The organism is Thalassotalea coralli, from assembly GCF_055786205.1.
This window is the reverse complement of the sequence record NZ_JBVVBK010000007.1, coordinates 115343-230685: the sequence shown is the minus strand read 5'-3', so window position 1 is coordinate 230685 and position 115343 is coordinate 115343. Positions and strand designations below refer to the sequence as shown.

Here is a 115343-nt window from a genome sequence, read left to right as displayed (position 1 = left end):
AGTGCAAGAGTTTAAGCTTTAGTATCCTGAAGCCGGAATACTCTTTTCACACGAAGTAAAAGTAAGTTAACAAAAAGCCAGTCACAAAGACTGGCTTTTTTTATGCGTAAGTAAAACTAACGCTACCTTTTAGAATAAAACCTAGTATTCGTATCTAACGTTACTTTAGGGTTACCTACCTCTTGTATTTGCAGATCAATTGGCATGATAGATTCCTGAATCTCTTCAGGTGGAACAGTGATAGTAAAAGGCACTACCACTAATTCATGACCTTGCACATGAATTGGCTGTTTAATGGCTAAATCAATATTGTCATTGCCCTTTATGACAACATAGTAGTCTTTGGCGTGCATATCTTTGTTGGTCAGTTTAAGTTGGTAGCTGTTTTCAAACGCACCATCAAAGTTCTCCCTAAACAACACAGTTCTATCTCGTAGAATAGATACTTCTATCGGAGAGCGCGTCACAACAAAATAGGCCATCAAAATACACATAATGGTGGTTATCACGCCATAAGCAACAATTTTAGACCTTATTTTAGGTACTTTAATTCCTGCTAATGCATTTTCCGAAGTGAAGCTGATTAACCCTTTTTTATAATTAAAACGGTCCATCGTTTGATCACACGCATCGATACACGCACCACAACTGATACACTCGTATTGCAAGCCATTTCGAATATCGATACCCGCTGGGCATACTTCAACACAAAGATTACAATCCACACAATCTCCTAAGCCCATCACCGCTGGATCTTGGCTTCTTTTACGTCTACCTCTAGATTCACCGCGAGCGGCATCGTAAGCGATAAGCTGAGTATTTTTATCAAACATGGCAGATTGAAAACGAGAATATGGACACATGTAAATACACATTTTCTCCCGTAACCAGCCGGCATTTCCGTAGGTACACAAAGTAAAAAATGCCACCCAAAAAGTTACCAGAGCACTCCACTCAAAGGTCAACATTGTCGCGTATAACTCTTTTACTGGAATAAAATAAGCCATAAAAGATACAGCGGTAAAAAACGATACTGTCACCCATCCAGTATGTTTAAGTGCTTTTTTCCGTAACTTTTCTACAGACCACGGGCTTTTATCTAGTTTTATTCGTTGGTTGCGACTACCTTCACATTTCTCTTCGATCCAAACATAGATGAAAGTCCACACCGTTTGAGGGCATAAAAAACCACACCAAATACGGCCGAGCCAAGTTGTGATAAAAAACAAGGCAAAAGCACCAACCATAAATAGCGCCGCTAGTACGGTAAGGTCTTGTGGGAAAAATGTCTGTGAGAAAATGTGAAACTGCTGAGCGCCAATATCCAACAGTATAGCTTGCCTTCCTTGGTAAGGGATCCAAGGTAATAACACAAAAAGTGCCATTAAAAACGCGCCCGTATAGCGCCTCATTCGTTGAAAGTGCCCTTTTTGTTCACGGACATAAGTTGGGCCGTCGTCTTTGTAAGGCTTAATAATGAGATTTTCACTCGATACATCAAATTTCATGGTTTGCTCTCTTTTCCTAGGAGCACAGACCATCGCAAAAAAGATGCCAAAATATAAGTTTTATTTTTTCCTTATTTTACAAATGATTAGGTCAATTTTCATTAATATTCCAGAAAACAAAAGCACGAAATATCGCGGATGGCACGATATACCGTGCTTTATTGACGAATAATTCCTAGTTTTTGCATTTTAGATCGCAAGGTACTCGCGGGTAGGTCAAGTAATTTAGCCGCGCCATTATCACCGCCAATTCGCCAATCAGTCTCGGAAAGTGCAGATAAAATATGCTCTTTTTCGGCTTCGGCTAGGCTTTTGATGTTAGTACGGTTAATTCGATTATCTAAATGAAACGATTGTAAGCTTAATGTTGAACTTGTCGCCAATATCATTTCTCGCTCAAGAATATTTTGCAGCTCTCTTACATTACCAGGCCAATGATATTGAGATAAGGTCGATAAACTTTTTTTATTAATTTTATTGATTTGTTTACCCAGTTTTTTATTAAGCTGAGCAATGATACTACTGCACAATAAAGGAACATCAGCAATGCGTTCACGTAACGCTGGTACCTCGATTGGAAATACGTTTAGCCTGAAATAAAGATCCATCCTAAACTTACCTGAGTCAACCATGTTCTTTAAGTTGCGGTTGGTCGCTGCAACCACTCTAATATCGACTTTAATGGTTTTGCTGCCGCCTACGCGCTCAAATTCTTGCTCTTGCAGTACTCTTAATAGCTTACTTTGGGCTTCAGGTGTCAATTCTCCAATTTCATCTAAAAATAAAGTTCCACCATCTGCTAATTCAAACTTTCCTTTTCTTCTTTCAGTTGCACCAGTAAAAGCACCTTTTTCGTGACCAAATAATTCAGATTCCAGTAACGACGAAGTAAAGGCAGCACAGTTAACTTTTACCATAGGTGCATGTTTACGAGCGCTTAATTCATGTAGATTTCGTGCGACCAACTCCTTGCCAGTTCCGTTTTCGCCAAGAATAAGTACCGTGCTATCTGTCGCCGCAACTAAATTTATTTGCGCGAGCAGCTTATGAAAAATATCACTTTCTCCCACCAAGCCAGTGACTTGCAAGTGCTGATTCAATTCTGTCGTTAAGTAGCTATTGTGTTCCGAAAGTTGTTCAGTAAGTTCATTGACTTGCTCTAGCGCTGTCTCCAGCGCCTGTTGCTGGCTTCTTTGCTCACTCACATCACGAAATATGGCTACAGCACCAATTAATTTTCCGTCTTGAAATACTGGAGTAGAGGTATATTCAACTGGAAATGATGTACCGTCTTTGCGCCAAAAGACATCGCTGTTTACATTACGAGCAATACCATCTTGCGTCGTCGCGTAAATAGGACAATCGCATGACGGATAGTGACTACCATCGGCATGACTATGATGGTGATACTCATGAATCTGTTTTCCAATGAGTTCACTGGCTTTCCAGCCAGTCATTTTTTCTGCTGCTGGGTTAACAAAAATCGCATTACCGTGAAGGTCAAACCCGTAAATCCCCTCTCCTGCGGCATCTAACAGCAGTTGTGGATCAGAAATAAAATCTTTTAACGTTACCGACATAAAACGCTCAAAAAAATAGGCACGAAATATCGTGCCTATTATCCTGATTTACGAATAAAGTGCCAGTAAAGTTATAAACCTCTTTGCCACTCCTCACGCAGCGCTATATCTGTTGGGCGTTCTATCGCGGTATTTATTTGCGTAAGAAGCTTTTCTTTGTCTTGTCCTAAAACACCTTTTAACACGAGATAATTCGATGCGTGATCGGAACGAAATATCGTTTTATCTAGGGCTAAGGTTTCTAAAAGTATTTTCATCTCAGAAAACAGCTGCGCTTGGGTTAGCATCTCAAAATCACCTTCAAAGCCCGCAGTAAAACGCTCCATTCCAAGCGGAAAAGATACGACAAGTGTAGATAAATACTCAGGTTGCGCTTCATTCATTAACTGAGCAGAATGGATTGCATGTTGCGCTGACAACTGCGTTCCACCTAAGCCGTTAAGTATCATCACTGAGCTTTTAACACCCGCTTGTTTTATTTTCACTAGCGCCTCTAAAGACGACTCATAGGTTTCACCTTTTTGTATGTTAGCGAGTACTTGGTTATCCCCGCTTTCACAGCCAACATAAAGCAGCTTTAGCCCCAACGCTTGCAACTCGGCCAATTGTGCTGAGCTCTTGTTTTTTAGGTTTCTTGGCAAGCAATAGCTTGAGACTCGAGAGACTTGGGGGAAATATTGCTGGATCAACAACAGTATCGATTTTAGCTGGCGAAATGGCAGCATCATGGCATCACCGTCAGCAAGAAAAATACGAAAAACAGGTAAGCCTGCTCGCTTGATACTTAGCAGCTCTTGTTCGATATCTTCTAATTTTTTCGCTTTGAATTTTTTATTGGGTGCCGTATACATCTCACAGAAAGTACACTTGTTCCATGAGCAGCCATTGGTTACCTGTAAAATTAAGCTTTTCCACTCACTGGGTGGACGAAAAACAGGTTCAGTATACGAAAGTGGATACATATCGCTTACCTAGTAAAAGCTTCGTTAACTGCGTTCATAAATAGCGAAATCTAAATCGTAGGCATTTTTTTCATCTGCTTGGCGAACTTCACTACTCACTTTTTGCCATTCTTCTAGGTCGTATTCTGGAAATTGCGTATCACCGTCGATATCGCCATCGATGTGAGTAATATACAAGCGATTTGCTGCGGGCAAACAATGCTTATAAATCGCACCACCGCCAATTACCATAATTTCTTCGACTTCACCCGCCACTTTAAGTGCTTCGTCAACCGACGTTACCGAAACAATGCCTTCTGCCTGATAGTGTTCATCTCTAGAAATAACAATGTTCTGTCGACCAGGTAATGGACGGCCAATGGATTCGTAGGTTTTTCTTCCCATGACAACAGGCTTACCTAGTGTCGTTTTTTTAAAATAAGCAAGATCTGCTGGTAAATGCCAAGGCATATCGTTGTCTTTACCAATGATACGATTGTGGGCGTGAGCGACCACCATAGAAAGAATTGTCATAAGGAAAATTAGCGCAAATAAATTTGCTCGAATAGTAATATATTTACGCTATTTTTGGAATCGAGGAAGTTGGGTCTTTCCTTGATTTTTAGGAAAATACTTCAATAAGTACTATGGTATTGTAGAACATGTGGCAAAGCACAGCGTAGCTAATATTATTGGTTTTAACACGAATTAAACCGAAAAATAACCCCATGCAAAATATTTGAAAAAAGCTAAAAAAAGTCTGATAGTTTGCGTGAACCAAAGTAAACAGAAGGCTCGTGATCAGTAACGCCCCCACTGTGCCGACTACAGTCTGTTTAAACTCGGTAAACAACCAACCTCTAAAAAAGATTTCTTCGAAGATTGGCGCCACAATGCTTACCATCAGTGCAGTAAGCAAAAATATAGGAATACTACTCTTAGCCGCTTCAAATAATTGTTCCATAAAAGGTTCTGGCGGAATTTCAACCACTAAGCTAGTCAGATACCAAACGCCATAGATAAGCAAAGATATAGCTAAGCAAGTAAGCAAAAGACGAGAGTTAATGCTTTTTATCGCCCAGTAATCACATAACTCAGCAATCGTCGACTTCTTCGATACCTCTTTCAAAATAGGTAAGGTTATTAAGGAAGCAATCAAGGTGAGAACTAAAGCACCAAAAATAGAGGTCATCCAACCAAAAAATCCGGTAAAGCTGAAGTCATTTAAGAAAAAATATCCACCCGCACAAAGCAACATAGCTACAATTTGGGCACCCAAAAAAATTGCTACAGCCATGAAAAAAACTTTAAAGGCCTTACCTATGCCAGGCTTGCTAGTTTGTTCGATTATCGATGTGTCTTGTGTTTGATCGTAATTCATTGTCATTAACCATCATTCCTTTAGTGACTTCAAAGCCAATTTTCACGAAAAGGCTGCAACTTAACCACCTTTTCGCCTTTAACCCTTCCTGTTCATTAGTCTCTGGTCAGCTAATTTTATTACTCGACACTTCAGAATATTTTAATGGTCAGTCTTATTAAAAAATGCCCCACTAGAATTGCTGACCAAAAACGACAAACTTCACACGGTAGAAAAAGAACTTTATCGAATTCAGTCAGCTCAGAAAGGTTAATCCCACGAGACAAATAATGCTACAGACTTCGCCGTAGTAATGAGCTTAAGAAGCAAAGAAACCAAGATAAGCAATTGATTATAATAATATTTATAAAGCATTGTATAAATATTGTAAAAATATTGACAACATTTTTAGCTTTAAAAGCTACTGTCATTACCAATAACAAAACACTAAGGAGCACGCGTTCTGATAATGTCGCTACGACCGCTAACTACTTTAGACCATGCCAGTTGATTGTTTGAAACATGGAATCGACGAATCGGTGGCAACTGTTCTGCAATGATTTCCTTTTGATCTGAATTGTTATAACGAATTAGCTTTCCATCGCTTGTCATACAAACTAAATGACTTTCATCGAGCTGCACATTTAACACAAAACGTCTAATGTCTATGTGACATTCACTTGCGTTTGCCTGTTGATTTTCATGCCAAAAAGCATTCATTTGTTGATCTATGAATAGGTTTTGCGATTTACTAGCCAAAATAAATGCCCATTGACTATCTAATCGACTGTGTTCACTCGTCATTATATTTACTTTATATAACTGCCATTTTTCATTTTCATATTGGCTGTACGCTACCTCGACATTATTCAACCAACCTACCCCATATGCTGGTAACTCTGTGTCTATAGTAAATTTGACCTTTTCAGATTGCACATCAAAAATAACAAGTCCACTGTTGGTATTCGCTAAAATCAAGCGATCGTCAAAAGACCAAATCAAGTCATAAAATGTGCGACCTTCGTCAGGTGGTTCTATTGAAGACGAGAATGGCTTTCCTTCAATAGTCAGCCAGAGTTTACTGTAACCAGACCTTTTTGAAATAAAAGCCAGCTTTTTGCCATCAGAATTAAGAGTAGGTAAATAGTCCATTACTGATGAATTAGCTTGATTAAATATCTCCCCATTGATTTCAATATCTCGGTTGGTCATATAAGACGTAAACAAGTAATCTTTACCATTGTTTATCAAGTTCACCTGACTCACCCTATGGCTATCAGATACAAAAGTCTTAGCAGGCTTGCTACTATCAAAAAAACTTTTCTGCAATTGATAAGACGGGTGAGGGCCTGGATGAATCAAACCATCCCTTTCATGGGACAATACAGCTGAGTTAATTTCATAATCAAAAGTTAATATTTTGTCAAAACTGCTATTTTCCGGGTTGAGCTGGTAAGCATCAGTTTTTCCTGGTTCACTTTCGCTTAATAGTAACAACCTGCCACTTTCACCTCGATGAATATAGTAATTACCACGTCCTCTGCTTGAAGGTTGCGACAATAACCTTTTACTACCAGCATCAATATCTAAAACAAAGGCCTGATATGGTGAAAACTCCGTTGTTCGTTCGACAAAATAAAGTTTGTTTTCAGACTTTTCATAGACAAACTGTGTGAAACTTTTCCCCGCACACTCATATAAGCTCTCTGTTTTATGAGGCAAACCGCTTTTTAATTCAACGCGATGAAATTGACAAGTATTTTCATTCCGATACAAGTAAATGAGCTCACTATCATCTTGAGCCCAATGAGCATTGTAACCTCGGCCTCCTTCTCTACTTACTCTAGCAGATGCATGGGTATCTAGATCTACGATATATACCGCATATTCCCCCTCTTTATTCGACGAATAAGCTAAAAATTTATTATCATGCGAGATTGAGGCGTCTGATTGCCTCTCTGACAAACGTGTCATTGGAGATATAGGTACAAGAGTAGATTGTTCGAGTTGATTTTCAGATTTTGGTACATAACTAAAGATAACAGTTCCAATCAGCCCTAGTAACATCAACGCGAATACATAAAATGCTGATCTCTTGGTTTTAGTTTTAACCGTTTCTGGGGCTTTAACAACGATGCCTTGTTCAACGTCTTCCATTTTTTGTCGAACGTCGGCAATAAAGCGGTACCCCACTTTAGGCACAGTAGCAATATAAGACTTTACCTTGGCATCATCAGCTAACGCTTTTCGTAACTTTAATACTACGCGATTTATCGCTCCATCAGATACAACCTGCCCATGCCACACATTAGTAAGTAAAGTTTCACGACAAATATCACGTTTTGGATTCCGGCAAAAATAACTCAAAAGTAATGCCGTTTTAGGTTCTAATAAAACCGATGAATTTTTTGTTTTAAGTAGCTTTGTATTTTCATCAAACTCAAAATCACCAAATTCCCAATTCATTCAATTAGTTACCATATTAGTTTTTTGTAAAATAAATGCGGCGGTCAGAAAAAGTCATAAAAAATCATACTAAAGCCACGACTCATAACCGTCAACTCAGACAGTATTTAGTTTTCATTAGGAGGAATTACAATGAGAACTTTATTTAAACATTTATTAAATTTAACGCTCTTTTTACCATTATTTTTACTTAGCCAACAAGCATATGCTCAACAAAAAGCACTAATTATTATTTCGTCTCATCAATATGGTTATTGGTTACCTGAAGTCATTACACCTTATCGACTGCTACAACAAGCCAATATTGACGTTGACATCGCTAGCCCATATGGCGGCAGTGGTAGAGGTGCAGGTGAGAAAACACTAAGTGAGGTCGATCAAAATTTCAGACCACAAATACAAGATAAATTGAATCACCCAATCGCGCTAATGGATATAGATCCACAAGAGTACGATGCCGTATATGTGGCTGGTGGAGCTGGCCCTATGCTCGACCTGTATAAACATCCACAGATCCAGCGAATTATTAGCACAATGTACTTAGATGGAAAGCCAGTTTCAGCAGACTGTCACGGCCCTGCGGCTTTAGCTGGCGTAAAATTGCCTAACGGAGAACTTTTAGTTAAAGGTAAAAAAGTCACCGGAAAGTCCAATGCTGAAGAAAACAGTTGGGCTAAGAGTCACTACCCATTTTTCTTGGAAGATAAATTCAAACAAGAAGGTGCCCTGTTTAGCGCTGCTAAGCCAAGACAACCTTGGATTGTAAGAGATGGCAATTTGTTAACGGGTCAAAACCCTCAATCGGTTGAGCCGCTGGTTAAAGAGCTCATTACCATGTTAAATGAAAAACACACTAATAACATTCAATAGATAGGGAGTTCGATATGACCATTAAAAACGTAGTTTTGTTATTTTCTTTGTTTTTTGTTGTCAACTGCACGCAAGTATTTGCGAACGATGATGATGCTGAAATTAGGGCTGTAATTCAAAAGTACTTTGACGGTAGCTCTAAAGGTAAACCTCACTTATTAACCGAGGCTTTTACTGACAGCTTAGAACTTCAGCATGTGAAAAACGGCGAGCTAGCTCGTTGGTTAGGTAAAGACTATATAAGCCGTTTCAAGCCTGGAAAAACCAATTCCCGTATCGGAAAGATTATTTTCATAGATGTAACGGGAGATGCTGCAGTAGTTAAAGCAACGGTTAGCTCTGGCAATACACTTTTTACCGACTACCTACTGTTGCTAAAGCTTAAAGATGGCTGGAAGATCACTAACAAAACATTTACTCGTCAAAGAATACAACAGTAAATGACCCGCCGGAAGAACTTGATAGTGTAAAGCATTACAATATGCCGTAACTTTGAATCTTACGGCATAACAGTAAAATTATAGAAAAAAGTGCTTATTTAAATTCACTACTTTACAAAACAACCAATCAGCCAGTTCACGCTTCTTACGAAAAAGTCATCAATAAAGAAGCGACCATTAGGCTTTATACCATCTACAAGACTGTCGAAAAATTTTACACTTAGGCATAACATTTGTAGGGTTAACAGCCTACTAGTAGTACAAATGTATGATTTTTTTGTATGTTTTATTGTCGGTTTAATTTATGCATATCTAGTCACTTATATACTGTTTATTCATTATCAGAAGGACGGTTTTATGAATAAGTTACTAAGCTGGGTGACAACTTTATGTCTATGCTTGCTTCTAACGAATCAAGCTAGAGCAAATATCATGTTGCCGGATCCTAAATGTGGAACTGCCGCGGGTGACAACTGTTTAGTTTTCGACGATTTTACCGTGTTTTCTATGTCCTTTCTTGAGTTCAATAATAGTGGGGCGTTACAACCAACCGCTCAAGACCTTTATTATATTGATTCCAGCCCAGGTAAAATAAAAGATGATATTGTTATAGCTTCATCACCAGCGGCTTCGATTAACAACAGTGATATTTCCCCCACAGGCATAGATGACGCCTACTCTACACCAACTTCTGGTGGTCCGGATTTTTTTGCCATGTTAGCTGCCAATGAGCCTGATCCGGTTTTAACGCACGATAACATTCAAGGCGGCAATGCCTTGATGCCAAACCCAAACAATATCGACGTTGATGCAGATGGCAGCGGAGATGGCACTGGCCCTCTGGCGCTTTGGGATATCGAAACTTCGGTATTGACGTCTTTTTTAGGCGGTGAAGATTTAATGTTTTTCTTCAACTTAAATGAAACAGGCACAGACGATCAACTCGCATCGGGGCAAGATATGCTTGGTTGGCTTCGTGTTTACTTAACAGATTCATCTACCGGAAATTCCATCTCTTTCACGCTATCAGGAAATAATACCGCTATACCTGCAGTCCAAAGTTACACTCAGACCGCTCAAGACAATATATTGCCGACAGAAGAAGATAAATGGGCTTATATCCATGGAATGATATGTGTTAATGATCTCGACGGAAGTATTATCGCACTTTCTTCATGTAGTGCTGCTGGTAACCCTGCCAACGGTAAAACAGTAAACCAAAATTTAGGGGCAAATGCCGCAGCTTTTGGCCTGTGGAATCACGATTTAAATGCGGCATTATACAGTGGCGCTTATGACATGATGTCCGTCGACATGCGCATGGGCTATATTGAAAGCGGCTACGAACAACTGTTTATTCGTGCAGCACAAGTGGGTACCGAAATTCCCGAGCCTTCGATGATTCTAATATTTGCGATCGCGTTGCTTTTACTGACTTACAGAGTGGTAAACAAAGGCACGATTGGAAATTAAATTAGTATTGTTGCAATAAGCGATCAAAAAAAAGCAGCCCTTGGCTGCTTTTTTCTTCAATTTAATTAATAAAAAACTATTTACGATACTCAACTTCTACGTCGTAATCGTCTTCATCCCAGTCGTCATCCCAATCATCGTCGTCAATGTCTTCCATCGCTTCTTGATGATAAGTATCCCACTTGAACTCAACTGCTTTTTCTTCAGGAGATTCTTCTTCTAAATCACCAGGAATGGTTTCGATAAAGCTCATTAATTCTTGGCAAAGCTTATCTGTTCCCTGCTTGTTAAATGCAGAGATTTGATGAACGCCACCGTCCCATTCAAGCCCTTCTAAAATACGAGAAGTTACTTCTTCAGCTTCTTCTTCCAGCATAAGATCCAATTTATTAAAAACGATCCAACGGGGTTTATTAGCAAGCTTTTCTGAATGAGATTCTAGCTCACCAATAATGGTTTTGGCGTTCTCCAAAGGATCTGAACCATCAACTGGCATTACATCGATAACATGAAGCAGTACGCGACAACGTTCTAAATGTTTAAGGAATTGAGTCCCTAAACCCGCACCATCAGCTGCACCTTCAATTAATCCTGGGATATCTGCAATCACGAAACTACGCTGTGAATCTAAACGCACAACACCAAGGTTAGGCACTAATGTAGTAAATGGGTAGTCTGCAACCTTTGGCTTAGCTGCTGACACACTGCGAATGAGTGTCGACTTACCTGCATTAGGTAATCCCAGAAGACCCACATCAGCTAATAACATTAACTCTAGTTTAAGGTTACGAATTTCACCTGGAGTGCCATCGGTTTTTTGCTTAGGCGCTCGGTTAGTACTGCTTTTAAAACGCGTATTACCTAACCCGTGCCAACCGCCTTTAGCCACCATTAGCTTTTGTTTATGCTTAGTTAAATCACCCAATTGCTCTAAGGTATCAACATCGACAGCACGCGTACCAACGGGAACTTTCAGGACGAGATCTGAACCACGTTTACCTGTCATATCACGGCTTTTACCGTTTTCACCACGCTGCGCACGATGAAAACGTTCAAATCGGTAGTCAATTAGGGTGTTAAGGTTTTCATCAGCTTCAAGGTAAACATCGCCACCATCGCCGCCGTCGCCACCATTAGGTCCGCCAAATTCAATGTATTTTTCACGGCGAAAGCTAACGCATCCATTACCACCATCGCCGGCTTCAACGCGGATATCCGCTTCATCGACAAATTTCATGACAGTTTAAACATACTCCAAATGAAAAAGGATTTATTTAGTATAAGCGATTTTAACGCTTGCATAAAAAAAGCCCTGCAATAACGCAGGGCTTTTTCAAAAACATAAAAGCTTATTCAGCGATGATGCTTACGAATTTACGGTTCTTAGGACCTTTAACTTCAAACTGAACTTTACCGTCAGTTAAAGCAAATAAAGTGTGGTCTTTACCGATACCCATGTTGTCACCAGCGTGGAACTTAGTACCACGTTGACGAACAATGATGTTACCTGCTAATACAGACTCACCACCGAAACGCTTAACACCTAAGCGTTTACTTTCTGAATCACGACCGTTCTTGGTACTACCTGCTGCCTTCTTATGTGCCATTTCAATATGCTCCTAAAATTAGCCGTTAATACCAGTAATTTTCACTTCAGTGAACCATTGGCGATGGCCCTGCTGCTTACGTGAATGCTTACGACGTCTAAACTTAACGATTTTAACTTTGTCGCCACGACCTTGCGCAACAACTTCAGCTACAACTTTACCACCAGAAATGTAAGGCGCGCCTACATTGATGTTTTCGCCGTCAGCGATCATTAAAACGTTATCGAATTCTACAGAAGAACCAACTTCTAGCTCTAGCTTTTCTAGGCGAACTGTTTGGCCTTCAGTTACACGGTGCTGTTTGCCACCGCTTTGGAATACCGCGTACATTTGCTACTCCGTACTGCACTTTAATTTAAGTAAAAGCGCATAAATTTAAAAATATAGGGCGCGAATTCTACGCGAACGGCATTAGGATCGCAAGCCTAAATATGATCAAAATATGACTTTTTTCTTTAATTTACCCTTAAGCCTATATGAGACTTCTTTCTAAGCCATTTTAGTGTAAACTTGGCGTCATTGAAAATGAAGTAATCGCTAAACACAAAAGCCTGTCAATCCCGTTATGGACATTAAAGAAATTCAACAATTAGCTCAACAAGATATGAGCGCCGTTAACGACTTAATCTATCAGCAACTACAATCTGATGTTGCTTTGATTAACCAGCTTGGCATTTATATTGTAAACGCTGGCGGTAAAAGAATGCGCCCAATGTTAACCGTTTTAGCAGCACGCGCCATTAATTATCAAGAATCTCACCATATCGATATTGCAGCGATTATTGAATTTATTCATACCGCAACATTACTTCATGATGATGTTGTCGACGAATCAGAATTAAGACGAGGCAGAGAAACCGCAAACGCATTGTTTGGTAATAGTGCAAGTGTTTTGGTGGGAGACTTTCTTTACACGCGCTCATTTCAAATGATGACCAAATTAAGCAATATGCGCGTCATGGACATTTTGTCAGACGCCACCAATATTGTTGCTGAAGGTGAAGTCATGCAGTTAATGAACTGTAATGATCCAGACACCACAGAAGAAAGTTATATGCGGGTTATTTACTGCAAAACAGCGAAGCTCTTTGAAGCAGCAACAAGATTAGCAGCTGTAATAGCAGATCAAAGTGAAGAAGTGGAATTAGCATTACAAGAATACGGAAAATTCTTAGGGACAGCTTTCCAGATAGTTGATGACATAATGGATTACACAGCTGATGCTAAAGAAATGGGCAAAAATGTCGGCGACGATTTATCGGAAGGCAAACCAACCTTACCACTTATTTACGCTATGCAGCACGGTAGTGAGCGTCAGAAAAGCCTGATTCGCGAAGCCATCGAGCAAGGTAATGGTATGGATAACCTTGACGAAATACTTGCTGCTTTAGAAGCAACCAATGCCCTAAACTACTGTCACAAAGTTGCCGAGCAAGAAGCAGACAAGGCCATTGCTTGTTTAGCGCCTTTAGCAGAAAGTCCTTATAAAGAAGCATTGGTATCACTGGCGCATATCGCTGCGAATAGAACGGCATAACGGTTAAACGAATAAGAGTACCAAAATGAAACATATTGGCTTCTTGCTAAATCTCATTGCATTAGGGCTATTTATCCCTGGTATTCTTTTACCCATGTTTTCCCTGAATATGGATATGAGCGCCCAAACATCAGGCGCTCAATTGACATCTGAGGTCATCAATAAACAGCTTTCACTAATCGCCACGATAGAAGAGCTATGGCAAGATGAACGTTTACTCGTCGCGAGCTTGATCTTTTTGTTTTCTATTGCCATTCCAGTTATTAAAACCGCACTGATTGCTTCTGTTTATTTTATGAAAAATGCGCAAATTGCGACTCGTATAGCCAGTATCGTCAGTGCTATTGGTAAGTGGTCGATGGCAGATGTTTTTGTTGTTGCTATCTTTCTTGCGGTTTTATCAACAAATCATAGTGAAACCGCCAGCGCCCAACAGTTATCTATGTTTGGCTTTAAAATGGATATTGTCCTAAGTAGTGCAACGCAGTCAGGAGTTATGGCTGGCTTTTATTATTTTGCAGGTTATTGTTTAGTATCACTTTTAGGCAGTCAAATTAGCCAATTCGCCTTAAAACAACATCCACAAGATTAATCATTTCCAGCTTGATTCTGTGTTTTAAAATGATGCTCTAATTTTGCCTTTAGCGCTTCTGCCCTGTCGGATGCAGAAGGGTGAAACCCAATATATTGTGGTTCTACATGAATATCTTCCGATAGAAGTCTAAAAGGAATAGAGTACTTTTCTCGCATCGCATCAGCCCAGACACGATCAACCACTATCCCATCGACATGACCTAGCACAAGTTTCGCGAAAAAAGCCCTCGCCTGCGTTTCATTATTGGTGTGAAATTTAGAGTATATAACTTTCATATCATGAGACGCTAGAAACGCCATAACTTCTTTAGGGTAACCGTAGGTCCTCGCTATCATTACCTTCAAATTGTCGTATTGCCTCAATGTGGAAAAAGTCAGTTTAGAATCAACTGGCACCGCTAAAGTAAGGCGCCAATCATTAATAGATATATTAATTCTGCTAATCGGCTCAGTAGGGTCGGTATGCAGTATAAATGGGATATCTCCAGCCAAAACAGACTCCCTGCATCGCGCAAACGGAAGTTCAACAAAAGAGGCTGGCTGAGACATTTCTTTAGTAAGTTTTCGTAAAAGATCTACACTTTCTCCGGCGTACTTACCATCATCGCCAATATAAGAATAAGGATACCAGTGTTCAAAGCAAAACCTATAGTCCTGCGAAGTTTGTGCCGGCAATGACACAGTCACAGAGAGCAAAAAGAAAAAAACAAGCCCGAGTTTGTTTAAAACATTCACAGTAACACTAGTTAAACCGCGGAAATAATAGTTAATTATAGTTCAGTTTTTAACCGCCAATTAACTTAAGAAAAAATATTTAGCTCTCTACTAACTTGTGTTGCTCGTTTAACCATTGCAATGCACTCGCTTCATCAATAAAATGACGCATATTTTGTTTTTTATAAGCAGGTGATCTTGCTTTGATAATTTCCATTTGTGCGAGGCTTTCTATCACAATAGCTTTGGCTACTAGCCTTTGTTCATTCATCCACTCGTTATATTCATTTAATACTTCAAAGGCGGCTGGAGTTCCACCTTCTAGTGCCAAGTCGTCAATTAACATTGAAAACGACTGCTCGCCTAAATTGATAATACATTGCTTTACTTGACGAACGTAATACTCTGCTCCTGAGCGATTAAAACTGCCAACCAAACGAGTTTTAATAATATTTCCAGACAAAGTGACATAAGATTCACCATGCCTATCGGACAATTCTTCTTCCACTTTATCGCCTAACACCTTCAAATACCTCTACCTGCAAGCATACAACAATGCACTAAAACAACGCTTGTTACAGATCAACTAACTAGAATAGTGAAAAAGTCCGCAGAACTCAGCACTATGTTCTTTGATGTAGCTTACTTCTGTTGCCGATAGCTTTTCTTTAGCAACGTTTGGGTTAGCATAAATATTACTCCCCACTTTTCCTCTTGAAGAGTTCCCCTTCCAGGCGACACCATTTTTGGTGGGAACGTTTAAAGAAGCCGTTTGTTCAATTTCAAGAAACTGCGCTAATTGTTGAATTTCCTGTTCAGGTTGAGAAATTAAATCTTCATATTTTAAGAAAATAGTGGGGGCTGACTGAAGTTTCATTAATTCTAATCGGCTGTTAATTAAGGCGCAAAAGTCTTCTACTGAAACTTTATTGGTCTTAGCTGCTTGTGCGATATTAGACATGGAATAATACAATTCAAACGGGTCGCGAACCATCCAAACATAGCGCCCTTTATCGCCAAACATTCTCATCCAACTATGCATAAAAACTTCATTGTGAGGTGATTTCGAAACGAATAATGGTTGTTGCAGAAGCGACTCAATCGTGTTGCCTTTTGCTTTGTTATAAGCATAAAAAACAGCCAAATAACGTTCTAAAGGGTTTGAAGCTTGGGCAAAGCTATGACTAAATAGCGTGCAAAATAATTCGAAATCTACATTTGAATGATCTCGTAAGCCATAACCCGTACCATGACTTTGCGTTATGTCTGTATATTCGACTTTATCAACTTTTAAGTGCTGAATATTAGAGTTTTCTAGTAATTTTTTATCACTATTCGTGTTTTCCATACGGTGGCAGCCAGCATCCATAAAACGTAGCTCTTCAGGAAAAACAGTTAATTGTGGGTGGTTATCTAAAAGAGATGCTGTTAACGTTGTGCCGCTTTTTGCCATGCCGCAAATGATAACAAAACGCAGTTTATCTTGAACACTTAGCAAATCCGAAAATGACTCGTTCATTTAGTTTTATACCTTTCAACACGATATAAAACATCATAGCCAATTCATGTCATCGCTGAAAGCAATATGTTATTTAGGCTATTGATAGGCATAAAAAAAGCCGCTAGAGAGCGGCTTTTCTATTCACACAACAGTCATTAACCATTGATGAAGTCGATACCTTCTTTGATATCTTTGTTAAGTGTTTCAAGCATGTCTTCTTTAGCTTTTTGCTCAAATGCACTTAGCTCACCGTAAGATAAAATTTCTTCAACGCCATTCTTACCTAAACGAACTGGGTGAGCAAAGTAATCTGCATCGCCATTTTCAACAGCAACATAAGCGTAATCAACTACTTCTTCACCTTGTAAGCCTTTGATTAAAGACATAGTGAAGCGTGCAGCTGCAGCACCCATTGATAATGTAGCAGAACCACCGCCTGCCTTAGCGTTTACAACTTCAGTACCCGCATTTTGGATGCGTGGTGTTAATGCAGCAACTTCTTCTTCTGAAAACTCTACGCCTTCAACTTGAGAAAGAAGAGGTAAGATAGTTGTGCCTGAGTGACCACCGATTACAGGTACTTTAACAGAAGCAACATCTACACCTTTAAGTTCAGCGATAAATGCTTCAGAGCGGATAACGTCAAGAGTCGTTACACCGAATACACGGTTAGCATCGTAAGTACCCGCTTTTTTGAATACTTCAGCTACAATTGGCACAGTACCGTTTACAGGGTTAGTAATTACACCAACTAATGCTTTTGGACAGTTAGCAACAATACCTTCTGCTAACGTTTTAACAATACCAGCGTTTACGTTGAATAGGTCAGCACGGTCCATACCAGGCTTACGCGGCATACCAGCTGGAATAATTACAATGTCAGCACCAGATAACGCAGGCGCTAAATCGTCAGCACCAAAACCTTCTACTTTAACTGCAGTAGGGATGTGGCTTAAATCAACAGCAACACCTGGAACTACTGGAGCAACGTCATATAACGCTAACTCTGAACCTGCTGGTAATTGAGTTTTAAGAAGTAAAGATAACGCTTGGCCGATACCGCCAGCTGCGCCTAAAACAGCTACTTTCATTGGAATTCTCCGAAAATTTGAGTAATTACTTAAAATTTGGTCGCCAAAAGATAAAGCATTCGCTCCCAAAAGACAATGTTTATTGTTTAATCTGTAATGAGTTACAAGGATAGCGTATAATCGCCAGAATGAAATTATACCTAGGTATAATGTGCAGACAGTAAATAGTATTAAAATCGTAATAAAGTGGATGTTATGACTAGCGTACAACAAAAACAAGAAGCTCTTGTTCAAGCTTTTAAAGACTTACTAAAACAAGAAAGGTTTGGCTCTCAAGGAGAAATAGTCGACGCCTTAAAAGCACAAGGCTATGACAATATTAGTCAATCTAAAATTTCTCGTATGTTAAGTAAATACGGCGCTGTTCGCACACGTAATGCTCGTCAAGAAATGGTGTACTGTCTGCCTGCAGAGCTTGGAGTGCCTACTGCCAAAAGCCCTGTTAGCCAACTTGTGTTAGATATTGAACACAATGAAATGATGATTATCATCAGAACAAGTCCGGGCGCTGCGCAACTTATTGCTCGATTACTCGATAGTTTAAGTAAAGCCGATGGTGTATTAGGCACTATCGCTGGTGATGACACCATTTTTATAGCACCAACAAGTGTAGACGCTATCGATAACACGATTGATAACCTAGAGAAGCTATTTTCGAAAAGCTTAACAGCTTAACGCTTTTTATCATTCGGTTTTAACGTAAAAAAAAGCACGATGTTATCGTGCTTTTTTATTGAAATCAGCTCTTTAATTTTGTGATGGTAGTGGCTCTGCTAACCTAGCTAGAAAATTAAGACTAGGTGCAAAAAATGCAGCGCCGGTTTCTGCCTGCGTGTACTTGAGCATGTGATCAAAATTACCTTCTTCATCACCTTTTACCATACTTTCAAGCATCAGCTCAAAGTGGCTAGGAGTGTTGCAGTAAGAAACAAAAAACAACCCCTGTAGCTTCATATCTCCATAAGGCATACTCTGACGCAATATTTCCATGCTATTGCCATATTCATCTTTCAAATTCGTTCTTTTGATGTGTGAAGTAGCTGGTTTGTTTTCAGAAGTATACTCTTCGTTATCCAGCTTGGTTCGAGCAAAAACATCTTCCTGCTCTTTTACTTTCAAGCTGTTCCACAAATTCAAATTGTGGCGGTATCGTTGAATGTGCAAATAACTACCGCCAGCAAATGCTAAATCTTGCTCGTCTTGTACTAAGGCAACTTCTCTGCGGTGCCTACCTTGCGGATTTTCAGTGCCATCAACAAAGCCAGTTAAATCTCTACCATCTAAAAATCGGAAAGCCCTCACTTGCTCTAGCAATTCAACACTGTCCGCTAACAACGCACACACTTTATCAGCGACAATATGGTTGACATCTTGGCGATCACTGCGTATTTCGATGTACAAGTCGTAATTTGTGGCAGGCGCAATTCGATCGTCGCATGTGACTTCACTAAATGATTTTAAATGAGCTGGGCGGCCAACTGGGTATAACTCATCCCAATAGCTTGCGCCTATAGCAACCACCCCGGTCAAGTTTGCTTCTGAAAAGCGATCGGCATATTTATCAAACAACGCAGGCAAGCGAGACAATGCATGTCTAATATGCTGATTTTTATCGTCTAATGCGTTAAAAAGCAAATAGTAGCCATGTAAGCTCGGCTCTGCACATACACCAAATTGTTCTCTTGCCATCTTGTTACTCGAATGTCTCAGCTAATTGGTTAATTTTACACAATTTTGCCAAATTTACAGCCTAAGAATGAGATAAGCTTGTTTCACAACAAAAAAGCCCGCTTTCGCGGGCATCATTCTTTGTATCTTTAAGAGCTTAGTTTCGAGTAAATTCTGGATATGCTTCTAAGCCACAATCAAACTTATCAACACCTTCATACTCTTCTTCTTCGGTAATGCGAATGCCCATTGTCACCTTAAGAGCCATCCACACCACAAAGCTTGCAGCAAACACCCAAATGAAAATAGTTGCAGCGCCAATTAATTGCCCTGAAAAACTCGCGCCACTATTTGTTAAAGGTACTAGCATTAAGCCAAGGAAACCGACTACACCGTGCACTGAAATAGCGCCAACAGGATCATCGATACGTAATTTGTCTAACGTTAAGATAGAGAAAACCACTAACACACCACCCAATGCACCAAAAAGTGTAGCTTGCAACGCAGTAGGTGTTGATGGTTCAGCAGTAATCGCCACTAAGCCTGCTAACGCACCATTTAAGATCATGGTTAAATCTGCTTTTTTGAACATGACTTTAGCAAGGATTAACGCTGCGATAGCACCACCGGCGGCAGCGGCATTCGTGTTAAGAAATACCATAGCAACAGAGTGAGAGCTGTCGACATCTGCTAGTTTCAACACTGAACCGCCGTTAAAACCAAACCAACCCATCCAAAGAATAAAAGTACCTAATGTTGCTAATGGTAAGTTAGCACCTGGGATTGCGTTTACACGACCGTCAGCACTATATTTACCTTTACGGGCACCTAGCAATAAAACTCCCGCTAAAGCTGCCGCTGCACCAGCCATATGAACAATACCTGAGCCAGCAAAATCAGAGAAACCTAAATCTCCAAGGTTAAATAAACCAAAGACATCATTACCACCCCATGTCCAACCGCCTTCCATTGGGTAGATGAAGCCAGTTAATACCACAGTAAATGCTAAGAATGCCCAAAGCTTCATGCGTTCAGCAACAGCACCTGAAACAATTGACATAGCAGTTGCAACAAAGACAACTTGGAAGAAGAAATCTGATGCCTTTGAGTAAATGGCACCACCGGTAATTCCGCCTTCACGTTCAGAGAACTCTTTTAAGACAGCGCCGCTGTCCACCGATTCAATACCAGACAAGAAAAAGCCACCGCCATACATAATTTGGTAACCACAAGCTAAATACATAGTACAAGAAATGGCATATAGAGCGACGTTTTTGGTAAGAATTTCAGTGGTGTTCTTAGCGCGCACTAAGCCAGCTTCCAACATTGAAAAGCCTGCCGCCATCCACATGACAAGCGCACCACAAACTAAGAAATAAAAGGTATCAATTGCATACTGTAAGTGAAAAATACTGTTTTCCATAATTGGCTCCTATAACGCTTCTACATCAGTTTCGCTCGTACGAATTCGCACAGCTTGTTGAAGGTCGTAGACGAAGATTTTTCCGTCACCAATTTTTCCGGTATGCGCTGAGCTAACGATAGCTTCAACCAAACGTTCTACCTGCTCATCTTTGACAGCAATATCAAGCTTAACCTTTGGAAGAAAGTCTACTTGATACTCTGCGCCACGATATAATTCAGTGTGGCCCTTTTGACGACCAAAGCCTTTTACTTCAGTCACTGTTAAACCTTCAACTCCGATTTCAGAAATCGCTTCTCGAACATCGTCTAGCTTAAAAGGCTTGATAATAGCGCTAATAAGTTTCATTAAATTCCCCTATCTAATTATTTCTTATTGCTATTCAACCCTTATGCCAGATACAACATAAGCCTTTTAAAACATAAACTTAAGAAATTTACGCGCCCCACAGCACACGATAAAACGCACCAAAATGGCGCACAGTTTTTAACCATGTTTTCTTATGGTGCATAGTAAATAACTTGAAAAGGAAAAGTGCCGAAAGGTAAAAGAGACTGTCAATTGCTAAACAAAGGCACTGATAGGCCTTTAATGATCAAAAAACGCACGCTTAAATTAGCGTGCGTTTTTATCAATTCGTTGCCAAAGAAACTACGGTTAGTAGATCATAGCTGCACTTGGGTTCAATACCGCCAAAATGCCTAGTCGTTCCATATCACAAAAATAGTTTGCTGCGCCGACAATTTCTGGCTCAATTTCCATTTCCTTGAGCTTCTCAGGTACTAACAATTGCTCTTTATTATGTTTCTTGCATTGATAGTTAAGCAACATCATACGTTTAGCCATGTACAATAGCTTAGTTTCATCGGTACTAAACTCAAAGTTCTCTTCATCTTGAAAACGAATTGGCTCTACGAGTGCATAAGGTAATTGCCATAGCTTCAATAATTCGCCGGTACAATCAGCATAAGTAAAACCATAGACTTCCTTTTGCTTTTCCCATGGTAAATCGCCAACATTCAACTCTTGCGCTTTTACCACTTCTTCAGGCATGAACTGCTGCATTACCAACTCACCTAAATTATGTAACAAGCCTAGGATAAATAAGCGTTCAGCATTTGGAACATTTAGCTTAAAGCCTAAAAACTTTATAATTAGTGCACAATCAACACTTTGCTCCCAAAATTCTTCTAAGAAGCTCGGTGAGGCATTGATTGATTTAAAGGCCTTAGTGGTAAAGTATGCAATCACTAAATTGTATACTTCAGTGATACCTAACACCAAAACGGCTTTTGAAATAGTGTCTATTTTACCCGGATAATTAAAGAAGGAGCTATTTGCCAGCTTCAAGACTGTGCCCGACAACGCGGGATCAAGTAAGATAACGTCAGCAATATCATCTATTGTCGACGCTTCATCATCTATCAGTTCTTTTATACGAACAAAAGAATCTGATAAGACAAAAATTTCACTGGCCTTTTCGGCGTAATCTAATGCATCCATAGGATAACCTTACAATAATTTACCTAGCTATTCTGTAACTTCTTTGTAACCGCGTTCAATTTTCTAGATGAAAAACTACCGCCCTATTCACTGAGTATAGACGTTAATTGATTAACGCAAAGTTTAATCGGCAATTTTTGCATCTATATGATACGAGGTAAATTTTCTAATATTTATTACACCAGTATCGAATATCAGGTATTGTCCCTTTATCCCTTGAAGTACACCGCTAACTTCAGGCGTTTTATCAAAATTAAACGAACTCACTTTTGTTGGAAACTGTAATACTGGATAGCCAAGTTCGATAGGTGATGGTGGCAATTCTACAACAGCATCTTCACCAAAACTTAGTTTAATTTCAGCTAACTTATCACGAATTTCCGCTTTCAATTCTTCACTTTTAGCAATTAAATCAAGATTATCTGCATTACCTTTCAACATAGCTCGCCAGTTAGTTTTATCCGCAATGAAGTTCGCGAGAGATATTTCCACTAAACCAGATTGTCGCCTTGTTTGTACTCTAAACAAAGGAATAGCTTGAGTTGCTCCCTGATCAATCCAGCGCGTTGGTACTTGAGTTTCTCGGGTAATTCCCACTTTTAGGCCAGAGGTATTCGATAAATAAACAATGTGAGGTACAAAGCAGTGTTGCTCACCCCACTCAGGCTCTCGACAAGTGCCTAAATGATGATGACATGTTTCGGGCTTCATAATACACATATCGCACTGTGCTAGTTTTTGCATACAAGGAAAACAAAACCCTTGAGAATAGCTTTTTTTTGTCTTTCTTCCGCAGTACTGACAAGAAATATGTCCATGGTAAGTCAGGGTTAGGTGCTTACCGATGCAAGAATTCAGCTCCACCAATTCTTCACCAATGGGCAATTGATAGTTCACTTGTCCATCATCACCCAGTTGCGCAGTCATTTTGCGCAAAGCACCAATATTTGTTTGCATAATTGCACTCTGATCGTAAAATTTTGCCCCATGTTAAAAAAATTAGCCAAGAAAAAACAGAGTACTTTGCTAATTGCGGTACTTTTTTACTGCTTGCATTACATAATTTGAACCAACCTGTTGTGAGTTTTTTCAGTCAAAAACACACTAATAATATATTCGGATAACCTTATGAGCAGTTCGCCAATGTGGTATGTTTATTTTCTGCGCTGCGCAGATAACTCGATTTATACTGGCGTTACCACCGACTTAAAAAGAAGAGAAACTGAACATAACACCAATAATAAACTTGGTGCCAAATATACACGTGTACGCCGTCCGGTAAGTTTAGTCTATGCAGAGCCTCACCCCGACAGATCTTCCGCTTGCCAAAGGGAATTCGCGCTAAAACGATTAACAAAGAATAAAAAAGAGCAACTTATTGAAACTTACCAAATAGACAAGAGTGTACAAGTGTAAGCTAAAACGCTTATTTTTACTGGTCTGCTCAGTAAGTGAATGCTCGTTTTTTTTCGATTTTTTCTCGTTTCGCTGTTAGAATGCGTCGGTTTTAATTAAGTAGCACGTGAATTAGATTATGTTTTTAGAGCATTACTGTCAGGTAGACGGAGAAAAAATTAGTTTTACACGTCAGCAAGCAAGTGACTTTGCTAAAAATGTTGCTGACGACTTTAACCCACTGCATGACATAGATGCGAAGAGATTTTGCGTGCCAGGCGATTTATTGTTCGCAATTTCTTTAGAAACTGCTGGTTTATCTCAACAGATGAAGTTTACCTTCTCTGGTATGGTTACCGATGGCATTCAACTGAATTTTCCAAAAACAATTTCAGGTGATGCTCAAATCACCGATGACAATGCAAAAGAGTACCTATCAATTGCTGCTAGTGGTCAATCAACCAAAGATGCCAATGCAATTAGCGCTTTAACTCAAGCGTATGTAGAGTTTTCTGGTCACACCTTTCCACATATATTGGTTAAGTTAATGGCTGATAACGATGTGATGATCAACCCTGCTAGACCTATGGTGATGTATGAAAGCATGACCATTCAATTAGAAGAACTAGCGTTTAGTAACGTTTCGTTGTCTTTAGCGGAATCTAAATTATCTATTGACGGTAAGCGCGGTGTCGCTGACTTAATATTTAATTTATACGATGGCGAACGCTTAATTGGTCAAGGTAAAAAGCATATGTTGCTTAGTGGCCTGCGCCCTTATGAACAAGCTGTCGTTGATGAAGTAGTTGAAGGCTACAACCAAAAGAAAGTCAGTTTTTTAAAAGCTAGCTAAGCAACAAACAACGACTTAGCTAACTTAACAAGCACAAAAGACTAGTTGATAACGACTCATGTTAACTACCTATCTTTTGTGCTTTTGTTTAAGTAACCACGAATCTAGCTTTCGCGCAGACTCAGACATCACTCTTTGACACTTCTTCAGCCAACGTTTTGCCCAAGGGTATTCTAAACTCAAAATGGCTAATCCAACGGGCAGGAACAATATCGCAGGGCCTGGTATCACGATAAATATCACACCTAAAGCAGTTAATGTCCCGCCAACCATTGTAATGAAGCTTTTTTTAACCATATTTCTTCTCATTTTTTGAAAATTGTTCAAACTATGGTGAGAAGAGCAAAAAATGAACCAACAATTTTATTCTTATTTATCTGGAAGTTAGTAACAGTAGTGACACTTGTCATTGGTTAAAACCGCCAACAAATAGCATTATTGATTTTTTGTTCTATACTCAGGCTAACTTGCTAATATCATGGGCGTTCCAACCTAATAACTTAGCACTCTGAGAATAAAGAACATGGATGTTCCCCCGTAGATTTTTTGTCGCTTGCATTGGCGCTTCCTATTGGCAACAATGTCACCAACACGGTATATTGGCCGAGTCTTTTTATTTACGCTTTGTTCATTGATCACAAAGTGCAATTCGAGAATATATTTATGGAATTTCATCTTTGGCTTTCGCTGGTCGCGATTTGCATTATGGGCGCTCTATCGCCTGGACCTAGCTTAGCCGTTGTCGTTAAAAACACGTTAAACGGTGGCGCAATGCAAGGTTACGCGACTTCAATTAGTCACGGACTAGGCGTCGCCTTATATGCTGCTTTAACTGCTGCTGGTATAGGCATCATCATAGTAAAATCGCCAACGTTGTTTACCATCATTCAATATGCAGGGGCTGCGTTTTTACTTTACTTAGGTATTAAATCTTTAATGGCTAAAAAAAGTGAAACGCCGCTAGTTAGCGAAGATCAAGACCAGTCAACAGAGAAGCAAGTGAACGGCTGGCGAGATGGCTTTTTGATCGCGTTTTTAAACCCTAAATTAGCGATATTCTTTTTAGCCTTGTTTAGTCAATTTGTTTCGGCAGATGCCACCATGACCCAAAAAGTTATCATGGTGAGCACCGTAGGGATCATTGATGCATTATGGTATGTCATCGTCAGCTTTTTAATTTCTCGCGGTCCAATCGTTAGCCGATTAAAGCAAAACAGCCACATTATCGACCGTATTGCAGGAAGCTTTCTTATCTTATTAGCCGCTAGAGTTGTACTGAATTAATTAGGTAGATAGGAGAAGCGTAAAACTTTTAGTCCTTTGTTTTGCGCTTCCTTAAACACTTCCGGATTATTAATTCTTTCGACAAACTTACAATCAGGGCAGTGCTCTTTAACTTGGCCTTTTAAGAAGGCTTCATCTAAATCAGGTGCATTTAAACATAGCAACGCTTGTCCACCAGGTTTTAGCAGTTTAGGGATCCGCTGAATAATTTTCTTATAATCACGTTCTATTTTAACGCTTCCTTTTTGAAAAGAAGGCGGGTCACAAACCAAAATATCGTAGGGTCCAAATTTGGTTAATCGACTATAGGATTTAAAAATATCGACACCTTGATAGATAACTTTGTCTTTGTCGTGATTGTTTAACTGGTGATTTTCCCTGCCTTTGCTCAACGCTCCTTTAGCCATGTCTACGTTAACGACTTTTTCTGCGCCACCAGCGACAGCAGCGACTGAAAAAGCGCAGGTATAGGAAAATAGATTTAACACGCGTTTATTCTGCGCTTCACGCTTTAACCACGCCCTGCCATTAGCCATATCCAAGAAAATACCGACGTTTTGAGAACGCCCTAAATGCACATGGTAGTGTTCACCATTTTCAATGACTTGCGTCGTTTCTATTGTCTCTCCCCAGGCAATTTCTGTCGGTGCGTTTTTGACATATCGTCGTTGAACTTGCACCGATTTACAGCCTTCTACTAACTCGCTTAACTCTTCTACCCAACTCGCTAACAGAGATTGTTCACATTCACGGTAGAGCACGATTAATACGACTGGCGAAAACCAATCTACATTGACAAAATCAAGCTCAGGATAGAAGTGCCCTCTCCCGTGAAATAACCGTTGGCATTGGCTTAAATCTGCTTTTTTAAGGTTGTCTTTTACGTAGTTAATCATGGCAGTCTTATCTTAAGTATCTATAAATACAGCATCTATTAAAAAGAAAAGCCGCGCTACCTTAATTTAGGCAACGCGGCTTTTTTCTATTCAGGTTTTATTAGAAGCCAAACAGGCTTACAGCAAAGAACTTAGTAGCAACGGTATTAATGAAAATAAACAATACGATCACTGGCACAAAAGTACCTAAAGAGAAATTCACGTATTTTTCTACCCAAGAGCCTGAATAGCTATCACTGCCTTCTGCTAACTCTGCATTAAGTTGTTTCTTCTTCCAGCGGTAGCTAACAAATATACACAGCAAGAAGCCATTTAATGGCAATATGGTGTCGTAGAAAATATCGTAAACCACATCAAAGAACGAGCGCGTACCACCTGCATACGAGGTAAACTCAGTGAAGAAGCTCACCATACCAAAAGACACAGTAGCAAAGATAGTTAATAGACCTGCTGTCACTAACAAAATAGATAAAGCTTTCTTACGAGAATGCTGTTTCTCTGTCGTTAAGTATGAAACAGGCACTTCAAGAATAGAAACGAGTGACGTAATCGCAGCGAAAAACACTAAAGTAAAGAAGAATAAAGCGACAGCACTTGCTCCAACATAGCCTAGTGATGATTGTAGCGCTAAGAAAATCTTAGGCAAAAACGTGAAGATAAGTGAAACAGAACTATCACTTAATTCGTTCGGATTAACGTCAGGGTTAAATGAAAATACCGCAGGAAGAATCATCAAACCTGCTGTAAAAGCAACACCGGTATCGGTAATAGCAACTAATTTTGCAGAGTTCGAAATATCGGTTTTACGGTTAATATAAGAGCCGTAAGTAATCAAAATACCCATACCTAGCGATAAAGAGAAGAATGCTTGTGCTAGTGCGCCGTTTATCACTGATGGTGTAATTTTGCTAAAGTCAGGAATGATAAAAAACTTCACACCGGCCATGGCATTATCAAGGGTTAATACGAAGATAACCATGACAATCAACATCACGAAAAGCGCAGGCATCAATATTTTAGCAGCCTTTTCGATACCGTCTTTAACACCTGCGACCAGAATGTAGTTAATAATTCCTGCAACAACTGCCATGGCAACGAATAAATAAGGACTATTGATAAACATACCAAAGCCTTCGCCGCTAGCTAAAAAGTCTAGTTTCCCTGCTACGGTCAGTGCCATATAACCAAATAGCCATACGGTTAATACCATATAAAACACGGCAATCATAAAAGGTGTTAATACACCTAAAAAGCCAGCCGCGCCCCAGAAGCGACTACCGCCACTTAAATCTTTATATGCACCTACTGGCTCTTTTTGGGTTTTACGACCCACCGCCATTTCAGCGATCATCACAGGTAAACAGATGAAAAAGACAAAAAGCGCATACACCAACAAGAAGGCTCCACCACCATTTTTCGCGGCGTTTACCGGAAAGCCCACTAAGTTACCAATCCCAACGGCTGAACCGGCGGCAGCCAGAATAAAGCCTAATCGGGAGCTAAAATGTTCTCTAGAAGCTGACATAAATTTCCTTAGTTATAATATTTTTTATGAGTGGTCTCTCGCTTTACTTTAGGACCACTGAGGAAAAACCCATTTGAATAATTCAACCGCATGATGCTATCAAGCTTTACCCTATTTGTCTCGTCTGTAAGGCACGATTTATCTACAAATATGTAAATATTTTTGCACTAAAAGCTAATATCTTGGCGAGCCGCTATTTTGTATAAAATTTAGCGTCTAAAACGTTCAAAATATGCTCAGCTTCCTGCGAAGCAAAATCCGCAGCTAAAGCTAAATCTTCTTCTGAAATGTTTAGCTGTGCACACATTTTCTCGTCAATGATATCCGCTTGTTCATACAATTCTGGGTGTGAATCAAGCAAAGCTAATCGAGAAGCCAAAAACAATACTTTTACGTCTTTATTTATTTGAATATCTTTCGCTTCATTAAAGTGGCGAATAGGTAGGATGATTTTTTCAGGAATTTGCCAAATTTTTAAAATTTCGGCTGATATTTGCGTGTATGTAAAACCCAGTTGCGACTGCTGAAGTTGCCATGGCAGCATCTCATTATTATATGCTTCACAAATTTTGGCCTGCTCAGGGTCAATTTTGGCAACAATAAGCTCGCCAAAATTTTGCAAAAGTCCTGCGACAAACAAACGTTCAATATCGCGTATTCCGGCTTTTATTGACAAGTTTTTACTAGCTAAGCCGCAAAAGACACTCATTCGCCAAAACCGCTTTAGGTCTATTGCTTGATTAGAAAAGTGTTTAAACGCACTGGCCGCCACATCCACCAACATCATATTGTAAATAGATTGCGTACCAATAATGGTAATAGCTCGAGAAATAGTACTAATCTCACCAGGAAAGCTATAAATTGCGCTATTGGCAATCTGTAGCAACCGAGAAGTTAATGAAGGATCGACACTAATAACATTGGCGAAATCTTCTATGGTTGAGCTTTCATCATCCATTAGAGATTTTATTTTGAAGCAAGCGTCAGGTAACGCAAAAGAGCCATTTGCTTTAGTAGCGTATTGATAAGCATCCATGATTCAATGTCCTATTCTCTTTCTGATCATTCTTACGATACAACAAATAGTAAACGGGTTACTGTGTTATTTCGAGCAAAAAAAAGCGCGGTCACACCGCGCTTATTCATTGTGTTTATTGTGCAAACGCTTTTCCGAAGAAATCGCCTTCATTCCATGTAGGACGCTTGTCACCATTAGCAATTTCTAAACCTATCATCATGTTTACTTCAGCAAAACTTGCTGCTGCATCCCAGTTAATAGGTAAGTCAATTTCATCACTATGCTGATGGTAATGGTTCTTCAAGAAATCTTGGAACAATTGGCCACCATCTAAATTTGGATCTTTTGATTTGAAGCCTGTCATTAAGAACACTGAAGGAATACCTGCTTTTACAAAACTGTAGTGATCGCTTCGTGTAAATAGTGCTTGCTCAGGCATAGGGTCTGGGCTCAAGCTGATATCAATTTTGTTCGCAGCAGTTTCAACAATTGGGCCTAGGCTAGAGTGCGTTGAACCAAACGCGATAACGTCAGCAAATGGGTATAAAATTAACGGCATGTCTAAGTTAACATTTGCTACCAACTGCATTACAGGAACCGTTGGGTTTTTAGCAAAATAGCTAGAACCTAATAAGCCTTTTTCTTCACCAGTTACCACAACAAAAAGTACAGAGCGCTTAGGTGCTGGTTGAGAAACTAATAAACGAGCAGTTTCTAACATGATTGAAACACCTGAAGCGTTATCTAATGCACCGTTATTGATAGCATCGATTTCTTCACCGTTTTCGTCATGCTCACCGTGCTCACCAGCGTGGTGGCTAATACCGATGTGATCTAAGTGCGCGCTGAAAACCACGAATTCGTCTTTCAGCTTAGGATCACTACCTTCTAACGTCGCTACAATGTTAGGGCTAGTAATTTCTTCATGACGAGACTTTTTCGCCATAGTTACTGTTGCTTTTAATGGGAAACCAGAAATTTTTTCTTTGTTCTCGTCAGCTGCGAAGAGGCTTTCTAACGATTGCTCTGCACCAGCAAATAATGGCGCCGCTTTTTCATGGCTAACGTAAGCACCACCTTTGATGCCTTCATATGTGCCATGTGCTTTGCCGTCTGGACCAACCCAAGTCATGCGAGGCGCGCTTGCGTAACGTGCAGAAACTTTAAAGTCACGTACTTTGTTGCGCTTTGGCGTATGAACGGTAATAAAGCCAACAGCACCACGTTCAGCGGCATGGCGAATTTTTTCGCGGCTAGAGCCAATATGTGCACCTTCTTCTGATGGTAAGTCATCAGGGCGGCCAGTTAATACAACAACGATTTTTCCTTTAACATCGATGTTAGCATAATCGTTGTAACCAAAATCTTCTGCGATAACACCGTAACCAGCGAACACTGTTTCCGCTTGAACGAAAGACTCAGCTTCCATTGCAGAACCAGACATTAAATAATCGTCTACAAAAGTTAATTCAGTTTCACCATCAGCATTTGCGATAGTCATTTTTGCTGAATCATCTTCTAAAAATGTTTTACGGAAGGTAACGATTTGTTCAAATGTACCTTGGTCACCTTGAGGTTTTAATCCCAATTGTTTGAAATTTGAAATCACATAGTTAGCGGAGATTTGGTAACCTTCACTACCAGTATCACGACCCTTCATCGTATCGTCAGCTAAAAACTCTACGTGAGCCTTAATACGGTTTGCATCTACCTTTTCTGCTTGGGGGGCTGCTGTAGTTTGCTGAGCTTCTTGTTGACCGCAGCCAGCAAGTACAGCAAGCGACAACAAGCTTGCAGAAGTTATCGTTTTGATTTTCATAAACTTCTCTTTGATTTTTAATAATAATTAGAATCTATCTCGCGTAAATTCGCGCGATGACCCCTTAATATATAACCTGTCACCACAAAAAACTAGGGCAACACACCGCAGCTATAAAGCCATTTATCGCCTAAAGATAAATATTAGCTAATCTAATGAAACTGGCACACCGAGATCACGTTTGACATGTTCCATCACGACGTAAGTATGTGTTTGCGACACAGCTGGTAATTCTACGATTACGCCAAGCACTTCACGATAAGCATCCATATTCTCAAATCTCAGCTTTAATAAGTAGTCGAACCCCCCGGCCACCATGTGACATTCTGCCACTTCTTTAATTTTCACCACTTCTTCTTTAAATTGTTGGAATACGTCGCCGGTGGTGCGATCTAACGTCACCTGAATAAAGGCTGACATGCCATATTGAAGCTTAGCAGCATTTAAAAAAGCACCATATCGCTCAATGTAGCCATCTGCTTCTAATCGCCTTACTCGTTCTAAACATGGACTGGCACTTAAATTAACTTTTTTTGCCAATTCACTGTTCGAAATTCGCCCATCTTTTTGCAGAGTGTCTAAAATAGTTACATCGATACGATCTAAGGTGCGTGTTTTTGCCTGAGTCATGATTCAGTATTTTTTATGGTATAGAACAACTTTAACCATAAATTATTTGGCAAAAACCCAGAAAACGCAAACACATTCTGTGGTCTGTTAGGTAAAATGCGCTACCAAATATTTAAAACGAATATAAACAGGTGCCTTTATGCTATTTAACGGTTCTTTAAAAGCGGAAACAACTATCCGCCAAACGATTCGCGATAACTATCGTGCAAACGAAAATGACGTTCTAGATTACTTACTACCAATTGCTGAAATTGACGTAGACGCTAAGTCTCGTGCCTGGGAATATGCCCGTCAGCTAGTGGTTAACATTCGTAAAGACCAAGTAGGTAAAGGCGGCGTTGATGCCCTTTTAAATGAGTTTTCACTTTCTACTGATGAAGGTGTGGTATTGATGTGTTTAGCTGAAGCACTGTTACGTGTTCCAGATAAAACGACTGCTGATAGCTTAATTCGCGACAAATTAGCCGATGGCGATTGGAGCTCTCACTTAGGTAATTCAGACTCTATTTTCGTTAATGCTTCTTCTTGGGGTCTATTACTAACAGGTAAATTAGTAAACTACTCTGACTCAAAGAAAAAAGAACAATTCGGTTTATTAAAGAAAACCGTTGGTCGTTTAGGTGAGCCAGTTATTCGTAAAGCAGTGCGTTACGCGATGAAAATCATGGGTACCCAATTTGTAATGGGTCACACCATTGATAGCGCAATCGAGCGCGCAATCGATACTGAGTCTAAAGGCTACACCTACTCTTACGACATGTTAGGTGAAGGTGCTCGCACCATGAAAGATGCGGATCGCTACTTTGACGCTTACATGACTGCTATCGACGCTATCGGCATTGCCGCTAAAGGCAAAGGCCCGCAAAAAAGCCCAGGTATTTCAATCAAGCTTTCTGCTATTCACCCTCGTTATGAATTTTCACATCGCGACCGCGTTATCGAAGAGCTTATCCCTCGTTTAAAGAAACTAGCACTAGCGGCGAAAGCGTACGACATTGGCTTTACTGTAGATGCTGAAGAAGCGGATCGATTAGATATCTCTTTAGATATTATTGAAGCGGTATTCGCTGATAAAGACCTAGATGGCTGGCAAGGGTTTGGTATTGCTGTGCAAGCGTACCAAAAACGCGGTATCTACGTAATCGAATGGGTACGTGAGCTTACACAAAAAGTGGGGCGCCAAATGATGGTTCGCCTCGTTAAAGGTGCCTACTGGGATAGCGAAGTAAAAGAAGCGCAAGTTGAAGGTTACAACGACTTCCCTGTGTTTTCTCGCAAGCCGTCGACTGACGTATCTTACCAAGCCTGTGCGAAGAAACTATTAAGCTACCGCGATACCATTTACCCACAGTTTGCGACGCACAACGCCTATACAGTGGCGACAATCCTTGAGATTGCTGACAGCGCAGAAGGGTTTGAATTCCAGCGCTTACACGGCATGGGTGAGTCATTATACGACCAAGTGGTTAACGGTAAAAAAGTGCCTTGTCGTGTATACGCACCAGTAGGTGAGCACTCAGACTTACTTGCTTATTTAGTTCGCCGCTTACTAGAAAATGGCGCAAACTCGTCGTTTGTAAATAACATCGTTGACGACAACATTCCAGTTGAATCGTTGCTGGCAGATCCTGTTGAAACAGTTCGTGGCTGGGCAAACAAATACAATCCGCAAATTCCACAGTCGTTAGAAATTTATGCTAACGAGCATGGTGTAGGCCGAGTAAACTCAAAAGGTATCGACTTAACTGATATCGACGACATTACCGAGATGCGCACTAACTTGGATGCATGGGCAGAAAAAGCCTTAAGTGCTGAGAAGCAAGACGATGCAGATCCTGTAACTAACCCAGCGAATAACAACGAAGTTATCGGCTACATCAAACACGCTGATGAAGCACAGATGAAAGCAATTGTTGAAACGGCAGACAATGCCTTTGCAAGCTGGGCGGCAACCGATGTTGAAGCACGTGCTGAAATCTTAATGAAAACCGCTGATGCATTAGAAGCACACCGTGACGAATTAATTGCTCTTTGTATCAAAGAAGCAGGTAAAACAGTGCCTGACGGCGTTGCAGAAGTTCGTGAAGCGGTTGATTTCTGTCGTTATTATGCACAACGCGCTAAAGAATTATTGGCTGATGGTACGTTAGAATCACGTGGCGTTGTCTTATGTATTAGTCCGTGGAACTTCCCATTAGCGATTTTCTTAGGCCAAGTGTCTGCTGCTGTCGTTGCAGGTAACACGGTTGTAGCTAAGCCTGCAGAACAAACAAGTTTAATTGCGCTTCGCACCATTGAATTAATGATCGAATCAGGTTTACCACAAGATGTGGTTATTCCTGTTATCGCACGTGGTAGCAAAGTCGGTCAAACCATAGTACCTGATGAGCGTGTTCAAGCGATTATGTTTACAGGTTCTACAGAAACAGGTAGCTGGATTTCTCAAAAACTAGCAGAACGTTCAGGTGACCCTGTGCCGCTTATCGCAGAAACAGGTGGTCAAAACTGTATGGTTGTTGACTCAACTGCATTGCCAGAGCAAGTGGTAGACGACGTTATTTCTTCAGGTTTCCAAAGTGCTGGTCAACGTTGTTCTGCACTTCGTGTATTATTCTTACAAGAAGATGTTGCCGATAAGATCATCACTATGATCAAAGGCGCAATGCAAGAATTGCACGTAGGTGATCCTGCATACCTTTCTACTGATGTTGGTCCGGTTATCGATAAAAAAGCACTTGGCGCGCTTAACGAGCACGTTGAGTACTTAAAAACCCACGGTACTTTACACTACGCATGTGAAGGCCCTCACATTGCAGACAATATCGCTGAAGGTCAACACAACTTCTTTATTCCTCGTCTTTATGAAATTAAAGATTTAAGCGTTTTACAAAAAGAAGTATTTGGTCCTGTCGTTCACGTGATTCGCTACAAAGCGAAAGACCTTGAAAACGTTATTGACCAAATTAACGGTACTGGTTTTGGTTTAACTATGGGTATTCACACCCGTATCGAAGAGAAAGCACAATACTTAGCTGCTCGCTCTCGCGCAGGTAATGTATATGTAAACCGCAACATGATTGGTGCTGTTGTTGGTGTCCAACCATTTGGTGGTCGTGGTCTATCTGGTACCGGCCCTAAAGCGGGTGGTCCAATGTACTTAACGCGCCTAGTAAAAGACAAAGTGTCTGTTGCAGACGTTGCTATGAGCGACGAAGTTAAAGCAGCTTATCAAGCGGAAGCTGATAAATGCCAAAACTCAAACAGCACGGTTGATGTTCAGTTACGTGCAGCGAAAGATAAAGAAGTTGCATGGGGTTTTACACCATTAAACGACAAAGTGTCTTACCTTAGACAATTACTTGCAAAACTTGCCTCAAACAAAGTGGTATTAGATCAAGAAAGTGATCTAAGCCAAACATTAACTGATGCACGTAAGCAATTACTCTTCATTGAGAAGCAACTTGAAAAAGCAAATGTACTGCCAGGTCCTACAGGTGAAACTAACACCTTATACCTTGAATCACGCGGTACACTTGCAAGTGTTCGTTGTCAAAATACTCCATTTAACTTCTGGGTAATGGGTATGATTTCAGCGCTTGCAGCAGGTAACTGTGTTGTTGCTGTTGTTGATAATAAGTACTTAGCTGAAGCAGAAGCGATTGCTGAGTTATTAACTGAAGCTGGTTTACCAAAAGGTGTTTTCCAAGTGGCTAAATTAGGCCACCTAGATGCAGTACTAAACCATCGTGCTCTGGCTGGTGCCATTGTTGATAACGCTTCACCATTCAAACAACTAGTCGGTGAAACGATTGCAGCGCGTAAAGGCGCAATTTTACCGCTTATCACAGCTTACACTAACGAAAGCTTGTTCCATCGTATGGTGACAGAGAAAACGGTAACCATCGATACGACAGCCGCTGGTGGTAATGCATCGTTAATGACAATGGAATCAAACGTAGCTTAGCTTCAATGTAAATAAGCAACGATTGTGAATAGAAAAGCCAGTAGTTATCTACTGGCTTTTTTGTCTCTTGCTATTTTCTTCAAGCTAAAACGCTAAGGTTAATGTTGCTGTTATTGTTCGTTCTGCGTGATGTGGAAGGCTATTAACATTAGTGCGGTTATAACTTGGAAAATAAATGTCTTCATTTAATAAATTGTCAGCATAAATCGACAATAAAGCACGATTAATATTGGGTAATTCAAAAGTAGAAGATAAGTCTATTTTCATATTCAGGGTAACTAAGTGATAAGAATCAGGCTCTTCATTCAAGGCAATAGGGGTAATATCCAGAGAGGCCATCGATGTCGGAGCAGAAAAGTAGCTGTCATATAACCCAAACGACATGCCAAAATCGGTCTGATATAAGAAGCCACCTTTTACCATAAAATCAGGATGATAGGTTGATTCATCATAGCCAAGCTCATCTTCATTTTGTTGATAGCTACTATTTAACTGAGCTTCAAAATTAGAAGAAAGTACCCATTTACCTTCAAACTCAACACCCCAATAGTCAATAATTCCGCTATTTTGATAAGTAGGAGTTCGACCAACTAGGACTCTTTTGTGTAAATTTTCGTGCTTACTTTGATAAACAGATAAAGATGCTTCTACGGTTTCATCACGATAAAGCACTTGGAAGTCGACAGTATCTATCGTTTCAGGTTCTAATTGTGGATTACCTTTTAAGCTAGGCGAATCTAAAAACATGTCAGCGCCAAAAGGTGAGCGAAAGGCGTGGCCATACAAGGCTTTAATCGTCCAATTGTTGTTGAGTTGGTTTAGGTAGCCAAAGCGCGGAGAAATATCAGAGCTGCTATGTTCCGGGTTATTTATTTGCGCACCAAGAATCAATTTTTGGCTTGGTAAAAATGACCAGCTACCTTGAAAAAAGCCGCTCATACGATAGGTATCAAACTCCACCTCATTAGTCTTTTGATGACCAATAGTGCCTCGTAACACTTCATAATTAACGCCTATTAACAAGTCTAGATCGTCATTAAGTTTGCCATGGGCAATACTCTCGAAAATTAAATCTTGGCTTAAGGTAGTGGTATCACGACTATTTGAAATTGCCGTTTCGAGCTTATGATCATTGAAGGTAACATGGGTATCGACTTGCCATTGCTCATTAATATTCAATTCGTAACTTACATCGAAATGGCTTGATGCTAAGCCGAGAGTTGAGCTTGGAAATTGATAAAGACTTTTAACATGACCGCTTTTAGTGTCACTATGATACGCGTTGAAAGACCATTGCATATACTCCCCAACAGCCATTATTTGATAACCGCGTTTATCGGAAAAATAATCACCGGAAGTACCGAATTCACCATTAATGTCTGAGAAAGTATGTCCGTCTTCGTCCAAATATTTTGCTGCGATACTAAAGTGGTAAACATCTTTGCTATCACTTAACGCACCAAAATACGCTTGCCTAGCATGACTGCCAAATTGCAATGACAGCTGATCGAAGTCTTCCTCTCCTTGATAGGTGATAATGTTGACCACTCCTGCGAATGCATTAGTGCCATAGATAACAGAGCCAGGTCCTCGAATAATCTCGATTCTTTTGATCATTTCAACGGGAAAGAAATTTAAAATATCGGTGTGCACCCCACCCGTATTGCCATCTCTTAAGACCTTGCCATTTAACAACAACAATACATTATTGTTTAAGTGAGTTTGACTTACACCGCGCATAGAAATACGGTTATGAGGATACAAATTAGATCCAGTTACCTGCATATTCACTTGTCGATCTATTACATCTCTTAAGTGCCTTGCTCCGTATTTAGCAATATCTTGCGCCGTGATGACCGTTAATACTGCCGCAGCTGCGGTAAGCGGCTCTTCGTACCTGCTTGCGACACTTACTTTCGCAAGTTGATCCAGTGACAGCGAAAAAAGGTCTTCAGGGGGTTGGTAGGTTAATTCAGGGGAGATATTTTCTTCGGCGTTAAACTCGTTATCACCGAAGCTTGCAGCAAAAACAAAGTTAGACATTACTGATATAAAGTAACTCAAGAACAGCAGGCTAGGAGTGAGTACTCTCGACATAGAAAAAATTGACTTTATTCTTATATAATTATTACCTTTCATTATAGTTCATTGAAAAATAATGCAAAATTTTTTCAGCTTTCTCTCCTGTTTAGTTGATTTACATCATTAATGAGCGATTGCGACCGACTTTATTTGTGCCCAAATGTGATCACCACAAGTAATAGCAAGCTGTTGAAGTGACTTAGCTGTAATACGAGAAAAAAGAAAACTCTCACCAATCGCAAGCTTTACTAATACAAACGCAGGATCACTGTCTTGTTTGTAATTGACCACAGTTGCCGATAAAACATTTAAAATGCTCGATGCGCCCGGCTTTTCTCTAGCGAGACTGATATCTCTAGCAAATACTTGTACACAAAACTTCTGCCCAATAGCCTCACCAGAATCTTTTAGCCACAGGCTTTGCTCACCGAAAGCAAACTTAAGTAAGTGCCATTTGGGCTCTTTTTCTATGACTTCACCACTTAGGATGACGCGCGTTTGCGTTTTATCGCCGCTATAAAAGCGTGTAAATACTTGCTCAGGCAAGCCGGTATCGACTAACTCCCCTTCGGAGATCAGTAACACTTGGTTGGCAAGCCTGTTTACCTCAGAAAGGCTGTGACTGACATAAAGCATAGGCAAGCGAAACTTATCTCGCAATAATTCTAAATAAGGCAATATTTGGGCCTTACTTTTATTGTCTAAAGAGGCTAAAGGCTCGTCTAAAAGTAACAACTTAGGACGATTTAGTAAGGCTCTAGCTAACGCTACACGCTGTTTTTGCCCCCCTGATAGCTGCTGAGGCTTTTTAGTGAGTAACTTTTTTAAATCCAAAGTACTCACGACATCTTGATAAAAGTCTTGGCTATCTGAAAGTTTAGGGGCTCTTTTTTGCGCGTATTTCAAGTTGCCCTCAACAGATAGGTGTTCGAATAAGCTCGCTTCTTGAAACACATAAGCTAATGGGCGTTGATGCGTTGCTACAGAATTTCTTCCTGTTAACCACGTTTGGCCTTGAAACACCACTTCACCCATCGCATCTTGCTCTAAACCCGCAATAACACGCAGTAAGGTCGTTTTTCCAGAGCCAGACTCACCAAAAATAGCGGTAATACCATTAACTTCAATCGTTTCCGATAATGATAAGGTGAAAGCTTGCTTAGCGTGGTTATCGAGGCTAACAGATTTATTCGAGGCTCTTTTAAGTGAAACATCTAGCTTTAACATATTTTTATCTGTCACTTAACCCTCCTGCTTACCACTGCTTGGCCATAACTGAAAACGTTGTAGAGCAGATAGCAAAAAGAGAACGACAAATGAAAATGCAACTAAAACTAAAGAAAGGCTATGCGCCTGATCATACTGAAGCGCTTCAACATGCTGATAAATTTGCACCGACACCACTTGCGTTTCTTTCGGAATATTTCCGCCAATCATAAGAACGACACCAAATTCCCCAACCGTATGCGCAAACCCTAAAACACTCGCGGTAATAATACCAGGTTTTGCCATGGGCAAAACAATAGTAAAAAAGCGATCTATCGGGGAAGCTCCAAGCGTAGCCGCAACTTCTAATGGCCTTTTTCCAATAGCCGAAAATGCGTTTTGAATAGGCTGAACGACAAAAGGCAAAGAATAGATTATCGATGCAATCACTAACCCTGAAAAACTAAACGCTAAGTTACCAATGCCCAAACTTTGCAAGCTTTGCCCAAACCAGCTCGTTGGACTAAATAACATCAATAGATAAAAGCCAATGACCGTTGGCGGTAACACTAATGGCATAGCCACCAATGTATTCACCAAATTACTCAGCCAAGAGCGTGTGTTGGAGAGCCACCAAGCCAGTGGAATAGCAAGAACCAATAACAACAAGGTTACTGTTGTCGCGAGCTTTACTGTTAGCCATAACGCAGCTATATCTTCATTACTTAACATTAATCAGCACTTTTTATATATAGACTTTTCAGTCATTTCATCGTCTCATAGCCATAATTCCTGATAATATTCTGGCCTTTATTACTAAACACAAACTGATAAAACAACTGAGCACTTTGCGAATTCTCGCTTTTCTTTAGCATCACGACATCCTGTTTTATTTGCGCGTGTAAGTTTGTAGGTACTAACCAACCTTTAAGTTTCTCTTGCTTAGTAAGCCATTGAGATTTTGCGATAAAGCCAAGGTCTGCGTTTTTGCTATAAACAAATTGGAAAGTTTGGCTGATGCTCTCACCTTTCACTAATTTAGTTAACGAATTCTGCTGTAAAGATAAATGTTGTAAAGTCTCTAACGCCGCCTTGCCATAAGGAGCAATATCAGGGTTTGCGATAGCCAACTTATTGAAATCCCCTTGCACAAGTAATTGCTTAGGCTCTGCATTTAAGTCAGGTGAAGCCAATACTAGACTGCCCACAGCATAGGTTTTAACTGAATCAGATAATGCCATCCCCTTTTCGATAAGTTTTGCTGGATAGGATTGATCTGCAGAAAAATACAGCGCATAAGGTGCGCCAAACATGATTTGCGTGAATAGCTTGCCCGAAGATCCAGGAGAAAGCTTAATATCTATTGAAGGATTTTGTGATTCAAATGCAGATTCTAGCTCTTTCATAGGAGCAATAAAATTAGCAGCGACAGCAACAGATACATCTTCTGATTTAGCAAGGGTCAATGGAGAAAAGCAAATAGCCGATGCAAAAACAAGCAAGTAAAAATATTGCTTAAAAAGTAGGTTACATAAGGTGCATTGAGCCAGAACTTTCTTCAACTTTGGTTTCAACGTCATATAGTTAGAGACACTAAATTTAGTCTAACCGTTTTTTAAAGCGAATCGAAGCGACAATTAAGCCAATTAAAGTAAAAGCCAATAGCCAAAAGCAATCGTAGCTTAACTCGCCTAAATTCGAATCTCTTAAAACCACACCACGAATCAAGCGCATAAAGTGGGTTGCAGGCAACACTTCAGCAATTTGCTGGGCAACTTTAGGCATACCTTCGTAAGGAAACATAAAACCAGAAAGAAGGATTGAAGGCAGTAAAACAAATATTGTCATTTGCATAGCTTGCAGCTGATTCTTTGCAATCGTAGAAATAACCAAACCGAGTGTTAAGCTGGCACAAATAAACAAGAAAGTAATGAGCGCCAATAAACCTAACCCGCCATTTACTGGCACCGCAAAGACCCAATAGCCTAACCCTAAAATAATCGCGACTTGAATAAACCCTAAGAAAACATAAGGGATAATTTTACCCACCATAAGCTCAAAGGAATGAATAGGTGTCGTGATCAACATCTCCATATTGCCATGCTCTCGTTCACGAACAATCGCGGACGAGGTAAACATGATCATCGTCATAGTCAGAATAACGCCGATTAAGCCTGGAACTATATTTACTGCTGAGCGCTGTTCGGGGTTGTAAAGTAAAGTCACCTCAAACGTGGGCGTATTTCGATTGGCTGGTTTCGACATTAACTCGGCTAATGGCATAGCCCGCAGACTTTTAACGGCTGACGCTATCATGGTATCCGAGGCGTCCACTATCCATTGTGCTACAGGCCGACTTGTTTCCATATCGGTTGCCGCAGGCGTTGCCATATTAACCGCTTGATGACGAACTAACCGACCCGTTACATCGCGTGGAATAACCAAAATTGCGCGCACTTCACTAGCATTCATGGCAAATTTTGCTTCTTTCAAACTTGAATATGAAGATACCACTTTTACTACTTGTGTCGCTGAAACGGTATGCACCAAGCGTCTGCTTAATGCTGTTTGGCTGTGGTCAACAACAGCGACGGGAATATCACGAATATTAGTGTTTATTGCGTAACCAAACAGAACCAGCTGAATAAGCGGGATCATAATTGCCATGCGTAGCGTCATAGCGTCACGTTTAAGTTGTATTAGCTCTTTATAAACGATGGCGCGAATACGAATAAGAAAACTCATTGCCTGCCATCTCCTGTACACACAACGAATACATCCTCTAAGCTTGGCCGCACTGTTTCTATTTGTTCACTTTGATGAAACTGATGATTATTTTGAAGGTAGCCAATCGGGTCAGGCTCACTATCATTAACTAACACTCTTAGACGTGCACCAAGCTGAGCTGCACTAGTTACACTTGGCAGCTTCAATAAATCTTGTTTGAGCTTTCTCGGTGAAAGCGCGCTAATTTCGACAACATTGGCGCCCATGTTAGCCATGAGCTCTAATGGTGGCCCATCGGCACGTTTTACCCCTGCTTCCATAATGGCTAATCGATGGCACCTTTCTGCTTCATCCATATAATGAGTTGAGACCAAAATACTGGTGCCTTGATCAGACAAATCAAACAGTTTTTCCCAGAAGTTACGGCGGTTTTCGGGGTCTACTGCTGACGTAGGCTCATCGAGAAAAAGTAATTTAGGACGATGAAGCGTCGCAGCTGCTAATGCTAGGCGTTGCTTTTGTCCGCCACTCATGCTGCCTGCTAATTGCGTTTTACGTTGATCTAACTCATAAAGAGACAATAGCTCTTCAATACGCTTTTTTTGCTCACGTACATTAAACCCGTATATATCTGCCATAAATTTTAGGTTTTCGAGTACGGTTAAGTCATCATACAAAGAAAACTTCTGGGTCATATAACCGATTTTTAAGCGAAGCTGCTCTGCTTGTTTTGGCAGTGAACATCCTAAGACATTAATGGTGCCAAACGTTGGCTTTAATAGGCCTGTTAACATACGAATAGCCGTGGTTTTACCACAACCATTAGGTCCTAAAAAGCCATAAATTTGGCCTGGCAAAACATGCAAATCGAGTTCATTAATCGCCACAAGCTTGCCAAAATGGCGACTTACTTTTTCCGCCAAAATCACCGGCTCTTTTTCACTGATAGCAGGTGCCACTATCCCTTGTTTCACGGCAAATGTACCTGTGCAGGTAAGCCAATAGGCAATTGAGCGCTAGCTTTTGGTAACTGAACTTCAACCAAATACATTAGCCGTGCTCGCTCATGCTGATTCAGTGCATAGTATGGCGTAAAGGCTGGTTCAGAAGAAATCCAACGAACTTCTCCGGTAATGGTGTTGTCAACACCATCTACTTTTACAGGTAGACTTTGACCAACCTTAATGTTAACGCGATACGGCTCTGGAATATAAACACGGGCAAAAGGCGCTTCGCCAGCTAAAACAATAGCAAGCGGGCTACCTTGCGCCACTCTTTCTCCAAGGTTCCAAGGCAATATATCCAATCGACCGTCTCGTGTTGCAGTAACGGTCAACTCGGCTAAACGCCTTTCCTCTAGAGCAACCAGTGCTTGTGACGCCTCTACTTGCGCTTGTGCAATGCGAATATCTTCTTCCCTTGAACCTTTAATAAGTTCTTGAAGGCGTTGTTCACTACTGGCGAGTTTAGCGCGTTGAAAAGTACGAATAGCCTCTGCTTTGTCGTAATCTGATTGACTGGCCGTTTGTTTTTTATAAAGGTTTTCGATGCGTTTGAATTCAGTTTGGCGTTGTTTTAACAAGGCTTTATCAGCAACGACATCTGCTCGTGCCATGGCGATATCTTCTTCGCGAGCACCTGTTTTAAGTTTATCTAGGTTGGCGAGAGCTAATTGTAAATTTGCTCTGGTTTGTGCAAGTTTAGCTTGTTGCTGACGATCATCTAATTGAACCAATATATCGCCTTTTTGAACCATACTTCCTTGTGCTATAGGTAAACTCACGATAACTTCATTAACCGTCGCAGTATGGGCTATTCGATCCATTTCCAGTGTACCCAACGCAACTTTCTCATTGCTTTCTTGGCATGCACTTAACACTAGTATCAGAGGGATTAACACTCGGTAAAATTTAGCTGAGGCTTTCTCAATAACTGTTTTCATCTCGACTCCCTTGTCCACTTATATGTTTTATTTGAGCATTTCATTAATACATAGTGAACCTGTCCATGATATACAGCTTAACTTATCTCGCTAATTCAACAACTTTTGAAAGGTATTTTGTTGTCAGTAATCAAAATATCAGTTGAAAACGCGCGCCTTTGCCTTCTTCAGATTCAAGAACAACATGACCGCCATGAGCTAACATAACTTGTCTGGTTAATGCCAGCCCCACTCCCGAGCCATCGCGCTTGGTGGTATAAAAAGGAACAAAGGCGTTCTCAACAATATCCTGTGACATACCTACGCCGTTATCACACACTTCGATCACTGTCCTGCCACGCTTATTGATATAAGCACTGAGAGAAATTTGTCCCTGTTTTTTGAGAAGCTCTTTATTTTGTGAAATAGCATGCTCTGCATTTTTCATTAAATTAATAATGACTTGCTCAAGCATATCTTTATCAACACTTAAATCGAGGGATGTCGGGGTTACTTCACTACTAAATTGGATTTCCTTGTCTGCCCAACCTTGATTAAATATAGGAATGAGTTGCTCAAAAAACGTCGACAAGGTGATATCTCGTCGAGCTGGCTCTGGTAACCGCGTTAACTGACGATAGCTAGAGACAAACTGCATTAAACCATCACTTCTACGTGCCACGGTTTTTACTGCATCAGAAACATCTTGCAGCTCTTCGTCAAGCTGGGGAGGTAACGATGATTGCTTAGCAATATCATCCACCAGATCCACTGCAGTTTTTGCTAATGACGATACCGGGGTAATGCTATTCATAATCTCATGAGTAAGTACACGCACTAAATCCTGCCACGCTTGTAATTGTGCAAACGCCAGTTCGTTATGAATATCTTGTAAGCTAAGTAGTAACTCACTTTGACTGCCTATAGTCACTTGAGTTGCTGCGACACTAAGCTTGTGATCAATGCCGTCAATAGAGATTTGAATTAGCTGCTTATCGCCTGCTGACATCAAAGCGAGTTGCTTAGGAAAATGAGCGCCAAAAACCGATAAATCAGACAAGTTCACTACGGGATTAGCACCAAATAAGCGACGAGCGCTATTATTCCAAAGCTGGACTTGCTGCTCGGCTTTTAAACTCACCAAAGGCACCGGCACATGCTCCATTAATGCTTTGATGTGACGTAACTCTTGCTCGTTTTCAGTTCTTACTTTCTGTAAACGCTCCAGAATTTCACTAAAAGCTTTGCCTAATTCCTCAAAACCAGACCCCATATCGGTTAACTCAAAACGCTGCGAGAAATCTGCATAGCGTGCTGCATCGAGGAAACGCACCAATTCACCATTGGTTTTAGTGACAAAGCTAATGAGTTCTAAAAACTGCCCTATGATCACCATAAACATCACAATCGTAGCAGCGTGATAGCCAGGTTGTAGCCAGGCTAAAATCAGCAAGGCTAGCGACACCATTAAAGCAACGGTGCGCGCAATAATCAGTAGCGAAAAACGTTTAAAGCCCATGCTTTTCCATCCTTCTGTACAGTGCAGCACGAGTCAAGCCTAACGCCTTGGCACTATGACTTATATTGTATTTATGCTCTTTTAAAGCAGCTGCAATCGTCTGTTTTTCAACTTGTTCCAAATTATATTGTGCCGGAGGAATATGTTGGGAGATATCAATCGCTTCATTGCTATCAGGCACGGTGTTTTGATTGACGGCAGCAAGCTGAAAATCATGTGGCATTAAGTTGGTGTTGTCCGCCAAAATAATCGCCCTTTCAACGGCGTGCCTTAAAGCACGGACATTACCCACCCATGGATAGTTTTTTAATATTGGATGACACTCTGGCGACAACATCATGCCGTCTTTGTGGTATTTCTTGCTGTACAGTGCTAAGTAAAACTCAACGATAGGAATGATATCTTCTTGCCGCTCTCTAAGTGGCGGCAAAGTGACTTCAACGGTATTGAGTCGAAATAATAAATCTTGTCGAAAATGCGATTCGTCTTGTAATTGCGTTTTCGACAAATTGGTCGCGGCGATAACACGTACATTTATATCGACCGCTTTATTTGAACCTAATGGCGTGACTTTTCTCTGCTCCAGCACCGTGAGCAATTTCGCCTGTAAATGCAATGGTAAGTTACCAATTTCATCTAAAAACAGCGTACCACCATCTGCAGCTTGTAATTTTCCAATTCGCTGCTGATTTGCCCCTGTAAATGCCCCTTTTTCATGGCCAAAGAGTTCACTTTCAAACAAGCTTTCTGCGACAGACCCTAAATCTACAGACATAAATAACTGGTCGTGACGTAAACTCTGCTGATGAATTGCACGTGCTGCAAGCTCTTTACCTGTACCGTTTTCACCTAGAATAAGTACGTTTGCTTCTGTTGGCGCGGCACGCTCAATTAAACTATAAACTTGTTGCATTGCAGCAGATTGACCAATCATCTGCTGTTGGCCTTGGGCGTTAGAGGCTGCGACTAAGGTTTGGTTGGTCGCTTTTAACGTGTTTGCTTCCCCTCGCGTACGACCTAGCTCTACAGCGGTAGAGACAGTAGCAATCAATTTTTCGTTTTGCCAAGGTTTAGCAACAAAATCAGTAGCACCTTGTTTCATTGCTTCTATGGCAAGATCTAAACTACCATGGGCCGTGATCATCACCACAATTGCATCAGGCTTTATTGAGATAATTTCCTTTAGCCAATAAAAGCCTTGATCACCTGAACTTTCACCCGGTCCAAAATTCATATCAAGTAACACGACATCGTACTGGTTTTCAGCAATGAGTTTAGGGATTTGCTCTGGGCGATTACAGATATCTATCTGTGAAAACTGGCGCTTTAATAATAGTTTTCCTGCAACAAGAATATCTTCATCATCATCAACAATTAGGATATGACCTGGCTCTTTCATGGCGGAAAATTCTCCAAGGCAATAGCCTTTATAAGTGTACGTTATTGAACACTAGCCTACACAAAGTGTTCGATAACGTACACTTGTTTTTCTCACACCCATGATGACAAATAAAACAATTACCTTAAAAAACAAAACCTTACTCCAAAACAAAGCTGTTGGAACACTTCTTGAAACCTTAAAAAGCATTCGCAATCGTATTTTTAGTGAAACTGAAACTAACTATGAGCAACTCACTTAAAGCCGTAAAAGAAAATCGCAAGCATACTAACCATAATCCTAGATCTGGTGCGGGCATGGATCGCACGATTGAAAAGTCTAAGTTTTCGTTACCGAAATGGCTTTGGGCGGTGTTAGTAGCACTTCTTATCGTCTGCTTTTATTGGTTAGTAAAAGATCAAGTATCAGGTAAATCTTTAGCGGTGAATAGCAGCCGAATTGTTATTTCTCCCGTTACTCAAGGCATATTTGAAGACTTCATTCCTATTCGTGGCCGTATTGCACCCGCTAAAACCGTCTATCTTGACGCCATTGAAGGTGGTCGCGTAGAGCGCATTTTAGTAGAAGACGGCGCGAGCTTAAAACAAGGCGATTTAATCGTGGAACTGTCAAACGCAAGCTTGCAATTAAACGTGTTAGGAAACGAAGCTCGTGTGGCTGAGCAGCTAAATAATATGCGCTCAATTGAGCTCAGCCTCGAACAAAATAGACTGCGCCACAAAAGTAATTTAGTCGATATTGAATATCAAATTCGCATTTTAACCAGACAATTAAAGCGTGAGCAGGAACTTATCGCCAGCGGTGCCATCACCCAGTCTAAAGTGGATGACACCCAAGATACCTTAAATTGGTACAAAAACCGCCGTGAAATCACATTAGAAAGCCAAGCTTCAGATACCAAGATGCAGGAAGCGCAACTAGCGTTTTTAAAATCCACCAGTAAACGTCTTGAAAGCAATTTGGCAATCTCTCGACAAAATCTAGATAACATGAACGTTAAAGCACCAGTAGATGGCAAGCTTTCCGGGTTCAATGTCGAAATAGGTCAAAGCATTGGTCGCGGCGAACGCTTAGGCCAAATTGATACACCAAACGATTATAAAGTAACGGCAAATATTGACGAATTTTACCTAAACCGCGTTGATTTAGGGCAAGTTGCTCGCTACCAAGACTACCAATTAAACATCAGCAAAATTTATCCGCAAGTGCAACAAGGACAATTTGAAGTGGACTTTGTTTTCGCAGATAGACAGCCAACTGATATTCGCAGAGGCCAAACGGTTCAAGCAAAGCTTACACTAGGTGACGCTAATCAGGCGTTACTAATTCCTAATGGTGCTTTTTATCAGGACACTGGCGGTCACTGGGTGTTTGTTGTTTCTAATGACGGCAGCGAAGCTGTCAAGCGTTCGGTGCGCTTGGGTCGCAGAAACAATCAATATATCGAAATTATTGAAGGACTGGAGTTAGGAGAACAAGTTATCACCAGTCCTTACACAAGCTATTTAGATATGCAGCGTTTAAAGCTCAATCAGCTTAATAACTAATGCATAACTCATACAAAGCTAATTTAACAAAAAGCAAATTAACCAAGAATTTAATCAAAACAGAATTTAAGAGTAAAAAGGACAGTCACTATGCTAAAGCTTCATAACCTAAGTCGAGTCTATCAAACCAATGATGTTGAAACCTCAGCACTTAACCAAGTTAACATTGAAATAGCACAAGGTGAATTCGTCGCCATTATGGGCCCTTCAGGCTGCGGTAAATCTACGCTACTCAATACTATCGGCATGTTAGATTCACCAACCTCAGGCAGTTACCAATTCGATGGCGAAGAAATTTCAGGTTATGGCGAGAAACAACTGTCAGTGTTAAGAAAGCACAACATAGGTTTTATCTTCCAAAACTTTAACCTTATTGATGAGCTAACCGTTGAGGAAAATATTGGCTTAGCGCTGCTATATCACGATGTATCTTCTGCAGAGCGTAAAAAGCGCGTTGCTGAAGTGATGGACAAAGTGGGTATCGCCCATCGAGCCAAACACATGCCTAGCCAGTTATCAGGAGGGCAGCAACAGCGTGTTGCTGTAGCAAGAGCGGTTGTCGGTGGCCAGAAAATGATATTGGCCGATGAACCAACGGGTAACTTAGACAGTGCTCATGGCCAAGAAGTGATGGAAATGTTGCAAGCACTTAATGACGAGGGAACAACCATCATCATGGTGACTCACAGTCCAGCTCATGCCGACTACGCCAAACGCACCATTAATTTATTCGATGGTCATGTAGTCACCGAAAGCGTTAAAGCAGCTTAAGGAATTCTTATGTTTTACAACTACTTAATTACTGCGTGGCGAAATATCGTAAAAAACGGTATTTTTTCCGCGATAAATATTTTCGGCCTAGCCATCGGACTAATGAGCTGTATTTTGATTATGCTGTTTGTAAAAGCCGAAACTGGCTTTGATAAATGGTTACCCAATGCCGACAGGTTAGTGCGTGTTCACACCGCTTATACCATGCCAAATCAGCAACCATTTTTAACTGTGCGCTCTGCCGGCCGCATGATGGAAGCCATTAAAGGTTACGCTCAAGCAGAAATTGAAGACGGTGTTCGTTTAATTCAATGGACACTGACAGTGCGTAAAGACCAAGACGCATTTTCTGAAGCAATGACCATGGCTGATCCTAGCTTTTTCGACATGTTTGAACTGCCTTTTGCGCATGGCTCTGTTGAGACTTCATTTAATGCGCCGATGAATCTAGTGGTTACTGAATCTCTAGCCATTAAATATTTTGGCCGCACCGACGTTATTGGCGAAACCCTTACAGTTTGCTGTGTTGGTCCAAACCCAAATGAAGTTGAAATTACTGGCGTTATTAAAGATTTACCTGACCAAACTCACTTAGACATTAACATGCTGTTTTATTTGCAACCGGCATTGTTTGGTGAAAATGATAACGTTTTACATACCTGGACCAGCGTTAACGTATTTACCTATTTCAAACTGAAACCTATGGTTGAGTTGGCGCAAGTTCAGGAGCGCGTTAATTACTGGTTAAACAATGAAAGTCCGCTTGTAGAAATGATGAAAGGCTTTTTAGGCGATAAAGCTGAAGGCAAAGAAGTGACTGACTTTTTGAATCTCAAATTGATGAGTGTTCCAGATCTACACCTTAAGGCCAAAGAAGATGCTGGCAACATGGGTGACATGACGCCTATGGGTGACAACGATATGATCAATACCTTTGTTACCGTTGCCATTTTGGTGTTGATTATTGCCTGCATTAACTTTATGAACCTATCCACAGCTAAAGCCAGCAAGCGCGCGAAAGAAGTGGCGATGCGCAAGGTCTTAGGGGCATCACGCATACAAGTCGCTATTCAGTTTTTAAGTGAAGCTATCGTATTAGTGTTAATTGCATTATTGCTAGCTATTGCTGCGGCTGAGGTGGCACTACCATTTTACAACGAAGTGATTAGCCGTAACCTAGAGCTGATGATATTTGACGATCCAAGTATGCTGTTGTGGTTAATATTAATTGCCACTGGCGTAGGTTTTATTGCGGGTATCTACCCTGCGGTGTACTTATCAGGATTTATGCCCGGCCGTATTCTAAAAGCCAGTAAAAGTAGTGAGTCATCAGGCTCGGTAAAATTGCGAAATGCTCTAGTCGTATTTCAGTTTTCAACGTCAATTGTCTTAGTTATTTGTACCTTAGTAGTTTACGGGCAAACACTTTACTCAAACAGTATAGATGTTGGTTATCAAAGTGATGACAAGTTAGTACTTAGTATTAACGGTGCGCGGGATTTACAGCCAAGCTTGAAACAAGAACTAAGCCAAATACCAGGGGTAACATCAGTCACATTCTCGTCAGAAGCGCCGACTCAAGATTTTGAGAACAACACGCAATACACCTTGTTAGAAACTGACGAACAAGGTAACAAGGTTGAGCCTATCTTATTGAATTACCATCATATGGGTTACGGCTTTTTTGATGAATATGGTGTTAAGCCATTAGCTGGCCGTTTATTTGATGAGCAATACGGTACAGATACTTTAGTGCCGAGCAGTGACGAAAATACCACAGTTAATGCCAATATCATTATTAACGAATCTGCCATGCGAAAATTTGGCTTTAGCCAGCCAAACAATATCATTGGCAAAACGTTAGGAAATGGAAATCAAGTACTGACTATTGTTGGTGTGATTCCTGATATTCACTTTCGCTCTATCAAATTTGGTATTCGCGCAACGGTTTATCAACTAAACCCTGATAGATTCCGTGTCGCCAATATTCGCTTTGATACTAACGACACCTCACGCTTAATGAGTGATATCGAGCAAGTGTGGAAGCGCACAGTTCCTGGAGAGCCCATGAGTTTGCAGTTCTTATCTGAGATGATGGCGGCTCAATATCAAGATGAAATGACAACTGCTCAACTGTTTTTAGCCTTCTCTATTTTAGCTATCGTTATAGCATGTTTAGGCCTTTATGGCTTATCAGCCTTTACCGTTGAACGCAGAACCAAAGAAATTGGTATTCGCAAAGTGATGGGCGCAGAAATAACTGATATTGTTCGCTTGTTATTGTGGCAGTTTTCAAAACCTGTGGTTCTGGCAAACATTATCGCGTGGCCAATCGCGACATATGCCATGTTGCAATGGCTGGAAGCCTTCCCTTATCGCATTGACGCTATATGGTTTGGGCCAATTTGTTTGGGCGTTGGCGGTGTATCTCTGATTATCGCTTGGCTAACCGTCGGCGGAAATGCTGCCAATGTAGCACGCAAAAACCCAGTAAAGACGCTGAGATACGAATAAAGGTTAAAAGGTGCTCATTGATTTGAGCACCTGTATCAATATGGAAGTTTCCTTCTAATGGCGCGGTTTTAACTTACAAATTGCGTCAATTAGCATCCCTTTTCTTTTTTCTAATTCATTAAAGGAATATTTGTCGTGTCCAAACTTTATCGGTTACTGCCCTGCTACTTGCTCAGCGCAGCACTTATATTATCTGCTTGTACTCATCACAACACTAAGCCTATTCAACCCTCTTCAGCCTTACTCACCCAACAGCAAGTTGTTGACTGGTCTGATGATATTGATTTTTACCTTACGGAATTAGAGCAACGACATATCAACCTATATCACACAGCGACTAAAGCGGAATTTAAACAAGCGTTAACAGAATTAAAACTGTCGCTACCTGAGCTTAATCACTATCAAGTCATGGTTGCTATGATGGGTATTACCCGTCTCATTGGCGATGGCCACAGCCTATTTGGTTACTGGGGACAACCTTACTCAAGGTACCCTGTATATTTTCAACTATTTGATGGTGAATTAAGGGTAATTAAAACCTCTACCGAGTATAAGTACTTACTAGGCCAACGCCTGGTTAGTATCGATGGTAAACCCGTAGAACACGTCATTCGAGCTGTAAAGCCAGTCACTCAAGGGGTAGATAATCAACATTCCCTTAACCACTTTTTGCCATGGACAATCAATGTCGCAGAGGTACTTCACGGCTTAAATATCACTCACCAACTCGATCAAGCGCACTTTGAATTTGCCAATGACATGGGAGTACTTTCCGCGCAAACGCTGCAATCAGTGCCGAGTTTCCGCTTAGCAAATACAGTTAACCATGGTTTTACGCGACAAGAAAAGCCTTGGCGACTTCAAGAATCAACCGATGGATTAACACTTAATATAAGTGAAGATTCAAACACTGCTTATATTGAGTTTTCAGGCTACCCTGGCTGGTTGAAAATGATGCTTTTTTCAAGAGCCATAAAATCTACATTAGAAGATGCGCAAGTAAACAACCTAATTATCGATTTTCGCCAAAATGGCGGCGGCAATTTCTTTGAAGGGCTGTTGTTGGCGCAAAGCTTAATAACGCTCGATCGTTTAGATTGGCAAAATGGCATTTATGTTCTTATCAATAATGAGACGTTTTCTGCTGGAGTCAGTAATGCCGCCCAATTTAAGCAAATGCTGAACGCAAAGATAGTCGGCACAACGAGTGGTGGAAACCCTTATGGGTATCAAGATGCCGACCGATTTGTACTGCCAAGAACAGGTTGGACTGTGCAATATTCTAAGCGTTTCTTTAAGATGCAAGATGACTTTACTCACGGCTTAATTCCTGATGTAAAGGTAGAGCAAAACTGGCGTGATTATCAGCAAGGAATAGATACACAGCTCAACTGGGTTTTAACTGACATTGCGTCAAAGCAGCCAAAAAAAAGCAGCGAATATCTCGCACCTTCAAGTGCTAGTGATTAGCATCTCACTATAAGTCGAGAGTTACCAAAGGCTCTCGCTTATTAACTTTATCGATAATACTTTGTCTATCGTTCACCATCATGTCGTGGATATGAGGAGGGATGTACGAATTGTCAAACACGTCATATGCCCATAAAACCATTTCAAGTAACACTGGCAACAACCCTAAACCGCGATCTGTTAAACGATAAACGAACTTCTTACCATGGGTGGGGTGAGGCAATTTTTCGAGAATGTGATATTGCTGTAAACGTTCTAACCGTTCCGTAAGAATATTGGTTGAAATGCCTTCACCCGATTGAAGTAAATGACCAAACTCGTTGCGATTGGTAAACATAAGATCGCGAATAATCAACAACGTCCAGCGATCTCCCACTATTTCTAAACCATTGGCTAATGCACAGATAGAGCGGGATTCATGTCTTTCAGGTAACGAGGTCATTGTTTCTCCTTTTGCTGTATGTCGTAAGCTTAAAAAAAATACTTGCAAAAAACAAGTAAAGTGCACTAGAGTAAAGTTACTTGCAAAAAACAAGTAACTTTACTCTGATTCATCTATTAACCATATTAAGGACTGATCATGCACGTTTATAGCTTTCCCACGTTTAACTTAACCAAAGTATTACTCACCGCTGAAGAACTAGCGTTAGATTATCAATTTACCTTATTAGACTTTGCAAAAGGCGAGCATAAAAGCCCTGAACATTTAGCACGTCACCCACTCGGAAAAGTGCCAGCCGTTGAAATAGACGGTCACAGTTATTTTGAAAGTAACGCCATTTGTCGCTTGTTAGCAGAACGAAATGACAATGCATTATATGGCGATACACCAGAAGAACGAGCAATAGTAAATGAATGGGCGGATATGACCACATTACACGCGGGGCGCTGGTTAACCGTGATGTTTTTTGAAAACAAGATTAAACAAATATTCTTCGGTGGTGAAGCAGATCAAACAGCCATTGATGAAGCACTTTCTTTCTTATCACAACAGTTGCCGCCGATTGAAGCGCAGCTATCAAAACACGCGTTTTTAGCTGGCGACAAACTAACCATCGCCGATATTATCGCTTATAGCTACTTTAGTACGACTCCTCATAGCGGCGTAGATCTTGGCCTTTATCCAAAAATTTCTGCGTGGATCGAAACCATTGAAGCGAGACCAAGTTTTCAAAAAGCTATGAATAACTTACCAGGCAATAGCATGTTTGCCATGTTGAACGCGTAAAACATCAGGTAAATTCACAAAGATATTAAGGATAGAAAAATGAGTGTTTACGTTTACTTAGCTATCACCATGTTTATTCCGATAGTGTTAGCGCTAAGTTCAATTCCCTTTCGTGTTAAGCAGTTATCAACCGTCAATATTAACGAACCTAGATTTCAAGCAGAGCAACTTACTGGCGCAGGTGGCAGAATGGTAGCTGCTCAAAAAAATGCCTGGGAAGCGCTTATCTTATTTACTGTGGCCCTATTTATCGCTTATGCAAATCAGGTGGACGCAGCAGCCATTAATACCGCTTGTGTTGTTTTTATTCTCGCTAGAATTAGTCACGCAGTATTTTACGTTACAGGAATAGGCCATGCCCGCTTTGTTTCTTTTATAGTGGCGCTAGGTGCAATTACTTCCATTCTATGGACAGCGTTAAGCTAACAAACCTTGGTAAAATGTGCTGTTAGCCTTGTTTTAAAGCAAGGCTAACGCTTCTTCTAGCGGTAACGGTTTATAAAAATAAAATCCTTGAATGGTAGAAACGTTTAATTTCTTGATAATGTCGAGTTGCTGCTGAGTTTCAACACCTTCCATAACAATACTTCGGTCAAGGTTGCGAATAATATCGACGATACCTTGTGTTAATGTTAAAGAGCTTTCACTATTGGCAATATCTGCGACAAACGCGCGATCTATCTTAATGGTACTAACCGGAAGCCTTAGCAAGTAACTTAGTGAAGAAAATCCTGCGCCAAAGTCATCTAAACATATAGCAAAGCCTGCTTGTTTGAGCTCATGAAGCCTAGCAATCGCCAATTCAGAATTAATTAGCGCATTCTCTGTCACTTCTATTTCTACTTTGCCAAAAGCAACTGCCTGCTCAACAAATACTTGCTTCAAGTCATAGGCAAATGATTCATGATTCAACGAATTTGCGGAAATATTGAAAGAAATAGGCACTGAAAGATTCGGATGATTCTTAACAATTTCACAAAGCCTGTTGGCTACGTATAAGTCAAAGTCATAATTCATGCCTGACTTTTCAACTGCAGGAATAAAAGCCCCTGGAGGAATAAGTCCTTTTTTAGGATGTTTCCAACGAATTAGCGCTTCAAAGCCTACGACGGTATTGTCAAAACCATTTACTTTTGGTTGCAAATGGAGAAATAACTCTTTGTTATCCAACCCCAACCTTAGATCACTTAACAACGCCATGCTGTTTCTAGATTCAACTTCGTAAGACTCGTTAAATGCCTCTCCTGTCCCTCGTTTTTTCTCTTTGGCTACGTTTAGTGCGAGCTCAGCTTGTTTTAATGATTGGCTAATATCTACTTGCTCAGAATCTGTTACATCAATAATCGCTTTTCCGACTGTCATCCCCATTCTAATCGACTGATTTTCGACAAAGATAGGACGAGAGCAACGTAAAGCCACTTCATTAGCACACAAGGTAGAATTGGTTGTAAGCACTGCAAATACATCGGTATGAAGACGCGCACAAATAGCTGTTTCACCAAATATCTGGCTAATTAGGCCCGCGAGTTTTTGTAAGATGGCACTGCCAAACTCATAGCCCATAGACGTAACAACATGGTGAAAGTAGTCGATATCTAAAATAAAAATCGCACACTGGGTATTGTGTTTAAGAACAAACCGCTGCGACATATCAATTAGGCCAGATCTGTTGTACAGCCCCGTTAACTCATCATTAAATGCTGCTTTATTTAAATAGGTGAAGAATTTGGCGTTTTCTAACCCTAAGGCAACATTCATGCAGAATATTTGCAGAATTTCCTGATCAGCTTCTAGTAAATTTTTAGAATTTTCTGCGGTGATCACCCCTTCCCAACCCGACGGTGTCGATAAATACAAGGTGCTAACCGTTTCAGTTAGCTGATGCTCTTTTTTCTCTAAACAAGACTTTACTTGCCTTATAACAGGAAGTTGCTCTCCCAAGTGTTCAATGTTTTGGCCAAAGTACTGTTTGTACTTCTCATCAGCAGCGACTATGTAATAGCCGTCTTCCGTATTTTTAATCGAAAAAGGTCCTTTTGCAGGACGTTTAGAAACACAAAACAGACTTTCGGCAGACAAATTAAACAGCGCATCAATTTGGGAGAGTACACCGTGAGAAAAATCAAACAATGAACGTTCACGCATTAACGATGCAGAAGCACCAATGACAGCTCTTAAACCATCGCGACTTTTCTCAATAGCTTTTAGCTGCTGATAACTGCGTAACCCAGTGGCAATGGTGGTGAATAGTTTACTACGCGTTAATTCGCTTTTGGTTTTGTAGGAATTTATTTCATAACGAATTATAACTTCTTCTTCAGGCGCATAACCAGCTTGGCCTGTACGCAATATTATTTGTATAGCGCTATTGTTTAACTCGTTTCGGATTTTATCAACAAGCTGCAAGCCAGCGTCTTCAGTTTCCATTACGACATCAAGTAACACCAAGGCCATATCAGGGCTATTTTCGATCAATTCAGCGCCTTCTTCAGCACTATAAGCGCTTCGAAATTCTAATGGCCTGCCATATATTGTTGTATGTCTCAATGCCAGTAGCGTAACCTCATGCACTTGAGGTTCATCGTCGATGATACCGATCACCCAAGGATCTTTTCCCTCAGCCACTGTTTGTGATTGGTCCAGGTTTTCTTCGTCATCATCGATAAAGGTGATAAATTCGTCTGACATGACATTACTCCTGCGCAGGGGCAATCAGTGGCAACAATAAGGTAAACTCAGTCCCTTTTCCTAGTTCGCTTTGCACACTGATTGTTCCCCCCATAAGTCTTACGACTAAGTTATAAATAATATTAAGTCCTAACCCTGAGCCACCTTTACCAAGTTTAGTGGTATAAAATGGATCAAATATTTTGTCTAAAGCATCTGCTGGGATGCCTTTGCCATTATCTTTTACACAGAGCTGAGCTTTTCCATCAACTAAGGTTCCGGTAATTTCTATTTCGCCCTCACTGGCGTCATCAAGTCCATGAATAACAGCATTATTAAAGAGGTTCGTTAAAATTTGTCCTAGTGGTCCTGGGTAACTATCTAAAGAGATTTTTTCATCAACAGAATAGTGACAAGCAATACCTGTTCGTTTAATTTGATGATTCAAAGTCATGACAATTTCTTCGACGATTTCTATTAATGCAAATTGCCTTCGCGCTTCACTCGTTTGGTCAACGGCTACTTGTTTAAAGCTATGAATAAGGGTTGATGCTTTTTCCAGGGATGGTATTAATACTTCCATACCTTGATGAAACTCAGATTCAAAATTATCGAGGTCTGAACGGCGCATTTTCCCCGTCCGCATAACATCAACAAAGTTTTGTACGTTTTGGTTTATGGTGGTGCCCATAGTGACCGCGACACCTAATGGAGTATTAATTTCATGGGCGACGCCAGCAACCACTTTACCTAAAGACGCCATCTTTTCTTTTTCAACTAGCGATTTTTGTGCTTGCTTTAACTCGACCATGTTTTGTCGAATTACTTCAGCACTTTTTTTCTGTTCTTCGATATAGTTTTGTAAGGTTCTCTCGATAAATGAGAGTACCGTATAGAAAATCCCTAAGCCGATGAGTGACGCAATAATAAACACGGTTGAGATGGTTAGCACTTGCTGCTTTCGTTCAGACACTAATTGCTCAACGTTGGAGATAACAATTTGATGGCCAACCCCTTCTCCGGAAACATTCAACATGTGTCTAGAATAGAGCGCGTTATTGTCATCTCTGACAATGCCCGTTTTATTAACCGCATCTTGGATCAAAGCTAACGTTGTTTCATCTAGGGTTAAGTCGGCGCAGTAGTTAATAACATAATCTTCTAATGTGGATTGATCGCTTTTTCTGCCGGTCAGTTCAAATAGCAATTCTGAGGTGTCATTAGGAATAAGCGTGCGATCAAAAAGCTCAAACAACTCAACGTTAAATTGTTTTTCAGTTCGCTCAACGACATGCCCTATTTCCATCCCTACTTCAACATAACCAATCAAGCGACCATTCACTTGAACAGGGCTTACCGTTCTTAGCGTAAACGTGCCAAGCACGCCAAACTCTAGACCTGAGCTTGTATTCTTGGTCGCTTCGGCTAGCTCCATGGTTTTTCGCATAATGACATCACCTTTACGATCAGGCTGATGGGCGCGATACAGCACTTTTTTATTAGGATCAATCAGGTAAAAGTGGGTAATGCTATTGTGCTCATTGAGGTACTGATAAATACTATTTAGCGAGCTATAGTTTTCATACATACCAGACAACAAGCCAATAATGGTTTCGTCTCGCACCATAGAGAAATTAACCAGTTCTTGGATATTCTGCTGGGCACTAATTTCGTCGTCGAAAAAGCTGTGAACTTCATCAAACTTTTCCTGCATATTGCTTTGCAGCACATTGTCGGCAAAATCTCGCACTGACTTAACGGTGATCATAAAAGTCAGGATCATAATTAGAGAAAAAGCGACCAGTAGCGGTAATTTGATTTTTTCCGCGTTGTGAAGCCGAGCGAATATGCCAGAGAACATTAGGTTACAAATCCCTTTTAAAACTAAGTCATAGAGAAATAACAATATTTTTCTTGTTTAGTTTATATAGTTCAAAGATGCTAATTTGGCAAAATATGCAAAGAAAAGAAGAGATGATTAGAAGGTTAATTCGCAAATTTTTCTAAAAGAAACTCAATAGCAAGACGCGCTCTTAACGGCATAAACTGTTTGTTTTGATAAACAATCCAGCTTGTCGCACCACTAATGCAGTAATCCGACAAAATCGGTACTAGTTTATTGTTATTAATCAAGTCAGAAAAGGTACCTTTAGGCATATAAGCAATACCTAAGCCCTTTTCGCAGGCGTGAGCAACAACATTGGCATTGTTACTGCGCCACCTTCCAGATACCTTAATCGCTTGTTTACTGCCATCTATATTGAAAGACCAGCGATCATTATTGGCAACTATGCATTGATGGCTTTTTAGGTGATTCGGGTGACTAGGCGTACCATGTTCATTTAAGTAATCCGGGCTTGCCACTAATTCCATTGAGCGACTGACGAGTTTTCTGGCAATAAGATTAGAATCGTTAAGCTCGCCATAACGAATGGCAAAGTCGACACCGTCCTCGACAAAATTAACCATACGGCTATTAAAATCAATTTCAATATTAAGCTCAGGATGGAGCTCTGCAAACTCCATTAGCGTTGGCGCAACAAAGTTTTCAGCAAAGCCACCAGCGGCACTGACTTTTAAAGTACCACTCAAATTGAATTGCTGCTGGTTTAATCGTTCATTTGCTTGTTGTAATCCGGTGACTAACTGCTTACATTGCTGGTAATAGAACTCGCCATTTTCTGTTAGGTTTATTTGTCGTGTTGTTCGCGCAAGTAAAACAACACCTGTTCGCTCTTCCAAGCGCGCAATTTGCCGACTTATATGGCTTGTGCTGCAGCCAAGCTTTTTCGCGGCAGCGGTAAAGCCACCGGTCTCTGCAACGGCTACAAATTCAAAGATCCCTTCAAAACTATCCATATTTACCTCGACACGAGTTAGTTACACACCATTAATTATTGCAATATAGCAAAAGTGTTTAACCATTTTAGGTAATTATCATCAATAGAGGAAATATATACACTACATTCATCAACAAAATCATGGCTGAAAAAGGTAAATGAGATGAAAAAGGTACTTATTCCGGTAACGAACCACGCAACGTTAGGTGAAACAACTCAAGCGAACGGCACTTATGCGCCAGAGCTTACCCACGTTGTACACGTGTTGAACGAGAACAATATTGCTTATGAAATCACGTCAATTTCAGGTGGTAAAGCCCCTTTATACGGCACAGACTTAGCAGACGATGCTGTAAACAACTTAGTATTAGGTGATGAGTCCTTTTTAACGCAAATTAACAATACTATTCCAGCCTCTCAAATTAATATTGAAGAATACGATGGTATTTTCTATCCAGGTGGCTTTGGCTTACTTTCCGATTTGGCGAGTAATGAAGAAATTGCTCAACTTGCAGCTAAGCACTATGAAAATGATGGCGTAATTGCTGCCGTATGCCACGGGCCAGCAGCTTTACTTCCTATTACTTTGAGTAACGGTGAACCATTATTGTCGACTAAAACAGTCACCGCTTTTACCCGTGAAGAAGAAGTCGATTTTGGTACCATTGACGATATCCCTTTTCTATTAGAAGAGGCGCTTGCTCGTAAAGCAGCGAAATATAGCAAGGTTCAACCTTGGCAAGAACTTGTTATTGAAGACAATCGCGTAATTACCGGCCAAAACCCAACTAGTGCGCATGCAGTTGGTGAAGCATTAGCTACACTGTTACTTAAATAATCACGCTATCTTTTTACCCAACAAAGCCAAGGTAATTCTTATGAACCAAAATAGAGACGTTAACCGACAAATAACCTTAGCCTCTCGTCCACATGGTGCGCCTACTCAGGAAAACTTCAATTTAGTTGAATCAGCCATTCCAGTACCCGCGCAAGACGAAATGTTGTTAAGAACGATTTACCTATCGTTAGATCCTTATATGCGTGGGCGAATGAATGATGCTAAATCTTATGCTGATCCAGTCGCAATAGATGAAGTGATGGTAGGTGGCAGTATCTGCCGTGTTGAAGAATCTAACTTAAACGGCTTTACCAAAGGTGACATTGTCGTCGCGTTTGGTGGCTGGCAAGACTATAGCCTCTCTGATGGCGAAGGCGTAATAAAGCTAGAAAATAATATGCCAAACCCGTCTTATGGGTTAGGTGTTTTAGGTATGCCAGGGCTTACTGCTTATATGGGATTAATGGATATTGGTGAACCCAAAGAAGGTGAAACTTTAGTGGTTGCCGCTGCTACAGGTGCTGTTGGTAGCTTAGTGGGACAAATTGGCAAGATCAAAGGCTGTAAAGTTATTGGTATAGCCGGTAGTACAGAAAAATGTAATTACGCAGTGAATGAACTCGGCTTTGATATTTGCCTTAATCACAATGATGACGACTTAGCGGTAAAACTTGCTGAAGCTTGCGCTAACGGCATTGATATCTATTATGAAAATGTAGGTGGCAAAGTGTTTGATGCGGTTTTACCATTACTTAATGCAAAAGCGCGAATTCCTTTATGTGGTTTAATATCTCAATACAATGCAACAGACTTACCTGCAGGACCAGATCGCATGTCGCTCCTTATGGGTAACATTTTAGTTAAACGTATTAAAATGCAGGGCTTTATCGTGTTTGACGATTACGGCCACAGATACAATGAGTTTCAACAAGCGATGGTACCTTGGTTGATGTCAGGTCAAATCAAGTACAGAGAAGATAAAGTAACAGGGCTAGAAAACGCCGTTTCAGCTTTTATTGGATTGCTGGAAGGCGAGAACTTCGGCAAGTTGGTTGTGCAAGTAGGCCCAGAACAGCTTTAGCTTTTTGTCATACCTTTTAAGCACAAAGTTAAAATGAAAATACAAAAAGGGTCTGTGACATATTTGTCTAGACCCCTTTTTACGTTTTTAAATTGCAATTCTTGAAGAGTTTACCAAAGAGCAATTACTAGCATAGGAACAATAGTACCCACAGCCGATGCAGCCATAACTAACACAGACTCTAAATCGCCCTTTTCTTCGGCAGACTTTGCTTCCCACCAAGCTGAAAATTGCTGTTTCATGTTGTTTTGGAATGTTGAAAAATCTATCGCCATATTTTTCTCCTTCTAGCGTTTCTAACTCCTATACTTACTTAGTATCTAGCTCGATGAATTTATTACACTTAATTAGAATGCTGTTCATTATGACTAGCCAGCTAATTCGAACGCTTATAGAATCAATACTCCCATAAACAAAAATTCTTTATTTGTGACAGAGCCAATACATACATTTATAGGTGTTGAACATAACAACAAAACAGTGATGGGCATTCGAAAATTTGAAGCACCTATGACCTATCAAGACAGTTTAGTTGATGAAGCGCGCTTAATTCATGTGTTAAAAGGCAACTCTTCTCTTATCTGTGCGGGAAAAACCTTGTCCTTAAAAGCGGGTGACACCCTTTTAATGAAAGCGGACAACTTTATTAACCAATGGCTGAATAGTAGCAGCGAAAGTAAAAGCGACAACACCGTCGAGTTTATCGGCTTTCGCTTTACACAAGCGCTTATTCAAACGCTCTACCAAGGCGATTTACCTATTTCAATGACAAAGGAAAAATTGACAACAGACAGGGAAGAAGAATCAGCAATTGTTATGTCGAATTCACCGTTACTTTCCAGTTATTTTCAAGGCATTAAACACTATATTACCCATAAAGAAGTTCTGACTGACGACATGGTTGCGTTGAAAATTCGCGAGCTGATATCCCTACTGCTATCACAAGGTATTCATCACAAGCTAAGCAATGTACAACAACTGTTGAACCAGCTATTCGTGCCAAGCCAACCCAAGCTGCAAGCCGTAGTAAAAGCACACTTATTTACGCCGTTAAAAGTAGAAGAGTTAGCCTTCTTATGCCATATGAGTGAATCGACTTTTAATCGCAAGTTTAAGCAGACTTTTGGTACAACGGTGAACAAATACTTTATCAGCAAGCGACTTGAAAAAGCAGAGCAGTTGATAAAAGCTACTGACAAGAGTTTAACGGAAATAGCCTTAGACTGTGGCTTTGAAGAGATCAGTTATTTTTCTCGAGCATTCAAACAACATTTTACTATCTCCCCTTCACAAATGCGTAAATAGCGAACATTCAGCAATACGCTAACTGTTATTAAAGTAAGCTTATCGGTGACGGAAAAGTGCAAACCATTGACGGATATGTGCAAGTCTCCTTCGCTGAGTTTTTTTATCATGAGTGCATCTAAACTTTTAAGTAAAGGCACTTTGCATGACTAAATTAGCACAACTTCTTTCAGGTATATTTGTATTAGTATTAGGCTCTGCAGCACTTGTTACCATGCTGCTTCCCTCAGTAATCAACGAACCTAGTGGCTTTAATGCGATATCAAATTATGGCTTCACCAACTTACGAACCTTAGGTGCACCCACATTAAGTTTGGCAATCATTACTGCCATTGGTGCTTATCGCAAAGAATGGATACTGTTGCTGCCTGCCTCCATGTACTTTGGCTTTAACTTTTTCGCGCGTGTACTTTCAACCGTAATTGAAGGTTATGAGCCAGTGATGTTATTTGGGCTGATAATGACATTAACGTTATTTACCCTTTCACAAGTCGCTTTACATGCCTTTAGAAAAGTACGTAAAGAAAGCAATGGCTAAAGGGTGGTCTAGCGGATTACCAACAGGTGCTTAATATGTAGTCATTTACAAGAGCGGAAAACGCTTGGCTTTTACTCTTGAGTCGCTTATTTTATCTAAAACACTATCAGCCTCCTAGCAAGGCGTAATATTCTGAAAAATAATGAAGTACACGATAATTATAATTTTCTTGTTTCTAGTGAGTGGCGTTAGCAACAGTAAAGCTGCTAATGACAAAAAGTTTGAGTTATTAGGTACATGGTTAGGGCCTTGTGTTTTCTTTGCTTCCCATAATGGAACAGCCATTTGGTCAGCATCAACATATACCTTTAATAAGGATAATTTTACTTTTACCTCAAAACATTATGCAGATAAAGGTTGCTCTACACGGTATTCTCATCCAGCATTGGAAAGCCCTTCAATAATGAAAGGGACATATAACTTTCTTTCAGAAATCAATACAACCTCGGGTCACGAAGCGAAACTCTTTGAGATTACTTATGATCTCAGCAGATTTGGACGTGGCAAAAAAGATGTAGTCGAAGCTGGCATATTTATTCAAGGGAATACCTTGTATTTCGTTGCTGCGCTACCTAATTCATTTGAAGTTCTCTTTGACGAGCCTTGGAAAAAAACAGAAAACGAATAGAGTGTAGCAACTTGATCTTCTGGCAGTCCCTCTTTACCACTCAGATTAGTCACATTTATAAGCCTTAACTTAATCAAAAGGAATTTTAAATTGTTAGAGCCACTCATTGCATTAATTACAACAACAGCTCTTTTACTCGGTTCTCCTGGGCCTGCTCCATTAGCCTTAGCGGCAACAGGAGCGACTTTCGGTATTAAAAAAGGCACGCCATTTTTAGCAGGTATATTGCTAGGACTAAGTGTTGCCATAATTGGAGCGACGGCTGGCTTAGCAGCACTATTTTCTCAATTCCCAAATATTCGTTTTATTTGCCAGCTCTGTGGTGGTGCATACATTTTATTTATCGCGTATAAAATCGCATCAGCACCTGTTGTTGCTAGCCAAAACGATCATATTGCACCAAGTTTTAAAGATGGCTTCATCCTTAACCTTCTAAACCCAAAAGCATATGCAGCTTTTCTAGCGATATTCTCTCAGTTTCTTTTACCTTTCTCTGATACATATATGGCCTATATTGTTACAGGCATAACCTGTTTAGTGGTTGCCACTATAGTTGATACGCTTTGGCTAATGTTTGGAGGTTTATTACGCCCAGTTTTCACGAAACCTAGACAGGCAAGAGTCATTCGAGTTCTGTTCGCAACCTTAATGATAGTCGCAGTAATTTATGCCTTGGTATAAGCTAGCCTCGCAGGCTGCCCTAGTGGAAATAGTAACGTTTGATAGGCCTTAGCATTAATGCATCAGTTAAACCAATCGTATCTCAGCCCTTTGATGGGGCATTCACACTCTCAATCAACATTGGAAACTACGTGAAGATTTTACCCTTTATCTTGGTTTTAATGGCTTTTACTCAGGTAACCAATGCCCAAAGTATAAGTTCGTTTGAAATTCCTAGAAGTCGTGTTAGCGACATAAAAGACCCTGTATCAGGCAAGGTTTACCCAATATTTATCAAATTGCCTGCATCCTACAAACGCAACCAAACAAAGTCGTACCCTGTCATTTATCTAACAGACGCATGGTATAGTTTTCAAATCGTTTCTGGATCGACTCGATTCCCAATGAATACAGGGAAAATGGAAGAGGCGATAATTGTAGGAATTTCATATTCAAAAGGTTCTAAAGGCCCTTCAAGTCGTATCCGTGATTATACCCATAAGAAAGATAGTAGTTGGAAACTTGAGACAGGCAAAGCACTTGAACATGCAAGTTTTATAGAGAATTCAGTATTTCCCTATATCGCATCTCACTATCGCGTAAATGGTTCGCGTACTTATGTTGGGAATTCTCTCGGCGGATTATTTGGTGCCTATATATTTCTTACTAGGCCAGACATGTTTGATAACTACATTTTAGGTAGCCCTTCGGTGTGGTTTAACAACAGTGACATACTCAGCGCTAAAACAAAGTCCAATCTAAACCCACACAAAATATTCATCGCTGTTGGGGCTAGGGAAACAACTGAACTAGATTCTCCAAGACACAACATGGTGTCAGGTGCAAAACAGCTTGCAGCAAAGCTATCAGGTGAAGATTTTCCAAATACGACAGTTAAGCTGCAGATAATTGAAGAAGCCAATCATGAAACGGCGTTTCCTACGACCGCTATTCAAGGACTACATTGGCTATTCAAGAAATAATGAAAATCACGTAGGCATAGTTAACACCTTAGCCACCTTGATTTAAACCAACTCCTTTAAACTCCTCTGGCAATGCGCTAGCATATTCGATTGAAACAATGGACATATTTCTACAGGTAATAAAAGCGTGCAGCTAAGTAGCCAACTCCTTTTCTTTTTTAGCGCGATCGGTGCATTTAACGGCATTTTGTTATCCATTTACTTAATGACCACTAAACCAGTATCAATTGAAAAGCGCTTTTTAGCCGCACTTTTACTTGCCATTAGTATCCGCATTTCGAAATCAGTGTGGTTTTACTTCGATCCAAGTATTGGTAAAGCTTTTTTGCAGCTGGGATTATCCGCATGCTTTTTTATCGGTCCATTGCTGTACTTTTATGTGGTCAGTACCCAAGAAAAACTATCAAAACAGTTCATCTCTTGGAAAGTACATCTAGGAATATTGGTGGCTATTACCTGTTATGTCGCTGTTTTCTATCCATACAGCAGAGAGTCAGAGCTTTGGGGGCAAACGCTTTATAAACTAATCAATTATACTTGGCTGCTCTACATAGTGTTCGCGTTTTCTTTCATTTTATCTGTACTAAAACAGTGGCGTAACAAAAAACCACTTTCAGCGGATAACAAATTATTGTTAAGCGTCTATTTTGGTACATTTTTAATTTGGCTCGCTTATTTCACGGCGAGCTACACCTCCTATATTGTCGGTGCTTTGTCGTTTTCTTTTGTGTTGTATTTAAGTATTTTGATGTGGGTTTTTGCTAAAAAGCAAAAGCAAGAAGTGAAATATGGTGATAAGAAAATCGACACTGAAACCGAGCAAGAGTTAACGGAAAAACTCGCACAATTAATGTCGACAGAAGCGCTATTTAAAAACCCAAATTTAACCTTGCCGCAGTTGGCGAAAAAAGTGCATGTGTCAGTGCCTCAGTTATCGCAATTTTTAAATGGCAACTTAAACAAATCGTTTGCTCAGTACATTAATGGCCTTCGAATTGAAGAAGCTAAACGATTATTAATCTCTGATAGTCATTTAACCATGGAAAATGTTGCTGAATTGGCAGGGTACAATTCACAATCAACTTTTTACAATGCTTTCAAACAGATAGAGAGTTGCACTCCAGCAATCTATCGAAAAACTCAACAGAAAAAAACTACGAAATTATAATTTCGTAGTACTAAATTACGTGATTTGAATGTAAATCAGCTCCCTTAGCGATAGCTTAACTCCCAAGCAAAATACTTTGTCTAAATACTTATTATTGTTTAGGGAGATAACATGAAAATCACTAAATTTTTGTCAACACGAAATGTGCTTTTATCGGCAGCCTTACTGTCGACCCAATTGTTTGCAACGAGCGTTTTCGCTAATTCAAAAGCCACTGACATTGAACAAATAGAGGACACGTTAAATGACTATATACAAGGTACGTCATTTAACCACCAAGAGCAGATAAAAAGAGCATTTTCAGATACCGCTATTTTATATCTAGAAAAGAAAGATATGCCTCAATGGGAAGTACCTATTGCTGAATATGTAAGCTGGTTTAAAAAAGAATATGCAGGTAAACCTAATGGCCGCATCGGTGAAATTATTTCTATTGATGTCGAGGGTAACATTGCCACCGCTAAAGTTGAAATTCTGATCCCTAAAGGAAAAGTGCGCTTCGCTGATATGTTTCTCCTTAAAAAATCCAATGACGGTTGGAAAATCATCAGTAAAACGGCTAGTAAAAAAGAAGCAAACAACAGCGGTGAACGTATTTTATTTATCGTATCAAACGCACACTTTCACGGAAATTCTAAACTTCCAGCTGGTGTCAGTTATTCAGAGATTGTAAAAGCTTACGATGCATTTAAATCGGCGGGCTATACCGTAGATTTTGTCAGCCCAGAAGGCGGAGCAATCCCTCTTTCTTATATCAATACATCTGAAGATATCCATAAACAGTACCTTTATAATGCTGATTTCATGTATACCTTAGCGAACACTAAATCTCCTGATGAAATCGAGCCTTCTCGCTACAAAGCAGTGCATTATGTAGGTGGTAGTAACGCCATGTATGGTGTTGCTGAAAATCAAGCTATTCAAAATATCGCGATGGAAATATATGAAGAGCATGGCGGTATTGTCTCTGCTGTTTGTCACGGTACTGCAGGGATCGTTAACTTAAAAACCAAAGATGGCAAATATTTGGTAGACGGAAAACGCATCTCAGGTTACCCAGAAGCATACGAAAATCCAAAGCGTGAATACTTTAAGCAATTTCCGTTTTTAATTCAGGAGACCATCGAGAAGCACGGTGGTAAATTTGCTTATTCACCTCGTAACAAGCCTCATGTTGAAGTTGATGGTCGAATTGTCACCGGGCAAAATCACCTGTCTTCACCATTAGTGGCTGAGAAAATGATCGAGATATTGCAAACGCTTTAAGAGGTATTATTACCCATAAAAGATAAAAAAAGCCCAAACCTTAAAAAGTAGGTTTGGGCTGTGATACTAACGGTGTGTAAAAACGTTAGTAAGGTCGACAACGCACCTGTGTATTAACTCATACTGAAGTACGCAACCTGGAATGCAGCTACCTGGAGGGTTAAGGTAGATCCTGCATTAACCACTTGTGGACTTAAAAAGCCATGACCATCTAGAACTTTTAGCTCTGTATCACCAATAGAGAAATCGACAGGTTGATCGCTAAAGTTAGCCATCACCAATATTTTTTCACCTTGATATTCACGAGTAAATATCAACTTTTCTTCATCACTCACTAAAAAATCTATATCACCATACATGAGTGGTGCTTGGTTTTTACGCCAATGTAAGAAGGTACGATAAGCATTTAGCACCGAGTGTTTATCTTGCTCTTGTACTTCAACGGCTAACTCGCTGTGCTCTGCTGCCACTGGTAACCATGCTTTATCACTTTGTGAAAAGCCACTGTGTTGGCTGTTCTGGCTCCAAGGCATAGGCGTTCTGCAGCCGTCTCTACCTTTAAATGTTGGCCAAAAAGTAATGCCGTATGGGTCTTGCAGATCTTCGTACGCTATATCAGCTTCAGGCAAACCTAACTCTTCGCCTTGATAAGCACAGACACTGCCACGCAGTGACGCTAACATCGCATTAAACATTTTACTTTGCACTTGGCTGTCTTTACCGTCTGCCCAGCGTGACGCCACACGCGTAACATCATGGTTGCCAATCGCCCAACAAGGCCAGCCATCTACCATTTTGTTTTCTAAATTTTGCACTGTGCTACGAATATAGTTTGGGTCACCTTCTGGCGTTAATAATTCAAAGCTGTAGGCCATGTGTAAACGGTTATCACCTTCAGTGTATTCCGCCATGGTTTGTAGTGAATCTTCAGAAGAAATTTCACCCAATGTGACCACTTCAGGGTACTTGTCCATTAAAGCGCGAATTTCTTCCATAAAACCAATGTTTTCAGGCTGTGTATTGTTGTAATAGTGATATTGGAAAGCATACGGGTTGTCTTCACTAAAACCACGGCCTTGGCGATCTTCTGGCGCTTTTGCAGGGTTGTCTCTTAATTCTTTATCATGAAAGCAAAAGTTAATGGCATCTAATCTAAAGCCATCAACGCCATGCTTTAACCAGAACTCCACATTATCCAGCACTGCTTTACGCACTTCTTCGTTATGGAAGTTTAAATCAGGTTGTGAGGTTAAAAAGTTATGTAAATAATATTGTTGACGACGCGGCTCCCATTGCCACGCACAGCCGCCAAAAATAGATAACCAGTTGTTCGGTGGCGTACCGTCTTCATTGGCATCAGCCCATACATACCAGTCAGCTTTAGGATTTGTTTTATCTTGTCTGCTCTCGATAAACCAAGGGTGTTGGTCTGATGTATGACTTAGCACTTGGTCGATAATCACTTTCAGGTTTAGCGATTTCGCTTTAGCCATTAGCTGGTCAAAATCTTCCATTGAACCAAACATAGGATCAATTTCGCGATAACCACTAATATCGTAGCCAAAGTCTTTCATTGGTGACTTAAAGAAAGGTGAAATCCAAATAGCATCAACACCCAAGCTTTTTACGTAATCAAGCTTATTGATAATACCAACTAGATCCCCAATGCCGTCATTATTAGCATCCATAAAACTACGAGGATAAATTTGATAAATTACGGCACCACGCCACCAAGGTTGAATTTCCATAACAGTCCAATTCATAGCAGATCAGAAGTGCTAGCCTAGTTACTATATTGTGCTAGCGGCATATCATTCACTTATCAAAAGTGACGATATAAGCATAAGTAGAGGCCATATTTAGTGCAATAACACTGCATACGTATGCATGAGTAAATAGGGCAATTTTGTCAATGCATACGTATGTAATACTTATACTTGCTATGATGATATTTGTAGTATTTGTGGCATTGGTATGTAAATGGTAAATAAGTGATGTTCAATAAAAAGAAACTAACAACGAGAATAATAAGAGATATATCTAGCCTACTACTAGCGGCCAGTGCACTTTACTCTACCGCCAGCTATGCTAACGAAAACACGGTGACTAAAACCATCACTGCAAAAGATTTAGCGCCTTATAGCCAGCGCGGTATTCAAGACGAAGTCTTTTATTTTGTTTTACCTGACCGCTTCAATAATGGTGATAAAAGCAATGATATGGGCGCTAAAGATAAGCCTTTATCTTACGGTGGCTTTAACCCAGAAGATGAAAAAGCATACCACGGTGGCGACTTACCTGGATTAGCTGCGAAACTCCCTTATTTAGAGCAAATGGGCATTACGTCTATTTGGTTAACCCCAATTTTACGTAATCAAGCGCAGCAAGGCGATATCTCTGGTTATCACGGCTATTGGGTATTAGATTTTACTGAATTAGACCCGCATTTAGGCTCCAATGCCGACCTGAAAAACTTTATCGATTCAGCGCATGCTCGCAACATCAAAGTATTCTTTGACATTATCACCAACCACACTGCTGACGTTGTTAAGTACAAAGAGTGTCACGGTGAAGATGGTTCTGGTTGGTCTGAAAGCGGCGAAGCTTGCCCTTACATTTCGCTTGCAGACATCAAAGCCGGTAAAAAATACACCACGGTTATTCAAAAAGGTAATGAACAGCTAAAAACCCCTGCTTGGCTAAACGACCCTAAGCATTATCACAATCAAGGCGATTCTACTTTCCAAGGAGAAAACTCGTTAAATGGTGATTTCTTTGGCCTAGACGATTTAAACACAGAGTCACCAGAAGTGGTGCAAGGCATGACAGATATTTATAAAAATATTATCACGCAGTTTCGTCCAGACGGTTTTAGAATCGACACAGTAAAACACGTAAACATCGAGTTTTGGCAGCAGTTTATTCCTGCGCTTGATAAACATGCCAAAGATATAGGTATTAGCAATTTCTTCATGTTTGGCGAAGTCTACAGCGGCGATCCCAAAGAGCTAAGCTATTTTACCACCACAGGTACAATGGACTCAGTGCTCGATTTTGGCTTGCAATCGGGTATCTACAACACCCTCATTCACAACAAAGGGACTGAGTATTTATCGGAAGTTTTCGCGCAAGATGGCTTGTACAAAAATGCTAACCAGTTACTTAATTTCACTGGTAATCACGACATGGGACGTTTTGCTTTTTTGCTTAACAGCCATGATAAAAAATACAGTGAACAACAAACCGCAGAGCGACTAAAACTGGCGACGGCTATCACTTTCTTCGCTCGTGGTATTCCTGTTATTTACTACGGTGATGAACAAGGATTTGTTGGTGATGGCGGCAACCATGATTCTCGCCAAGATATGATGCCTTCAAAAGTCGCGACGTTTAACGATGATGACTTGTTGTTAACAGCACAAACAACGGCTGATGATAACTTCAATCAAGACCATCCGCTTTACAGGCATTTTGCTACACTTGCCAACCTTTATCACAAGCACCCTGCACTACGTTACGGCAAGCAAGCCGAAGTTTTTGCTAGCAAAGAAGTTGGTCTTTATGCCTTTACCCGCACCTATAAAGACAGCCAATACCTAGTGGCGCTAAACACAGCTGAGCAAAGTAAACAGCAACAATTACCTATGTCTGGTAAGTTAAGCACTATATATACCTCAGGCAAAAGCTTAGTGCATGAAGGTGCTAAACAAGTAACAGTCGAGCTATCAGGTACTAGCTTTGCCATTTATAAGCTAGCGAAATAAAAAATAGACAATAAGACTGAATAGGTACCAGGGGGCGGTGACAAAAATGTTGTCATCAGCCCCTTTTTTACGTCAAACTACCGCAGGCTATCACTTAAAAAAACTAAAAATAAAAGGAACTTACATGGGATACGGATACCTAGCATTAGCAATAGTTTGTGAAGTTATTGCCACGTTAGCGTTGAAGAAATCAGACGGTTTTTCAGATTCAACCTATAGCACAATCTGTGTGCTTGGTTACATGGCCGCTTTTTACTTTCTAGCACTTGTTTTAAAAACAGTCCCTGTCGGAATTGCTTATGCAATCTGGGCAGGTATGGGCATATTTCTGATCGCGGTCTTAGGCGCTATTCTATTTAAACAAATACCCGATCTACCCGCTATCATTGGCATGCTGTTTATCTTAACCGGCGTAGTTATTATCAACGTATTTTCAAAAAGCGTAAGTCATTAATTTCTTAATATTTGTTACACATTAAGCATCGACTATAAATACAATTTCTCGCATCATAAACAGATAATAAAATTTACGGGTTATCGCTAGATTTTGTATAACCTTCAATGACTAAACGGATATTTTTATGAAATCAGCAATAACTCTATTTTGTTTTTTGGCTACTCAATTATTTATTATAAATGCTCACGCGAATAGCCAATGCGCCAACATAGAAAGAGAAGTGCTTGCTAATGAGGCTTGTACGATTGTCGAAACGTATAAGAGCGATAAATTAACGAACTCACCAACACTTGCTGTCGTTCTTCATGGTGATGCTCCATTTTGGAATCCCAATGTGCAATATCGCGTTGCTCAGTACCTGGCGAACAACCAAGACAATGTCATTTCAATCGGCATGTTAAGACCAGGTTATACCGATGACTTTAGCCAAAAGTCTGATGGAGAAAGAGGCGATACGGTTGGCGATAATTATGATGACGGTCGAGTTAGCCAGATCGGCCATTCTATTAAGGCGTTAAAAAAGCACTATAATGCCGCTAAAGTAGTGGTTATTGGTCATTCAGGTGGCGCAGCGATTACAGGAAAGCTAGGCGCACAGTTTGCTGACGATATCGATCATGCTGTTATTATTTCTTGCCCCTGCAATATCAATGCATGGCGTAAAGATATGCTGGTAAGGAATGAGTACGAGTTGTTCAGAGGCGACTTAGCCATTTCTTCGCCTATCGATTTAGCTGAAAAGGTAGCGAAAAATACCAAGGTCGACCTGATAGTCGGAAAAGCTGACGATAATACTAAGCCATACCATACAGAAGAATACTATCAAGCACTTAAAAAGCATGGTAAAAAAGTGAGTATGCAGATCATAGAAGGTGATCATAATATCTTTCAAACCAAGCAAGCGATTAGCACTATGTTAGCAGCGTTGAAACAGTAGAAGCCCAGCAATTTATGCATCCGAAAATAGAGTTAAAAGCGCTGTGTCATGACTTTTCACCGCTAATGGTTGAAGCGGCACTAGAATCTGTTGAACAAATAAACCCATGGATGGACTGGTGCACGGAGCAGTTTTCTCTAGAAAGCGCTAACGCATTTATCGCGTCACAAATTGAAAATAGAAGACAAAGAAGAGCTTATGAGTTTTCTATATTTGACGATAAAGGTAATTTAATAGGCGGCGGCGGTGTCAATAACATTAATTATGAGTGTAACCTTGCTAATATTGGTTATTGGATCAGAACTAGCCAAGCAGGAAAAGGCTATGGAACAGCGACATTAAAGGCTCTAGTTGCATGGGCACGAGAGCACACTGAGTTAAATCGGCTTGAAGTTGTTGTTGCTACTGAGAACTATGCGAGCCAGCGGGTTGCTCAAAAAAGCGGAGCAACTTTAGAGGGCGTTGCTAAATCTCGCCTTTTTAATAATGGTCAGTATTTCGATGCGCAAATGTACGTATTTACGCTACCTACGTATTCAGGTGAAAAGCCACGGGCTTAGAATAAATAAGGAAGTGATATGAAAAATCAATGGATTATCGTGAGTGTATTATCTATTGGGTTAAGCTCTTGTGGCGGGTCAGAAGTTAGTAGCGCTAATAACAGTCCTAACCAGAACCTGACGGCGAGCTTAAAAGGTACATCATGGCAAAAAAGCTGTACTCCATATTTTGATTTAACAAGTAGTAACCCACAACCTTCCTGGAATGTTAAAGTAAAGATAAGAATCGACAATGATTTGCAAGCAACATATCGAACCAACTTCTACCGTCCAGAAGACTCAATGTGTGATACGGTCGTTTTTGATGCCATGGATATCGCTAATTTGACACTTGCTGGAAAAGTATTTACCGAAGAGAGTATAGAAGTGTACAAGTTAAACCAAACCACGGTTTACAACTCAGAAGATACCCCTGTTTTACCTAAATACACTATAGTTTATATTGATAGCGAAAAATTATACCTAGGGCAAAATTCAGGCGATAACTTAGGAGAAACGTCGGAAACTCGACATTCTTCTATTTCTCTCGATGATTATTTTACGCAAGTCATCAATAACTAATCACGCTCTAGCGAATAAATTGGGACAAAAGTACCTACATGAAACTCAAAAATATACTGCTGCTAACTTTCTCACATATTGCCATTGGCATTGTTGGTTTCGCCGCAGGGATCTATGCTTTGCCCATTCTAACAGCACCACCAACAACAGCAGAATCTGAAGTTAACGCCCTTTCTATTGAAAGTGTGTATACAGCAACCTTTACTAAAGCGCTAAAAGGTAGTGATTTTCTGCATTGGGGTGAAGGAAAAGTATCTTTAGGCAAGAAGCATATAACCTTTGTTGGTGAACTCGCACCAGGTCCTGATTATAAGCTTTATTTATCACCTAAATTTGTCGAAACAGAAGCTGAGTTTGAGCGCTTAAAGTCTTCGATGAAAGTGGTAGGTGACGTAACAACATTTACCAATTTTGTTCTAGATACTCCTAAAGGTGTCGACCTCGCCGAGTTTAATACAGTCATTGTTTGGTGTGAAAGTTTTGGTGAGTTTATAACCTCGGCAAAGTACCAGTAAGCTTATACATTGCGTTTACTTAGGCCGACTCATTTAAACTCATTGACGTTGTAACACATGCCAAGCAGCCACAATAGCCTTAGCCTTATAGAATTAACAACCGAGAGTTGGAAAATCTATAAGAAACTGCGTCTTCAATCACTTAAAGACTCACCTGATGCGTTCGGCAGTACTTATGAACGAGAAGCTGAGTTTTCTGACAAAGAATGGCGATCTCGCCTAATTTTCGAGAAAAATGAAAAATTGCCAATTATTGCTTTGGTGAACGAAGAGCCTGTCGGATTGGCATTTGGTGTCTTACATAATTCTTCAGATGAAACAGCTTTTCTCTATCAAATGTGGGTATCACCTTATGCACGAGGTTTAGGCGTGAGTCGACTAATGATAGACAAAATTGTGCACTGGGCTATAGATCATAACCTAAAATACTTATCTTTAGATGTAACTACTAACAATACTGCGGCATTTAATCTTTATAACTCTTCAGGTTTTAAGATATACGGCGACTTAAAAAAGCTACGAGAATCTTCTCACCTTGAAACACAATCAATGAGAATGCCTTTAAAGGTAAAACAGTAATATGAACAAAAGAGTCATAGAAATTATTGATTATGATCCAGCATGGGCAATTGCTTTCGAACAAGAAAAAGGCTTACTTATGCAGGCAATGGGCGAGACGACTGCAAACATTGATCATATTGGCAGTACGGCGGTTGTTGGGTTGTCTGCAAAGCCTATTATCGACATTCTAGTCGAAGTAAAGAGTCTTGCTGTGTTAGATCGGAGAAGCGAAAAGCTAGAAGCTCTTGGTTATCAGGTAAAAGGTGAAAACGGTATTTCTGGTAGACGATACTTTCAAAAAGGCGGTGCTCAACGAACACATCACGTACATGCTTTTCTCTCAGGCGACGCTAATTTAATTCGCCATCGCGCCTTTAAGGAATACCTGACTGCACACCCTAAAGCCTTAGATGCCTATGCGAAAATTAAGCAACAAGCTATAGAAATGTGCAACAATGACATTAACCAATATATGGCAATAAAGAATGATTTTATTCAACATCATGAGAAGCTTGCGTTAAAGTGGTACGCAACTGAATAATTAAATCAATGGATTGAAAGGGAATGAAATTTACCTATTTAGCAAATCACAAACTTGTAATTTCAACGGTAGCCCAATGGTATTTTGATCAATGGGGAAGTTATGTTGAAGCTCCATCAGTCGACTCGTTTGTCACTAAATTAGAAGACTATCTCAATACAGACTCTATTCCTCTTGTCATTCTGGCACAGGAAGGAGAAGAAATTATTGGCGCAGCACAGCTGAAATATCGTGAAATGACTATCTATCCCGAAAAGGAACACTGGCTTGGCGGAGTATATGTAGTTGAAACTCATCGAGGAAAAAACGTTGCATCTGCCTTAGTGAAACAAGTCGAAAATAAAGCGCAAGCGCTTGGCGTAAAAACCTTATATTTACAAACAGAAAACCTACATGGTGGTTTATACGCTAAATTAAATTGGCAAAAAGAAACACAAGTGAATTATCGTGGCGTTGATGTCATTGTGATGCGCAAAGATTTATCCCTTTAAAGTTTACAAACAAAAAAGAGCTACTTTATGCCCTACGTTAATGTACAAATCACCCAAGGCGCTAGCCGAGAACAAAAAGCGGAAATAGTCAAAGACATAACCGCGTCACTGCAAAGAGTTCTTGGTAAAAAACCTGAGCATACCCATATCGTTATCCAAGAAATTGCCGAGCAAGATTGGGGCTTCGCCGGCATGTTGACTGACGATTGGAAGAAATCTCAATCGGAATAACCCACTAATACTTAGACGATGGTTTAGTCTTAGTCCACTTATTACTCGCAATATTTAACAAGCGTAAAAAGTTTGGACATTCAAAATGATCAGGTGCAGGGCAATTTGCCGCGTGTCTTAAACCATCTCGCATCGATTCAAGTTGACGTATTTGCCCATCTAGCTCCTCCGCCTTTGATAATAATCGCGCACGATCCACCTCAATACTATTTACGCCAAGCATGTTTTTTATCTCGTCAAGGGAAAGTCCTGCAGCTTGAGCAAGAGAAATAAACGCCAGCCTTTCGATTATATTATTGGCGAAAACGCGTTTAAGCCCTTTGCGGCCAACTGAATGGATAAGTCCTTTTTCCTCATAATATCTAAGGGTCGAAGCCGGTAAATTTGAATGTTTAGAAACCTCAGCAATATCCACGAGTAATCACCTTGACTTAAAGTCGACTTGAAGTAGTAGCATGGTCTCATATACCGAATTTCAAACAAAGAGGAATCACTTATGTGGGATAAAGAATTTGACTGTGAAGAATATGTATATGGTACTGAGCCAAATGACTTTTTAAGAGAAAATGTCCATCAAATTCCTAAGGGAAAAATACTAAGCCTAGCAGAAGGCGAAGGCCGAAATGCGGTGTTTTTAGCAAAGCTAGGCTATCAAGTAACCGCAGTAGACGCCTCTCTTGTAGGAATAAACAAGGCGAAAACTCTCGCAGCCTTACATAACGTAGACATCGATTTTATTCATGCAGATCTGGCCGATTTCGACCTAGGCAATTCAAAATGGGACGCTATTATTTCTATTTTTTGTCCAATGCCACCAAGCTTTAGAGAACAGCTTCATCTTAAAGTTATCCGGGGTCTTAAAAGAGGGGGTTTATATATCACGGAAGCCTATAGGCCAGAACAAGCGCACCTAGATACAGGCGGCGGTGAAGATGAAACACTGATGCAAACTAAAGAAACACTGCTCCAAGAGCTTAAGGGATTATCTTTTAAATTTTTAGAAGAGTTAGAAAGAGAAGTACTCGAAGGAAAAAATCACACAGGTATGGGTTACGTTGTACAAGCCATAGCAAAAAAGGAATAATAAGTAGTCGCTTAACTGTCAATGAAAAGAAATCATGATTTCTGAAATGGATTTTCCGGTAAATACTCGAATTAATGGTAAAGAGCGCAACGCTTTTTACCGAGATTCTTTTAAAGTAGTTGTGAACAAATCAAACCTTGAAGCCAAGCACGTTTACCACGGTATCTTCGGTTACCTTCCCAAACCGGTACAGCTCGCTTTTAGCTTTCGTAACTCTATCGTTAAATATTTAGGTTTTTCAACCAGTGAAACTAAGATGAGTGTACCGCTAGAAAGTATAACTAAAGGCAATAAAGCTGGCTTTCTTACCATAGAGTTTGTTGAGCAAGGTGAAGTCGTTTGTGGCGCATACGAAAACAATATGGACATGTGGATTTCAGTGTTAAAGCTTTCTGAACAAGAGTTTTCTATATCGACTCTCGTCAATCTAAAAACGAGATCTGGCAAAATGTATATGGCTGTAATAAAACCTTTTCATAAATTAGTCGCTAAATATTGTATTAAACAAGCGTTAACGGCGGGCCGAATTTAATCCAGTGAAACGTTAAAAAACTTGGTTCAGCCACTTCCACTTCACAACCGCTATACTGATCTTTACATATAACGTTAAAAAGAAGTGACACTATGAATATCGACCCCGTAGTTGCCAAATGGTTATCTTGCTGGCAAACAGGAAGTATTGACGAACTGCCTATTGTGGATGGGTTCAAGCATACTAGCCCATTCGGTACCATTGAATCTAAAAAGCGCTATTTATCAATTGTAGAGAAAAACAAAAAAGACTTTCTCGGCAATACCTTAACCCTGATAAAGCACATCAAAGAAGGTAATAATATATGCGTGCAATTTGAACAAAATAACCGTAATACGGGGTTAAATATGGTGGTTTGCGAATGGTATGAATTAGAAGGCGATAAAATTAAAGCAATTCGCTCTTTTTACAATATCGGCAATGCCGAAATTAAAGGCTAGTAAAACAATACACTAGCAAATACTCTATCCCAAAGTTTATTAAAACAAGATAAAAATGAAGCAAGAATCACAAATACTTAATCGTCAATTTAGAAAAGCCCATGGCTTTAGCTCTTCACTTGTATATTCAATGCTACGAAAGAAGCAAGTAAGTGAAACCTTTCATGAAGACAAAGCATTAGCTCAAGTAGCAAAAAGAATATTTGCCAAATTTGAACGAAGCAGTGGCTTTGTTGAAGAGTTATCTAAAGGAAATCGTCGTTCGGTATTAACAGGAGCAGGCTATGCTAACTTAAACCCAGCTATCGTTTCCGTTGAATTATTCCCGACAACAAAAGGCACACAGATAGTATTAACCGCGTATGCAAAAGAAGGGTTAATAAGCCAAAAGACAGCACCTAAGGCATTGAAAAGGTTTAAAGAAGAAGTAATTTAATGTTACATTTTTTCGTTACACAAATTTAACCGCTTCCTTATAATGACCACTTCTTAATAAGGACGTATAACTCAATGAAAATTAAAACAATTTCCTCTTTCTTTTTACTTTTAGCCGTTTCTAACTCGCCACTTTTTGCTAAAGAAACCGATAGCTATTACCTTGGCGCTGCTTTAACTACCGTTGGCTACAACGATTCAAATGACTCGACTTTTAAGATAAACGCAGGATATTCTCTAAACAATTATTTTTCCGTAGAAGCAAATTACTTCGATTTTGGCACGTATGATCGCTTTGACGGCGCAGGCGAACTTGATGCTACAGGCTACTCTTTAGAAGCTCTAGCTAAATACCCACTAGGTGATTTCTCTGTTTACGCCAAGTTAGGAAACCTGTGGTGGTCAGAAGAAGGTTCGGTAAGGTTAAATACCCCTTTGATTGAAATAGATGAATCAGGTAACGACTTAATATATGGTGTAGGTGCTAGCTATGATATTAGCGACAATTTATCGATTAAAATCGAATACCAAGAAAGCGAAGTTAATACCAGAACAGCCAACCCGCTATCTATTGGACTAGATTTCAAATTTTAGTTTTAAACCAAATATAGGCAGGTTGCGTCTTAACCATAAAAATAAGAATAAATAAGAGTATTATGCGTAATTTACTTTGTCTTACCCTGTTACTTTGTAGCTTAGTTACTACAAAAGCGTTAGGCGATAATTATCGCCAATCAATTGAAGCGACCATTAAAAACTCAAACTTTAATGGCGCTGTCATTGTGAGTAAAAACAGTTCCATCGTATGGCAAGAATATATCGGCTTTGCAGATAAAGAACAGAATATTCCTTTAACGGCAAAGCATATCTTTAGCCCAGGGTCCGTTGCCAAAGAATTAACTACGGTCGCTATTATGCAGCTGGTTGAGCAGGGAAAACTTAGCTATCAAGACACCGTTAATAAATACATTAGCTGGTTACCACCTTCTGCTCAGGCTATCACTGTAGAACACATTCTTAGCCACACTTCTGGCCTGCCCAAAATAAAGTGGCATAGAGGGATCGACACACCTACAGTTATTGAACAGATAAAAAACAGTGAGGTCAGTTTTGAGCCAGGAACAAGTTACTTATATTCCAACCTAAACGTTACACTGCGCGCCCTAATTGTTGAAGCGATAACACAGCAGCCATTTTCTGTTTACTTGCAAAAAAACATCTTTGAGCCAGCAAATATGACAGCCAGCCACCCTCAGCTTGCCCAACAAGATATTCAGCCAAACAAAGTTGTCGGTGACTACCTTACCTTTATCAATGGCCTTACTGTTTACATGAGCCCAGTCGATTTAATGAAGTTTGAACTAGCACTAACAAGCGGCAAGTTGATTAATATGGAGAAGGTATTGAGCGCACTGCCTGGTGATACTTTGTCCGGCCAGAAAAACCGCGCTTATTTCGACTTCGGTTCCTTTCTCTTAGATAATGAAGACAAGTTGATTAGCTGGACGCATGACGGCTCGAACCCAAGTCATCACACATTAAAGCTTCATGATTTTAAGCAAGACTATATCATTGTTTTAATGTCAAGTGACGGCAATAAATCGACGCTTTATCACATTGCAGATTCAGTCAGCAAATTAATGCGCTAGCTATTAATACGTCGCTTTCTTAAAAATTAACCATATTCCGATTCAGTACTCGTAAAAATAACGTTTCTTTCTTGAACCTTACAGATTTAACTGATTAATTTTCAATCTGTAAGATTCGAGAAAGTTCCTCACCTTAAAGTAACTCCTGAAATTTAGACAACAACCCTTTATAAATTTTGAGAGTAACTGAAATGAAAAAATTTTTGTGCGCTTCCCTTTCCATTTTTTCAGCATTAGCTTGTCTTCCAGCTCACGCCGAGTATCAATGGGGCCTAGGTATTGGCGGTATGATTGAAAACCAAGGTTATACCGACATTGGAACTGAAACGACAGTCATTCCAATGATTTACTTACAAACAGAAAAACTTCGCATTTATGGTCCTACAATAAACTACCAGCTTGCCTCCCTAGGAGATCTCGACTTTTCAATTGCAGGACAATATCGGTTTGACGGTTATGACGCCGATGACGGAGATATTTTCAAAGGAATGGATGATAGAACAGGTACGTTCGAAATTGGTTTTAGCCTTAACTATGGCTCTGAATTTGGCGACTTTTCATTTGATGCGCTGACTGATATCGGTAGTGAACACGACGGTTACGAAGTATCACTTGCTTACTCTAAGCCCTTCATGTTTGACCCATTTATGGTTGAACCATTTGTACGTATTTCCATGCAAAGTGAAGACTTAGTTAATTACTATTATGGTGTAAGAGAAAACGAAATTACCGATTATCGCGCTTTCTATGAAGCCGATTCTACAACCAATGCCGAAATCGGTGTCAGAACAAACTGGCGAGTAGGCAAGCGCCACAATTTATTAATGATCCTTTCTTACACTACTTTCGGGAGTGAAATAAAAGACAGCCCACTTGTTGATAAGTCAGGTGGTGGCACCTTTATTTTGGGGTACACCTATGCTTTCTAAATGCTATCAAGCTAATTTTAGTGGGTTAACGGCAATCTTAATTACATGTTCATTGCTGAGCTTATCAGCATGCAATAGTGAGCCAAAACTTAGTCAAGAGGCGCCTGAAAAGGCGCCGTTATCTGTTGACCTTGAGCAAACGCTTGAAAACTTCACACAGCTACCAGAACGAGTAAGGTTTCAAAAATCGATACGGTTTCACGGCGTTGTAACTGGCGCCCGCTCTTATGATGAAACAATATTTGAATCTGGAAAGCTTGTTGAACTTCATGTAAAAGAAGGGCAAGCCGTCGCAAAGGGGCAACTCATCGCCCAGCTTTATTCCCCTGATTTAGCGGAAAAGCTAACACAAACACAGGCGAAACTGTATCAAGCCCAATCGCAATTACTGTTAGATAAAGAGGACTTACAACGAGCCAAGCTTTTGTTTGAAAAGTCACTCATTGCCAAACAAGAACTCGATAAAGCCAAGCGAAATTTTCAACACACAGAGCAAGCGATAGCAGAAGCGAAAGCTAGTGTCTCAGCAGCAAGTAATGTTTTTGCCGATACCTCAATTCGCGCCAGAGAGTCAGGAGTGATATCTCAGCTATACAAAAGAGAAGGCGATTTTATTAATCGAGGTGACGCTATTTTTAAAATTGACTCCTTTGAAAAACAAAGAGTCACTTTTGCCCTTCCTGAATATTTAGCGGTTAAAGTTAGAACCGGCTCATCACATACTATATATATACCTGCTACAAAAGATGCTGTAACGGGTATCGTCACTGAAAAATCACTACCGACAGAAAGTGGAGTTAGGCTACATAAGGTAACTCTTGAATTGCCGGAAGATTCCGCCTCAATAATAGGTTTACGAGCCGAACTTGATTTCCAGCATCAAGATATTGAAGCCTTTGCCGTCGATTATCGGGCTGTCAGATACGACATTAACAACAGCCCTTTTATTGTTGTTGCTGAACAAGAATTAACACCTAAGAAAATATCGGTGCTCGATATCAATAGTCTGAATGTCATTCTCTCTGGAGACATTAATCCACATAACCCTATTGTGATCGGCAATGATGTTTCGTTGCCTGTTGACTTTAGTCGACTGTAAAGGTGAAAAACATGAGTCATACTAAATTTTGGTTTCTACAAGAGCGACTTATCTTTGGTTTAGTCCTCATCGTAAGCCTACTCGGCATTTTTACCTGGTTTAATATTAACGAGCAAGAAGACCCCTTTTTTCCTTACCGAAACGGTAATGTGCTTATTGTTGCTCCGGGTATGTCTGCCTCAGCTATTGAAGATTCAATTATTCAACCACTTGAGCGCATTCTTGCCAACATCGATGGACTTGAGCGTGTTTCTTCAAAGTCCTCTGATGGTGTTGCTCAGGTTCATATTGAGTTACGAGAAACTATTTATGATACAGAAAAAGCGTGGCAGCGCGTCAGAGAAAAAATTACCCAAGCACAAGCTCAATTTTCGCACCTTGTCACTACTTTCGAGCTAGATGATAGAGTGCAAGACACCGACAGCATCTTTCTCAACATTCAATCAAACAAACCGCTGATTGAAGCGCGAAAATATGCCCTTTATATCAGAGACGAACTCTACAAAATGTCAGATATTAGAAAAATATCTCTCATTGGCGATCCTGGCGAACAGTTAGACGTTCATTTTTCACAAGAAAAAATGCTGGAATTGGGTATTTCGCCTCAGCAAGTAATACAACAAATCGCAGAAGCTAATGCGTTAAAGAACGCAGGAACACTTAAGGGTAACTTATATCAGACTAACATTTCTTCTATCACACGAATAGATAGCATAGACACGTTGAAAGCCGTTGAAATAGAAACCGCCGATAACAGTATTTTGACCTTGTCAGAAATAGCCGATGTTTCATATAGCCTTCCCCCGCTTGAAAAAGAGAGTTTTTGGTTAAATGGGAAACGTTCAATTGGTTTATCAATTGTCGTACCTCCTAATGAGCTACGGGTAACTAACTTCGGCGATAAACTAACGACTCGAATTGCTGAGTTAAATTCCAAGCATAAAGATTATCGAATTACGCCAGTTTTCTACCAGCCAGCGTGGACAGAAAGTCGTCGTAACGATTTAGCACTGTCGCTTTTATACGGTAGTATTGGCGTCGGCGTGGTGTTGTTTCTCTTGATGTCTAGAAAAGTAGCACTGGTCGTTACCTTAACGATTCCAGCAATTGCCCTTTCTTCTATTGCCTTTTTTGGCATTAGCGGCGGAGTTTTGCATCAAATGTCCATCGCTGGATTAGTGATTAGTTTAGGGTTGATGGTTGATAACAGTATTGTTATGTCAGAGCTTATTTCTCGTTACAGAGAACAAGGGTTATCAAACATAGCGGCATCACAAAAAGCGATAAAAGAACTCTATAAACCATTAGCAACCTCAACGTTTACGACAATAGCCGCCTTTGTTCCTATGCTACTTTCACAAGGCAATGTAGCAGACTTTATTCGAATGATTCCCGTGGTCGTGATTATTGCTATTGTGACGAGTTATTTCTATTCACTAGCTTTGGTGCCGTCAATCACCAACAACTTTAGAACATTCCAAGAAGGCAAAACGACTAAGTACTTCGCAGAAGTAGGTAAGCATTTTTCTCAAATAGGCACACGTTACCCTAAATCAGTTATCGCGTTATTCATTGGGCTCACCTGTATCTCGATATTATCCACCAGTGATAAAGGCGGGGAATTCTTTCCTAAATCTGGGCGCAATCAAGCGGTTATCGATATCGAAGGCAGTTACGGATTAAGCCACGATGCCACGCTGCAAACGGTTAAGCATATTGAAAACAAACTAAGAACTGACAAGAGCATTAGCAAAATTGTCAGCTTTGTTGGAAATTCTGGCCCTTCTTTTTACTACAACTTGTCTACCTCTCCTAACGAAGCCAATGTGGCACGAATCGTCGTCGAAACACAATCCCATGAAGCGGTTCCAGAACTTGTTGAAGGCTTAAACGACTATTTTACCAAGGCTCTCCCAAACACGCGCGCTTGGGCGAGAGAAATTGGCCAAGGCCCCCCCATTGAAGCGCCAATCGAGATAAGAATATTAGGAGAAAATAGATCATCAATTCTTGCAGCGTCAGAGTCTATTTTCACCGTTGTTAATCAACATAACGCAACCCTAGATACCAGAAGAGGCTATGTAATCGCTAAGCCGACGCTGAGCTTCGACATAAATGAATACGACTTACACTTAGCCGGTTTAAATCGTTCCGATATATCTCAGTATGTTACATGGCGTACCTTAGGCGTAATTGCGACAAGTATGCCAAGAGACCGAGATACGCTAAATATAGTTGTTAGAGATAATAAAGATGTTAATCGTGCCAATAGTCAGTACATTATGAACACTGTCATGATGAATCAACATGGAATGTTCTACCCATTGAGCGCATTTGTAACACCTGTGATTCGAGGGGAAGCGCCTATTCTCACTCGATGGAAAGGCTTTAATAGCAACACAATAAAAGCAGAAGTTGCTAAGGGCTACGATCCTGCCGCAGTAATTGAAGATATTCTACCTAAGCTACAAGCTATTGCGACTCGGTCGAATGTGCAAGTTGAAGTGGGCGGTGTTGCCGAAGAAGAAAGTAGCTCTAATGCCGCTTTATTGAAGACCTTACCCATAGGTGCTTTACTGTTATTTTCCGCCTTAATTTTGCAGTTTAATTCTTACCGAATCGCGGCCATTATTATGATCACTATTCCGCTCGCTACCATAGGTGTTATTCCTACGTTGGCATTAGCTGGAGTTAACTTTGGTTTCATGTCAGTTCTTGGCTTGTTAGCGCTGACAGGCATTGTCGTCAATACCGCGATTATCTTAATTGATACCGTATTGAAATTTGTGAAAGATGACGGTCTACCACTAGCCTTTGCGATAGAGCTAGCCACTAAAGATAGATTTCGCCCTGTATTGCTGACCGCATGCACGACAATCATTGGCATGGTTCCACTAACGTCACCATCGAGCCCACTATGGCCACCGATGGCTTGGACGATAATCGGAGGGCTAGTCACATCCACGCTACTCACTTTACTTATTTTACCTGCGTGCCTTAAGTTATGTTTAAATGAGCAAAAGATAAAAGGAGTTGAAATTTGAGAATATTAATCACTGAAGATAACGGAGAGCTAGCAGAGTTCATTCAAGAGGCACTTGCTCAAGAAGGTTTTCTATCAGATATAGCGCGCAGTGCAGGCGAATTGAAGCTATGCATTCAAGAATCCAGCTATGCTGCCATTATTCTCGACCTCGGACTGCCAGATACTGACGGTATCGACGTGTTAAAAAGCTTACGCAGAAATGGAAACATGGTACCCGTTTTAATTCTAACCGCCCGTGGAGGCGTTCAAGATAGAATAAAAGGGCTAGACCATGGTGCAGATGATTATCTGATTAAGCCCTTTGTAGTCGAAGAACTAACGGCAAGATTACGCGCATTACTAAGACGCCCTACATCGCTCTCTAATACTGAGTTAACCACTGAAAACATTAAACTTGATGTGATTGCTAAAACTGTCACAGTCGATCAGAAAAATGTCGTCATGGGTAAAACAGAAATTACTATTTTAGAGCATTTAATGTGGAACGTTGGCTTAACAGTGTCGAAAGAAGCAATCGAAGATATCGTCTATCAAGATGGAGAGTCACTCTCTGATAACGCACTACAAGTAGCAGTGCACAGAGTAAGAAAAAAGTTATCCGACGCTGGTGCAAATGCCAAAATTACAACGATTCGAGGAATTGGTTATCTTTTTAAGTAAGTTTCTAAAAACGCCTTCAATAGCAATTAAACTGATTGTTTATTTTGTTGCTTCTGGGGCTTTATTTTTTGGGCTAGCCTTAAGCATTTTTTTAACATCAACAGACAAGTTTGCCGACTTGGCGCTTAAAGCAGTACTCAATGATATGGGTTATGAAATATCGGCTTCCTTATACATAGATGAGTCCGGCGAGTTTCAATTTGCCGATAAGAAAATTAAGTTAAAGTGGGGCTTCGACGCGCTTTATTCCAATCTTGCTTTTCGATTAGTTGATCCGAGAAAAAACGAAATAGAGCTTTCTTCCATGCCGCTAGGCACAGAAGGCTACATTTTTAATGATATTGAAAAATCGATACCCGAGAAATTCTCTCGCATCGATGCTCGGTCAATAAGCCTATTTCGCAGTAACATTCATTTAGATGGCAAATTGTATTACTTTGACGTTGCAAGAAGTGACTTACTTGCATCCCTCGCTAATGAAGCAGTAAAACCTGCCATCATGGAATCAGTCACTACTATCATCATTCTTTCATTTTTATTGTTTTTGATTATGAGCTTTATCGCCATTAAGTTCATTGTAAAACCGGCAAAAGAGTTAAGTGTTCAGATAGAAAGTATTCGCCCGGATGATTTAAAAAGACGATTAGAAACCGAAGGCGTACCTAAGGAACTATTACCTATTGTTATTGCAATGAACGACGCACTTGATCGCGTCGAAAAAAGCTTTAATCAACAAAAACGATTTATCGCTGACGCGGCGCATGAGCTGCGCACACCGTTAACGATATTACTCAATCGTGTTGAATTAAAAATGCCTTCGTCAGAGGTTAAAGACGCGCTAAAAAATGATACTCAGTACCTTTCAAGAATCGTCGAACAACTATTAGACTTATCACGTGCTCAACGTATTAAAGAATTTCCAAATGACTCAACCAACGTCGTAAGTGCGACCAAGGATGCTTGTGAGCTATTAGCTCCAATGGCAATAGCTAAAGAGCAAGACTTAGAGCTGGTTGTGGAAGATGAAAATTGCAAAGCAATCATCGAAAAAGGTGAGCTTATGGTTATCTTAAAGAACTTACTTGAGAATGCTATCAGGCATACACCTGAGAAAAGTAAAATTAGACTGACGATCACAACGAACACTTTCTCAATTGAAGACTCTGGCGCAGGCATTCCTGAACAACATCGAGAGCTAATATTTGAACGCTTTTGGCGAGAGAATCAATCCGATAGAAACGGTAGCGGACTGGGACTAGCGATAATCAAGGAATTATTAAGTCACTATAATGCCAGCATTTCAGTCAACCAAAGCGATGTACTCGGAGGGGCAAAATTCGAAATCAGCTTTGCGTAATGTATAACGAGCAACCAAAGGCACAGTAATGCAGAAAGCAGCAATGTTATTTTCTTTTTAAAACTGAAGAATAATCGTAAGGAATTAGATAAACAACAGACTACATAGCCAACAATCTCATCAGAACAATAGCTTATAGCGATTACACGACAAAAGGAAGTGAGCAATGATGACGCTTGAACAAGCACAAGCAGACATGAGCTCTGCGTATTATGGTGGCGCAACAGGTGTATTAGTTTCAGGGTTAGTGTGGCTGTTAGCTAGTGCTATGGCATTACTGTATTCCAATACCGCCAGCATGCTTACATTATTTGTTGGTGGTATGTTTATCTTTCCGCTGTCTATCGTGCTGTCAAAAATACTAACACGTTCTGGCAAGCACAGTACTGATAACCCACTAGGCAAACTCGCTTTGGAAACTACCGCTATTTTATTTATCGGTTTGTTTATCGCTTTTTGTGTCGCTCAAATCAAAATGGAGTGGTTCTATCCCATCATGTTACTGGCAATAGGTGTCTGGTATTTAGCGTTTCAAACGCTATATGGCCTAAAGAGTTACTGGGGACTTGGTTTAGCCCTTATTCTTTCAGGAAGTACTTGTATGATACTTAACGCAGAATTTGCCGTCGGCGCATTTATCGGTGGCGCGTTAGAAATATTATTTTCTATTGTGCTTTTCAAGCAATCGAGAATACCATCTATTCAAACAGTGTAAAGCTGTTGCCAGAGCAACCACATGCTCTGGCTTTAGTATCTGCAGATTGTAGAGAATTAACTCACACACGCCTTAATGTAATCAGCATGGGAAGGCACTTGCACCGAGGTTTTATCCATAATCTTTTTAATAGTCTCGAGCATTTCATCCAGCTCTTTAGTAGATACTTGCTTCGCTGTTGGGTGATAGTCATCAGGAATGCAGTTTTGTCCGATCATCACTTGCTGCCAAGCTATCTTGGTAAATAGCTCATCGTTTTCCCTAAAGACTAAGCCAGAGGCTTTGAACACATCTATTTTGTGCTGCAAGGTATCTGGAATTTCCATGCGTTGGCAGTCTCGCCAGAACTTGGAATCGTCACGTTGGGTCACTTTATAATGCAAGATAATAAAGTCGCGAATGCGCTCAAACTCTAGTTGCGATTGTCGGTTAAATTCTCGCACCATGGCGTCGTTTACACCTTGATGAGGAAACATCTTAGCCAAACGAACAACAGCACTCTGAATTAAGTGAATACTGGTAGATTCTAACGGCTCTAAAAAGCCACTAGATAAGCCAATACTCACCACATTTTTATTCCATTGTTTAATCCGACGACCTGTTTTGAATTTGATTACTTTAGGCTCCGCTAGCGCTTTGCCATCTAAGTGACTCATCAGGGTTTCTTTAGCTTGTTCGTCACTCATGTATTTCGACGAATAAACCAAACCATTACCAGTTCTGTGCTGTAAAGGAATACGCCATTGCCATCCCGCCGAATGCGCTGTTGACTTAGTATAAGGAATAATTGGCAAAGTCGACTCGCTTGGCACAGCCACAGCGCTGTCCGCGGGTAGCCAGTGAGACCAATCTTCATAACCCGTATTTAGCGTTTGCTCTATTAACAAACCGCGTAAACCAGAGCAGTCAACAAACAAGTCACCCGAAATTTTTTCACCGCTTTCCAAGGTGATGTCGGTGATAAAACCGGTATCTTCACACTGCCCTACTTGAACAACTTTGCCTTCAGTTCTAGTAACACCTTTTTTCTGACTGTATTTTGAAAGAAACTGCGCGTATAAGCCCGCATCAAAATGAAAGGCATTAACTAACCCCGTTAAGTTTAAGCCTGGGATTTTTTCTAAATGGGCAAAAGCATTTCGTTTTGCCGTTTGATAATTTAGCGAGAAATCCCAAAAATCGTAATTAAGACCTTCTTGTTTTGCTTTCACCCAAAAGTGGCTAAAGTCACACAAGGGGAAGCTTTTACCAATATCGCCAAAGGCATGCATGTAGCTGTCGCCCTGCTTGCCCCAGTTTTCAAATTCAATCCCTAGCTTAATTGTCGCTTTGGTCTCTTTGATAAACTCTTTCGGATTAATACCGAGCTCGTCATTAAAATGAATGATTGGTGGAATGGTTGCTTCACCAACACCGATAGTACCTATTTGATCAGATTCTACTAACTCTATTGCGATGTTGTGGCCAAAGGTTTTAATCAATAATGATGCTGTCATCCAACCAGCAGTACCACCACCAACAATGACTACTTTCTTGATTTCGTTACTATTCATTTGCTTGTCTTTCATCATACATCTTCAACAAATAAAAATGCCCCAATAACAAGATTATTGAGGCATTTGTGAATACGGCAAGTTAACTCACGTATTAAAACTTATAGGTAAAGCCTGCCTGATAGCTTCGACCGTAATCAAAGAACTGGTCTGTCGCGTACTTTGAATCATCAAATTTGGTTTGAAATGCTTCATTAGTCAAGTTTTGACCTTGAACATAGATGTACAGATTGTCTGTAACATCATAACCAATTTGTGCATCAAATAAGGTTTCACCTACACCAAAACGTTGTTCAGTTTTCAAACCAATCGTTGAGTAGATTGAAGCGGTAAAGTCTGAACGCTTACGCATCGACATACGTGCTTGGAAACCATCTTTTTCATAGTAAGCCGTGAATGTAGACACACGCTCTGATAGACCCGGTAAGGTATAGTCTTCGCCGTTAAAGTCTTTCATGTCTTGCTTAACACGTGTGTGGCTGGCAAAAATACCTAAGCCTTCTAAGCTTTTATCAATTATCTTGAATGGGAAAGTAACAGATAGCTCAACACCTTTTAAGTTACCTTTACCACCGTTTTCTTTGGCGTAAACAGTTGTTGTTGTGTCGTCAAAGTTCTCGATATTTCCAGACACAGGGTGTGTTGCAAGTGCATCTTCAGGTAATGGAAGTTCTGTTTCATATACTGAATCGAAGTTCCAGTTTTTGATGTCCTTGTAGAAGAATGCAACTGAGTAATAACCTTCATCTGAGAAGTAGTTCTCATAACTTAAATCGAATCCGTCAGCTTCGCGCGCTTCAAGTTGATAGTTACCACCAGACGCTTTCCAGTAGTTACCGTTATCATCAGTATCTTCTGGGTTACCGCTCCAGCTAGTTGGCTCAACTAATAAACCACCTTTCATGTCATCCATCACTGGACGAGCAATCGTTTTCGCATAACCTAAACGTAAAATTTCATCTTCACTTAAGTCAACAATGATGTTCACGCTTGGTAATAAGTTTGAGTATGAATGTTCGTAATCAAGTTTAGTATCGATACCACTCCAACCAAACGTATCACCAACAGATGTTTGCTTAGTGTGGACGTAACGTAAACCAACATTACCGCGAATTGATTTGCCACCAATTTCAGATGCAATATTACCTTGAACAAAAGCAGCCGTGACGTCTTCACTTACTTGGAAAGCATCTGCAATTTTACCCCAAGAGTAAGTTACATCCGTTTCGCTGTAGACGTTACCGCTTGCTAACATCGCTTCTTGGTCAAAAATAATCGTGTGGCCTAAGTTCGCATGGCTTAAATCAACTGTACCAATTAAGTACTGAGGATCGATTGCCGCAACGTTTGTACCCGGGATCATCGCTTCTGGTAACACATCAGTTTTCGTGTAAGAGATAGTTTTTTGTTTGTCGCGCTCACGATAAGCAACACCAAATTCAATTGAGTCAAAGTGGTCGCTATCTAGCATTTGTTGTGCAGAAAGTTTAAATGACTTAATTTCATCTTCTACTTTCGGGTTAGAACGTTCACCAGCTAAACTCCAACCCATGATGTCACCAACACCAACAATACTTGGGTCGCCGTAGTCTTGTGATGTGGTAAATACACCACCAGAGCCGTCTTCATTTAACTTGTAATTAACTGAGTTACCTTCAAATGATGCAGCACCTGCAAATGAAGCGTGTTGGTATAAATCACGCTCAACTTCTGAGCTAGACGCATCAAATTCAATAGATAGATCATCGTTTACTTGATAAACAAGGTTGAAACCTAAGTTCAGTAAGTCTGCCGTGCGGTGTTCTTGGTTGTTTTTAAGGTAGAACGGCATGTTGTGGTACGTAGCGTCTGTTACAAAGCCATCTTCTACTTGGTTGATTGTGTAACTACAATCAGGGAATTTGTTGTCGTCATCACAGTTGTTGAAACCAAATTCAACAGCACCAATGTAACGCTCATCGCTAAAGTCAACATATAGAGCGTCAACTGTGATTGAAAGCTTGTCGTTAGGCGTGTACTCAACAATACCCATGATTGAATCACGAGAAAGTTCAGAAGAACGGCCTTTAATATTAGCGCCTTTAATACCGTTGTAAGTATTACCGTCGCTATCTGTTAGTTCATATAATACAGGGTCATTGTGACGACCAAATTGCTGCTCTTGGCCAGGAGAACGCATGGTATTTACTGAAAGCGCAACACCAAGAGTATCTTCAGCAAACTGATCAATATATGAGAAGTTTAAACGGTGACCCGTGTTATCGTAACCACTTACAACAGCGTCATGGCCATTCTTTTCTAATTGACCATTAATAACAAAAATTTGCTCATTCTTGCTTAGTGGCTTAAGTGTTTGCATATCAATAACACCAGCGATGCCTTCGCCTGTCATCGATGCACTCGGCGTTTTATAAACGCTAACACCACTCATAATTTCAGAAGGATACAGGTCAAATTCAACACCGCGGCCATCACCAATTGATACTTGTTCGCGACCATTTAACGTTGTTGTAGATTCGTTTTCACCAAAACCACGGATACTGATAACACTAGCACGACCTTCTAGGCGCTGTGCAGCAAGACCTGAAATACGTGATAATGAATCTGCGATTGATGAATCTGGTAGTTTACCGATATCTTCGGCACTGATAGCGTCAACTACATTTGATGAGAAGCGTTTAGTGTTAATCGCTTCAACAATACTGCCACGGATACCCGTAACTTCAATTACTTCAACTTTTTCTTCGTCAGCTTTCTTGTTCTCTTGTTCCGCTTCTTGCGCAAAAGCAAAAGAATTTGAACTTAATGCCATCAAACCTGTTGATAACATCGCTAGTGATAACTTGCTCGGTTTAAACTTAACCATTTGTGATCTCTCCCCAATCTTCCCTGACACTGTATTCAACGTTCAGTTATCCAACTGACCGAAGCATATTTTATTATTTTGTGTGTAAGTCTGTTACCCACTGTCACCGTGGATGCATTTAATATAAATAGGTAACTCGCTTAAAAACACTGACTGCATACGTATTCAATAACCTGCAATTTATGCATACGTATTCAAAATTCCCTTTAAATCAGTAGCTAAGTTACAAGCAATTTTTCGCTATACCCCAGATTTTACGCACTTTTTTGCCGATGCCTCACTGTTTAATTTTAGAACAATTTGTAACAAGTGTTCTCATTACTACAAGCACTGAATACGTATGCAAAAATCCAGCAACGCTTTGTATTGCCTAGCTTGCCAAGTAAATTAATGACTAATTACAAACGATAAGACACGTAAAACACGTGCAACAGGAAGCAAATGGTGCGTTATTTAACCCTATTGATTTTAACAGCCTTACTAAGCGCTTGTGTCCCGCAACCGCCAAAGCCCTCTAAAAGTGAGACGGAAGATTCTAAGACATTGGCTTTACCGATTCAGGATGCCAGTGCCCATTGGCTTACAGAAAAGTACATTGCAATAGCGCCATCTTTTATAGAAACAAGTAAGGCAAACGCCTTAACCCTAGTCGCTTTAGACAAAAAAGGGCATTTTACATCATACCCGCTGTCAAAATCCGAAAGCTTTTCAGCGCATATAAGTAACTTTCCTCACCTCAAAAGCTTTGTTTTTTATCAACTGAACGCTGATAACAAAAGCATCAAAGAATTACTAAAAAGAAAGCTTACTGTTAGTAATGGCAAAATCGCCACACAAGTACAAACAGCAGCGGTTATTGATCGGCTTTATACTGCTAACGATAACGATGCCAATGAAACTGATAACTTAGGTGCAGTTGTTTTAAAAGATCATATCACCTTTAACTTATGGGCACCTACTGCTACTTCCGTAAAGGTGTTGCTTTTTAATCAAGATAAGTCGCCATATCAAACGCAGTCATTGGATATGACAGAAGACAAAGATACTGGTCTTTGGTATGCCAAAGCAGACTCATCTCTGGCAGGGAATTACTATCAATATCAAATCGACGTTTACCACCCAGCAAGTCAAGAATTTGAATCCTTAGTAACCACCGACCCTTATTCATTAAGTCTTTCTACCAATAGTAAGTATTCACATATTATCGATTTAAATAGTGATGAAACTATGCCAGAGGGCTGGTTAACACAGCGTGACACCCCTGTTGCTAACCCAGAAGATAACATTTTTTACGAAACTCATATTCGTGACTTTAGCGCGTCTGATTCAGCGTTAAGTAACCAAGATTATCGCGGTAAATATCTAGCTTTCACAGAAACTGAAAGCGATGGTATGAAGCACCTAGCAACACTGAAAGACGCCGGCATTAACAGCGTTCACCTGTTACCGGCTTTCGATATAGGTACAGTAAATGAAGATACAAATACCGTTATCTCACTTGACGATAGTTTGCAAAAGGCCTGTGATTTAAGCGAAAACGATTTAGTGTGTTCGTTGGCAAAATCAAATAACACGAGTATTCATCAATACCTTGAAGCGCAATCACAAGACAGTGAAAACCAGCAAGCCTTAGTCAGTGCGTTGCGTCAACTAGATAATTACAACTGGGGTTATGACCCGTTTCATTATTCTGTCCCTGAAGGCAGTTATGCGTTAAATCCTGAAGGTGAAGCACGCATAGTAGAGTTTAGACGCATGGTTCAACACCTGCATAATATGGGTTTTCGCGTCATCATGGACGTTGTTTACAACCACACCCACCAAGCAGGTTTAGCGAAAACAGCCGTACTCGATAAGATTGTCCCTAACTATTATCACAGGCTAGATCCGCTTACTGGGAAAATTGCACAATCTACGTGTTGTGATAACACCGCAACCGAGCATGCCATGATGGAAAAACTGATGGTAGATTCATTGGTAGTCTGGGCGCGCGATTATAAAATTGACGGCTTTCGTTTCGACTTGATGGCGCACCAACCTAAAGATGCCATGCTTAAGGCAAGAGATGCAGTACACGCAGTAGATCCAGATAACTACTTTTACGGCGAAGGCTGGAATTTTGGCGAAGTGGCGAACAACCAACGATTCGTGCAAGCGAGCCAGTTAGAACTTGCGGGTACTGAAATTGGCACATTCACCGACCGACTTAGAGACGCTGTTCGCGGTGGTGCATTTAATGCTTCTGGTGCAGCCATTCGCAAAAGCCAAGGTATTGGTAACGGTTTAGCCACTCATCCAAATGAATTGCAATCTGATGACTTATCTCAGTATTACTTAATGGCAGATCAAATCCGAATTGGATTAACAGGTAACTTAGCCAATTACCCATTGCAGGCTCATAACGGCGAAACAAAACTTGGTCAAGATATTCCTTACGGCGGCCAACCGGCAGGTTATGCGCTCGATCCCGCAGATACCATTAATTACGTCTCTAAGCACGACAATCAGTCTCTGTGGGACAACAATCAATATCGCATTCCTTATGAGTTAACCACTGAGCAACGCGTCAGAATGCAGCTGCAAAGTCTATCTTTTGCTATTTTTGCCCAAGGCATTCCTTTTATTCATATGGGCTCAGAACTTCTGCGTTCTAAAAGTTTTTTACGAGATTCTTATGACTATGGCGATTGGTTTAACAAAGTGGATTTCGCCAAACAAGACAACAACTATGGCATAGGTTTACCACCTGCTGAAAAAGACCAGCAGAACTGGCAAATGATCAAAGAAGTGTTGGCGAAAAATGAAGGGCGAGATCAAGTGTCACCCAAAGATATCGCATTTAGTTCAGCCGTATTTACCGACTACATTAAACTACGCATGGCGTCTCCTTTGTTCCGTTTAACAGCAGCACAAGATGTGATTGAGCGTGTGCGTTTTCATAATACGGGCAAAGAACAACAACTTGGTGTATTTGCCATGAGTATTGAAGGTGATGAACAAGAAAAGTCCTTGATGGTGATTTTTAATACTTCCGCGCAAACCATTGAATTACCGTTTAACAATGCAAACCACTACACCTTGCACCCTATTCAGCAACGTGGCTCTGACAATATTGTAAAAACCAGCAAAGTTCAGGAAACAAGCTTTTTAGTACCAGCATTAACCACTGCGGTATTTATCAAAAAATAGGAATTAACATATTTAGGACAAACAAATGAAAAAAAACAACAAGTTAATTACCGCGGCTAAAAACATATTATTCTCGTGTTCAGCGCTCCTAGCGCTAGGTAACACTGTAAATGCCAGTGAGTCCAACAACACTCAATACAAAGTTGATCGCTTAGAGCCACTTTCATGGTGGGTTGATATGAAAAGCGATCAGCTACAACTTATGGTATATGGCAATAACATTAGTCAATTAACGCCGAAATTTACCAATAATGATATCCGTATCGACAAAGTGACTATGGGGGATAGCCCGAACTACCTATTTATTGACCTAACGTTACTACCGAATCTACAGCAAGGAAGCTACCCGCTTGATTTCTACCAAGGCAACAGCAAAGTGGCCAGTTATCAATACACGTTTAATGCGCGAAACAAACACTCTGTTGCAGCAACATCTTTTACGCAAAAAGATGTTATCTATCTTTTAACTCCTGACAGGTTTGCTAATGGCGATACTAGTAACGACGGTGTTCCACAACTCATTGAACAACCAAATCGTCAGTTTAAAGGGGGGCGCCACGGAGGTGATATCCAAGGTATTATTAACAGCTTACCCTACTTAGCTGACATGGGTTTTACTCAAATTTGGACAAACCCAATGGTCGAAAACAACCAAGCGGAGTATTCATACCACGGCTATTCCGCCACTGATTTTTACCAGATTGATGCGCGCTTTGGTAGTAATGCCCTTTACAAAGAATTGTCGGTAAAAGCTCAACAGCAAGGCATTGGCATAATTAAAGATGTGGTGTTAAATCACATTGGTTCAAACCATTGGTGGATGAAAGATTTGCCAATGAAGGATTGGTTGAACAACCAAGATTTTGCCCTGAAAAAACAAGATTTTGTTGGCACGCATCACAAACGTGAGAGCTTGCATGATCCACACGCGGTAAGCTCTGACGCTAAAATCTTTGCCGATGGCTGGTTTGTGCCAACGATGCCAGATTTAAATCAACGCAATCGCTTTATGAGTACATACTTAATTCAAAATACCTTATGGTGGATTGAATATGCCAACCTTTCTGGCCTTCGTGTAGACACTTACTCTTATTCAGATAAAGACTTTCTAACACTTTGGACAAAACGTGTTACCCAAGAATTTCCAAACATTAATATTACAGGCGAAGAATGGACCACAAACCCTGCCATCGTTGCTTATTGGCAACAAGGCAGTAAAACCCACGATGAATATCAGTCTTACTTACCAAGCGTTTTAGATTTTCCTGTTCAAGATGCCTTAGTGAATAGCTTGAACAACCCTGAAAACTGGAATACAGGCTTAAATCAGCTTTATCAAACCATCGCCAATGACTTTCTCTATGGCGACCCATATAAGCTAGTTACTTTTGCCGATAACCACGACATGAGCCGTATTTTCACCTTGCTTAATGAAGACATGGCGAAGTTTAAAATCGCCATGACCTACATTATGACCATGCGTGGTATTCCGCAGTTTTTCTACGGTACTGAAGTCGCTATGACAAACGCAGGTACAACTGACCACGGTATCATTCGCAGTGACTTTCCCGGAGGTTGGAAAAGTGACAAGCAAAACGCTTTTACTGGCAAAAATCTAACAGCGAAACAGCAAGAAGCTCGCGCCTTTATCAAATCGTTATTGAATTGGCGCAAAGGGGCAAGAGCTGTTCACCAGGGCCAATTGCGACACTATGCACCTAAAGACGGCGTTTATGTTTATTTTAGAGTTGTTGATAACGCAAATAATGGTGATGAAATTGATGCCAACAGCGTCATGGTAGTTATTAATAAAAACGATGAAGCTCGTACGATAAATGCTGATGAGTACCAAGAGCTATTAGCCTCATATTCTATGGCTCATGATGTGCTAAACGACAAGAAAAACTCGCTAAAACAAGCGATAACGCTAGCACCTATGAGCGCGACTATTTTTGAGTTGCACCGCTAAAAAATTACACCATAAAAACAAGAGCTGAACGAAAATTCAGCTCTTAATGCCCGTTTAATCTTGGAATAAATACACTGAATACGTATGCAGGTTGCTGCAATTTGGTGCGTCCAATTTTATGCTGATAACAATGACAAATCCTCAGGAAAGATGATGAAAAAACAGTTACTACTGATAACCGCTAGTTTGGTATCGCCATTCATCATGGCGAAAACCGTACAAGTAAAATCACCCGATGAAAAAATTATCGTATCCATAAGTGACGACAATATTCCTAGCTACCAAATTTCTTTTAATGGCGAAACAGCAATTGCATCATCTCGCTTAGGCCTGCGATTCAAAAAATCAGCTGAGCTAGGCGAAGGATTTGTTATTAGTGATAGCAAGCAGTCAAGTTCAGATACCACGTGGCAGCTGCCGTGGGGTGAACGTAAAAACGTACGCGACAACCACAATGAAATGGTGGTTAGTTTTAGTGCAGACCGTGACCAGTCGAATAGCTTCAAAGTTCGTTTTAAAGTATTTAACGATGGTGTAGGTTTCCGCTACGAAGTACCTAAACAAAAAGGCTTAGACGGCAACATTGAAATCACTAATGAGATGACAGAGTTCGCTGTAGAAAAAGCCGACAAAGCAACAGCTTGGTGGATCCCCTCTCGTGGTTGGAATCGTTACGAGTACATTTATAAGACTACCGACTTAGCAAGTGTTGACCGTGTTCACACTCCGTTTACCTTCAAATTAGATAACGGTACACACGTTAGCATTCACGAAGCAGCACTTGTTGACTATGCAGGTATGACACTACAACAAATGCGCGGTGGTACGTTAAAAGCTGACTTAACACCATGGTATGACGGTGTATTAGTGAAAAAGTCACCTAATTTCACCACTCCTTGGCGAACTATTCAGATCAGCCAAGATGCAGTCGGCCTGCTAAATTCAGACCTTATTTTAAACCTAAACGAGCCAAATAAACTTGAAGATACCTCTTGGATTGAGCCTGGTAAATATGTCGGTATTTGGTGGGGTATGCACATTGGTGAAAATACATGGGGCAGCGGCGACAAGCACGGCGCAACCACGAGTGAAACAATTCGCTATATGGATTTTGCGGCTAAGTATGGTTTCGATGGCGTATTAGTTGAAGGTTGGAACATTGGCTGGGATGGCGATTGGTACAACAACGGCGATGTCTTTAACTTCACTAAGTCTTACGATGATTTCGATATTCAGAAAATTTCAGACCATGGTAAGAAAGTTGGCGTTCGTTTAATTGGTCATCATGAAACTTCGGGTAATGTCACCAACTACCGTAATCAAATGGACGACGCTTTTAAACTTTATGAAAAACACGGTGTTCGCCAAGTTAAAACCGGCTATGTTGCTGATGGCGGCAAAATTAAGCGTATCGACGAAAACGGCATTGTTCGCAAAGAATGGCACGATGGCCAATTTATGGCGAACGAATATCTATACAACATTGAACAAGCGGCAAAGTACAAAATAAGTATTAATACCCATGAGCCAATTAAAGACACAGGCTTACGTCGTACTTACCCTAACTGGATAGCGCGTGAAGGTGCTCGTGGACAAGAATACAATGCGTGGGGGTCACCACCTAACCCACCAGAGCACGCTGCGATTTTACCATTCACTCGCATGTTATCTGGCCCAATGGATTTTACACCGGGTACATTCGATATGGGCTACAAAGGCTTAAGTGAAGACAGTGACCGTCCACAAACAACATTGGCAAAACAGTTAGCCCTTTATGTTGTCATCTATAGCCCTATTCAAATGGCGTCTGATTTACCGCGTAACTACGAAGCTAACTTACCAGCATTCCAGTTTATTCGTGACGTACCAACTGACTGGCATGAAAGTAAAGCTATTGCGGGTGAAATTGGTAAGTATGTTGCTTTTGCTCGTCAAGAAAGAGATGGTAACGACTGGTTCTTAGGTGCGTTAACGAACGAAGATGCACGCGAGTTGAAAGTAAAATTAGATTTCCTAGATCCAAGTAAGCAATATGAAGCACAAATCTATCGTGATGGTAAAAACGCTGATTGGGTGAAAAACCCTTACGATATGATAATCGAAAAACGTAAAGTATCTGCCAAAGATAGCTTAACGTTACCTTTGGCCACCAGTGGTGGTGCCGCGATTCGCTTCAAAGCGCTAAATTAAAATTATAAGTATAATTAGGTAATGAAAATGACGACAACAGTGCAAGCAACGCAGCAAAAGCCAAAACTCAGCTTTTGGCAAATTTGGAACATTAGCTTCGGCTTTTTAGGTGTTCAATTTGGCTTCGCCCTACAAAATGCCAACGCCAGTAGAATACTTTCAGATTTAGGTGCCGACTTACACTCGTTGTCATTATTCTGGTTAGTGGCTCCCGTAATGGGGCTGTTGATACAGCCAATTGTTGGCTCTGCCTCTGACCGAACATGGAACCGCGTTGGTCGTAGAACCCCTTATATTCTGATTGGCGGTATCGCTGCAGCGATTGGCATGTTGTTAATGCCAAACTCTTCCACTATCGCCAGCATCATGACGCCACTGTTTTTTGGTGCCATGATGTTAGCTATCATGGATGCCTCGTTTAACGTTGCTTTCCAACCGTTTCGTGCGCTAGTTTCTGACATGGTGCCAGATAACCAACGTAACATAGGCTACTCAGTACAATCGTTGCTGATAAATATTGGTGCGGTATGTGGTTCAATCTTACCTTTCTTACTAACCAACGTGATTGGTTTAGAAAACACCGCTGCCAAAGGTGACGTAGCGCCATCTGTTATCTGGGCATTTTATATTGGTGCAACAGTTATGTTTGGTTCAGTGCTTTGGACAGTGCTCAAAACCAAAGAATATGCGCCCGGTGAGTATGGCCTACCGAGAGAAAATGCTTTGCCAAAAGAAGCTTCACTAAGCACACGCTTAAAAGGATTTTTTGGCTTAATGAAAACTATGCCGGAGACTATGAAGCAGCTTGCAGTCGTGCAATTCTTCTCTTGGTTTGCTTTATTCATCATGTGGGTTTACACCATGCCAGCAATCACCCAACACATTTGGGGCGTGGAAGCGAAATGGTTTGATCCAGATTTTCTTGAAACAGTTACACAAGTGCCTGCCGATATCGCTGCCGCAAAAGGTGCAGCAGGTGACTGGGTAGGTATTATCTTTGCAGCTTATTCACTGTTTGCGGCAATATTCTCGGTATTTCTCGCTAGAATCGCGAATACCTTAGGCCGTAAAGTAACCTACACCATGGCACTTATTGCTGGTGGTTTAGGCTATATCAGCATCTTTTTCTTACAGGATCCGACCTTAACTACCGTTGATTTAATGATCACGCAAGTTGAGGTACCGAAAGCCGCCGTTAGTTTACTCATTCCTATGATTGGTGTTGGTATGGCATGGGCTGCAATTTTGGCTATGCCATATGCCATTCTTGCCGGTAGCATTCCTGTCAAACAAACAGGGGTCTACATGGGCATATTTAACTTTACCATTGCTGCTCCACAGATTGTTTCTGGCTTATTTGCTGGCTGGATTTTAACAGCAGTGTTTGACAATCAAGCCATCTACATCCTAATGCTAGCAGGCGCAGCCATGTTATTAGCAGCTCTGTCTATTTACTTTGTTAAAGATGGCGTAACAACGAACAACCAAGAAGAGAATGCAGCAACAGCTTAATGTCGATTAATGATAACTAAAGATAATTGAGATTTTCTAAAAGATTTGTATCCCTCAAGCAAAAAGCCTTAGCTATTTAATGTAGCTAAGGCTTTTTATTGAAATGATTACTTAGGTAAAAAGCGCAGCTAACTGCCACAAGATTTGCGGACAACCAATGTTGTTGGCATTAAAGTCGTTTCGGGCTTGTCACCATTAATTAACGCGATAAGGTTTTCTACCAGTAATTCACCAGCCAACGTTGTATCTTGCTTAGCCGTGGTTAATGCAGGAATGGTAAAACTGGCAACAGCAATATCATCAAAACCCGCGACAGCAACTTGCTCAGGAACAGCAAAACCATTTTCTTGAAGGGCGCGCATCGCCCCAATAGCAATTAAGTCACTGGCACCAAAAATGGCGTCAAACTCAATACCTTTTGACAATAGTTGGCGAACACCGTGATAGCCTGACTCTTCGATAGAAATAGCATCGACTTGCAACTCGCTTCGCACAGAAAGCTTATTATCGGTCAGCGCTTTACAATGGCCGCGATAGCGTTCTAAAAACTCAGGAGAATGCGTAGAAGCGTCACCTAAAAAGGCAAACTTCTTATAGCCTTGTTTGATTAAATGTTCGGTGACTTGATAGCCACCGTGAAAATTATCACACCCCACAGAAACAACGTTTTCGTTATCGACAGGTGCACCCCAACGAATGAAGTGAGTGTCTTGCTCACTTAACTTGTTGAGCTTCTCTTCGTAATCAACAAAATCGCCGTAACCTAAAAGAATCAATCCATCGGCTTTTTTACTGTCTTCAAAATCCGCTTGCCAGTCTTCACTCAACTGCTGGAATGACACCAATAAGTCATAGCCTTTTCGAGCACATGCTCTGGTAATACTGCCAAGCATTGACAGAAAGAAAGGGTTAATTAACGAATCGTCATTGGTTGGGTCTTCAAATAAAAGCAACGCAATGGTGTCACTCTGCTGAGTACGCAAATTACTGGCATTTTTATCAACTTTGTAGTTGAGTTCGCGGGCAATAGCCTGCACTTTTTCACGGGTTTCCTGATTCACAAGAGGACTATTGCGCAATGCTCTAGACACTGTCGACTGTGAAACACCCGCTCTGTAGGCAATATCAAATGATGTTGCTTTCGGCATGAAAAAACCTTAACTAACAATACTTGTTAAATATTAACCGAGCCATAACAGTAAGTACACATTTTGACGAAAACTAGCAAAGCAATAAGTGAACAGAGCCTTTATTCTCGATTTTGCTCCTCGTAGTCACGAATACGAGCCTCTAATGCCTCTCGATAATCAGAGTCTGCGACTAAGTTTTGTGCTCGTTGCTCATTGTTCATATTTAACGACATATACAAGGTAAATAAGGTTTCTACTTTTTGCTTGTCGGTCTCTAAACTTTCTATGTTATTCAACACAAATTCAGGGCTAGAATGAACGACTACGTCAAATAAACTAACTAGAGTTTCATTTTGATTTAAATCTTGTTGAGTACGTATCCAATCCATCGCTGCTTGAGGATTTCTATACCCCCAATTCTCAACGACTAATTTTGCCCTCTTCTGGCGTGAATCTTGATTTCCTTGCTCCATATACCAATTTGCCGCTTCGTTAACGTCACCAGAGAAAATCCAAGATTGGAAAACGCGCTCACTGTAATATTCGTCTTGCGTAGATTGCTCCATAGCACTAGCCCACTCAGCTGCTTGATGTGGATTCTTTTCTGTCCATCTTGAAATTACCGTATCTCGCATTCTTTTATTCGGTAAATTTTCTGAGAATTGAAAAAGCGATTCAAAATCTTCCAAGTTTTCAATATTTTTAGCGACACCCATTAATGAAAACTGCATTTCTTTATCGCTTAATGCTAATTGCTCTAACGAACTTATTGCCGCCTGTAAGTCATATTTAGCTAAGCCATCAAATACCTCAAGTAACGGTACCCCCTCAAAAAATCCCTCAGCATTAGAGAAATTGGCTTTATTTTGCTGATACCAATTTAAAGAATCGACTGGCTTTTTATCAGCCCAGACTTTTAGCACCGCGCGAATATAAAAATTACTGTCAGGCAAGCTCAATAAGTTTCGTTCTAAGTATTCAACGCCAACTTCAAGGTTTTTCTCAGTTAATACCGCTGCCAATAAGGAAATGGTACTAGGCTCTATTTCTTCTTTTTGAGCAGTAAGCTCTTCAAGCAATTGCAATACTTCTTGCTCAGAGGCCTGATTTAACAAAAAATACGCCTTGCCTATGTCGATTGAGGTTGTTAGATCTTTAAGTGCTTGTTTAATGTCTTCTGATGAAGCATTTGATTGAGGTGAAGCAGAGCTTTGTCTAACCATTTGTTTGGTAGAAGAAGCTTGATTATCTTGGGCTGATGGAGCCAAAGATACGTTAGTATGACTGTCATGTTTCGGCGATGTACTTTTATCAACAAGTTGTTGAGATGACGATTCAGCAAACCAAAATGAATAACTCATTAAACCAGCGCAATAGCCGAGAACCAAAATACTCATGGCAGTTATCATCTTTTTCATTAGGTGCCTCTATCCTTTTTCTCCATCAAACATGCGTATGTAAGACATATTACCTTATCGTGATATATACAATAAGGTTATTAAATATGTACACTCATTTCTTCTATTGCTTATCTATTCTCAGATTCCTCAAAAGACAAAATACTTTCTTTTAGCGCATCTCTAACTGGCGAGCTCTCTACCATAGCTAAAGCAGCTTGTTCATTTTCTCGTTTTAGCCCTAAATATGCGAGAAGTGACACATCCACTTTATGCTCTTCACTTTCTAATAACGTTAGATTTTTAATAACAAATTCAGGATTCAAAAACGCAGCCTTCTTAAATAAAGTTTCGGTAGCTTTATCTTGGTCAATTTGATCATGCTTAGCGATCCACGACAGCGCTTCTTCTGGCGATTCATATCCCCATCTATCGATTACGTGCTCTGCCGCCTGTTGACGTTCACTTTCACTAGCATTATCTACATACCAATTTGCAGCAACTTCCTTATCTTTTCTGCCCCAAGCCGCTAACACCTTTTGACGCAACTTAACTTGTTTTGGATGCTCCAACTGCATATCAGCCCATTCTGCTGCTAGCTCAGGAGAATGATGTGCCCATGCACTTACCGCGCTTTCCTTCACAGTATGGTTGGCTAATTCATCTAAAACCGTAAACAATGCATTAAACTCTTCAGTCGTGGCGATAGATTTTGAAATGCCGTATACCGCTTCCTTTTTTTCTTCAACATTACTAGAGAGTTGAGAAACTGCGTCAATGGCGTAGTACATATCTTTTGACGCTAAATTAGAAAAAATATTACGTAATGGCATGCCTATTTCGTATTTTTTAGGGTTTGCCTGTTGATAATTGGCTTGATACCACTCTAGCGCAGCTTGCGGATCTGTTTTTGACCACGAAGTTAACACACTGTAATACAAGTTTGCTTTGTATTGATAATTCGCATCAATGCGTTCGATGTAATTTACTGCTGCCGGTAGACTCTTTTCATTAAGAAGACTAAGTGCGAGAAATGACATTGATAAACTTTTCTCGTCATTTTGAGCTTCAGCAAGGCTGAGAATTTTTAACAAATCTTCTACGGGAAGCTCTTGCATCATCATGTAAGCTTTGCCAACACTCGCAAAATCATTGCGTTCAGATATAAGAGACTGAATACCTCGATAAGTGTCATTTATCGATATTGTGGTAGACACCTTCCTGTCTATTGGGAACTGAGCTTTTTTAGTATCAACGGAAACAGCTGGTTTTCCTACGCCTTGTTTACCATTATCAATAGATTGAATGACTTCAGCCTGTTGAGTTTCTTCTACTTGTAAGGAAGTATCCCAATATCCATGGCTGAGCACACCTGCAAAGTAAGCTGTAACTAGCGCTATTAATCCAATAAAAAACGACTTCATTCTTCTCCCTTATTTAACACTTCGCTGTATTCTCTGATTTTCTAAAACTACTTGTGCAATAGAATTTCTGGAGTTAGGTAATCGGTTACAAAAACACTGGTTCTAAAGCGACAATAAACTTCTAAACGCTGAAGTTATTCGCATGTTTCAATGCCGGCTTTAGCTAGTTTGGATTTGATAGATTTCCAGGGTTTAAATCCCTCTAACTTGATTTTTAACTTTCCTTCAGTGTCAAACCCCAACAACATAGGAACTGGCACTCCTTTACCAATAGACTTTTCAATGACTTTATTCGCCGCATAGGCTGGAAGCGACGTTCGGCTTTGTCTGACAGACTGCCTAAGTTCTGGAGTAGATCCTCCTATGCCAAGCAAAATAGTATTTCCACCTTTACACTCTTGATTCAACCTAGATAACTCTTTATGTAATTTTTTGCACCAATGACAATCGGGAGTGAAAATAGATATCAAAAGAGGTTTGCCTTTATACTGAGCGAAGCTTACCTCAGTCAGAGGCTCATCACCGTTAAGGCGCATAACTTTTTGTTCAAAAAGTTGTGATGCTTGAAGAGATGATGAAAACAACAACCATAAAATAGAAAACAGAATCACTTGTTTTAACGACATAACAATCTTCCCTGAACTTCAATACAATAACGTCGATTAGCATAGTGATTCTCATGATAGCGCTACACTACCGCGATTCAATAACATTTTTGCATACAATAGACTTAGCAAGTATATTATTTAGCGCCAGAGTTTTTACCACGCCCATTTTTCTCAAACAATTCTTTCATATGAAGGCGAAATGCTTTTTCCATTTTTGACTCGCCACACTTAAAGGTATGCAAAGACGTCATTCCTACCAGTCCTGTTGCGGTTAAATCTGTCACTTGTGTGCAGATGCCATTTTCATCTTTATAAATTGTGGTATTGCCATAGTGCGTCGTTCTCATCGCTAAATCACGTGCTTGAACCTCAGGATCTTCGGCATCGAGTTCCGTTGCAGAGTGAGGTACAGGCTCAGGGTCTTTATGCATGGTTGATACAGACCTATGGGCAATTAATTCCTCGAACTCCTCATTCTTTACTCGTTCGTCAATCGCTATAGAAAGGTTATCTAACGAACTGTAGGCGGAAAAAGTAGATTTCCCAATAGCTTTGTTTACCAAGCCTTCAGTACTTTCTAACTCATTGTTTTGTTGATTCGACAATGTCACTTCATCACTTTTCTGCTCTGCGAGAAGCTCGTTTGGCGCAGCTTTATTTGGCTTTTCCTTTGCGTCGGATTCAATTTCATTTTTTTGTTTCGAGAGAAGCAGTTGCTCTTCTTGCCGCTCCACTCTCTGCTTCTCTCTCTTCTCTACGAACGAATCTAAAGCATCTTGCTCAACGACTTTTTCGAGGATTTCAATAGGCGATGTTTTTGGTGGTTGATACAAATAGCTGTTAATAGCCAAGGGGGTGACTACTGAAGATTTTGACGTCGAAAGACTGCCGATGATAAACAAATAAAGGACAATAATATGGACAAATATTGAAATCAGGATGGGGAAAAAGTATTGATGATGTAAAGTCCGTTTCATAAATCCTAACAAAGGCAGTTACTCACAATTAGCGCTTTTATCCTCTGACTTTCACTTTGTCGGTCAGTTCCATAAACATAAATGATCCCATCCAATCGCCTTAAAAGTGATTGATTAAAGGTGTCGATAACACTTTAGAACAAAGCTCCTCCAAACAATTACACCTGTAGGAATTAAACTTAACCGCCCGTTTTTAATGAGCTAGAGAACAGCCAAAACAAGGATGAAGTTGTATTTTTCAGTTGCTTAGATTGAGAGCAAAAAACTGTCATATTAGTGTCATAAACCGCGTTTACTTTGCCGCTCGAGTTTAATAATCATTAGGTAGTAGATTAGAAATGAAAATGAAAAGTTGGTTAATCCCATTGTGTTGCTTTAGCTCTATCTCTTATGCAAATGACACGCAATTAGACGACTACTGGGATATATTCAATATCTTTGAAAGTGAAGATGCTTCGTTTGCTTTGAGTGGACGCTTACATGGAGATATGGTTAACGTTGACAGTGATCAAGGAAACTTCAGCGATGATGCATGGCGACGATTGCGCTTAGGTGGCAAAGGGGAAGTAAACGGCTATTCATTTAAAGTTGAAGGTGATTTCGATTTAAATGATGGCATGAAATATAAGCGAATTACCGATGCTTATGTCAGTTGGAAAACAGACAATGGCACTAAAGTGAAAGTGCTTAAGCAAAGTGTGAAATTCACGCAAGATGGCGCTACCTCTTCCAATAAACTAAAAACCCTTGAGCGAAGCAACATTGCCAACAACTTATGGTTTTCTATAGAATATTTTACAGGTATTAACTTTTCAGGGACGATAAACAAAGAAGTTAGCTATCAAGCGGGGGTTTATTCAAGTGATGGCGACAACGAGATTGCTGTAGGTGCAGGTGCCTTCGCTGTCGGTGCGTTAATTGTTAAGTCAGATACCCCGTCTTTTTGGGATAGTGCAAAATATCGCGTAGACTTGGTCATTAACGAAGAACATGAGCAAGCGAGCACGCGACATTTTTCAGACGTTTATAGCGTATCTAGCCAATGGAAAAAAGGTAAGTTTGGACTCGACGCAGAATTTGCTGGAGGCAATGGTTACTTTGAGCAAAGCGACATTTGGGGCGTTTCGGCCACCCCTTTCTACGACATTAACGAAAATTTCCAAGTCGTCGCGAGATATACCTACATGGAAAGTGCCGAAGAAAATGGCCTTAGATTAAACAAGTATGAAGGGAAAGCTGTTGAAGGTCGTGGCGACAAATATCAAGAAGTCTATACTGGCGTCAATTATTTAATAAATGGCCATAAACTTAAGCTCCAGCTAGGTGTTCAATATACCAATATGGAAGATTCAGCTAACGACGGCGGTGAATTTGAAGGGCTCACGATTTCTTCTGGTATCAGAATCTCTTGGTAACAAATTTTGAGCTCTATAAACAGTATGGCCGCTACAAATAATTAATTGAAGCTGATCTCTACACCTATTTGCCAACTAACACCTCTATTTGGAATACCTGACTCAAGGGTATTGCTAATAGGAGGTGTTTCATAGGCTTGATCCAACGCATTTTTCACTATCGCATAAGTGCGCCAGTTATCGCCTAGCTGATAAGTGATTTTTCCGTTAAGTAACCAATAACTGTCTAAACTTATCAATTGATTATCGTTATTAAGCATTTCTCTATCGCCGTTGTAAATTAGCGAAAAGTTTACGTTGAGCTTGTCCTTCTGGTAATTACTTTGAACGGACATTAAGTCTGATGATTCGCGAAATGCGGCATCAGGTAACTCAAAAAAATGCGTCGCACTGACTTTAAAGAGCAGTCGGTTATTTACTTGCCACTGCCCTTCAATCTCAGCTCCATAGCTTTCATCTGATTCGACATTTTCGTAAGTTCTAATATTATTTCGAGTAATATTAGCAATCGCGTCTTCGAATCTATTGTGAAAAAAGCCAAGGTTAAACTGTCCTTGTTGCCATTTTTTCCACCAAATTAAGTCAACGGTTTTTACTGACTCATGGGCTAGATTGGGGTTTCCTAGTACGTTTACGGTGTTGATTAAATTAGACTCGGCAAAACTAGGGACTCGATAAGCTTCGCCATACAACAGCTTAATATGGCTACTCTCTGAGTAAGAATAGACAACACCTAACCTTGGACTTAGCTTTTCTGGAAACTGAGAATAAACGTCGTACCTCAAACCAACAGTCGCCTGCCATTTTGAGAGCCAATTCTTTTGATACTGTAAATAATAGCCTTGAGAGTATTGAGAAGATTCATTGCCAATGACAAGAAAGTTATCCAAGTTTCCATAAAAAGTAATTGGGACATTACCTTGGCTAATATCTAGTAAATCATAGTTTGTGTGGCCATGCGCTTTATTTAACTGTGTTTCCCTTAACTCTATGCCAAATTGCATACTAGAGTCATTTGTTAGCGTTAAATTTGATTGCCACTCCGCCAGCCATCTTGAAGAAACAAATTCACCATATCCATACAAAGGCTCGTTACTTTGAGGTTCGCTAATATCGAAAAAAGCGCCTTCTGGCGTACTTTGATTACCACTTATTTCTTTAAACTGAAGATAACTCACACTAACACTAGAACGTATATCTTCCCACCAGGTAAAGTTATGTTTTGCCGCGACAAAATCTAAAGTATGGTCATTATAATTGTAGTCCTCGCTCAATCGACCTACATTGTAAAAGTCAGTTGAGCTTATCTTTCGTTTCACAAATTTAAGTTCACTTTGTGAGGTGTAAAGGCGGGCACTTATAAGCAAATTTTCTATCGGATCTTTAGTTGTGAGCATTTCATTAGAAAAGGTATCTGGTACACGGTATGACTGGCCTTTGTCTTCATCATAATGAAAACTAAAATCAACTTGCCAATCTCCCCAAGCATGATTGACCATCGCACTGGCGCGTTGGTAACTATCGCTACCAAGGCTCAAAGTTACCTCAGATACTTGTTTCCGACTGATGATATTCACAACACCAGCGAATGCATTTGCACCATACAAAGAAGCACCTGGCCCCCTTATTATTTCCACACGCTCGATTTGACTTAGCGGGTACATAGCAACAACTGACTCGTTACCACTTCTCGGGCTATTCAACGGAATGCCATCAATCAAGTATAAAATTTCTCTGCTTGCAGAGCCTGATTTAACACCTCTGGAAGATACTGAGTATTGAAAGCTATAATCCATACCTCGTGCCACTTGATAGCCAGGCACTAAAGCAAGTAACTCATGTAAGTATTGCACGCCCATCATATTGATATCTTGATAGGTAAAAACACTTACTGCTGCTGGCGTTATATCGAGTGTTGTTTGAGTTCGGGTCGCCGTTTCAACTCTGATTTTCATCAGCTCATCTAACGACATTGCCATCAAATTATCGGCATTAATTTCGGCAGCACAATAAAAAGACGAAGTAAGTAGCGCCTGACATAATATAAGTTTAACCGTCCTTATTTTCATTCTTACATTACCTTTAGGCTACTTGCCCTTGGAGATACACCTAAGCATAGTTCAGCTACATTTTACTCGCCATTCAAAGTGCTAAGTGTTCGTTCTAGGACTAATCCGAAATGCGAGACATAGAATCTATTGAAAAATACAATACGAGAGCTAATGAAAATGGTTCATTTTTTATTGGGGTTTTGAACACCACAACTAGGTAGCGATGATTGAAGAATTAAAGAGCAAAAAAAAGGAGTAACTAAGCGTTACTCCTTCTCAAATAGACTGCTCGCTATAAGCTCATTTAAAACACATAGGTTGCTGTTAATCGAATCGAGCGTGGCTCGAAGGTGTGATAGTGAATATCTTCCACAGCTTCAGCTTCATTCGCTAACTTTGATTCATAGTAATAAGCAATATCGTGATCTTTACTATCAGTAATGTTTAGTAAATCAGCTTTTATCGTCCAGTCTTTTAAACGATATCCGGCACGCATGTTCCAAACAATGCTTGAATCAGCGGTTACTGAGTTATCTTCAACCAATGGACGTTCACCGAAGTAACGAACACGCAAGCTACCAAACCAAGTATACCCTTGATCATAGTTTAAACCGGCTTGCACAACATGTTTAACAGTGCCTGGAATATATTTTTCGCTTGCCGCAACATCGCTATATTCCGCATCTGTATAGGCGTACTCGGCGTCTAAACTCCAGCTAGTATTAAAGCGGTAATACATAGTCGCCTCTAAACCTTTTCGTTTTGAAGCGCCACTAGGTTCAGTGTTTCCGGCATCACCAACGAATAATAACTCGCTGTCCAAATCTAGTGTCCACAATGCAATCGATGTATTCATTTTTGCACCGATAAAACCACGTAGCCCAAGCTCATAACCGAAAGATTCAACTAACGCATCAACTTGTTCAACAGCTTCGCCTGAGGCTGGATCGACATGAATAGTAGTGCCTCGAGCATCATTGGAGTGGAATCCTTCACCGAAAGACAAGTACCCCTGCCATTGATCTGTTAAGTCATAAATTAAACTACCTTTAATTGACACAATATCGTCATTGTTTGAACCACCATTGTCGCTTAAATCATGGCCGTGAACATTTGTTCCCACTAAATCGCGAACGTCAAAATCAAAGTAGTCGTAACGCACGCCTAACACAGTAGAAAAGCTGTCTGTCCAATCAATTTGATTATCCCAGAATAGGCTAGTGCTAGATTGCTTAATACTGTCACTTCTCACCGTACCTAAGCGGTTTCTTTCTTGCGTGCGGTAAAGGCCAACTTCTTCGATGTCGTCAACGCGTAATTGCACGCCAACAATATTACTCATTGGCTTATTGTTAAAAGCACCATCAAAGTCATAACTGACTTGGCCACCGTAGATTAATCGCTCATCTACTTGCTCAAATTGGTCACCTAGATCGGCGTCATCCAAAAAATAAGTAAAGTTAGACCAAAGGTTTAAACCGTAATCAATGACATAAGCTGACGCGTTTAAGTTATCCCCTTGAAAGTTAACACTAAAGCTAGTGCGATTGGTTTCACCACCAAGCGTTTTGTCGATAGAACCATAACGATCGATAATACCTTGCTCAACCGCACGAGCAGGAATTTGGTCGGCACTGTTCCACGAATTGTCGTAAGCCATAAAATTAAACGTTAATAAACCAGCGTCTAAACGTGTCGTGTATTTCGCAAGAGCATTGAGCTTTTCAACATCTTCGTCGATGTCACTCCAAGGCCCTTGGTAAAAGTTACTTTCAAGGGCAAATAATGCTTCACCATTGCCAGCCTGAAAACTATTCATCAATAACGCACGATAATAAGAGTTTTCGCCAGCCGTTAATTCAGCCGTGCCATGCTCTAATTTGCTCGCCGTATGAATAGATGCGCTACCTGCACCACTAAAGTCGCCAACATCAGCGTAATAAGCACCTTTTTTATAAACCAAGGTAGAAATAGCTTCAGGGATAACAAAGTTGATATCGCTATAGCCTTGACCATGACCATGTGAGCGCATATTTACTGGCATACCATCAACAAAAGTCGCAAAGTCTGTACCGTGATCTAAACTAAAGCCGCGCAAGAAATACTGGTGTGCTTTTCCTGAGCCACTGTGCTGAGTTGCGATCATTCCTGGGACCAATTCTAAGATTTCACCAGTGCGCGAAAGTGGACGCACTTCAATTTCTTTCTGACCGACAACGCCTTGCGAAGCGGAAATAGAAGAGCCGATAAGATTAACATCACGACCAACAACCGTAATGGTTTCAATTTTTGTATTGCCATCAGCAAGTACTGGCAATGAAAGTGTTGCACCAAGCAACACAGAAAACTTTTTCATGTTTAACTCTATCCCGAATAAGTAGATAAATGTCTAAATTTTTTTGAGTTGTGTTTTTTGTGAGAAATGATTGATTAGCGTTTTTATGGAACAACAAAAAACGTGACATTGTAACAGAATAGAAACAGGTAATTTAAGGGCATTTAACGGCTATTTATGTTGTTTATCGCAGAATTTGATGTTCATTTAAAAATGGGATGCTTGTATAAATACTTTTACAACACTCCTGCAAAGCCTAAATGCACTTTTTAGTTCGCACCTTTTATAAAATACATTATTAATCGCAGCCCGTATTGATCGCACTACCTATAGAGCCACAAACTAAACTTTAGGCTTGATAGCCATGTAAATGACTCTGATAATCTCAAATCATATCAGTTCTTTTTGGCACACCACTATACAATGTAGTTTGGACTACTAAATTGATGTAAGCTAGCGCAGAATTATTGAAATATTAAGTAAGATGGTGCAGTCAAATGAAGGCAGATAAAACAGCGAAAGTTCTTGAAAAAGCTAATAACGCAATTGTTGCAGGACGCTTTGGTCAAGCAGTTACCATCTTGAAAAAAATCAATAATTCTGCTGCATTGCGAACTTATCAAAGTCTCCAAATGGAAATTTCTGCACTATCGAATTTAAAAAAATATGAACCACTTCTACAGACATTAAAAAAAGTGATGCTACTTTCATTAACGGAAGATCAAAAAGCAAAATCTTTTGGATATCTTGGTTGCACATTAAGAGAACTTGAAACGTTAGGGAAAGCAACTAAAGAAGAAAGTATAGAATACCTCCAAAAGAGCGTAGCTATCGACCAGTCTTTAAACAATGCTCACAATCAATTAATTTTATGTGAAATCTATCAAGAAATAAATGAATATGAGAAATGTGAAGAGCTCGCATATCGTTTGAGAAAATGGGACAAATACTACCCTCATGCACAATATCAATTAATCTTAGTATCGAGAAACAAAAGAGATAAAAATGCAGTTATCAAGCACACAGCTCACTTGGCAAGTCATTTTAGGCAATTGGAAGAGAAGTATATTGAAGAAGCCATTATTTCTCTTCTCGACGTTTCAGCCAATGATGAAGCCCTTAACTTGCTAGAGAAAACACGAGGGTTAATTGGTTCTAAGCCCTGGATGATTGGAATAGAGGCTGAATATTTAAGTAACTGTAGAGACTATATAAAGGTTGTAGAGTTAATTTCTGATGATTATTTGGATAGCATATCAAGCCAAAGAAAAAAGAAAAAACTGTTATTTATCAAGGGAAACGCTTTAGAGAAACTGCAAGATTTTGATAAGTCTTTTAGCTATTTTTCAGCTTTAGGGGAACTAAAAAAACAAAGTTACGGTAATCAAAAACCTTTAGACTATGCTAAAGAGTATAGAAAACTAAATATAAGTTCGCTTCCCGTTAATGAGAGCGGAGAACATTCCGCGCCAGTATTTATGATTGGCTTTCCTCGCTCTGGCACCACTTTACTAGATGCTGTATTGGACACACAAGAAAATATTACTACTTTAAGTGAGACAGCTAGCATCCATACAGTGATTCAAGCTTTTAGAAAAGATTTGAACAAAGTTTATCCCGCCGATTTAGGAAAGTTAAATAGTAGCGAGATAGATAAACTGAGAAGAATTTATTTCGAGTATATTGAATCACTAAACGTTAAAGTAAATAGTCAAACTGTATTAGTAGATAAAATGCCACATAATACGGTTCATATACCTTTAATTTTAACACTTTTTCCTAACGCTAAGTTTATTTTCTCATTAAGGCACCCAATTGATGTTTGCATTAGTTGCTTTCAGCAAAACTTTTCTCAAAATATAGAAAACTATCACTTAACCGACTTACAAAGCTGTGTAAATAGGTATTTACAAGTATTTGATCTTTTCGAAAAGTTCGAAAAAACATTTGACCTCGATCTATTATTCATCCGTTACGAGGATTTAGTTACTGACTTCTTAAAGCAAACAAAAAATGTTTTTGAGTTTATCAATGTAGTACCAAATGAAAAATACGAAAATTTCCATCAATTAACTGAAAATAAACTAGTAACGACCTCCTCAAAACAGCAAGTTAACCAAAAGCTATATAATGATTCGTTATTAA

General features: G+C 40.2%; 102 protein-coding genes and 1 pseudogene (2 of these 103 running past the window's edge). 54 read left to right on the top strand and 49 right to left on the bottom strand.

Annotated features, from left to right (window positions below; genetic code table 11):
- On the top strand, positions 1-22 hold the 3' end of the coding sequence (locus ACOB80_RS17645; RefSeq protein ID WP_473167179.1) for a methyl-accepting chemotaxis protein. 2003 nt of this gene lie to the left of the window's left edge; only the last 22 of its 2025 coding nucleotides appear in the window; its start codon lies off the left edge, out of view; its stop codon occupies positions 20-22.
- A gap of 100 nt (positions 23-122) precedes the next feature.
- Here ACOB80_RS17645 and ccoG read toward each other — a convergent pair whose 3' ends face one another.
- The 6 genes from ccoG to ACOB80_RS17615 form a co-directional block, all read right to left on the bottom strand.
- Positions 123-1508 carry a cytochrome c oxidase accessory protein CcoG gene (gene ccoG, locus ACOB80_RS17640; RefSeq protein ID WP_473167178.1) on the bottom strand — a complete coding sequence of 462 codons (1386 nt, stop codon included), beginning with the start codon at positions 1506-1508 and terminating at the stop codon, positions 123-125.
- Positions 1509-1666: 158 nt separating this feature from the next.
- Positions 1667-3088, bottom strand: a complete 1422-nt coding sequence (locus ACOB80_RS17635; protein ID WP_473167177.1) for a sigma-54 interaction domain-containing protein — start codon at positions 3086-3088, stop codon at positions 1667-1669.
- 71 nt (positions 3089-3159) lie between these two features.
- Positions 3160-4050 (bottom strand): radical SAM protein, encoded by an 891-nt coding sequence (locus ACOB80_RS17630; RefSeq protein ID WP_473167176.1) that lies wholly within the window; start codon positions 4048-4050, stop codon positions 3160-3162.
- A gap of 24 nt (positions 4051-4074) precedes the next feature.
- Positions 4075-4563: a type 3 dihydrofolate reductase gene (gene folA / locus ACOB80_RS17625; protein ID WP_473167175.1), complete on the bottom strand. Its 489-nt coding sequence runs from the start codon at positions 4561-4563 to the stop codon at positions 4075-4077.
- A gap of 88 nt (positions 4564-4651) precedes the next feature.
- Positions 4652-5416: a CPBP family intramembrane glutamic endopeptidase gene (locus ACOB80_RS17620; RefSeq protein WP_473167174.1), complete on the bottom strand. Its 765-nt coding sequence runs from the start codon at positions 5414-5416 to the stop codon at positions 4652-4654.
- Positions 5417-5836: 420 nt separating this feature from the next.
- Positions 5837-7855, bottom strand: a complete 2019-nt coding sequence (locus ACOB80_RS17615) for a winged helix-turn-helix domain-containing protein (RefSeq protein ID WP_473167173.1) — start codon at positions 7853-7855, stop codon at positions 5837-5839.
- Between the two features lie 132 nt (positions 7856-7987).
- Between ACOB80_RS17615 and ACOB80_RS17610 the strand changes: the two genes are divergently transcribed.
- From ACOB80_RS17610 to ACOB80_RS17600, 3 genes are all read left to right on the top strand, one after another.
- Positions 7988-8725 (top strand): type 1 glutamine amidotransferase domain-containing protein, encoded by a 738-nt coding sequence (locus ACOB80_RS17610; protein ID WP_473167172.1) that lies wholly within the window; start codon positions 7988-7990, stop codon positions 8723-8725.
- A gap of 14 nt (positions 8726-8739) precedes the next feature.
- A complete protein-coding gene (locus ACOB80_RS17605; RefSeq protein ID WP_473167171.1) occupies positions 8740-9165 on the top strand; it encodes a nuclear transport factor 2 family protein in 426 nt (141 codons plus the stop codon).
- 357 nt (positions 9166-9522) lie between these two features.
- A complete protein-coding gene (locus ACOB80_RS17600) occupies positions 9523-10638 on the top strand; it encodes a hypothetical protein (protein WP_473167170.1) in 1116 nt (371 codons plus the stop codon).
- 76 nt (positions 10639-10714) lie between these two features.
- On the opposite strand, the gene cgtA is transcribed toward ACOB80_RS17600, so the two are convergent.
- The 3 genes from cgtA to rplU all read right to left on the bottom strand — a co-directional run bounded on the left by cgtA (position 10715) and on the right by rplU (position 12575).
- The gene (gene cgtA, locus ACOB80_RS17595; protein ID WP_473167169.1) at positions 10715-11875 is read right to left on the bottom strand and encodes an Obg family GTPase CgtA; all 1161 of its coding nucleotides are present in this window, start codon (positions 11873-11875) and stop codon (positions 10715-10717) included.
- A 112-nt stretch (positions 11876-11987) separates the two neighbouring features.
- Complete coding sequence (rpmA, locus tag ACOB80_RS17590; RefSeq protein WP_473167168.1) at positions 11988-12245, bottom strand: 50S ribosomal protein L27; 258 nt, start codon at positions 12243-12245, stop codon at positions 11988-11990.
- Between the two features lie 18 nt (positions 12246-12263).
- Entirely contained in the window at positions 12264-12575 is a 312-nt protein-coding gene (rplU, locus tag ACOB80_RS17585) for a 50S ribosomal protein L21 (RefSeq protein WP_473167167.1), read from the bottom strand.
- 235 nt (positions 12576-12810) lie between these two features.
- On the opposite strand from rplU, the gene ispB reads away from it, so the two are divergent.
- Positions 12811-13782 carry an octaprenyl diphosphate synthase gene (gene ispB, locus ACOB80_RS17580; RefSeq protein ID WP_473167166.1) on the top strand — a complete coding sequence of 324 codons (972 nt, stop codon included), beginning with the start codon at positions 12811-12813 and terminating at the stop codon, positions 13780-13782.
- 25 nt (positions 13783-13807) lie between these two features.
- Positions 13808-14374: a paraquat-inducible protein A gene (locus tag ACOB80_RS17575; protein ID WP_473167165.1), complete on the top strand. Its 567-nt coding sequence runs from the start codon at positions 13808-13810 to the stop codon at positions 14372-14374.
- On the opposite strand, the gene ACOB80_RS17570 is transcribed toward ACOB80_RS17575, so the two are convergent.
- From ACOB80_RS17570 to mdh, 4 genes are all read right to left on the bottom strand, one after another.
- Complete coding sequence (locus tag ACOB80_RS17570) at positions 14371-15111, bottom strand: substrate-binding periplasmic protein (protein WP_473167164.1); 741 nt, start codon at positions 15109-15111, stop codon at positions 14371-14373. The genes ACOB80_RS17575 and ACOB80_RS17570 overlap by 4 nt on opposite strands.
- A gap of 79 nt (positions 15112-15190) precedes the next feature.
- Positions 15191-15598: a hypothetical protein gene (locus tag ACOB80_RS17565; protein ID WP_473167163.1), complete on the bottom strand. Its 408-nt coding sequence runs from the start codon at positions 15596-15598 to the stop codon at positions 15191-15193.
- A gap of 78 nt (positions 15599-15676) precedes the next feature.
- Positions 15677-16609 (bottom strand): sulfotransferase family protein, encoded by a 933-nt coding sequence (locus ACOB80_RS17560; RefSeq protein WP_473167162.1) that lies wholly within the window; start codon positions 16607-16609, stop codon positions 15677-15679.
- Between the two features lie 137 nt (positions 16610-16746).
- Complete coding sequence (gene mdh, locus ACOB80_RS17555) at positions 16747-17682, bottom strand: malate dehydrogenase (RefSeq protein WP_473167161.1); 936 nt, start codon at positions 17680-17682, stop codon at positions 16747-16749.
- Between the two features lie 195 nt (positions 17683-17877).
- Here mdh and argR point away from each other — a divergent pair, with 195 nt between their 5' ends.
- Complete coding sequence (argR, locus tag ACOB80_RS17550) at positions 17878-18357, top strand: transcriptional regulator ArgR (RefSeq protein WP_473167160.1); 480 nt, start codon at positions 17878-17880, stop codon at positions 18355-18357.
- Between the two features lie 72 nt (positions 18358-18429).
- Here argR and ACOB80_RS17545 read toward each other — a convergent pair whose 3' ends face one another.
- The 5 genes from ACOB80_RS17545 to ACOB80_RS17525 form a co-directional block, all read right to left on the bottom strand.
- Positions 18430-19371 carry a Dyp-type peroxidase gene (locus ACOB80_RS17545; protein WP_473167159.1) on the bottom strand — a complete coding sequence of 314 codons (942 nt, stop codon included), beginning with the start codon at positions 19369-19371 and terminating at the stop codon, positions 18430-18432.
- Positions 19372-19507: 136 nt separating this feature from the next.
- Entirely contained in the window at positions 19508-20773 is a 1266-nt protein-coding gene (locus tag ACOB80_RS17540) for an ammonium transporter AmtB (protein ID WP_473167158.1), read from the bottom strand.
- A gap of 9 nt (positions 20774-20782) precedes the next feature.
- Positions 20783-21121, bottom strand: coding sequence for a P-II family nitrogen regulator (gene glnK, locus ACOB80_RS17535; protein ID WP_473167157.1), 339 nt, complete (start codon positions 21119-21121; stop codon positions 20783-20785).
- 309 nt (positions 21122-21430) lie between these two features.
- On the bottom strand, positions 21431-22276 hold the full coding sequence (locus tag ACOB80_RS17530) for an HDOD domain-containing protein (RefSeq protein WP_473167156.1): 846 nt from the start codon (positions 22274-22276) through the stop codon (positions 21431-21433).
- A 123-nt stretch (positions 22277-22399) separates the two neighbouring features.
- Positions 22400-23203: a DUF2797 domain-containing protein gene (locus tag ACOB80_RS17525; RefSeq protein ID WP_473167308.1), complete on the bottom strand. Its 804-nt coding sequence runs from the start codon at positions 23201-23203 to the stop codon at positions 22400-22402.
- A 201-nt stretch (positions 23204-23404) separates the two neighbouring features.
- Here ACOB80_RS17525 and ACOB80_RS17520 point away from each other — a divergent pair, with 201 nt between their 5' ends.
- Together ACOB80_RS17520 and ACOB80_RS17515 are read left to right on the top strand one after the other, a co-directional pair.
- Positions 23405-23692: a GIY-YIG nuclease family protein gene (locus tag ACOB80_RS17520; RefSeq protein WP_473167155.1), complete on the top strand. Its 288-nt coding sequence runs from the start codon at positions 23405-23407 to the stop codon at positions 23690-23692.
- Between the two features lie 118 nt (positions 23693-23810).
- The gene (locus ACOB80_RS17515; protein ID WP_473167154.1) at positions 23811-24524 is read left to right on the top strand and encodes a DUF3581 family protein; all 714 of its coding nucleotides are present in this window, start codon (positions 23811-23813) and stop codon (positions 24522-24524) included.
- Positions 24525-24593: 69 nt separating this feature from the next.
- Here the strand turns inward: ACOB80_RS17515 and ACOB80_RS17510 are convergent, their stop codons facing one another.
- On the bottom strand, positions 24594-24821 hold the full coding sequence (locus ACOB80_RS17510) for a PGPGW domain-containing protein (protein WP_473167153.1): 228 nt from the start codon (positions 24819-24821) through the stop codon (positions 24594-24596).
- A gap of 366 nt (positions 24822-25187) precedes the next feature.
- Here ACOB80_RS17510 and ACOB80_RS17505 point away from each other — a divergent pair, with 366 nt between their 5' ends.
- Positions 25188-25808 carry a LysE family translocator gene (locus tag ACOB80_RS17505; RefSeq protein WP_473167152.1) on the top strand — a complete coding sequence of 207 codons (621 nt, stop codon included), beginning with the start codon at positions 25188-25190 and terminating at the stop codon, positions 25806-25808.
- Here the strand turns inward: ACOB80_RS17505 and ACOB80_RS17500 are convergent.
- The 5 genes from ACOB80_RS17500 to ACOB80_RS17480 form a co-directional block, all read right to left on the bottom strand.
- The gene (locus ACOB80_RS17500; RefSeq protein ID WP_473167151.1) at positions 25805-26704 is read right to left on the bottom strand and encodes a class I SAM-dependent methyltransferase; all 900 of its coding nucleotides are present in this window, start codon (positions 26702-26704) and stop codon (positions 25805-25807) included. The genes ACOB80_RS17505 and ACOB80_RS17500 overlap by 4 nt on opposite strands.
- A 100-nt stretch (positions 26705-26804) precedes the next feature.
- The gene (locus ACOB80_RS17495; RefSeq protein ID WP_473167150.1) at positions 26805-28229 is read right to left on the bottom strand and encodes a sodium-dependent transporter; all 1425 of its coding nucleotides are present in this window, start codon (positions 28227-28229) and stop codon (positions 26805-26807) included.
- 193 nt (positions 28230-28422) lie between these two features.
- Positions 28423-29265, bottom strand: a complete 843-nt coding sequence (locus ACOB80_RS17490; protein WP_473167149.1) for an HDOD domain-containing protein — start codon at positions 29263-29265, stop codon at positions 28423-28425.
- A 115-nt stretch (positions 29266-29380) separates the two neighbouring features.
- The gene (locus ACOB80_RS17485; protein ID WP_473167148.1) at positions 29381-31066 is read right to left on the bottom strand and encodes a M28 family metallopeptidase; all 1686 of its coding nucleotides are present in this window, start codon (positions 31064-31066) and stop codon (positions 29381-29383) included.
- Between the two features lie 147 nt (positions 31067-31213).
- Positions 31214-31696, bottom strand: coding sequence for an Lrp/AsnC ligand binding domain-containing protein (locus ACOB80_RS17480; protein WP_473167147.1), 483 nt, complete (start codon positions 31694-31696; stop codon positions 31214-31216).
- Positions 31697-31835: 139 nt separating this feature from the next.
- Here ACOB80_RS17480 and putA point away from each other — a divergent pair, with 139 nt between their 5' ends.
- Positions 31836-35660: a bifunctional proline dehydrogenase/L-glutamate gamma-semialdehyde dehydrogenase PutA gene (gene putA, locus ACOB80_RS17475; RefSeq protein WP_473167146.1), complete on the top strand. Its 3825-nt coding sequence runs from the start codon at positions 31836-31838 to the stop codon at positions 35658-35660.
- An 84-nt stretch (positions 35661-35744) separates the two neighbouring features.
- Here putA and ACOB80_RS17470 read toward each other — a convergent pair whose 3' ends face one another.
- The 9 genes from ACOB80_RS17470 to ACOB80_RS17430 form a co-directional block, all read right to left on the bottom strand.
- Complete coding sequence (locus ACOB80_RS17470; protein ID WP_473167145.1) at positions 35745-37757, bottom strand: TonB-dependent receptor plug domain-containing protein; 2013 nt, start codon at positions 37755-37757, stop codon at positions 35745-35747.
- Between the two features lie 108 nt (positions 37758-37865).
- Positions 37866-38984, bottom strand: a complete 1119-nt coding sequence (modC, locus tag ACOB80_RS17465; protein ID WP_473167144.1) for a molybdenum ABC transporter ATP-binding protein — start codon at positions 38982-38984, stop codon at positions 37866-37868.
- Entirely contained in the window at positions 38985-39680 is a 696-nt protein-coding gene (gene modB, locus ACOB80_RS17460) for a molybdate ABC transporter permease subunit (protein WP_473167143.1), read from the bottom strand. It abuts the gene before it with no gap.
- Positions 39681-39712: 32 nt separating this feature from the next.
- On the bottom strand, positions 39713-40450 hold the full coding sequence (gene modA / locus ACOB80_RS17455) for a molybdate ABC transporter substrate-binding protein (protein WP_473167142.1): 738 nt from the start codon (positions 40448-40450) through the stop codon (positions 39713-39715).
- Positions 40451-40547: 97 nt separating this feature from the next.
- Positions 40548-41693, bottom strand: a complete 1146-nt coding sequence (locus ACOB80_RS17450) for an ABC transporter permease (protein WP_473167141.1) — start codon at positions 41691-41693, stop codon at positions 40548-40550.
- Positions 41690-42649, bottom strand: a complete 960-nt coding sequence (locus ACOB80_RS17445) for an ABC transporter ATP-binding protein (protein ID WP_473167140.1) — start codon at positions 42647-42649, stop codon at positions 41690-41692. The genes ACOB80_RS17450 and ACOB80_RS17445 overlap by 4 nt, the downstream gene beginning before the upstream one ends.
- Positions 42646-43617 carry an HlyD family secretion protein gene (locus ACOB80_RS17440; protein WP_473167139.1) on the bottom strand — a complete coding sequence of 324 codons (972 nt, stop codon included), beginning with the start codon at positions 43615-43617 and terminating at the stop codon, positions 42646-42648. Before ACOB80_RS17440 ends, ACOB80_RS17445 begins: the two co-directional genes overlap by 4 nt.
- Positions 43618-43747: 130 nt before the next feature.
- Entirely contained in the window at positions 43748-45115 is a 1368-nt protein-coding gene (locus ACOB80_RS17435) for a sensor histidine kinase (protein WP_473167138.1), read from the bottom strand.
- Positions 45105-46514, bottom strand: coding sequence for a sigma-54-dependent transcriptional regulator (locus ACOB80_RS17430; protein ID WP_473167137.1), 1410 nt, complete (start codon positions 46512-46514; stop codon positions 45105-45107). The genes ACOB80_RS17435 and ACOB80_RS17430 overlap by 11 nt, the downstream gene beginning before the upstream one ends.
- Before the next feature lie 224 nt (positions 46515-46738).
- Between ACOB80_RS17430 and ACOB80_RS17425 the strand changes: the two genes are divergently transcribed.
- From ACOB80_RS17425 to ACOB80_RS17410, 4 genes are all read left to right on the top strand, one after another.
- Entirely contained in the window at positions 46739-48061 is a 1323-nt protein-coding gene (locus tag ACOB80_RS17425) for an efflux RND transporter periplasmic adaptor subunit (RefSeq protein WP_473167136.1), read from the top strand.
- Between the two features lie 90 nt (positions 48062-48151).
- Complete coding sequence (locus tag ACOB80_RS17420; RefSeq protein WP_473167135.1) at positions 48152-48832, top strand: ABC transporter ATP-binding protein; 681 nt, start codon at positions 48152-48154, stop codon at positions 48830-48832.
- Positions 48833-48841: 9 nt separating this feature from the next.
- Positions 48842-51346 carry an ABC transporter permease gene (locus ACOB80_RS17415; protein WP_473167134.1) on the top strand — a complete coding sequence of 835 codons (2505 nt, stop codon included), beginning with the start codon at positions 48842-48844 and terminating at the stop codon, positions 51344-51346.
- A gap of 135 nt (positions 51347-51481) precedes the next feature.
- The gene (locus ACOB80_RS17410) at positions 51482-52816 is read left to right on the top strand and encodes a S41 family peptidase (protein WP_473167133.1); all 1335 of its coding nucleotides are present in this window, start codon (positions 51482-51484) and stop codon (positions 52814-52816) included.
- Positions 52817-52823: 7 nt separating this feature from the next.
- Here the strand turns inward: ACOB80_RS17410 and ACOB80_RS17405 are convergent, their stop codons facing one another.
- Positions 52824-53258: a winged helix-turn-helix transcriptional regulator gene (locus ACOB80_RS17405; RefSeq protein ID WP_473167132.1), complete on the bottom strand. Its 435-nt coding sequence runs from the start codon at positions 53256-53258 to the stop codon at positions 52824-52826.
- Positions 53259-53396: 138 nt separating this feature from the next.
- Here ACOB80_RS17405 and ACOB80_RS17400 point away from each other — a divergent pair, with 138 nt between their 5' ends.
- Complete coding sequence (locus ACOB80_RS17400; RefSeq protein WP_473167131.1) at positions 53397-54044, top strand: glutathione S-transferase family protein; 648 nt, start codon at positions 53397-53399, stop codon at positions 54042-54044.
- A 39-nt stretch (positions 54045-54083) separates the two neighbouring features.
- Complete coding sequence (locus ACOB80_RS17395; RefSeq protein WP_473167130.1) at positions 54084-54470, top strand: MAPEG family protein; 387 nt, start codon at positions 54084-54086, stop codon at positions 54468-54470.
- Positions 54471-54503: 33 nt separating this feature from the next.
- On the opposite strand, the gene ACOB80_RS17390 is transcribed toward ACOB80_RS17395, so the two are convergent.
- From ACOB80_RS17390 to ACOB80_RS17380, 3 genes are all read right to left on the bottom strand, one after another.
- Entirely contained in the window at positions 54504-56732 is a 2229-nt protein-coding gene (locus ACOB80_RS17390; RefSeq protein WP_473167129.1) for a bifunctional diguanylate cyclase/phosphodiesterase, read from the bottom strand.
- Positions 56733-56736: 4 nt separating this feature from the next.
- On the bottom strand, positions 56737-58617 hold the full coding sequence (locus tag ACOB80_RS17385; protein WP_473167128.1) for a sensor histidine kinase: 1881 nt from the start codon (positions 58615-58617) through the stop codon (positions 56737-56739).
- Between the two features lie 80 nt (positions 58618-58697).
- A complete protein-coding gene (locus ACOB80_RS17380; RefSeq protein ID WP_473167127.1) occupies positions 58698-59570 on the bottom strand; it encodes a LysR family transcriptional regulator in 873 nt (290 codons plus the stop codon).
- Between the two features lie 144 nt (positions 59571-59714).
- Here ACOB80_RS17380 and ACOB80_RS17375 point away from each other — a divergent pair, with 144 nt between their 5' ends.
- Together ACOB80_RS17375 and curA are read left to right on the top strand one after the other, a co-directional pair.
- Positions 59715-60389 carry a type 1 glutamine amidotransferase domain-containing protein gene (locus tag ACOB80_RS17375; protein WP_473167126.1) on the top strand — a complete coding sequence of 225 codons (675 nt, stop codon included), beginning with the start codon at positions 59715-59717 and terminating at the stop codon, positions 60387-60389.
- Between the two features lie 40 nt (positions 60390-60429).
- Entirely contained in the window at positions 60430-61470 is a 1041-nt protein-coding gene (curA, locus tag ACOB80_RS17370) for an NADPH-dependent curcumin/dihydrocurcumin reductase (protein WP_473167125.1), read from the top strand.
- A 110-nt stretch (positions 61471-61580) separates the two neighbouring features.
- Here the strand turns inward: curA and ACOB80_RS17365 are convergent, their stop codons facing one another.
- Positions 61581-61745: a hypothetical protein gene (locus tag ACOB80_RS17365; protein ID WP_473167124.1), complete on the bottom strand. Its 165-nt coding sequence runs from the start codon at positions 61743-61745 to the stop codon at positions 61581-61583.
- A gap of 154 nt (positions 61746-61899) precedes the next feature.
- On the opposite strand from ACOB80_RS17365, the gene ACOB80_RS17360 reads away from it, so the two are divergent.
- From ACOB80_RS17360 to ACOB80_RS17330, 7 genes are all read left to right on the top strand, one after another.
- Positions 61900-62775: a helix-turn-helix domain-containing protein gene (locus tag ACOB80_RS17360; protein ID WP_473167123.1), complete on the top strand. Its 876-nt coding sequence runs from the start codon at positions 61900-61902 to the stop codon at positions 62773-62775.
- 145 nt (positions 62776-62920) lie between these two features.
- Positions 62921-63313, top strand: a complete 393-nt coding sequence (locus ACOB80_RS17355; RefSeq protein ID WP_473167122.1) for a hypothetical protein — start codon at positions 62921-62923, stop codon at positions 63311-63313.
- A gap of 142 nt (positions 63314-63455) precedes the next feature.
- The gene (locus ACOB80_RS17350) at positions 63456-63941 is read left to right on the top strand and encodes a hypothetical protein (protein WP_473167121.1); all 486 of its coding nucleotides are present in this window, start codon (positions 63456-63458) and stop codon (positions 63939-63941) included.
- Positions 63942-64031: 90 nt separating this feature from the next.
- Positions 64032-64622: a LysE family translocator gene (locus ACOB80_RS17345; RefSeq protein WP_473167120.1), complete on the top strand. Its 591-nt coding sequence runs from the start codon at positions 64032-64034 to the stop codon at positions 64620-64622.
- A 131-nt stretch (positions 64623-64753) separates the two neighbouring features.
- Complete coding sequence (locus ACOB80_RS17340; RefSeq protein ID WP_473167119.1) at positions 64754-65584, top strand: alpha/beta hydrolase; 831 nt, start codon at positions 64754-64756, stop codon at positions 65582-65584.
- Between the two features lie 127 nt (positions 65585-65711).
- Complete coding sequence (locus ACOB80_RS17335) at positions 65712-66752, top strand: helix-turn-helix domain-containing protein (RefSeq protein WP_473167118.1); 1041 nt, start codon at positions 65712-65714, stop codon at positions 66750-66752.
- A gap of 111 nt (positions 66753-66863) precedes the next feature.
- Positions 66864-68018, top strand: a complete 1155-nt coding sequence (locus ACOB80_RS17330) for a nuclear transport factor 2 family protein (RefSeq protein ID WP_473167117.1) — start codon at positions 66864-66866, stop codon at positions 68016-68018.
- Between the two features lie 113 nt (positions 68019-68131).
- Here ACOB80_RS17330 and ACOB80_RS17325 read toward each other — a convergent pair whose 3' ends face one another.
- Positions 68132-69766 carry an alpha-glucosidase family protein gene (locus tag ACOB80_RS17325; protein WP_473167116.1) on the bottom strand — a complete coding sequence of 545 codons (1635 nt, stop codon included), beginning with the start codon at positions 69764-69766 and terminating at the stop codon, positions 68132-68134.
- 246 nt (positions 69767-70012) lie between these two features.
- On the opposite strand from ACOB80_RS17325, the gene ACOB80_RS17320 reads away from it, so the two are divergent.
- The 10 genes and pseudogenes from ACOB80_RS17320 to ACOB80_RS17275 all read left to right on the top strand — a co-directional run.
- Complete coding sequence (locus ACOB80_RS17320) at positions 70013-71782, top strand: alpha-amylase family glycosyl hydrolase (RefSeq protein ID WP_473167307.1); 1770 nt, start codon at positions 70013-70015, stop codon at positions 71780-71782.
- Positions 71783-71906: 124 nt separating this feature from the next.
- A complete protein-coding gene (locus tag ACOB80_RS17315; protein WP_473167306.1) occupies positions 71907-72236 on the top strand; it encodes a DMT family transporter in 330 nt (109 codons plus the stop codon).
- Positions 72237-72363: 127 nt separating this feature from the next.
- The gene (locus ACOB80_RS17310; protein WP_473167115.1) at positions 72364-73176 is read left to right on the top strand and encodes an alpha/beta hydrolase family protein; all 813 of its coding nucleotides are present in this window, start codon (positions 72364-72366) and stop codon (positions 73174-73176) included.
- Positions 73177-73190: 14 nt separating this feature from the next.
- On the top strand, positions 73191-73736 hold the full coding sequence (locus ACOB80_RS17305; protein WP_473167114.1) for a GNAT family N-acetyltransferase: 546 nt from the start codon (positions 73191-73193) through the stop codon (positions 73734-73736).
- 18 nt (positions 73737-73754) lie between these two features.
- Positions 73755-74297, top strand: a complete 543-nt coding sequence (locus ACOB80_RS17300; protein WP_473167113.1) for a hypothetical protein — start codon at positions 73755-73757, stop codon at positions 74295-74297.
- A gap of 38 nt (positions 74298-74335) precedes the next feature.
- Positions 74336-74812 (top strand): DM13 domain-containing protein, encoded by a 477-nt coding sequence (locus ACOB80_RS17295; protein ID WP_473167112.1) that lies wholly within the window; start codon positions 74336-74338, stop codon positions 74810-74812.
- A gap of 57 nt (positions 74813-74869) precedes the next feature.
- Positions 74870-75391 carry a GNAT family N-acetyltransferase gene (locus tag ACOB80_RS17290; protein WP_473167111.1) on the top strand — a complete coding sequence of 174 codons (522 nt, stop codon included), beginning with the start codon at positions 74870-74872 and terminating at the stop codon, positions 75389-75391.
- Between the two features lies 1 nt (position 75392).
- The gene (locus tag ACOB80_RS17285; RefSeq protein WP_473167110.1) at positions 75393-75914 is read left to right on the top strand and encodes a GrpB family protein; all 522 of its coding nucleotides are present in this window, start codon (positions 75393-75395) and stop codon (positions 75912-75914) included.
- Between the two features lie 23 nt (positions 75915-75937).
- Positions 75938-76405 (top strand): GNAT family N-acetyltransferase, encoded by a 468-nt coding sequence (locus ACOB80_RS17280; protein ID WP_473167109.1) that lies wholly within the window; start codon positions 75938-75940, stop codon positions 76403-76405.
- Positions 76406-76426: 21 nt separating this feature from the next.
- Positions 76427-76636: pseudogene (locus ACOB80_RS17275) on the top strand (tautomerase family protein); the annotation flags it as partial.
- 4 nt (positions 76637-76640) lie between these two features.
- On the opposite strand, the gene ACOB80_RS17270 reads toward ACOB80_RS17275, so the two are convergent.
- Positions 76641-77051: a helix-turn-helix domain-containing protein gene (locus ACOB80_RS17270; RefSeq protein WP_473167108.1), complete on the bottom strand. Its 411-nt coding sequence runs from the start codon at positions 77049-77051 to the stop codon at positions 76641-76643.
- Between the two features lie 81 nt (positions 77052-77132).
- Between ACOB80_RS17270 and ACOB80_RS17265 the strand changes: the two genes are divergently transcribed.
- From ACOB80_RS17265 to ACOB80_RS17210, 12 genes are all read left to right on the top strand, one after another.
- A complete protein-coding gene (locus ACOB80_RS17265) occupies positions 77133-77720 on the top strand; it encodes a class I SAM-dependent methyltransferase (protein WP_473167107.1) in 588 nt (195 codons plus the stop codon).
- Positions 77721-77754: 34 nt separating this feature from the next.
- A complete protein-coding gene (locus ACOB80_RS17260) occupies positions 77755-78252 on the top strand; it encodes a DUF2867 domain-containing protein (protein WP_473167106.1) in 498 nt (165 codons plus the stop codon).
- Between the two features lie 92 nt (positions 78253-78344).
- On the top strand, positions 78345-78692 hold the full coding sequence (locus ACOB80_RS17255) for a nuclear transport factor 2 family protein (protein WP_473167105.1): 348 nt from the start codon (positions 78345-78347) through the stop codon (positions 78690-78692).
- Between the two features lie 55 nt (positions 78693-78747).
- Positions 78748-79128: a hypothetical protein gene (locus tag ACOB80_RS17250; protein ID WP_473167104.1), complete on the top strand. Its 381-nt coding sequence runs from the start codon at positions 78748-78750 to the stop codon at positions 79126-79128.
- A 74-nt stretch (positions 79129-79202) separates the two neighbouring features.
- Positions 79203-79721 (top strand): porin, encoded by a 519-nt coding sequence (locus ACOB80_RS17245; RefSeq protein WP_473167103.1) that lies wholly within the window; start codon positions 79203-79205, stop codon positions 79719-79721.
- A gap of 62 nt (positions 79722-79783) precedes the next feature.
- The gene (locus tag ACOB80_RS17240) at positions 79784-80776 is read left to right on the top strand and encodes a serine hydrolase domain-containing protein (RefSeq protein ID WP_473167102.1); all 993 of its coding nucleotides are present in this window, start codon (positions 79784-79786) and stop codon (positions 80774-80776) included.
- A gap of 191 nt (positions 80777-80967) precedes the next feature.
- Complete coding sequence (locus ACOB80_RS17235) at positions 80968-81705, top strand: MipA/OmpV family protein (protein ID WP_473167101.1); 738 nt, start codon at positions 80968-80970, stop codon at positions 81703-81705.
- Positions 81695-82804, top strand: coding sequence for an efflux RND transporter periplasmic adaptor subunit (locus ACOB80_RS17230; protein ID WP_473167100.1), 1110 nt, complete (start codon positions 81695-81697; stop codon positions 82802-82804). Before ACOB80_RS17235 ends, ACOB80_RS17230 begins: the two co-directional genes overlap by 11 nt.
- A gap of 11 nt (positions 82805-82815) precedes the next feature.
- On the top strand, positions 82816-85848 hold the full coding sequence (locus tag ACOB80_RS17225) for an efflux RND transporter permease subunit (protein WP_473167099.1): 3033 nt from the start codon (positions 82816-82818) through the stop codon (positions 85846-85848).
- Positions 85845-86510 carry a response regulator gene (locus tag ACOB80_RS17220; RefSeq protein WP_473167098.1) on the top strand — a complete coding sequence of 222 codons (666 nt, stop codon included), beginning with the start codon at positions 85845-85847 and terminating at the stop codon, positions 86508-86510. The genes ACOB80_RS17225 and ACOB80_RS17220 overlap by 4 nt, the downstream gene beginning before the upstream one ends.
- Entirely contained in the window at positions 86464-87867 is a 1404-nt protein-coding gene (locus tag ACOB80_RS17215; RefSeq protein WP_473167097.1) for a sensor histidine kinase, read from the top strand. Before ACOB80_RS17220 ends, ACOB80_RS17215 begins: the two co-directional genes overlap by 47 nt.
- Positions 87868-88033: 166 nt before the next feature.
- Positions 88034-88582: a DUF7010 family protein gene (locus ACOB80_RS17210; protein WP_473167096.1), complete on the top strand. Its 549-nt coding sequence runs from the start codon at positions 88034-88036 to the stop codon at positions 88580-88582.
- 56 nt (positions 88583-88638) lie between these two features.
- Here ACOB80_RS17210 and ACOB80_RS17205 read toward each other — a convergent pair whose 3' ends face one another.
- Entirely contained in the window at positions 88639-90135 is a 1497-nt protein-coding gene (locus ACOB80_RS17205) for a tryptophan halogenase family protein (protein WP_473167095.1), read from the bottom strand.
- 94 nt (positions 90136-90229) lie between these two features.
- Positions 90230-93001, bottom strand: a complete 2772-nt coding sequence (locus tag ACOB80_RS17200) for a TonB-dependent receptor (protein ID WP_473167094.1) — start codon at positions 92999-93001, stop codon at positions 90230-90232.
- A 441-nt stretch (positions 93002-93442) separates the two neighbouring features.
- On the opposite strand from ACOB80_RS17200, the gene pulA reads away from it, so the two are divergent.
- From pulA to ACOB80_RS17180, 4 genes are all read left to right on the top strand, one after another.
- Positions 93443-96190 (top strand): pullulanase-type alpha-1,6-glucosidase, encoded by a 2748-nt coding sequence (pulA, locus tag ACOB80_RS17195; protein ID WP_473167093.1) that lies wholly within the window; start codon positions 93443-93445, stop codon positions 96188-96190.
- Positions 96191-96215: 25 nt separating this feature from the next.
- On the top strand, positions 96216-98159 hold the full coding sequence (locus tag ACOB80_RS17190; RefSeq protein ID WP_473167092.1) for a glycoside hydrolase family 13 protein: 1944 nt from the start codon (positions 96216-96218) through the stop codon (positions 98157-98159).
- A 153-nt stretch (positions 98160-98312) separates the two neighbouring features.
- The gene (locus ACOB80_RS17185; RefSeq protein WP_473167091.1) at positions 98313-100349 is read left to right on the top strand and encodes a glycoside hydrolase family 97 protein; all 2037 of its coding nucleotides are present in this window, start codon (positions 98313-98315) and stop codon (positions 100347-100349) included.
- A gap of 27 nt (positions 100350-100376) precedes the next feature.
- Positions 100377-101861 carry an MFS transporter gene (locus ACOB80_RS17180; RefSeq protein WP_473167090.1) on the top strand — a complete coding sequence of 495 codons (1485 nt, stop codon included), beginning with the start codon at positions 100377-100379 and terminating at the stop codon, positions 101859-101861.
- 128 nt (positions 101862-101989) lie between these two features.
- Here the strand turns inward: ACOB80_RS17180 and ACOB80_RS17175 are convergent, their stop codons facing one another.
- The 5 genes from ACOB80_RS17175 to ACOB80_RS17155 form a co-directional block, all read right to left on the bottom strand.
- Positions 101990-103009, bottom strand: a complete 1020-nt coding sequence (locus ACOB80_RS17175) for a LacI family DNA-binding transcriptional regulator (RefSeq protein ID WP_473167089.1) — start codon at positions 103007-103009, stop codon at positions 101990-101992.
- Positions 103010-103110: 101 nt separating this feature from the next.
- The gene (locus ACOB80_RS17170) at positions 103111-104409 is read right to left on the bottom strand and encodes a hypothetical protein (protein ID WP_473167088.1); all 1299 of its coding nucleotides are present in this window, start codon (positions 104407-104409) and stop codon (positions 103111-103113) included.
- A gap of 110 nt (positions 104410-104519) precedes the next feature.
- Positions 104520-105812: a hypothetical protein gene (locus tag ACOB80_RS17165; RefSeq protein ID WP_473167087.1), complete on the bottom strand. Its 1293-nt coding sequence runs from the start codon at positions 105810-105812 to the stop codon at positions 104520-104522.
- A 134-nt stretch (positions 105813-105946) separates the two neighbouring features.
- A complete protein-coding gene (locus tag ACOB80_RS17160) occupies positions 105947-106438 on the bottom strand; it encodes a thioredoxin fold domain-containing protein (RefSeq protein ID WP_473167086.1) in 492 nt (163 codons plus the stop codon).
- Between the two features lie 116 nt (positions 106439-106554).
- Positions 106555-107397, bottom strand: a complete 843-nt coding sequence (locus tag ACOB80_RS17155; RefSeq protein WP_473167085.1) for a cell envelope integrity TolA family protein — start codon at positions 107395-107397, stop codon at positions 106555-106557.
- A gap of 344 nt (positions 107398-107741) precedes the next feature.
- Here ACOB80_RS17155 and ACOB80_RS17150 point away from each other — a divergent pair, with 344 nt between their 5' ends.
- Complete coding sequence (locus ACOB80_RS17150; protein WP_473167084.1) at positions 107742-108812, top strand: porin; 1071 nt, start codon at positions 107742-107744, stop codon at positions 108810-108812.
- A 41-nt stretch (positions 108813-108853) separates the two neighbouring features.
- Here ACOB80_RS17150 and ACOB80_RS17145 read toward each other — a convergent pair whose 3' ends face one another.
- The gene (locus tag ACOB80_RS17145) at positions 108854-110881 is read right to left on the bottom strand and encodes a TonB-dependent receptor plug domain-containing protein (protein ID WP_473167083.1); all 2028 of its coding nucleotides are present in this window, start codon (positions 110879-110881) and stop codon (positions 108854-108856) included.
- A gap of 286 nt (positions 110882-111167) precedes the next feature.
- Entirely contained in the window at positions 111168-113219 is a 2052-nt protein-coding gene (locus ACOB80_RS17140) for a TonB-dependent receptor (protein ID WP_473167082.1), read from the bottom strand.
- A 476-nt stretch (positions 113220-113695) separates the two neighbouring features.
- Between ACOB80_RS17140 and ACOB80_RS17135 the strand changes: the two genes are divergently transcribed.
- Positions 113696-115343, top strand: partial view of a tetratricopeptide repeat-containing sulfotransferase family protein gene (locus tag ACOB80_RS17135; RefSeq protein ID WP_473167081.1) — the 5' portion only. 83 nt of this gene lie beyond the right edge of the window; only the first 1648 of its 1731 coding nucleotides appear in the window; it begins with the start codon at positions 113696-113698; its stop codon lies off the right edge, out of view.

Bases quoted from the DNA above. Each gene is read 5' to 3' on its own strand.
- ccoG (WP_473167178.1), bottom strand. From the start codon at position 1,508: ATGAAATTTGATGTATCGAGTGAAAATCTCATTATTAAGCCTTACAAA.
- ACOB80_RS17635 (WP_473167177.1), bottom strand. From the start codon at position 3,088: ATGTCGGTAACGTTAAAAGATTTTATTTCTGATCCACAACTGCTGTTA.
- ACOB80_RS17630 (WP_473167176.1), bottom strand. From the start codon at position 4,050: ATGTATCCACTTTCGTATACTGAACCTGTTTTTCGTCCACCCAGTGAG.
- folA (WP_473167175.1), bottom strand. From the start codon at position 4,563: ATGACAATTCTTTCTATGGTGGTCGCTCACGCCCACAATCGTATCATT.
- ACOB80_RS17620 (WP_473167174.1), bottom strand. From the start codon at position 5,416: ATGACAATGAATTACGATCAAACACAAGACACATCGATAATCGAACAA.
- ACOB80_RS17615 (WP_473167173.1), bottom strand. From the start codon at position 7,855: ATGAATTGGGAATTTGGTGATTTTGAGTTTGATGAAAATACAAAGCTA.
- ACOB80_RS17610 (WP_473167172.1), top strand. From the start codon at position 7,988: ATGAGAACTTTATTTAAACATTTATTAAATTTAACGCTCTTTTTACCA.
- ACOB80_RS17605 (WP_473167171.1), top strand. From the start codon at position 8,740: ATGACCATTAAAAACGTAGTTTTGTTATTTTCTTTGTTTTTTGTTGTC.
- ACOB80_RS17600 (WP_473167170.1), top strand. From the start codon at position 9,523: ATGAATAAGTTACTAAGCTGGGTGACAACTTTATGTCTATGCTTGCTT.
- cgtA (WP_473167169.1), bottom strand. From the start codon at position 11,875: ATGAAATTTGTCGATGAAGCGGATATCCGCGTTGAAGCCGGCGATGGT.
- rpmA (WP_473167168.1), bottom strand. From the start codon at position 12,245: ATGGCACATAAGAAGGCAGCAGGTAGTACCAAGAACGGTCGTGATTCA.
- rplU (WP_473167167.1), bottom strand. From the start codon at position 12,575: ATGTACGCGGTATTCCAAAGCGGTGGCAAACAGCACCGTGTAACTGAA.
- ispB (WP_473167166.1), top strand. From the start codon at position 12,811: ATGGACATTAAAGAAATTCAACAATTAGCTCAACAAGATATGAGCGCC.
- ACOB80_RS17575 (WP_473167165.1), top strand. From the start codon at position 13,808: ATGAAACATATTGGCTTCTTGCTAAATCTCATTGCATTAGGGCTATTT.
- ACOB80_RS17560 (WP_473167162.1), bottom strand. From the start codon at position 16,609: ATGAACGAGTCATTTTCGGATTTGCTAAGTGTTCAAGATAAACTGCGT.
- mdh (WP_473167161.1), bottom strand. From the start codon at position 17,682: ATGAAAGTAGCTGTTTTAGGCGCAGCTGGCGGTATCGGCCAAGCGTTA.
- argR (WP_473167160.1), top strand. From the start codon at position 17,878: ATGACTAGCGTACAACAAAAACAAGAAGCTCTTGTTCAAGCTTTTAAA.
- ACOB80_RS17545 (WP_473167159.1), bottom strand. From the start codon at position 19,371: ATGGCAAGAGAACAATTTGGTGTATGTGCAGAGCCGAGCTTACATGGC.
- ACOB80_RS17540 (WP_473167158.1), bottom strand. From the start codon at position 20,773: ATGGAAAACAGTATTTTTCACTTACAGTATGCAATTGATACCTTTTAT.
- glnK (WP_473167157.1), bottom strand. From the start codon at position 21,121: ATGAAACTTATTAGCGCTATTATCAAGCCTTTTAAGCTAGACGATGTT.
- ACOB80_RS17530 (WP_473167156.1), bottom strand. From the start codon at position 22,276: ATGGATGCATTAGATTACGCCGAAAAGGCCAGTGAAATTTTTGTCTTA.
- ACOB80_RS17525 (WP_473167308.1), bottom strand. From the start codon at position 23,203: ATGACTGCGCAACTGGGTGATGATGGACAAGTGAACTATCAATTGCCC.
- ACOB80_RS17520 (WP_473167155.1), top strand. From the start codon at position 23,405: ATGAGCAGTTCGCCAATGTGGTATGTTTATTTTCTGCGCTGCGCAGAT.
- ACOB80_RS17515 (WP_473167154.1), top strand. From the start codon at position 23,811: ATGTTTTTAGAGCATTACTGTCAGGTAGACGGAGAAAAAATTAGTTTT.
- ACOB80_RS17510 (WP_473167153.1), bottom strand. From the start codon at position 24,821: ATGGTTAAAAAAAGCTTCATTACAATGGTTGGCGGGACATTAACTGCT.
- ACOB80_RS17505 (WP_473167152.1), top strand. From the start codon at position 25,188: ATGGAATTTCATCTTTGGCTTTCGCTGGTCGCGATTTGCATTATGGGC.
- ACOB80_RS17500 (WP_473167151.1), bottom strand. From the start codon at position 26,704: ATGATTAACTACGTAAAAGACAACCTTAAAAAAGCAGATTTAAGCCAA.
- ACOB80_RS17495 (WP_473167150.1), bottom strand. From the start codon at position 28,229: ATGTCAGCTTCTAGAGAACATTTTAGCTCCCGATTAGGCTTTATTCTG.
- ACOB80_RS17490 (WP_473167149.1), bottom strand. From the start codon at position 29,265: ATGGATGCTTATCAATACGCTACTAAAGCAAATGGCTCTTTTGCGTTA.
- ACOB80_RS17485 (WP_473167148.1), bottom strand. From the start codon at position 31,066: ATGAAAATCAAAACGATAACTTCTGCAAGCTTGTTGTCGCTTGCTGTA.
- ACOB80_RS17480 (WP_473167147.1), bottom strand. From the start codon at position 31,696: ATGACTCAGGCAAAAACACGCACCTTAGATCGTATCGATGTAACTATT.
- putA (WP_473167146.1), top strand. From the start codon at position 31,836: ATGCTATTTAACGGTTCTTTAAAAGCGGAAACAACTATCCGCCAAACG.
- ACOB80_RS17470 (WP_473167145.1), bottom strand. From the start codon at position 37,757: ATGTCGAGAGTACTCACTCCTAGCCTGCTGTTCTTGAGTTACTTTATA.
- modB (WP_473167143.1), bottom strand. From the start codon at position 39,680: ATGTTAAGTAATGAAGATATAGCTGCGTTATGGCTAACAGTAAAGCTC.
- ACOB80_RS17450 (WP_473167141.1), bottom strand. From the start codon at position 41,693: ATGAGTTTTCTTATTCGTATTCGCGCCATCGTTTATAAAGAGCTAATA.
- ACOB80_RS17440 (WP_473167139.1), bottom strand. From the start codon at position 43,617: ATGAAAACAGTTATTGAGAAAGCCTCAGCTAAATTTTACCGAGTGTTA.
- ACOB80_RS17435 (WP_473167138.1), bottom strand. From the start codon at position 45,115: ATGGGCTTTAAACGTTTTTCGCTACTGATTATTGCGCGCACCGTTGCT.
- ACOB80_RS17430 (WP_473167137.1), bottom strand. From the start codon at position 46,514: ATGAAAGAGCCAGGTCATATCCTAATTGTTGATGATGATGAAGATATT.
- ACOB80_RS17425 (WP_473167136.1), top strand. From the start codon at position 46,739: ATGAGCAACTCACTTAAAGCCGTAAAAGAAAATCGCAAGCATACTAAC.
- ACOB80_RS17420 (WP_473167135.1), top strand. From the start codon at position 48,152: ATGCTAAAGCTTCATAACCTAAGTCGAGTCTATCAAACCAATGATGTT.
- ACOB80_RS17415 (WP_473167134.1), top strand. From the start codon at position 48,842: ATGTTTTACAACTACTTAATTACTGCGTGGCGAAATATCGTAAAAAAC.
- ACOB80_RS17405 (WP_473167132.1), bottom strand. From the start codon at position 53,258: ATGACCTCGTTACCTGAAAGACATGAATCCCGCTCTATCTGTGCATTA.
- ACOB80_RS17400 (WP_473167131.1), top strand. From the start codon at position 53,397: ATGCACGTTTATAGCTTTCCCACGTTTAACTTAACCAAAGTATTACTC.
- ACOB80_RS17395 (WP_473167130.1), top strand. From the start codon at position 54,084: ATGAGTGTTTACGTTTACTTAGCTATCACCATGTTTATTCCGATAGTG.
- ACOB80_RS17390 (WP_473167129.1), bottom strand. From the start codon at position 56,732: ATGTCAGACGAATTTATCACCTTTATCGATGATGACGAAGAAAACCTG.
- ACOB80_RS17380 (WP_473167127.1), bottom strand. From the start codon at position 59,570: ATGGATAGTTTTGAAGGGATCTTTGAATTTGTAGCCGTTGCAGAGACC.
- ACOB80_RS17375 (WP_473167126.1), top strand. From the start codon at position 59,715: ATGAAAAAGGTACTTATTCCGGTAACGAACCACGCAACGTTAGGTGAA.
- curA (WP_473167125.1), top strand. From the start codon at position 60,430: ATGAACCAAAATAGAGACGTTAACCGACAAATAACCTTAGCCTCTCGT.
- ACOB80_RS17365 (WP_473167124.1), bottom strand. From the start codon at position 61,745: ATGGCGATAGATTTTTCAACATTCCAAAACAACATGAAACAGCAATTT.
- ACOB80_RS17355 (WP_473167122.1), top strand. From the start codon at position 62,921: ATGACTAAATTAGCACAACTTCTTTCAGGTATATTTGTATTAGTATTA.
- ACOB80_RS17350 (WP_473167121.1), top strand. From the start codon at position 63,456: ATGAAGTACACGATAATTATAATTTTCTTGTTTCTAGTGAGTGGCGTT.
- ACOB80_RS17330 (WP_473167117.1), top strand. From the start codon at position 66,864: ATGAAAATCACTAAATTTTTGTCAACACGAAATGTGCTTTTATCGGCA.
- ACOB80_RS17325 (WP_473167116.1), bottom strand. From the start codon at position 69,766: ATGGAAATTCAACCTTGGTGGCGTGGTGCCGTAATTTATCAAATTTAT.
- ACOB80_RS17320 (WP_473167307.1), top strand. From the start codon at position 70,013: ATGTTCAATAAAAAGAAACTAACAACGAGAATAATAAGAGATATATCT.
- ACOB80_RS17315 (WP_473167306.1), top strand. From the start codon at position 71,907: ATGGGATACGGATACCTAGCATTAGCAATAGTTTGTGAAGTTATTGCC.
- ACOB80_RS17310 (WP_473167115.1), top strand. From the start codon at position 72,364: ATGAAATCAGCAATAACTCTATTTTGTTTTTTGGCTACTCAATTATTT.
- ACOB80_RS17305 (WP_473167114.1), top strand. From the start codon at position 73,191: ATGCATCCGAAAATAGAGTTAAAAGCGCTGTGTCATGACTTTTCACCG.
- ACOB80_RS17300 (WP_473167113.1), top strand. From the start codon at position 73,755: ATGAAAAATCAATGGATTATCGTGAGTGTATTATCTATTGGGTTAAGC.
- ACOB80_RS17295 (WP_473167112.1), top strand. From the start codon at position 74,336: ATGAAACTCAAAAATATACTGCTGCTAACTTTCTCACATATTGCCATT.
- ACOB80_RS17290 (WP_473167111.1), top strand. From the start codon at position 74,870: ATGCCAAGCAGCCACAATAGCCTTAGCCTTATAGAATTAACAACCGAG.
- ACOB80_RS17285 (WP_473167110.1), top strand. From the start codon at position 75,393: ATGAACAAAAGAGTCATAGAAATTATTGATTATGATCCAGCATGGGCA.
- ACOB80_RS17280 (WP_473167109.1), top strand. From the start codon at position 75,938: ATGAAATTTACCTATTTAGCAAATCACAAACTTGTAATTTCAACGGTA.
- ACOB80_RS17265 (WP_473167107.1), top strand. From the start codon at position 77,133: ATGTGGGATAAAGAATTTGACTGTGAAGAATATGTATATGGTACTGAG.
- ACOB80_RS17260 (WP_473167106.1), top strand. From the start codon at position 77,755: ATGATTTCTGAAATGGATTTTCCGGTAAATACTCGAATTAATGGTAAA.
- ACOB80_RS17255 (WP_473167105.1), top strand. From the start codon at position 78,345: ATGAATATCGACCCCGTAGTTGCCAAATGGTTATCTTGCTGGCAAACA.
- ACOB80_RS17250 (WP_473167104.1), top strand. From the start codon at position 78,748: ATGAAGCAAGAATCACAAATACTTAATCGTCAATTTAGAAAAGCCCAT.
- ACOB80_RS17245 (WP_473167103.1), top strand. From the start codon at position 79,203: ATGAAAATTAAAACAATTTCCTCTTTCTTTTTACTTTTAGCCGTTTCT.
- ACOB80_RS17240 (WP_473167102.1), top strand. From the start codon at position 79,784: ATGCGTAATTTACTTTGTCTTACCCTGTTACTTTGTAGCTTAGTTACT.
- ACOB80_RS17235 (WP_473167101.1), top strand. From the start codon at position 80,968: ATGAAAAAATTTTTGTGCGCTTCCCTTTCCATTTTTTCAGCATTAGCT.
- ACOB80_RS17230 (WP_473167100.1), top strand. From the start codon at position 81,695: ATGCTTTCTAAATGCTATCAAGCTAATTTTAGTGGGTTAACGGCAATC.
- ACOB80_RS17225 (WP_473167099.1), top strand. From the start codon at position 82,816: ATGAGTCATACTAAATTTTGGTTTCTACAAGAGCGACTTATCTTTGGT.
- ACOB80_RS17215 (WP_473167097.1), top strand. From the start codon at position 86,464: ATGCCAAAATTACAACGATTCGAGGAATTGGTTATCTTTTTAAGTAAG.
- ACOB80_RS17210 (WP_473167096.1), top strand. From the start codon at position 88,034: ATGATGACGCTTGAACAAGCACAAGCAGACATGAGCTCTGCGTATTAT.
- ACOB80_RS17205 (WP_473167095.1), bottom strand. From the start codon at position 90,135: ATGAATAGTAACGAAATCAAGAAAGTAGTCATTGTTGGTGGTGGTACT.
- ACOB80_RS17200 (WP_473167094.1), bottom strand. From the start codon at position 93,001: ATGGTTAAGTTTAAACCGAGCAAGTTATCACTAGCGATGTTATCAACA.
- pulA (WP_473167093.1), top strand. From the start codon at position 93,443: ATGGTGCGTTATTTAACCCTATTGATTTTAACAGCCTTACTAAGCGCT.
- ACOB80_RS17190 (WP_473167092.1), top strand. From the start codon at position 96,216: ATGAAAAAAAACAACAAGTTAATTACCGCGGCTAAAAACATATTATTC.
- ACOB80_RS17185 (WP_473167091.1), top strand. From the start codon at position 98,313: ATGAAAAAACAGTTACTACTGATAACCGCTAGTTTGGTATCGCCATTC.
- ACOB80_RS17180 (WP_473167090.1), top strand. From the start codon at position 100,377: ATGACGACAACAGTGCAAGCAACGCAGCAAAAGCCAAAACTCAGCTTT.
- ACOB80_RS17175 (WP_473167089.1), bottom strand. From the start codon at position 103,009: ATGCCGAAAGCAACATCATTTGATATTGCCTACAGAGCGGGTGTTTCA.
- ACOB80_RS17170 (WP_473167088.1), bottom strand. From the start codon at position 104,409: ATGAAAAAGATGATAACTGCCATGAGTATTTTGGTTCTCGGCTATTGC.
- ACOB80_RS17165 (WP_473167087.1), bottom strand. From the start codon at position 105,812: ATGAAGTCGTTTTTTATTGGATTAATAGCGCTAGTTACAGCTTACTTT.
- ACOB80_RS17160 (WP_473167086.1), bottom strand. From the start codon at position 106,438: ATGTCGTTAAAACAAGTGATTCTGTTTTCTATTTTATGGTTGTTGTTT.
- ACOB80_RS17155 (WP_473167085.1), bottom strand. From the start codon at position 107,397: ATGAAACGGACTTTACATCATCAATACTTTTTCCCCATCCTGATTTCA.
- ACOB80_RS17150 (WP_473167084.1), top strand. From the start codon at position 107,742: ATGAAAAGTTGGTTAATCCCATTGTGTTGCTTTAGCTCTATCTCTTAT.
- ACOB80_RS17145 (WP_473167083.1), bottom strand. From the start codon at position 110,881: ATGAAAATAAGGACGGTTAAACTTATATTATGTCAGGCGCTACTTACT.
- ACOB80_RS17140 (WP_473167082.1), bottom strand. From the start codon at position 113,219: ATGAAAAAGTTTTCTGTGTTGCTTGGTGCAACACTTTCATTGCCAGTA.